General features: G+C 46.5%; 91 protein-coding genes and 1 riboswitch (2 of these 92 cut by a window edge). Of the genes, 52 read left to right on the forward strand and 39 right to left on the reverse strand.

Annotated elements, in window-relative coordinates; translation table 11 throughout:
• Nucleotides 1-1,110, forward strand: partial view of an ROK family protein gene (locus tag CLV98_RS06310; protein WP_109673439.1) — the 3' portion only. The gene continues 111 nt to the left of window position 1, outside the view; the window shows 1,110 of its 1,221 coding nt (coding positions 112-1,221); the start codon falls outside the window, past its left edge; its stop codon occupies nucleotides 1,108-1,110.
• 30 nt (nucleotides 1,111-1,140) lie between these two features.
• Here CLV98_RS06310 and CLV98_RS06315 read toward each other — a convergent pair whose 3' ends face one another.
• Complete coding sequence (locus CLV98_RS06315; RefSeq protein ID WP_109673440.1) at nucleotides 1,141-2,409, reverse strand: 3-deoxy-D-manno-octulosonic acid transferase; 1,269 nt, start codon at nucleotides 2,407-2,409, stop codon at nucleotides 1,141-1,143.
• 267 nt (nucleotides 2,410-2,676) lie between these two features.
• Here CLV98_RS06315 and CLV98_RS06320 point away from each other — a divergent pair, with 267 nt between their 5' ends.
• From CLV98_RS06320 to CLV98_RS06335, 4 genes are all read left to right on the forward strand, one after another.
• Nucleotides 2,677-3,447 carry a hypothetical protein gene (locus CLV98_RS06320; RefSeq protein WP_109673441.1) on the forward strand — a complete coding sequence of 257 codons (771 nt, stop codon included), beginning with the start codon at nucleotides 2,677-2,679 and terminating at the stop codon, nucleotides 3,445-3,447.
• A 60-nt stretch (nucleotides 3,448-3,507) separates the two neighbouring features.
• On the forward strand, nucleotides 3,508-4,386 hold the full coding sequence (gene lipA, locus CLV98_RS06325) for a lipoyl synthase (protein WP_109673442.1): 879 nt from the start codon (nucleotides 3,508-3,510) through the stop codon (nucleotides 4,384-4,386).
• Nucleotides 4,387-4,606: 220 nt separating this feature from the next.
• Nucleotides 4,607-5,887 carry a methionine adenosyltransferase gene (gene metK, locus CLV98_RS06330; protein WP_109673443.1) on the forward strand — a complete coding sequence of 427 codons (1,281 nt, stop codon included), beginning with the start codon at nucleotides 4,607-4,609 and terminating at the stop codon, nucleotides 5,885-5,887.
• A 256-nt stretch (nucleotides 5,888-6,143) separates the two neighbouring features.
• Complete coding sequence (locus CLV98_RS06335; RefSeq protein WP_109673444.1) at nucleotides 6,144-7,238, forward strand: fatty acid desaturase family protein; 1,095 nt, start codon at nucleotides 6,144-6,146, stop codon at nucleotides 7,236-7,238.
• A gap of 6 nt (nucleotides 7,239-7,244) precedes the next feature.
• Here the strand turns inward: CLV98_RS06335 and CLV98_RS06340 are convergent, their stop codons facing one another.
• Both CLV98_RS06340 and CLV98_RS06345 read right to left on the reverse strand, forming a co-directional pair.
• Complete coding sequence (locus tag CLV98_RS06340) at nucleotides 7,245-10,349, reverse strand: efflux RND transporter permease subunit (protein WP_109673445.1); 3,105 nt, start codon at nucleotides 10,347-10,349, stop codon at nucleotides 7,245-7,247.
• A gap of 54 nt (nucleotides 10,350-10,403) precedes the next feature.
• On the reverse strand, nucleotides 10,404-11,453 hold the full coding sequence (locus CLV98_RS06345) for an efflux RND transporter periplasmic adaptor subunit (RefSeq protein ID WP_109673446.1): 1,050 nt from the start codon (nucleotides 11,451-11,453) through the stop codon (nucleotides 10,404-10,406).
• A gap of 452 nt (nucleotides 11,454-11,905) precedes the next feature.
• On the opposite strand from CLV98_RS06345, the gene CLV98_RS06350 reads away from it, so the two are divergent.
• From CLV98_RS06350 to CLV98_RS06380, 7 genes are all read left to right on the forward strand, one after another.
• Entirely contained in the window at nucleotides 11,906-17,875 is a 5,970-nt protein-coding gene (locus tag CLV98_RS06350) for an alpha-2-macroglobulin family protein (protein WP_158281204.1), read from the forward strand.
• Nucleotides 17,876-18,222: 347 nt separating this feature from the next.
• On the forward strand, nucleotides 18,223-18,651 hold the full coding sequence (locus tag CLV98_RS06355; protein ID WP_109673448.1) for a hypothetical protein: 429 nt from the start codon (nucleotides 18,223-18,225) through the stop codon (nucleotides 18,649-18,651).
• 137 nt (nucleotides 18,652-18,788) lie between these two features.
• On the forward strand, nucleotides 18,789-19,871 hold the full coding sequence (locus tag CLV98_RS06360) for an efflux RND transporter periplasmic adaptor subunit (RefSeq protein ID WP_109673449.1): 1,083 nt from the start codon (nucleotides 18,789-18,791) through the stop codon (nucleotides 19,869-19,871).
• 26 nt (nucleotides 19,872-19,897) lie between these two features.
• Nucleotides 19,898-23,104, forward strand: coding sequence for an efflux RND transporter permease subunit (locus tag CLV98_RS06365; protein WP_109673450.1), 3,207 nt, complete (start codon nucleotides 19,898-19,900; stop codon nucleotides 23,102-23,104).
• Entirely contained in the window at nucleotides 23,097-24,536 is a 1,440-nt protein-coding gene (locus CLV98_RS06370; protein ID WP_109673451.1) for a TolC family protein, read from the forward strand. The genes CLV98_RS06365 and CLV98_RS06370 overlap by 8 nt, the downstream gene beginning before the upstream one ends.
• 262 nt (nucleotides 24,537-24,798) lie before the next feature.
• Nucleotides 24,799-25,692 carry a DnaJ C-terminal domain-containing protein gene (locus CLV98_RS06375; protein ID WP_109673452.1) on the forward strand — a complete coding sequence of 298 codons (894 nt, stop codon included), beginning with the start codon at nucleotides 24,799-24,801 and terminating at the stop codon, nucleotides 25,690-25,692.
• Entirely contained in the window at nucleotides 25,689-25,991 is a 303-nt protein-coding gene (locus CLV98_RS06380) for a chaperone modulator CbpM (protein WP_109673453.1), read from the forward strand. Before CLV98_RS06375 ends, CLV98_RS06380 begins: the two co-directional genes overlap by 4 nt.
• Nucleotides 25,992-26,013: 22 nt before the next feature.
• Here CLV98_RS06380 and CLV98_RS06385 read toward each other — a convergent pair whose 3' ends face one another.
• Nucleotides 26,014-28,254: a T9SS type A sorting domain-containing protein gene (locus CLV98_RS06385; RefSeq protein WP_229203245.1), complete on the reverse strand. Its 2,241-nt coding sequence runs from the start codon at nucleotides 28,252-28,254 to the stop codon at nucleotides 26,014-26,016.
• 140 nt (nucleotides 28,255-28,394) lie between these two features.
• Between CLV98_RS06385 and CLV98_RS06390 the strand changes: the two genes are divergently transcribed.
• From CLV98_RS06390 to ahcY, 4 genes are all read left to right on the forward strand, one after another.
• On the forward strand, nucleotides 28,395-29,717 hold the full coding sequence (locus CLV98_RS06390) for a UDP-N-acetylmuramoyl-tripeptide--D-alanyl-D-alanine ligase (RefSeq protein ID WP_109673455.1): 1,323 nt from the start codon (nucleotides 28,395-28,397) through the stop codon (nucleotides 29,715-29,717).
• Nucleotides 29,718-29,941: 224 nt separating this feature from the next.
• On the forward strand, nucleotides 29,942-30,493 hold the full coding sequence (locus CLV98_RS06395) for a peroxiredoxin (protein WP_109673456.1): 552 nt from the start codon (nucleotides 29,942-29,944) through the stop codon (nucleotides 30,491-30,493).
• A gap of 112 nt (nucleotides 30,494-30,605) precedes the next feature.
• Nucleotides 30,606-31,196 (forward strand): carboxymuconolactone decarboxylase family protein, encoded by a 591-nt coding sequence (locus CLV98_RS06400; protein WP_109673457.1) that lies wholly within the window; start codon nucleotides 30,606-30,608, stop codon nucleotides 31,194-31,196.
• Between the two features lie 343 nt (nucleotides 31,197-31,539).
• The gene (gene ahcY / locus CLV98_RS06405; protein WP_109673458.1) at nucleotides 31,540-32,856 is read left to right on the forward strand and encodes an adenosylhomocysteinase; all 1,317 of its coding nucleotides are present in this window, start codon (nucleotides 31,540-31,542) and stop codon (nucleotides 32,854-32,856) included.
• A gap of 75 nt (nucleotides 32,857-32,931) precedes the next feature.
• Here the strand turns inward: ahcY and CLV98_RS06410 are convergent, their stop codons facing one another.
• A complete protein-coding gene (locus tag CLV98_RS06410) occupies nucleotides 32,932-33,810 on the reverse strand; it encodes a mechanosensitive ion channel family protein (RefSeq protein WP_109673459.1) in 879 nt (292 codons plus the stop codon).
• A gap of 270 nt (nucleotides 33,811-34,080) precedes the next feature.
• On the opposite strand from CLV98_RS06410, the gene purQ reads away from it, so the two are divergent.
• On the forward strand, nucleotides 34,081-34,773 hold the full coding sequence (gene purQ / locus CLV98_RS06415) for a phosphoribosylformylglycinamidine synthase subunit PurQ (protein ID WP_109673460.1): 693 nt from the start codon (nucleotides 34,081-34,083) through the stop codon (nucleotides 34,771-34,773).
• 89 nt (nucleotides 34,774-34,862) lie between these two features.
• Here the strand turns inward: purQ and CLV98_RS06420 are convergent, their stop codons facing one another.
• From CLV98_RS06420 to CLV98_RS06480, 13 genes are all read right to left on the reverse strand, one after another.
• Nucleotides 34,863-35,696, reverse strand: coding sequence for an anti-sigma factor (locus CLV98_RS06420; protein ID WP_109673461.1), 834 nt, complete (start codon nucleotides 35,694-35,696; stop codon nucleotides 34,863-34,865).
• Nucleotides 35,693-36,238 (reverse strand): RNA polymerase sigma factor, encoded by a 546-nt coding sequence (locus CLV98_RS06425; protein WP_109673462.1) that lies wholly within the window; start codon nucleotides 36,236-36,238, stop codon nucleotides 35,693-35,695. The genes CLV98_RS06420 and CLV98_RS06425 overlap by 4 nt, the downstream gene beginning before the upstream one ends.
• Before the next feature lie 334 nt (nucleotides 36,239-36,572).
• Entirely contained in the window at nucleotides 36,573-37,301 is a 729-nt protein-coding gene (gldF, locus tag CLV98_RS06430) for a gliding motility-associated ABC transporter permease subunit GldF (RefSeq protein ID WP_109673463.1), read from the reverse strand.
• An 18-nt stretch (nucleotides 37,302-37,319) separates the two neighbouring features.
• Nucleotides 37,320-37,835, reverse strand: a complete 516-nt coding sequence (locus CLV98_RS06435; protein WP_109673464.1) for a DUF4199 domain-containing protein — start codon at nucleotides 37,833-37,835, stop codon at nucleotides 37,320-37,322.
• Nucleotides 37,836-37,895: 60 nt separating this feature from the next.
• Nucleotides 37,896-38,456 carry a DUF4199 domain-containing protein gene (locus CLV98_RS06440; protein ID WP_109673465.1) on the reverse strand — a complete coding sequence of 187 codons (561 nt, stop codon included), beginning with the start codon at nucleotides 38,454-38,456 and terminating at the stop codon, nucleotides 37,896-37,898.
• Between the two features lie 37 nt (nucleotides 38,457-38,493).
• Nucleotides 38,494-39,774, reverse strand: a complete 1,281-nt coding sequence (locus CLV98_RS06445) for a dihydroorotase (RefSeq protein WP_109673466.1) — start codon at nucleotides 39,772-39,774, stop codon at nucleotides 38,494-38,496.
• Nucleotides 39,775-39,903: 129 nt separating this feature from the next.
• Complete coding sequence (gcvH, locus tag CLV98_RS06450; protein WP_109673467.1) at nucleotides 39,904-40,284, reverse strand: glycine cleavage system protein GcvH; 381 nt, start codon at nucleotides 40,282-40,284, stop codon at nucleotides 39,904-39,906.
• Between the two features lie 78 nt (nucleotides 40,285-40,362).
• Nucleotides 40,363-47,520, reverse strand: coding sequence for a T9SS outer membrane translocon Sov/SprA (gene sov / locus CLV98_RS06455; protein ID WP_109673468.1), 7,158 nt, complete (start codon nucleotides 47,518-47,520; stop codon nucleotides 40,363-40,365).
• Nucleotides 47,521-47,627: 107 nt separating this feature from the next.
• Entirely contained in the window at nucleotides 47,628-48,218 is a 591-nt protein-coding gene (gene ruvA / locus CLV98_RS06460; protein WP_109673469.1) for a Holliday junction branch migration protein RuvA, read from the reverse strand.
• 35 nt (nucleotides 48,219-48,253) lie between these two features.
• The gene (locus CLV98_RS06465) at nucleotides 48,254-50,026 is read right to left on the reverse strand and encodes a LysM peptidoglycan-binding domain-containing protein (RefSeq protein WP_109673470.1); all 1,773 of its coding nucleotides are present in this window, start codon (nucleotides 50,024-50,026) and stop codon (nucleotides 48,254-48,256) included.
• Between the two features lie 175 nt (nucleotides 50,027-50,201).
• Nucleotides 50,202-51,644, reverse strand: a complete 1,443-nt coding sequence (gatA, locus tag CLV98_RS06470) for an Asp-tRNA(Asn)/Glu-tRNA(Gln) amidotransferase subunit GatA (protein WP_109673471.1) — start codon at nucleotides 51,642-51,644, stop codon at nucleotides 50,202-50,204.
• Nucleotides 51,645-51,740: 96 nt separating this feature from the next.
• Nucleotides 51,741-51,941 carry a Sec-independent protein translocase subunit TatA/TatB gene (locus CLV98_RS06475; protein WP_109673472.1) on the reverse strand — a complete coding sequence of 67 codons (201 nt, stop codon included), beginning with the start codon at nucleotides 51,939-51,941 and terminating at the stop codon, nucleotides 51,741-51,743.
• A 70-nt stretch (nucleotides 51,942-52,011) separates the two neighbouring features.
• Nucleotides 52,012-52,443 (reverse strand): YkvA family protein, encoded by a 432-nt coding sequence (locus CLV98_RS06480; protein WP_109673473.1) that lies wholly within the window; start codon nucleotides 52,441-52,443, stop codon nucleotides 52,012-52,014.
• Between the two features lie 188 nt (nucleotides 52,444-52,631).
• Between CLV98_RS06480 and mdh the strand changes: the two genes are divergently transcribed.
• Nucleotides 52,632-53,561, forward strand: a complete 930-nt coding sequence (gene mdh, locus CLV98_RS06485) for a malate dehydrogenase (protein ID WP_109673474.1) — start codon at nucleotides 52,632-52,634, stop codon at nucleotides 53,559-53,561.
• A gap of 251 nt (nucleotides 53,562-53,812) precedes the next feature.
• Entirely contained in the window at nucleotides 53,813-56,839 is a 3,027-nt protein-coding gene (locus CLV98_RS06490) for a TonB-dependent receptor (RefSeq protein WP_109673475.1), read from the forward strand.
• An 82-nt stretch (nucleotides 56,840-56,921) separates the two neighbouring features.
• Here CLV98_RS06490 and CLV98_RS06495 read toward each other — a convergent pair whose 3' ends face one another.
• On the reverse strand, nucleotides 56,922-58,277 hold the full coding sequence (locus CLV98_RS06495) for a hypothetical protein (RefSeq protein ID WP_109673476.1): 1,356 nt from the start codon (nucleotides 58,275-58,277) through the stop codon (nucleotides 56,922-56,924).
• Between the two features lie 268 nt (nucleotides 58,278-58,545).
• On the opposite strand from CLV98_RS06495, the gene CLV98_RS06500 reads away from it, so the two are divergent.
• The 13 genes from CLV98_RS06500 to CLV98_RS06565 all read left to right on the forward strand — a co-directional run bounded on the left by CLV98_RS06500 (nucleotide 58,546) and on the right by CLV98_RS06565 (nucleotide 79,163).
• On the forward strand, nucleotides 58,546-61,332 hold the full coding sequence (locus CLV98_RS06500) for a triple tyrosine motif-containing protein (protein WP_158281205.1): 2,787 nt from the start codon (nucleotides 58,546-58,548) through the stop codon (nucleotides 61,330-61,332).
• A 167-nt stretch (nucleotides 61,333-61,499) separates the two neighbouring features.
• Nucleotides 61,500-64,505: a SusC/RagA family TonB-linked outer membrane protein gene (locus tag CLV98_RS06505; protein WP_109673478.1), complete on the forward strand. Its 3,006-nt coding sequence runs from the start codon at nucleotides 61,500-61,502 to the stop codon at nucleotides 64,503-64,505.
• Between the two features lie 22 nt (nucleotides 64,506-64,527).
• Nucleotides 64,528-66,039, forward strand: coding sequence for a RagB/SusD family nutrient uptake outer membrane protein (locus CLV98_RS06510; RefSeq protein ID WP_109673479.1), 1,512 nt, complete (start codon nucleotides 64,528-64,530; stop codon nucleotides 66,037-66,039).
• 40 nt (nucleotides 66,040-66,079) lie between these two features.
• Nucleotides 66,080-66,907, forward strand: coding sequence for a LamG domain-containing protein (locus CLV98_RS06515; RefSeq protein WP_109673480.1), 828 nt, complete (start codon nucleotides 66,080-66,082; stop codon nucleotides 66,905-66,907).
• An 86-nt stretch (nucleotides 66,908-66,993) separates the two neighbouring features.
• Nucleotides 66,994-68,649, forward strand: coding sequence for a glucoamylase family protein (locus CLV98_RS06520; protein ID WP_109673481.1), 1,656 nt, complete (start codon nucleotides 66,994-66,996; stop codon nucleotides 68,647-68,649).
• A gap of 34 nt (nucleotides 68,650-68,683) precedes the next feature.
• Nucleotides 68,684-70,039, forward strand: a complete 1,356-nt coding sequence (locus tag CLV98_RS06525; protein WP_109673482.1) for a glucoamylase family protein — start codon at nucleotides 68,684-68,686, stop codon at nucleotides 70,037-70,039.
• 204 nt (nucleotides 70,040-70,243) lie between these two features.
• Nucleotides 70,244-71,197, forward strand: coding sequence for a hypothetical protein (locus CLV98_RS06530; protein WP_109673483.1), 954 nt, complete (start codon nucleotides 70,244-70,246; stop codon nucleotides 71,195-71,197).
• Between the two features lie 35 nt (nucleotides 71,198-71,232).
• Nucleotides 71,233-72,489 carry a hypothetical protein gene (locus CLV98_RS06535; protein WP_109673484.1) on the forward strand — a complete coding sequence of 419 codons (1,257 nt, stop codon included), beginning with the start codon at nucleotides 71,233-71,235 and terminating at the stop codon, nucleotides 72,487-72,489.
• Complete coding sequence (locus CLV98_RS06540) at nucleotides 72,464-73,807, forward strand: outer membrane protein assembly factor BamB family protein (protein WP_158281206.1); 1,344 nt, start codon at nucleotides 72,464-72,466, stop codon at nucleotides 73,805-73,807. Before CLV98_RS06535 ends, CLV98_RS06540 begins: the two co-directional genes overlap by 26 nt.
• Before the next feature lie 333 nt (nucleotides 73,808-74,140).
• A complete protein-coding gene (locus tag CLV98_RS06550) occupies nucleotides 74,141-75,457 on the forward strand; it encodes an outer membrane protein assembly factor BamB family protein (protein WP_109673487.1) in 1,317 nt (438 codons plus the stop codon).
• Between the two features lie 238 nt (nucleotides 75,458-75,695).
• Nucleotides 75,696-76,304, forward strand: a complete 609-nt coding sequence (locus CLV98_RS06555; RefSeq protein ID WP_109673488.1) for a hypothetical protein — start codon at nucleotides 75,696-75,698, stop codon at nucleotides 76,302-76,304.
• Between the two features lie 217 nt (nucleotides 76,305-76,521).
• Entirely contained in the window at nucleotides 76,522-77,514 is a 993-nt protein-coding gene (locus CLV98_RS06560) for a Kelch repeat-containing protein (protein ID WP_109673489.1), read from the forward strand.
• 29 nt (nucleotides 77,515-77,543) lie between these two features.
• Nucleotides 77,544-79,163, forward strand: coding sequence for a M1 family metallopeptidase (locus tag CLV98_RS06565; RefSeq protein WP_109673490.1), 1,620 nt, complete (start codon nucleotides 77,544-77,546; stop codon nucleotides 79,161-79,163).
• A 942-nt stretch (nucleotides 79,164-80,105) separates the two neighbouring features.
• Here the strand turns inward: CLV98_RS06565 and CLV98_RS06575 are convergent.
• From CLV98_RS06575 to CLV98_RS06590, 4 genes are all read right to left on the reverse strand, one after another.
• Nucleotides 80,106-80,312, reverse strand: a complete 207-nt coding sequence (locus CLV98_RS06575; protein ID WP_109673492.1) for a hypothetical protein — start codon at nucleotides 80,310-80,312, stop codon at nucleotides 80,106-80,108.
• Between the two features lie 21 nt (nucleotides 80,313-80,333).
• Nucleotides 80,334-80,519, reverse strand: a complete 186-nt coding sequence (locus CLV98_RS06580) for a hypothetical protein (RefSeq protein ID WP_109673493.1) — start codon at nucleotides 80,517-80,519, stop codon at nucleotides 80,334-80,336.
• A 93-nt stretch (nucleotides 80,520-80,612) separates the two neighbouring features.
• The gene (locus CLV98_RS06585; protein WP_109673494.1) at nucleotides 80,613-81,908 is read right to left on the reverse strand and encodes a glycosyltransferase; all 1,296 of its coding nucleotides are present in this window, start codon (nucleotides 81,906-81,908) and stop codon (nucleotides 80,613-80,615) included.
• 131 nt (nucleotides 81,909-82,039) lie between these two features.
• Complete coding sequence (locus CLV98_RS06590) at nucleotides 82,040-82,327, reverse strand: hypothetical protein (RefSeq protein ID WP_146202237.1); 288 nt, start codon at nucleotides 82,325-82,327, stop codon at nucleotides 82,040-82,042.
• 517 nt (nucleotides 82,328-82,844) lie between these two features.
• Here CLV98_RS06590 and CLV98_RS06595 point away from each other — a divergent pair.
• Nucleotides 82,845-84,032, forward strand: coding sequence for a sialidase family protein (locus tag CLV98_RS06595; protein ID WP_109673496.1), 1,188 nt, complete (start codon nucleotides 82,845-82,847; stop codon nucleotides 84,030-84,032).
• On the opposite strand, the gene CLV98_RS06600 is transcribed toward CLV98_RS06595, so the two are convergent.
• The 13 genes from CLV98_RS06600 to CLV98_RS23390 form a co-directional block, all read right to left on the reverse strand.
• Complete coding sequence (locus CLV98_RS06600; RefSeq protein WP_109673497.1) at nucleotides 84,013-84,675, reverse strand: thiamine diphosphokinase; 663 nt, start codon at nucleotides 84,673-84,675, stop codon at nucleotides 84,013-84,015. The two genes, CLV98_RS06595 and CLV98_RS06600, sit on opposite strands and share 20 nt — an antisense overlap.
• A gap of 68 nt (nucleotides 84,676-84,743) precedes the next feature.
• Nucleotides 84,744-84,962 carry a hypothetical protein gene (locus tag CLV98_RS06605; protein WP_109673498.1) on the reverse strand — a complete coding sequence of 73 codons (219 nt, stop codon included), beginning with the start codon at nucleotides 84,960-84,962 and terminating at the stop codon, nucleotides 84,744-84,746.
• 116 nt (nucleotides 84,963-85,078) lie between these two features.
• Nucleotides 85,079-86,029, reverse strand: a complete 951-nt coding sequence (locus CLV98_RS06610; protein WP_109673499.1) for an ABC transporter permease — start codon at nucleotides 86,027-86,029, stop codon at nucleotides 85,079-85,081.
• Between the two features lie 40 nt (nucleotides 86,030-86,069).
• Nucleotides 86,070-87,551: a sugar ABC transporter ATP-binding protein gene (locus CLV98_RS06615; RefSeq protein WP_109673500.1), complete on the reverse strand. Its 1,482-nt coding sequence runs from the start codon at nucleotides 87,549-87,551 to the stop codon at nucleotides 86,070-86,072.
• A gap of 106 nt (nucleotides 87,552-87,657) precedes the next feature.
• Nucleotides 87,658-88,818 carry a Gfo/Idh/MocA family protein gene (locus CLV98_RS06620; RefSeq protein WP_109673501.1) on the reverse strand — a complete coding sequence of 387 codons (1,161 nt, stop codon included), beginning with the start codon at nucleotides 88,816-88,818 and terminating at the stop codon, nucleotides 87,658-87,660.
• Between the two features lie 69 nt (nucleotides 88,819-88,887).
• Nucleotides 88,888-89,919 carry a sugar phosphate isomerase/epimerase family protein gene (locus tag CLV98_RS06625; RefSeq protein WP_109673502.1) on the reverse strand — a complete coding sequence of 344 codons (1,032 nt, stop codon included), beginning with the start codon at nucleotides 89,917-89,919 and terminating at the stop codon, nucleotides 88,888-88,890.
• Nucleotides 89,920-90,030: 111 nt separating this feature from the next.
• A complete protein-coding gene (locus CLV98_RS06630; RefSeq protein ID WP_109673503.1) occupies nucleotides 90,031-91,248 on the reverse strand; it encodes a class I mannose-6-phosphate isomerase in 1,218 nt (405 codons plus the stop codon).
• An 89-nt stretch (nucleotides 91,249-91,337) separates the two neighbouring features.
• The gene (locus tag CLV98_RS06635; protein ID WP_109673504.1) at nucleotides 91,338-92,366 is read right to left on the reverse strand and encodes an aldose 1-epimerase family protein; all 1,029 of its coding nucleotides are present in this window, start codon (nucleotides 92,364-92,366) and stop codon (nucleotides 91,338-91,340) included.
• 79 nt (nucleotides 92,367-92,445) lie between these two features.
• On the reverse strand, nucleotides 92,446-93,252 hold the full coding sequence (locus tag CLV98_RS06640; protein ID WP_109673505.1) for an alpha/beta fold hydrolase: 807 nt from the start codon (nucleotides 93,250-93,252) through the stop codon (nucleotides 92,446-92,448).
• Between the two features lie 59 nt (nucleotides 93,253-93,311).
• On the reverse strand, nucleotides 93,312-94,139 hold the full coding sequence (locus CLV98_RS06645) for a sugar phosphate isomerase/epimerase family protein (RefSeq protein ID WP_109673506.1): 828 nt from the start codon (nucleotides 94,137-94,139) through the stop codon (nucleotides 93,312-93,314).
• Nucleotides 94,140-94,175: 36 nt separating this feature from the next.
• A complete protein-coding gene (locus CLV98_RS06650) occupies nucleotides 94,176-95,039 on the reverse strand; it encodes a sugar phosphate isomerase/epimerase family protein (RefSeq protein ID WP_109673507.1) in 864 nt (287 codons plus the stop codon).
• Nucleotides 95,040-95,093: 54 nt separating this feature from the next.
• Complete coding sequence (locus tag CLV98_RS06655) at nucleotides 95,094-95,858, reverse strand: 3-keto-disaccharide hydrolase (RefSeq protein WP_109673508.1); 765 nt, start codon at nucleotides 95,856-95,858, stop codon at nucleotides 95,094-95,096.
• A gap of 511 nt (nucleotides 95,859-96,369) precedes the next feature.
• Nucleotides 96,370-96,531: a hypothetical protein gene (locus tag CLV98_RS23390; protein ID WP_158281207.1), complete on the reverse strand. Its 162-nt coding sequence runs from the start codon at nucleotides 96,529-96,531 to the stop codon at nucleotides 96,370-96,372.
• A 557-nt stretch (nucleotides 96,532-97,088) separates the two neighbouring features.
• On the opposite strand from CLV98_RS23390, the gene CLV98_RS06660 reads away from it, so the two are divergent.
• The 19 genes from CLV98_RS06660 (at nucleotide 97,089) to CLV98_RS06745 (ending at nucleotide 114,107) form a co-directional block, all read left to right on the forward strand.
• The gene (locus CLV98_RS06660) at nucleotides 97,089-97,643 is read left to right on the forward strand and encodes a Riean_0653 family protein (RefSeq protein ID WP_109673509.1); all 555 of its coding nucleotides are present in this window, start codon (nucleotides 97,089-97,091) and stop codon (nucleotides 97,641-97,643) included.
• Nucleotides 97,644-98,044: 401 nt separating this feature from the next.
• Nucleotides 98,045-98,485 (forward strand): peptidase associated/transthyretin-like domain-containing protein, encoded by a 441-nt coding sequence (locus CLV98_RS06665; RefSeq protein ID WP_146202238.1) that lies wholly within the window; start codon nucleotides 98,045-98,047, stop codon nucleotides 98,483-98,485.
• Nucleotides 98,482-98,901 (forward strand): hypothetical protein, encoded by a 420-nt coding sequence (locus CLV98_RS06670; protein WP_109673511.1) that lies wholly within the window; start codon nucleotides 98,482-98,484, stop codon nucleotides 98,899-98,901. Before CLV98_RS06665 ends, CLV98_RS06670 begins: the two co-directional genes overlap by 4 nt.
• Before the next feature lie 75 nt (nucleotides 98,902-98,976).
• Complete coding sequence (locus CLV98_RS06675; RefSeq protein WP_109673512.1) at nucleotides 98,977-99,417, forward strand: peptidase associated/transthyretin-like domain-containing protein; 441 nt, start codon at nucleotides 98,977-98,979, stop codon at nucleotides 99,415-99,417.
• Nucleotides 99,418-99,422: 5 nt separating this feature from the next.
• On the forward strand, nucleotides 99,423-99,722 hold the full coding sequence (locus tag CLV98_RS06680) for a hypothetical protein (RefSeq protein ID WP_109673513.1): 300 nt from the start codon (nucleotides 99,423-99,425) through the stop codon (nucleotides 99,720-99,722).
• Nucleotides 99,700-100,140 (forward strand): peptidase associated/transthyretin-like domain-containing protein, encoded by a 441-nt coding sequence (locus tag CLV98_RS06685; protein WP_109673514.1) that lies wholly within the window; start codon nucleotides 99,700-99,702, stop codon nucleotides 100,138-100,140. The genes CLV98_RS06680 and CLV98_RS06685 overlap by 23 nt, the downstream gene beginning before the upstream one ends.
• 5 nt (nucleotides 100,141-100,145) lie before the next feature.
• The gene (locus tag CLV98_RS06690) at nucleotides 100,146-100,820 is read left to right on the forward strand and encodes a hypothetical protein (protein WP_109673515.1); all 675 of its coding nucleotides are present in this window, start codon (nucleotides 100,146-100,148) and stop codon (nucleotides 100,818-100,820) included.
• A 172-nt stretch (nucleotides 100,821-100,992) separates the two neighbouring features.
• Nucleotides 100,993-101,436, forward strand: a complete 444-nt coding sequence (locus CLV98_RS06695; RefSeq protein WP_109673516.1) for a hypothetical protein — start codon at nucleotides 100,993-100,995, stop codon at nucleotides 101,434-101,436.
• A gap of 5 nt (nucleotides 101,437-101,441) precedes the next feature.
• The gene (locus CLV98_RS06700) at nucleotides 101,442-101,630 is read left to right on the forward strand and encodes a hypothetical protein (protein ID WP_109673517.1); all 189 of its coding nucleotides are present in this window, start codon (nucleotides 101,442-101,444) and stop codon (nucleotides 101,628-101,630) included.
• Nucleotides 101,631-102,460: 830 nt separating this feature from the next.
• Nucleotides 102,461-103,015 carry a Riean_0653 family protein gene (locus CLV98_RS06705; protein ID WP_109673518.1) on the forward strand — a complete coding sequence of 185 codons (555 nt, stop codon included), beginning with the start codon at nucleotides 102,461-102,463 and terminating at the stop codon, nucleotides 103,013-103,015.
• A gap of 19 nt (nucleotides 103,016-103,034) precedes the next feature.
• Nucleotides 103,035-103,187, forward strand: a complete 153-nt coding sequence (locus CLV98_RS23395) for a hypothetical protein (protein WP_158281208.1) — start codon at nucleotides 103,035-103,037, stop codon at nucleotides 103,185-103,187.
• 657 nt (nucleotides 103,188-103,844) lie between these two features.
• Nucleotides 103,845-104,399, forward strand: coding sequence for a Riean_0653 family protein (locus tag CLV98_RS06710; protein ID WP_109673519.1), 555 nt, complete (start codon nucleotides 103,845-103,847; stop codon nucleotides 104,397-104,399).
• Between the two features lie 19 nt (nucleotides 104,400-104,418).
• Complete coding sequence (locus tag CLV98_RS06715; RefSeq protein ID WP_109673520.1) at nucleotides 104,419-108,690, forward strand: PA14 domain-containing protein; 4,272 nt, start codon at nucleotides 104,419-104,421, stop codon at nucleotides 108,688-108,690.
• Between the two features lie 140 nt (nucleotides 108,691-108,830).
• Nucleotides 108,831-109,031: riboswitch (cobalamin riboswitch) on the forward strand.
• Nucleotides 109,032-109,062: 31 nt separating this feature from the next.
• Entirely contained in the window at nucleotides 109,063-110,289 is a 1,227-nt protein-coding gene (locus tag CLV98_RS06720) for an ABC transporter substrate-binding protein (RefSeq protein WP_229203246.1), read from the forward strand.
• The gene (locus tag CLV98_RS06725) at nucleotides 110,286-111,377 is read left to right on the forward strand and encodes a FecCD family ABC transporter permease (protein WP_229203247.1); all 1,092 of its coding nucleotides are present in this window, start codon (nucleotides 110,286-110,288) and stop codon (nucleotides 111,375-111,377) included. Before CLV98_RS06720 ends, CLV98_RS06725 begins: the two co-directional genes overlap by 4 nt.
• The gene (locus tag CLV98_RS06730) at nucleotides 111,374-112,399 is read left to right on the forward strand and encodes an ABC transporter ATP-binding protein (RefSeq protein ID WP_109673521.1); all 1,026 of its coding nucleotides are present in this window, start codon (nucleotides 111,374-111,376) and stop codon (nucleotides 112,397-112,399) included. The genes CLV98_RS06725 and CLV98_RS06730 overlap by 4 nt, the downstream gene beginning before the upstream one ends.
• Nucleotides 112,400-112,499: 100 nt before the next feature.
• On the forward strand, nucleotides 112,500-112,901 hold the full coding sequence (locus CLV98_RS06735) for a hypothetical protein (protein WP_109673522.1): 402 nt from the start codon (nucleotides 112,500-112,502) through the stop codon (nucleotides 112,899-112,901).
• A gap of 31 nt (nucleotides 112,902-112,932) precedes the next feature.
• Nucleotides 112,933-113,331, forward strand: coding sequence for a nuclear transport factor 2 family protein (locus CLV98_RS06740; RefSeq protein ID WP_109673523.1), 399 nt, complete (start codon nucleotides 112,933-112,935; stop codon nucleotides 113,329-113,331).
• A gap of 170 nt (nucleotides 113,332-113,501) precedes the next feature.
• Nucleotides 113,502-114,107: a GNAT family N-acetyltransferase gene (locus tag CLV98_RS06745; RefSeq protein ID WP_109673524.1), complete on the forward strand. Its 606-nt coding sequence runs from the start codon at nucleotides 113,502-113,504 to the stop codon at nucleotides 114,105-114,107.
• Nucleotides 114,108-114,156: 49 nt separating this feature from the next.
• Here CLV98_RS06745 and CLV98_RS23400 read toward each other — a convergent pair whose 3' ends face one another.
• The 3 genes from CLV98_RS23400 to CLV98_RS06755 all read right to left on the reverse strand — a co-directional run.
• On the reverse strand, nucleotides 114,157-114,318 hold the full coding sequence (locus CLV98_RS23400) for a hypothetical protein (RefSeq protein ID WP_158281209.1): 162 nt from the start codon (nucleotides 114,316-114,318) through the stop codon (nucleotides 114,157-114,159).
• A 10-nt stretch (nucleotides 114,319-114,328) separates the two neighbouring features.
• Complete coding sequence (locus CLV98_RS06750) at nucleotides 114,329-115,003, reverse strand: peroxiredoxin-like family protein (protein WP_109673586.1); 675 nt, start codon at nucleotides 115,001-115,003, stop codon at nucleotides 114,329-114,331.
• Between the two features lie 166 nt (nucleotides 115,004-115,169).
• Nucleotides 115,170-115,343 carry the end of a hypothetical protein gene (locus CLV98_RS06755; protein WP_109673525.1) on the reverse strand. 243 nt of this gene lie beyond the right edge of the window, so the window shows 174 of its 417 coding nt (coding positions 244-417); its start codon lies off the right edge, out of view; it ends in the stop codon at nucleotides 115,170-115,172.

A 115,343-nucleotide genomic window follows, 5' to 3' on the forward strand; every position in this document is an offset into this window, starting at 1 on the left:
GCCCGGCTATTTCATGCCAGCATTCCGTCGGCTACCGGCATTGTAAATGAACTCATGAAGGAAGACTGGATCATAGAAACCGGAACGGGCCCCGCCCGAGCGGGAAGGCCTCCAGTATTATACGGGTTGAACCCTAAAAAATACCTAACGCTGATCATGGACATCAACCGCCACGGTACGCAGTTTGTTATTTTTGACCTCTACAATCAACTGATTATAAAGAAAAGAGTCGATATAAAACTTGAAGACAGTCCAGAGTTTCTTCACCAACTCTATGAAGAAACTGACGCCTTTTTGAATACCCATAATATTTCAGTAGGCAAGTTATGGGGTATTGGGGTATCGATGCCCGGATTGATCAATGCCTCTCAGGGCAGCAACTTAACGTATCAAAACTTAACCACCGAGAATATCCCCTTGGTTACGGCCCTGAAGAATCATTTTCAGATTCCGATCTGCCTCTTCAACGACACCAAAGCGACCACCATTGGAGAGCACCGCTTCGGCTTTGCTTTAAACAAGACACAAGTACTCACCATCAATATTGACTGGGGAGTCGGCTTGGGCGTGATTATCAATGGGGAACTGTTTAATGGGGCTTCTGGCTTCGCAGGCGAGCTGGGCCATATCCAAGTCAAGCCCGATGGAGTCCTGTGCCACTGCGGTAAAATAGGTTGCCTGGACACGATCACCTCGGCCGAGGCGCTAATCAAACAGGCCAAGGACGGCATTGCGAGCGGACGCGTCACCACCTTAACCAAATTGGTGAATCATAAACTATCGGATCTGGATACGGTGCATATCATCGAAGCGGCCCATTCGGGTGATGAATTCTCTATTGACTTATTGAGCAACTTGGGTTTTGAACTAGGGAAGGGGCTAGCTACGGCAGTGCACCTATTCAACCCAGAGGTCGTCATTATTGGCGGGCTACTCGCAGAGGCGGGGCCGTTTATTTCCAACCCAATTGCGCAAGCCATCAATAAGTATTGTCTTTCCGACTTCAAAAACACCCTCTCGATCCATATTTCAAAACTCGGTGCTAAGTCTCGTTTATTAGGGACTCAGGCCTACTTATTTGAGCACCTCATTTCAAGACAATTTTCTTAAGTCAAGAATATTACACCCCTATCGCAAAATTTATTTAGATAGGGGTGTAACTAATAGGCGTTCTACCCGATCCATGATGGTCTTGGAAGCACCCAGATTTTCCCGAACATACTGCGCGTTGATAGCACCTTGTGCATGGGTGGCCTGAGCATTGGTAAGCCAGGACTCCATCGTCTGCTGGAGCTGATCCGCATCGGCCACAGTGATGGCCCCGCCCCTAGCCACCAAGTCCACTGCTTCCTGAAAACGACCATACGATCGATCCCCGAATACCAGCGGTAAGCCGAAGGTGGCGGCCTCCAGAATATTATGTAAACCAACTCCAAATGCCCCCCCAATATAGGCCATTTGGCCATACCGATACAAGGAAGACAGAATACCTATGTTATCAATAAAAAGGTAGTCCATTTCTTTTAAATTGGCCGTCTCTAGCTCAGAGTATTGAACAGATGCCCCTTGCAGTGCTGAGCGCCAGTTCTTGATCTGCTCTTTTTTGATTTCATGGGGGGCAAATATTACCTTCACCCGACCCTTACATCGATTGAGGACGGGGATAAGAATGGCCATATCCTGCGGCCAGATGGATCCCGCTATCAGGACTGGAGTATCTGTAAAAAAATCGGCAATTTCTCTTCGCTCTTCCGACTGAGTGGCTATGCTATATACCCTGTCGAAACGCGTATCCCCCGCAATATAGCATTGTTGAATGCCTATTCCATTCAATAATTCAATAGATGCTTTATTCTGAACGAAAATAGCATGAAAATAACTTAATAATTTACTATAAAAGCCCCCATACGGTTTAAAAAACAACTGATCGCGCCTAAAAATAGTGGAAAAGGAAAGGATGACGGTGCCTTGACGGTGCAGCGCTTCTAAGATATTATACCAAAATTCGTACTTAACAAAAAAAGCAATTTGAGGATTTAGAATCTCTACGAACCATTGGCTATTTCCTGGGGTATCTAAGGGGAGATAACAAATAAAATCGGCCCCGCCATAGTTTTTCCTCACCTCATAGCCCGAGGGGGAAAAAAATGTGAGCACGATCGCATAATCGGGAAATCGCCCCTTAAATTCCTCTATAACAGGCTTCCCTTGTTCAAACTCCCCTAAAGAAGCGGCATGGAACCAAGCTATTTTGGTATGCTTAGGCAGTCCATTCTTAAACATTTGAAGGCGTTCCTTCAGGCCTTTTCTTCCTTGAACCCCTAGGCGAATTTTAGCATTGAAATATCCGGCAATTGGAAACAAAAAGGCGAAGAGACGTAATCCAATATTGTAAATAAATGAGCCCAATCAATAAAAATTAAATTGTTGTTTACTTTTGTACATCCGAGGAAGGCTATTTCCAGCGACTTTTAGCGGTCTATGCCGGCCACGAATGCATTAGCTTCAATACCTTGACCATAAACAGGTTAGTATTCTTTTGCTATCTTTAGAACATAAATGTACAAAAAACCGTTAAACACATAGATTGAAAGGCCATAATATCGCCAAATCTTAGTATATTGAATACAATCGTAAAGACAAATAACTGCCATACCGATTTTCATATCTCAAAATATGCGCCAAAGACCTACCATAATAACCGCATTGCTGTTGGCCCTGCTTTCGCTAAGCACCTATGCCCAACGCAGGACAAAAATAACCGATAGCAACGACGCCTATAAGACCTTCACCTCAGTAGGGCTTACCACCAACACCAATTCAGGAATACTGGGTGGAGCCGTTTTCAGGCAGTCGACAGCGATGAACAGCACACTTTTTGGTAAAAACCAATACCGGTATATTGCCTTGGAACTGGTCAACGTAAAACACCCAAAAGAACTTGCCGAGCAAGATTTTGTAACTGGAAAAAGGCTTGTCTTTGGGAAAGAAAACTTTCTTTTTGTCCTTCGTCCAGAGTATGGGAGAGAACTCACCTTGTTCAACCGGCACGAGGATGAGGGAATTTCCATCAGTGCCATCGTGGCTGCTGGGCCCTCTATAGGCATAGAAAAGCCCTATATGATTCAATATAAAACATCGGATGGTAGGATACTGACGGAACCCTTCGACCCCGTCAAGCATACCTCCAGCTCTCAGTCGGCCGGTATTATAGGAGCGGGAAGCTTCTTCCAAGGGTTTGGAAAGAGTAAGATTGTTCCGGGATTGCACTTTAAAACGGCACTAAGCTTCGAGTTAAGTGCTTTCCGTGAAAATGTTACCGGCATCGAAATTGGCTTTTTAGCCGAAGCCTTTACCCGTAAAATAAATATAATGGCTTATGCCGATAATAGGAGTGTATATACCTCTGGCTATATAACCCTATACTTCGGAAGTAAAAAAAGGTAATTTTGCCTCAAATTTCAAAATGTAAGTAGACAGGCCCCTTGCCTGTAGGATGATAGACCTATGATTGAATTACCCGTAATTCCATCTGAACGAAAAAAACGTCCAGATTGGCTCAGAGTTAAATTACCAGCAGGACCCGAATTTAGAAAAGTACGTCAACTTGTAGATAATTATAAGTTACATACCATCTGTGAAAGTGGGAGCTGCCCCAATATGGGCGAATGCTGGGGGGCTGGAACGGCCACCTTTATGATTTTGGGAAATGTATGCACGCGAAGCTGCAGCTTCTGTGCCGTGGCCACTGGCAGGCCCAATGAATACGACACCGACGAACCCCGCAGGGTAGCGGAGGCCATCAAGCTCATGCAAGTAAAACATGCCGTGATCACCTCCGTAAACCGAGACGAACTTAAAGACCGAGGAGCGGAGATCTGGTACCAAACCGTCGTGCAAATCAAGGAAAGCACCCCACAAACGACCATAGAAACACTCATTCCCGATGTCAAAAATAATTGGGAAGCCTTGGAACGGATGTATGCCGGTGGCCAGGAAGTGGTATCACATAATATGGAGACGGTAGAGCGCCTATACCGAGCCGTGAGGCCTCAAGCCAAATATGCCCGGAGTCTGGAACAAATCAAAAGAACGAAAGAGGCTGGTCAGCGCACCAAATCGGGAATCATGCTCGGCTTGGGAGAAACGGTAGATGAAGTTCATAAAGCCATGGACGATTTGGCTGAGAACGGCCTCGATATCTTGACCTTGGGGCAATATCTGCAACCTACCAAGATGCACCATGAAGTAATAGAATGGATAACACCTGAAATGTTTGAAAAATACAAGGAAGAAGGCTTGCGTCGGGGCTTGAAATACGTGGAGTCCGGGCCTTTGGTACGTTCTAGCTATCATGCCGAAAGACATGTAAATGTACCGATTTAAAGATCTATCTCTCAGCCTATATAGGACTTTCGAATTCGATTGCGGAGTTATTCATAAACAATGACATAGCTTCGCAATCAAGAATTTAATAAATTCATAAAAATGTATTAAACTTTTTACTTGGGATCCTTGGAAAAGATCGTAAAAGAATTCAATTTTGCCGCATTAACCGCCCTATCACACATGCAATCTGGCGGAATATCATAATCAAATTCAATTTATGCCATATCTATTCACTTCGGAATCCGTATCGGAAGGACACCCCGACAAAGTCGCTGACCAAATTTCAGACGCATTAATCGATAACTTTTTAGCTTGGGATACCAATAGTAAAGTAGCTTGTGAAACACTGGTTACCACTGGCCAGGTCGTATTAGCAGGTGAAGTTAAGACCAACACGTATTTGGACGTTCAAAAGATCACTAGGGAAGTAATCCGGAAGATAGGTTATACCAAGAGTGAATACATGTTCGAAGCCAATTCTTGTGGAGTTCTTTCGGCCATCCATGACCAAAGTGAAGATATCAATCAGGGTATTGACCGTGCTTCGGCCACCGAAAGCTTCGAAGATAAAGCCAACGCCCAGGGAGCAGGTGACCAAGGAATGATGTTTGGATACGCTACACGCGAAACCAGCAACTTTATGCCTCTAGGCTTAGACCTTGCCCATAAAATCTTGCAGGAGCTGTCGGCGATAAGAAATAACGAATCGGAACTGATTCCTTACCTACGTCCCGATGTAAAGTCGCAGGTAACCATCGAATATAGCGATGACAATGTACCCCAACGTATTGATACCATCGTAGTTTCCACTCAACACGACGACTTCGACGAAGAGGCGACTATGCTCGCCAAAATCAAAACGGACATCATCAATATTGTCATTCCAAGGGTAAAAGCCAAGCTTGCCCCTGCCTTGCAGCAATTATTTAACGACGATATCACTTACCATATTAACCCCACCGGAAAATTCGTAATTGGTGGTCCTCATGGAGATACTGGTTTGACCGGTCGTAAAATCATCGTTGACACTTACGGTGGCAAAGGAGCTCATGGTGGTGGTGCATTCTCAGGTAAAGATCCCTCAAAAGTAGACCGCTCTGCCGCGTATGCTACCCGTCATATCGCCAAAAACATGGTAGCAGCGGGACTTTGCGACGAAGTATTGGTACAGGTTTCCTATGCTATTGGTGTAGCTAAGCCCTGTGGCTTGTATGTAAACACGTATGGTACTGCAAAAGTAGCGGATCACGATGGAGTAATAGCCGAGAAGATAGGCAAAATCTTCGATATGCGTCCTTATGCCATTGAGCAACGCCTTAAGCTTCGCAATCCGATCTACTCTGAAACGGCTGCTTATGGCCATATGGGTCGGACCAATGAAATCGTTAAAAAGACCTTTAAAGGAGCTAACGGAGAAGAAAAAGAAATGGAAGTTGAGCTATTCACTTGGGAGAAACTCGACTTTGTAGACCAAATTAAAGCGGCTTTTGCCCTTTAATCGAGACTATTATAAATAAAAAAAAGGGGAGAGCGCCTTAACCTGGCTACTCCCCTTTTTCTATGCCCTTTTGTCCCGTATCAAGCTCCTATGAAGGCTTAAGAAGGACCCTTTTTTAATTCTACTCAATTATTTAACGTTTCAGATACCTCGGCTTGATCAATACCGAAATAAAACCTCTTATCTTTATTAAATTTTCAGAGGACCTCTAAGCGTTTAATAGATAGGTCTCATTATTTCATCAACTTGAAAACGCATGGCTAGTCCTAAGATCAAATTCACCAATCCACAGAAGTCTGCCTTCTTCCCTATCCTGCGCCAACGAGTGGATCAGTATTTCAGCGCACAGGAGCTAAAAAAGACCGGTGGACAGCAGATCTTATATAAGGCGGTGTTCATGCTGGCGCTTTACCTTATTCCTTATACATTGCTACTGACCGGGAGTTTCGGCCCTCTGACCATGGTAGGACTTGCCATACTGATGGGACTAGGAATAGCGGGTGTGGGCATGTCGGTCATGCATGATGCCATACATGGCTCGCTGGCTAACCAAAAGTGGCTCAATAAAATACTGGGAGCGAGCATCTATTTACTAGGGGGAAATGCATACAACTGGGAAGTCCAGCACAACAGGCTGCATCATACCTACACCAATGTCCACGAGATCGATGAGGACATCACAGGAAAGTTTCTACTTAGACTTTCCTACCAAGAAAAATATAAATCGATCCATCGGTTTCAACATATCTACGCATTTTTTCTCTATAGTCTTATGACCATTTCATTTTTGTGGAAGGACTTTAAAGAAATAGGCGTATTCAACAAGCTATCGGAGACAGGAATGACCAAACCCTTTCCCCGAAAAGAACTAATTACCCTATTGGTGAGCAAGCTGGCTTATGTGGTATTTATATTGGTGATCCCGCTAGCATTTAGCTCCATTACCTTCTCCGAATGGATTCTGGGTTTTCTAATTATGCATGGAACTGCCGGCATGATTCTGAGTACCGTATTCCAAATGGCCCATGTAGTAGAAGGAACCTCTCAACCCATACCCGACGACTCCGGATGTATTGAAAATGCCTGGGCCGTTCACCAACTCCAAACGACCTCCAATTTTGCTGGCAGAAACCGTTTGCTTTCCTGGTACATTGGAGGACTCGACTACCAGATCGAGCATCATCTATTCCCCTCCATTTCCCATGTTCATTATAGGGCCTTATCGCCTATTGTGGCTCAAACGGCCGCAGAGTTTGGATATACCTATAATGCCAAAGGGGATTTTATTAAGGCCCTTACTTCTCATATACGCATGCTCAAAGCCATGGGCAGTTCCAAGCTTGTCGCTTAGCTTGCCCTAGGCTTCTTCCATTTCGCTTTGTCGGGCAATCCGCTCGATCATATGCATTTTATCGTAATTTTTATTTCGAGAAAGATATGTATATACGGCAGGAATTATATAAAGGGTCAGGATTAGAGAAAATATAAGCCCCCCCATGATGACTATCCCCATCGACATACGGCTTTTCCCAGCCGAGCCCAGCGCCATAGCAATGGGCAAGGCCCCTAGGGTAGTAGCCAAGCTGGTCATTAGGATAGGCCTAAAGCGCATGGTGGCAGCCTCCAAAGCCGCTTCGTGAACGCTTCTTCCTTGCTCTCGGAGTTGATTGGCGAACTCCACAATCAATATTCCGTTTTTGGTCACCAGTCCAATGAGCATGATCATTCCGATTTGGCTAAAAATATTGAGGGTCTGATTGAAATACCAAAGCGAAAACACGGCCCCAGCTATTGCCAAAGGTACGGTAATCATGATGATCAGGGGATCGATAAAACTCTCGAACTGACCGGCCAAAATAAAATAAACCAACACCAAGGCCAGGAAAAAAGAGAACATCGTATTCGAGGAGCTTTCGGCATAGTCTCTGGAAGCCCCACTGAGGGCGGTTTGCACCGCTTCGTCGTTGAGCTCATCCCGTATACGGTCCATGGCAGCAATACCATCGCCGATCGTCTTGCCCGGTGCCAATGCAGCCTGCACCGTGGCGCTCATATACCTGTTATAATGGAATAGCTGAGGAGGGCTACTCTCTTCTACCGTATGAACAATATTGTCGAGCTGTACGAGCTGCCCAGTAGACGACTTCACAAACATACTTTTAAGATCCAAGGGTTCATCCCGATTTTCACGATCATATTGCCCTATCACCTGATACTGTCGGCCATTCATAGTAAAATAACCGAAACGTTGTCCCGCAAAGGCCAGCTGCATGGTCTGCGCGACATCCTGTACCGACACCCCCATAGACTTAGCCTTTTCCCGGTCTATTTCAATCTGCAATTCCGGCTTGCTGAATTTCAGGTTGGCATCGGATATTTCGAAGGTAGAGTCTTGCGCTACGGCATCCATAAACTTAGGAAGGTACTCCCTCAGCTTTTCGAAATCGGGGGTTTGGATAACATATTGAATGGGAAGACCTCCTCGAGAGTCTACCGCGATGGTTTGTTGCTGAACTACGAAGGATTTAGCGTTAGGCATTGTTTTCAGCCTTTTATTAATATAATTGGCGATCTCTTGCTGCGACTCCTTTCTTTCTGACTTATCGACTAGGGCAATACGCCCGCTACCTACATTGGCGGCCCCCAGGCCGGAATTGCCAGGTGAGGTTATCAGCATCAATCCTTTCCTACCTGGCATGGAGTCCATCAACATCTGGCTTACACTCTGAACATACGCATCGGTATAGTCGAAAGAAGATCCTTCGGGTGTGGTCATCGAAATCCGGAACCAGTTCCGATCGTCCAGTGGAGCTAGTTCAGACTGTAGGTCCTTTCCAAAATACCAGATCATGCCGAGCGTCAGACCGATGAGCGGTAAGGAAACCCAACGTACCCCCAGGAACGACTTCAGAGCGGCATTATAATCGTTGGTGAGTTTTACATAGAAAGGCTCCGTTTTTTCGTAAAACCAGCTCTTTTTATCGTTTTTCCTTACCAAATATGCATTTAGCATGGGCGTTAATGTAAGCGAAACGAAGGCGGAAATGAGCACGGCTGCCGAAATAACGATCCCAAATTCTCTGAAAAGCTTCCCTACGAAGCCTTGCATGAAGATAACCGGTAGAAACACCGCAGCCAGAGTAATAGAGGTAGACAGTACGGCAAACAAGATTTCATTCGCTCCCTTTATCGCCGCCTCTATAGGGCTTAACCCCTCTTCTATCTTCTTAAAAATATTCTCGGTTACCACAATCCCATCGTCCACTACCAACCCGGTAGCCAGCACGATGGCCAGGAGCGTAAGCACATTGATTGAAAAGCCCATGATGTACATCACGAAAAAAGTACCAATTAAGGAGACAGGGATGTCGATAAGTGGACGAAAAGCAATGAGCCAGTCCCGAAAGAACAGAAAAATAATAAGTACTACCAGTACAATGGCGATCAGCAAGGTCTCACCTACTTCCTCAATAGAATGCTTGACAAAAATAGTGTTGTCGATCAAGGTATCCAGTTTATAGTCGGCCGGGAGTTCTTTTTTAATTTCCGTCATCCGTTTATTTACTTCATCGGCAATGTCTATAAAATTAGCCCCAGGCATGGGCGAAATGGCCAAGCCTATCATAGGAACATTGTCTAGGCGTAGCACGGTTTCTTCGTTTTCAGGGCCCAGTTCAGCCAATCCAATATCCTGAAGATGGACCACCTGGGTGGCCGAATTTTTGACGATAAGCTTATTAAAATCTTCTTCGGTCCTAAAACGCCCGATCGTCTTCACGGTGAGTTCCGTATTGTTCCCAGTCAGTTTTCCACTAGGTAGTTCCACATTCTCGCGGTCTAAGGCATTCTTTACGTCTTGAGTGGTAACTCCCAAGGAGGCCATTCGAACGGGGTCCATCCAGATGCGCATAGCATATCGTTTCTGACCAAATATGCGAATCTCACTAACCCCCTCGATGGTTTGTAACCGCTGAACAATATTATTCTCAGCATAATCGCTCACCTCCAAATGCGAACGGCTATTACTGGTAAAAGTAAGTACAATGATAGGCTCCGAATTGGCATCGGCCTTACTGACGATGGGGGGGCCGTCTAAGTCTTGAGGCAGGGAACGGGAAACCGATCCTACCTTATCCCTCACATCGTTAGCAGCCGTTTCCATGTCTACCCCTAAGTCGAACTCTACCGTAATTTGGCTAGCCCCTTGGCTACTCGTCGAACTGATAGACTTGATACCGCCAATACTATTCAACTGTTTTTCGATAGGTTCGGTAATCTGGGATTCGATAATATCGGCATTAGCACCGGTATAACTCGTGCGTATAGAAACGACTGGAGGGTCTATAGAGGGGAATTCCCTCATCCCTAAATAGGTATAGCCCAAAAAGCCAAATAAAATAATGAGCAGGTTCATTACTATGGCTAAAACGGGCCGCTTGATCGATAGGGTGGAAATACTCATGGTCAAGGATTGGGTCAAGGAATGAGCTCATCGAGCTCGTAAGTGGGAATTATGTTATTTTACCTTAACGGTGGTGTTGGCTTTTAAAGCTATAATCCCCGTGGTGATTAAGGAATCTCCAGGCTGTAAGCCCTCTAGCACCTCTACTTTAGAATCGGTGCGAAGTCCGGTTTTAATCAGAACTTCTTGAGCTTTCCCATTCTTAACGACGAAAACCTTTTTCCCTTTTAAAACGGGAACTATCGCCTCCGTAGGCACCATCAACGCATCCTGATTGGCAGCAAGCGCTACCTGCACCTTTACAAACATTCCTGGTACAATTCGTTCTTGGGCATTTGAGGCTAGAGCACGAACTTTTAGGGTTCGCAAGGACTCATCAATTTTGGGGTCTAAGGCAATAATTTTGGCGGTATAAATAGCTTGATCCCCTTCCAAACTGAGCTTTACCAGGCTTCCGACTTTTATCTCCTGGGCATATTTTTCGGGAACAGCGAACTCCACCTTAATCGGATTTCTCTGAACGACCGTGGCGATGGAGGTTCCCGGTGCCACATAGGCTCCTTCACTTATGTTTTTGAGGCCTATGCGCCCACTGAAAGGAGCCCTAATCTCTGTTTTTTCCAACTCGGCTTGTAACACTTCCTTTTCTGCCTCTAGTACATTTATATCGGTGGCAGTCTGGTCATAATCCTGTAAGTTAATAGCCTCTACATGAAGCAATTTTTTCTGTCTTTGTTCTATCTTTTGGGCCAAGGCCTGATTATGCCCAACCTTTTGCAATTGGGCACGAATATCCCGATCATTAATTTTAGCGATTAGTTGCCCCTTTTTCACATAGGCCCCTTCATCGATCTTTAGCTGAACCAACCTCCCCGACAATTCCGCCTTTAAGTCCACCTCTTCGTTGGGCAAGACGGTGCCTGAAGCGAAAATTTCATTCTCCACCGTCTCTCTGGCCATTACCAATACTTCTACGGCTAGGCTTCCGCCACCAACAGCAGCCTTACCTTTAGGAGGGGTGTTGCTGACGGGTTTGGAAAAAATAAAAAGTTTGCCCAACACCAGCAGGATTACAACAACACCAATTAGTACAACAGTACGCATATTTCAAATAAAATGGGTTACTACTAGTAAATTATAAAAATAATACAACAGACCCCTAGGTCAACCTAAAGATACTATATATTAAGCAAAGCACCATAACACAAATTATACTCCGCCTATTTTAATATTAACCAAATATTATTCTTGCCAGAACCGTTTCAAACTTTCCCAGATTGGTTATAAAAATACCCCCATTCACCCCTGGCTATTGGAAGATATACTACTTAAAAGACACAGCGTTTTTAGTATACTTTTCTTAAACGCTTCAAAATTCCCTTCTTCACTCCAACCATTAGTTACTTTTCTCTATCATTTAACCAAACAAACTTATTAAAAAGCCATTTCTCTTCGTTAAATTGACATCCATACTTCCATCAGAAATACAAACTATGACAGCACACCTCAGCCTATTAATGAGTCGAATTCTTCTCATAATTTTCATCTGCACCCATATGACTTACGCACAACAACAAGACCCCTATAAAAATAATTGGAAGCGTGTGGAAGACCATATAAAAAATGGACTTCCTAAGTCGGCATTAGCGGAGGTCGAGAAAATCTATGACTCGGCCCTTCAAGACCATCATAAAGCCGAATCCATCAAGGCATTGGTATATAAAATAGACCTGAGCCATGAGATTGTGGAGGAGGATGACGCTATGGCCTTTACCCAACTCGAAAAGGCCTTAAAAGAAAGCGAACAACCCGCACGATCCATATTGGCTAGTTTGCTGGCCCAAAAATATTGGAATTACTATCAGCAAATCCGATGGCAGCTCTATGACCGAACGGCCACTAAAGGCTTCGATAAAGTCGATGTAGCCACTTGGACGGCCGAAGACTTCCACCAGAAGATAGGAAGCCTATATATGGAATCGATACGGGAAGAAAAACTCCTGAAGCAAACGGCTCTGAAGGATTATAGCACCCTGATTCAACCTGGCAATACCAGGGCACTTCGCCCCACGCTGTACGACCTGCTCACCCACGAAGCCCTACAATATTTCCAAAGCGACGAACGCGACCTTCATAAGCCTGCCTATGCCTTCGAAATCAATTCGGCATCGGCCATGGACCCAGCGGCGGACTTCGCCTACCGCAAATTCGACACCAAAGACAGCAGCTCTCTGCAATACCAAGCCTTGCTCCTTTACCAAAGGTTAATCGCCTTTCACCTGTCCGACAAGACCCCCGACGCCCTGATAGATGTAGATCTGCACCGTTTACAATATGTGCGGCAACATTCGGTCCATCCCGACAAGGAGACTCAGTACTACCAGTCTATCAAACACGTGGCAGACCAATACCAAGCCACGCCGGCTGCTGCCCAGGCTTGGTACCTACTCGCCTCCTATTATAACAACCTTGGCGACCAATATGCTGCCGGACAAGATAGTAGCCATCGTTATGAAAAATTGAAGGCTGTAGAGATATGCAAAAAGGTAATCCATGAAAACCCTAAGACGGAGGGGGGAGTAAATGCATGGAACTTACTGCAAAGCATAGAACGACGCCAACTCGATTTTACTTCGGAGAATGTCAACATTCCGGATCAGCCCTTTCGGATGCTGGTAGAATACGCGAATTTTACGAAACTTTACATCAGAGTATATGCCAATGACCCCACTTTAGAACTAGATAATTACTACCAAGATCGAAAGTCATTTTGGAAAAACATCCAAAAGCTAAAGCCCGTCCAACAGTGGTCGCAAGCCTTGCCAGACCCTAAGGACTACCAAAGGCATAGCCTGGAAATCAAGATGGAGTCACTCCCAGCCGGCGAGTACGTAATCTGTACGAGTAGCTCGGAGGACTTCGACCCATCCACCTCCGAATTGGCCTTTCGTAAAACACATATTTCCAATATCAGTTTCTTCCTCAGCAACCAGTCCTTATTTGTCTTGCACCGTGATAGTGGAAAGCCACTGGTACGAGCCCAGATACAGATTTGGGACAACAAGTACCTAAATGGTAAAAACATTTTGGTTAAAAAAGAAGGCGGACTTTATCAAACCAATTCCTCTGGGAAAGCGACCATTACCAGGCCCTGGGACACCCCCCGTGACCTGAATGCGTCCCTAGACATTACCTATCAAAAAGACCGTCTGCACCTCAAAGAAACCATACGCACCTACTCCTCCATTTACCCACCCTCCTCACAAGACGAGGAACGGCGTACCTGGCTCTTTACCGACCGCAGTCTGTACCGTCCGGGACAAACGGTCTTTTACAAGGGTATTATAGCCCAGGGACAGGCCCTGTTTACGGATTCCGAAACGGAGATCCCCTTAGAAATCACCGGCGCCAACGGGGAAGTAATAGAAAAGAGAACCGTTCGGGTCAATGAATATGGAAGCTTTTCCGGAAAATTGATGCTGCCAACCGGGGGCCTCAACGGAACATTTTCAATAACCGTCGATGGGCACAACCACTTCGACATCGAAGTAGAAGAATACAAGAGACCCAAATTTGAAGTCGTTTTGGACACCCTACAGGGCACCTACAACCTAGGCCAGACCTTAACGGTGACGGGCACAGCCCAAGCCTATGCCGGAAATGCCATCGACGGCGCAAAGGTCCAGTACCGGATCGTACGCAATCGGCGCTTCTTATACCCCTGGATGGCCAAAGGATGGTGGTATGCACGGGAACAACCCATGGAAATAGCCCATGGATCTGCCACAACTGATGCCAATGGACACTTTTCGATAAGCTTCGAAGCCATCCCTGACCGAAGTCTGACCATCGAATCGGAGCCGGTATTTACCTATACGATATACGCCGACGTCACCGATGCTGCGGGCGAAACACGCAGTGCCAATCAGGCAGTTTCGGTAGGCTATAAATGTTTGGTAATAGATGCTCCGCTGTCTGGACCAATGGGGTTACAAGACCTCGAGAAAGTCAAATTACGTACAGAAAACCTCAATGGAGCCTTTGTGTCGAGCGATATGCAGGTTCGTTTTAGTAAGCTAATGCCGGAGCAGCGCCTCATCCGGCCCCGACTGTGGTCCCGTCCCGATCTATTCCTCTACAGTAAATCGGAATACCTCAAGCTATTCCCACACGACGAATATGACCGCGAATCGGAACCTGAAAGCTGGAAGACAGAGGCAGTCCTCTTTGAAACCAGGTTTACTACCGTTAAGGGCCAACCTGTAGACCTAAGCTCTCCAAACCTGTCGTCGGGGTATTATAAAGTAACGTTTATTGCCACGGACTCCACCAACCAAGAGGTTACAGTTACACAGTATATTCAACTTCAGAGTGAAAGCGATAAATCCTTACCCCGCCCCGAGTACCTTTCCATTACCAAGAGCCAAGCCATAGAACCTGGAGCGTCAACTTCTGTCACTTTGGCCAGCTCAGCAACGGGAGTTTACCTTATCGAGGCCAACAACCGGGGCTCTCAGTCTACTGTGACATATTCTTTCCCAAAAATCAAAAAAGGCATCAATACCTACACGTATCAAGCAACAGAGGCCGACAGAGGAGGATATGCGGTACGTTTCGTTTTTGTAAAACACAACAGGATATTTCAATTTACGGAAACCATCCGGGTTCCTTGGACCAATAAGGACCTCCATATAGCCTTCGAAACCTTTCGTGACAAAACGCTACCCGGTAGTTCGGAGCAATGGAAGGTAAAAATAACGGGCCATCAGAAAGAGCAAGTCGCGGCAGAAATGCTCGCAAGCATGTATGATGCCTCTCTGGACCAGTTTTATCCACATCAATGGCAGAAACCAGACCTGTGGCCTACGAATACCTCCTTGCCTTCCCTGATTAGCCAACAGAACTTCGGCATGCAACGGGCACTGACAAGCCACCCCGACCGGGATCACTACAAGCCAATATCCAAGGCTTATGATCACCTCATCCATTTTCAAACCAGCCCTCCCCGCATGTACAAGGGCATGACGATGAGAAGTATGGATGGAAATGTTATGGCTATGTCTGCTCCGGAGGCAAAAATGGACCTGCAGATAAGAGGCCAAGCAGAGGCTCTGGCGGCCGATCCATTGACCGACAGCACCGGCAACGTTTCATCGAAAAGCCCCACCATTCCATTGGCAAAGGTGCGTACGAACTTCAATGAAACGGCATTCTTTACTCCCGACTTGCGTACCAACGAAAATGGGGAGATTACCTTTTCATTCACCCTTCCCGACGCCCTGACACGCTGGAAGTTCCAGGCCCTGGCCCATACCAAGAATCTGGCTCTGGGCTATATCAGTCGCGAAATCGTAACGCAGAAGGAATTGATGGTACAGCCTAACGCACCTCGTTTTATTCGACAGGGCGACAAGCTATATTTCCCAACTAAGGTAGTCAACGTGAGCGATCAAAAGATGGATGGCACCGTGCGACTTACCCTGCGCAATGCAGCCACAGATGAGAATTTGGACGTAGCTTTTAAAAACCAACATCAGGAAAAGCCCTTCAGCCTAGCTCCGGGCCAGAGCGTGGGAGTCACCTTTTCTATAGAAGTGCCTCGGGACCATACCGAACCGATCACCTATACCATTAACGCCCAGGCCGGGTCGGTTTCTGACGCGGAGCAGCAAACTATCCCCGTGTTGTCCAACCGCCTACTAGTAACCGAAAGCCTCCCATTGTCTCTTTCAGGATCGGGTCAACGAAACTATCGTTTTGACAAATTGACCCAAGCAGGAAAGTCCAACAGCCTAACGCACCAATCGCTGACGGTGGAATATACCAGCAACCCTGCCTGGTACGCCATACAGGCCCTTCCTTACCTGATGGAATATCCTTATGACTGTGCGGAACAAACCTGGAATCGGTATTATGCCAATTCGCTGGCAGCCTCCCTGGTAGAGGGCGCCCCTCAGGTGGCCCAAGTCATGTCCCAATGGCAGCATAGCGACAGCTCAGCGTTGCTAAGTAATTTGCAGAAAAACCAGGAGCTTAAATCTATTCTCCTGGAAGAAACCCCATGGGTATTGGCGGCCAAAACGGAAGAGCAACAGAAAAAAAACATAGCCCTGCTCTTTGACCTCGTGCGGATGCGCAATGAACTCAGCAATGCCTACGACCAGCTACGCCAAAAACAAGGAAGCTCCGGCGCTTTTAGTTGGTTCGATGGCGGTCCCGACGATCGGTATATCACGCAGTATATTCTTACCGGTATTGGCCATTTACAGAAAACCAAAGCAGTACAAGGCAATCAGTCCGACAATCTGCAAAGTATCGTAGCCAAGGCCATCCCGTACCTAGACAGCCGCATGCAGGAAGATTATGAAACAATACTCCGGCAAAAGCAAGATCTTAAAAAGGTATCGGTAAGCCCTACTGTGATTCACTACTTGTATATGCGAAGCTTCTTTAAAGAAATACCCGTTGCCTCTGCCGCCACGAAGGCCTTTGCCTTCTTTCAGGAAAGGGCGAAAACCAATTGGGTGAGCCAGTCGAAATATTTACAGGGACTTACCGCATTGGCCCTTTTTAGAGCTGGAGATAAGGCTGTAGCCAACGCCATATTGAAGTCGCTGAAAGAAACCTCCATACTCCATGACGAAATGGGAATGTACTGGAAGGACACGCGTAGAGGCTGGTGGTGGTATGAGTCGCCGGTAGAACGGCAAGCCTTACTTATAGAAGTGTTTCAAGAGATAGAAGGCGACCCTAAAACGGTAAATGCTTTAAAAACCTGGTTACTCAAAAACAAACAAACCAACGCATGGGAGAGTACCAAAGCCACTGCCGAAGCCTGCTATGCCCTTATTGCCCAAGGCAGCGACTGGTTGTCGACAACCCCAACGGCGAGTATTCAACTGGGCCAACAAACCTTACGCCCTACCCAAGTGGAGGCAGGAACTGGCTATTTTAAAACCAAAATCTCTGGCGAGAAAGTCCAACCCGACATGGGACAAATAACGCTCAAAGTAACCAGTGACTCCCCCAGCAATACACCTCCTAGCTGGGGTGCCGTTTATTGGCAATATTTTGAGGACATGGACAAGATCACCTTCGCCGAAACCCCTCTAAAGCTTTCCAAACAACTTTTCTTGGAAAGCAATACCGACAAAGGCCCTGTGCTTACCCCCATCCATGAAACGGATCGGGTTAATATCGGCGATAAAATAAAGGTCCGTATTGAACTACGGGTGGATAGAGATATGGAGTATGTACATATGAAAGACTTAAGGGCCTCCTCCTTGGAGCCTGTCCAAGTCCTCAGCGGCTATAGGTACCAGGACGGATTGGGCTATTACGAATCCACCAAGGATGCTAGTACCAACTTCTTCTTCAACCGACTCCCTAAGGGCACCTACGTGTTTGAATATCTTCTTATTGCATCGCACCAGGGCGATTTCAGTAATGGCATCACCAGTATTCAATGCATGTATGCGCCCGAATTTACGGCGCATAGCAAAGGCGTGAGGTTATTAGTCGAGTAAAACGTGAAATTTTTATCAGCAAAAAAGTCCCTGCCACCCAATCAGTCTTTGGTCGCCGGGACTTTTTGCTGATAGGCCCCTTTGAAAACAAAAAAACAGCATCCTCAAATACAACTCTAAGTTACATCTACAACACATAACTTGGAAGAATAAAAATGATACTAAACCCCTCTAAATTACAATCCATCGTCTTTATTCGAAGCTTTTTAACCTTATTTTAATTTTCCTTTAATTGAAAACTAACCGATACTAGCGCTATTTGCAACTGTATCATCAATGGCTTTTATAAGTGGATTGATGTAGCACAAATCTATCATCCTTTGACCCAACCTACTTTTTGTTCGTCAATGTGTAAGCGACTAGGATACCTTTTACTGCAATGCATACTTGTTCTGAACGGCTACCTGATTCAGGCCGCTCCAGCGCCCTTGACGCCCACTGCTCAGCCCGTCGAGACGGTTGCAAGCTTCCAGATCAAGATGGGGGATCAAAATCATAAAAACCAACAAGCCAACAATCAAGGTGCTTTAATGGCTCCCGAAACCAACCAAGAGTATCGTAGCACTTGGTTTGCAGAAGAGGAAGAAGAAGAGAAAAAAAGCCACATATTAGCCAGCAATCCTGGCCTTCATCAACAAGTTTACCGCTCTTCTCTTGCCCATACGCTTGGCCAGTACCATGATTGTATTCGGGTACGTATGGGTTATAATAAGTATTTCACTTATGGCTATGGAGATAGGCCCTTACACATCTCCCTTCGGGTAATTCAAGTGTGATACACCCATTACTTCGGCCCCAAACCGAAGTGGGGACCTCCTGGTATTTTTCGATCGCTGCAACCGAAAAAGCCAAATAGACCTAAGACTAATTAATATTTCCTAATAACAATTTCATATTAAACTTTAAAATTAACATGAAGAGAATCCTCATGCTCATGAGCTTGTGTGCATTATTGTACCAGACAGGCTGTGAAAAAAAAGAAGAAGCGAAGGAAGAGGAGACCAAGTTTGTGGTTACCAGCCCCATCAGAAAAGACACCACCATTATCAGAGAGTATGTAAGTCAAGTGCGGGCGATCAGTCACATTGAATTGCGAGCCTTAGAAAAGGGTTACCTTCAAAAAATATTCGTTGATGAAGGTCAATATATTAAAAAGGGACAACCCATGTTCCAGATCATGCCGATGCTTTACGAAGCAGAGAAACAAAAGGCTCAGGCGGAGGCCAACTTTGCCGAAATCGAATACAAAAACACCAAAGCCCTAGCCGACAGCAATATCGTTTCCAAAAATGAATTGTCTCTTGCGAAAGCCAAATGGGACAAAGCCAAAGCGGAATTATCCCTGGCTCAGGTTCATTTGGGCTTCACCGACATCCGGGCGCCATTTAATGGTATTATGGATCATTTTCAGGTGAGGCTTGGAAGCTTGGTATCGGAAGGCGACCTACTCACCACCCTCTCCGACAACAGCCAAATGTGGGTGTATTTCAACGTACCGGAAGCCGAGTACTTGAACTACAAGACCAACAGTACGGCAGAAAACATGCTTAAGGTAAATTTGAAGATGGCCAACCACCAAATTTTTGATTACCCCGGGGTAGTCAAAACCATAGAGGCGGACTTCAATAACGAAACGGGTAATATCGCCTTCAGAGCGACCTTCCCCAACCCTAAGGGACTCCTCAGACATGGTGAGACGGGTAATATATTGATGGAAATCCCCTTAAAAGACGCCTTGATCATCCCTCAGAAAGCCTCTTATGAGGTACTGGAGAAGAAATATGTTTTTGTAGTCGACAAAAACAACGTAGTACATTCCAGAGAGATAGAAATCGAAGCTGAAATGCCCGACCTGTATATCATCAAGAATGGCTTGAAAGCAACTGACAAAATCATCTTAGAAGGAATTCGGAAGGTAACCGACGACGACAAGATTGAATACGAGTTTGAAGCTCCAGAGAAAGTGTTACCCAGTCTGAAAGTTTATGTTGAATAAGGTAGATACCAAAAAAATAAAAACTAATGTTTAGTAAATTCTTACAGAGGCCAGTGCTCGCCATCGTATTATCCTTGGTGATAATATTCATGGGGGGACTGGCTATCAAAACACTACCCACCTCACAGTTCCCGGCTATTGCCCCCGTGATGGTGCAGGTGCATGCTTCCTACCCAGGAGCGAGTGCCAAAACCCTGGCCGAATCGGTCATCATCCCCTTGGAGCAGTCCATTAATGGAGCTTGGGGTATGAAATACATGGCTTCCGATGCGACTAGCTCGGGGGAAGCCAACATTCAAATCGTGTTTAACCTCGGCACCGACCCCAACCAGGCGCTGGTGCAGGTCTCCAACCGGGTGGAACAGGTTCGGAACAGGCTTCCCGACCTGGTACAGCGGGAAGGGGTTATTATTACGCCTATCATGCCTAGTATGTTGATGTACGTCAACCTGTACAGTAAGGACCCTAAGGCCAATATGAAGTTCCTCTTCAACTACGCTGGGGTAAACATGATTCCGGAAATCCAGCGTATCAACGGTATCGGACAAGCGACTATTTTGGGTAGTAGGCAATACGCCATGCGTGTATGGCTAAACCCCGACAGGATGCGTGCCTATAACGTATCGCCCGACGAGATTATGGAGGCCCTCAACAACCAGAGTATTATTGGTAAACCTGGACGGGTAGGTAGAGGTGACGGCGACCGTGCCGAAGCCCTCGAATACGTGTTGGCCTATACCGACCGTTTTAGCGATCCCAAGGAATATGAAGATGTAATTATTAGAGCCAACCCCGATGGGGAAATGCTGCGCCTAAAGGACGTCGCGAAGGTAGTCCTAGGTAGTGAATATTATGATATTTACTCCAATATTAATGGGCACCCCTCGGCGGCCATCGTACTAAAACAGACCTACGATAGTAATGCCAGTGAGGTGATTGACAACGTGAAGGCCAAACTTGAAGAACTCAAGAAAACCTTCCCTACGGGAATGGATTATGAAATCAGTTATGACGTTTCCAACTTCCTGAGTGCTTCGACTGAAAACGTTTTGCATACTCTACGCGATGCCTTCATCTTGGTAGCCTTAGTGGTATTCGTATTCCTGGGCGACTGGCGGTCGACACTGATCCCCACATTAGCCGTACCGGTATCGCTGATCGGTGCCTTTATGTTTATGCAGTTATTGGGACTAACGATCAACATGATCACCCTCTTTGCACTCGTATTGGCCATTGGTATTGTGGTCGATGATGCCATCGTCGTCGTCGAGGCCGTCCATGCCAAAATGGAAGAGGAGCCTCACCTGACCCCGTACAACGCCGTCCGAAAGGTAATTGGAGAGATCAGTGGAGCGGTAATTGCCATTACCCTGCTGATGACTGCGGTATTCGTACCGGTAGCCTTTATGACCGGGCCCGTGGGTATATTCTACCGACAGTTTGCCATCACCATGGCTACGTCCATTGTGATATCAGGTTTTATTGCCCTTACGCTTACACCGGTACTCTGTGCCATGATTTTGAAAAACAATCATGGAAAAGTAAAGAAGAAAAACGCTCTAGACAAAGCCCTGGATTCATTTAACCGTGGCTTTGAAAAACTCACAGGAGGATATGTAAAACTGCTGAAGCTTATCGTAAACAGACAGGTAGTAACCTTTGGATTACTGCTCGCTTTTGGCGCTGGAATATTTGGTATAAGCCTTAACCTTCCCTCCGGTTTTATACCTAGTGAAGACCAAGGGATGATCTACGCCATTCTACAAACTCCTCCAGGATCGACCTTGGAAAGAACCAACGATTTGTCGCGGAAGCTTCAAGACATCGTCCAAAAGGTAGAGGGTGTACAGTCGGTATCATCCATAGCGGGTTATGAGGTACTTACCGAAGGTAGGGGATCCAATGCGGGTACTTGTCTGATCAACCTAAAGCCTTGGGATGAGCGGGAACATACCGTAACCGAAATCATGTATGAACTGGAAGAAAAAGCGAAAGCTATACCGGGAGCGACCATCGAATTCTTCGACCCTCCAGCAGTACCTGGTTATGGTGCCGCAGGTGGTTTCGCCTTGCAGCTTTTGGACAAAACCAACTCAGGAGACTACAACCAGCTCGAAAGAGTTAAAAATGACTTTATGAAGGCGTTGGAAAAACGTAAAGAATTGACCGGCTTGTTCACCTTCTTTAGTGCCAACTACCCTCAATACGAGATCGAGATCGATAATGAACTCGCCATGCAAAAAGGGGTATCTATCGGCAACGCCATGAACACCCTATCCATTTATGTAGGTAGTACCTATGAACTGGGTTTCATTAAGTTTCAACGGTTCTTTAAAGTGTTCGTGCAGGCGGCCCCTGAGTTTAGGAAACTTCCTAAGGATATCATGCAGCTGTATGTTAAAAATGACCGTGATGAGATGGTTCCCTTCTCGGCATTTATGAAAATTAAGAAGAAACAGGGTGCCAACGAGATTAACCGCTACAATATGTATAATACGGCGGCTATTAGAGGGGCTCCCGCCAAAGGGTACAGTAGTGGCGAGGCCATTAAAGCGATTCAAGAAGTGGCCGCAACAAGCTTGCCTCACGGCTTCGATATCGACTGGGCAGCACTTTCATTCGATGAGGTTCGTCGTGGTAATGAGGCCATCTACATCTTCTTGGTCGTGCTAGTTTTCGTTTACTTCGTACTGTCCGCCCAATATGAGAGTTTTATCATCCCGCTTTCCGTAATATGTTCATTGCCGGCTGGGGTCTTTGGGTCGTTCTTTATGCTGAAATACATGGGACTCGCCAACGATATCTATGCGCAGGTCGGGCTGGTGATGCTGGTCGGGCTACTCGGTAAGAATGCCGTTTTGATTGTGGAATTTGCCATGCATAAACATCAGGAAGGTGCCACCGTGCTCGAAGCCGCCATTGAAGGTGCACGCGTACGTTTCCGGCCTATTCTGATGACGTCCTTTGCCTTTATCGCTGGACTTATCCCGTTGATCATGGCCCACGGTGCGGGTGCAATTGGTAACCGGACCATCGGTTCATCTGCGCTAGGAGGTATGCTCTTCGGTACCATTTTCGGGGTTATCATCGTCCCCGGACTGTATTACATTTTTGGATCTCTAGCCGAAGGCCGTAAGATGATCAAAAATGAAGAAGAAAGTTCTCTAACCGAGGATTTCGTTCATATCATTGACCAATTTCCCACAACCGACGACAGTGACGACAATGCATAAAAATAGAATCATCAAGCAATGCTTGGGAGTAGTCTGCATCGGGTTAACCTTTTCGGCTTGTAAGACTCCCACCATTGTAGAAAAAAACGTAACCAACATCGTTTCTGAGAGCTATAATGGCTCTCAGGACTCTACCAACACCGGTAAGGTCAGTTGGAAGAGCTACTTTACCGATCGCTACCTGACGGCCCTGATCGATACTGCCCTGCAGAACAACCAGGAGCTGAATATTACCTTACAGGAAATACAAATTGCCCGCAATGAGATCTCGGCAAAAAAAGGGGAATACCTTCCTTTTGTTGGTCTAGGGGGCGGAGCCGGTTTCGATCGTACCGCAAGGTATACCCAACGGGGAGCCTCCGAAGCGACCACCGAAATAAAGCCAGGGAAAGAGATGCCCGATCCACTACCCGATTTTCGGGTGGCGGCCTTCGCCCATTGGGAAGTCGATATCTGGCATAAACTGCGCAACGCCCGTAAGGCGGCAATATCCCGGTACTTGGCGACTATGGAAGGTAAAAATTTCATGTTGACCAATATCGTAGCTGAGATCGCCACTTCATATTATGAGTTGTTGGCCCTTGATGCCCAATTGGCTATCATTCAGCAGAACATCGCCATTCAAAGCAATGCTTTGAAAATCGTACGCCTGCAGAAGCAATCGACTCGGGTCACCGAGCTCGCCGTAAAGCGATTCGAGGCCCAAGTACTCAATACCCGCAGCTTGCAGTTTGCCATTCACCAGCAGATTACCGTTACCGAAAACAAAATCAACTTTTTGTTGGGACGAAGTCCACAGCCTGTCCTCAGAGATAGCCAAACCGACTTCGTGAGCCGGATTCCAGCGGTAGTACAGTCGGGGGTTCCCTCGCAATTGCTGCAAAACCGCCCCGACGTACGCCAGGCAGAAAACCTGCTCACAGCAGCTAAGATCGACATATCGGTAGCTAGGGCCAATTTCTACCCTTCCTTGGGAATCTCGGCGACCTTGGGCGTGCAAGCCTTCAACCCAGCTTACTTTGCCAAAATGCCCGAATCCCTTTTGAGCTCTTTGGCGGGGGATCTGGCGGGACCCTTAATTAACAAAAGGGCGATCCGAGCTACCTATATGAATGCTAGTGCCAAACAGATTCAGGCCGTCTATGAGTACGAAAAAACGGTTTTGAATGCCTATATCGAAGTCACTAACCAGCTTTCGAATATCCAGAATCTAGGAAATACCTACGAGCTGAAATCACAAGAAGTACAAGCCCTTACCCAGTCCACCACCATTGCCAATGGACTGTTTCAATCGGCTAGAGCCGATTATATGGAAGTACTTCTCACTCAAAGAGACGCCCTGGAATCCAAATTCGAATTGGTAGAGACTAAGAAAGAACAACTCAATGCCACTGTAAATGTATACAGGGCTTTGGGGGGTGGATGGAACTAAGGCCAACTGGCTTCCAAAACATACCCCACAAAAACCCCTTCCTAATCCAACCTAATTGGATTTGGGAAGGGGTCTTTTTTTGTAGTCATCCTCCTTTGTCGATATATTCAGGACAACAGGACTTATTTGAGGGCAATATCCTTCAGAACCATGATCAACATCATTTTGGTATGGTTGTTTTTTGTTAAATTTGAACAAGGATTCAGGACCGCAGTTTTAGGTTCTTGATCCTCACCAAACATATTTTAGACTTCATAATTGAATGGCATTTATAGACTATTATCAGGTATTAGGAATCCCCAAGTCGGCCACAGAGGCTGACATCAAAAAAGCCTATCGAAAACTGGCCCGCAAATACCATCCCGACGTAAATCCAAATGATAAGGAGGCCGAGACCAAATTCAAGGAGGTCAACGAGGCCAATGAAGTATTAAGTAATGCCGAAAATCGTAAGAAATACGATAGTTATGGCAAAGATTGGAAGCACGCCGAGGAGTTTGAGAAGGCCAAACAACAGCGGCAGGCGTATGGAGGACGGCAGCAACGCCCCGATGACGGATTCGGAGGGGGCGACTATTCCGACTTCTTCGAGTCTATGTTTGGCGGTGGAGGCTTTGGCTCCAGAAGTAGCCGGGTAAGGTATAAAGGAACCGACTTTAATGCCGAACTACAGCTCAATTTAAGAGACGTGTATACCACCCAGCCACGAGTGCTTACGGTAAATGGAAAAAATATACGACTTACCATCCCGGCCGGTGTAAAAGACGGCCAGGTTATTAAGATACCCGGGCATGGTGGTGAGGGAGCCAACGGGGGGCCAAAAGGCGACTTGTATATTACCTTTTCTATTACCAATGATACGCCTTTTAAACTAGACCACGACAACCTCTATACCACCATAGAGCTGGATCTCTATAAGGCACTATTGGGTGGTGAGCTCATGGTCGACACCTTCGATGGAAAGGTAAAATTGCAAGTCAAACCCCTCACCCAAAATGGTACCAAGGTCAAACTTAAAGGCAAAGGTTTTCCTGTATACAAAAAAGAAGGCCAATTCGGAGATCTGTATATTACCTACCAGGTAAAACTCCCGACCTCATTGTCGGAAAAAGAAATAGAATTGGTAAAAGAACTCAGCAAACTTAGCGAATCATGAACGTAGACAATTTCATACCCATAGACCAGCTTTGCAGCCACTATCATATCGAGCTGACCTTCTTTAATGCCCTCTCCGAAGAGGGGCTTATTGAGGTAGAGACCGTCCAGTCCGTTACCTATGTACACCGCGACCAGATCGCCCACCTGGAGCGCCTAATCAGGCTACATCAAGAACTCGAACTGAATATCGAAGGAATCGATATTGCCCTTCATTTACTGAATAAAATAGAATATTTACAACAGGAACTCCAAGAGGTACGAACACGGCTGTACCTTTACGAAGGAGGACCTCGGTGAGTAAGCTCCTAGCCCTTTTGAACTAGCGAATCACTAGCTTCTTTGCTATTCGTTGGTCGCCCGTCTTAGCCTCAATGATATATATCCCCGCAGACAGGTTCCGGGTCGAAAGGATCCGTTCCTGTCCCGCCTGAAGTACCCCACCGTCCACGATCACGGCCCCATTAAGCCCATAGATTCGAATGGTACCATCCTGAGCCAGTTTCACTTTTACCGACTGGGTAGCCGGGTTGGGATACACCAGCAGCTGGTCCTTAGGAAGCGGCTCTACACCGGTTACCGTAATCGGAAGGATGTTTTGAAGCAGTAGCACTCCACCGGCATTGGTACCTACTACCACATCGGGCTTGCCATCGCCGTTATAATCGCCAATATTGGTTTGTAAAGAAACGCCTAAGAAAGGAGACCTGGGGTTGTCAGCCATTTGGATCATGCTGGTGGTACGCTCGGTCCACTGGCCCCATAAGCCCCCATGAAAAATTTTTAAAACTCCCGATTGATCGGCCGTCAAAAGGTCGGGTCGGTCATCCAAATCGACATCAGCCACTGAAACTTGCACGTTGCGTCCTTCAAAATTAAGACTCACCCCAGCGAATGACTCCGACTCTAACTGAAAAGAAAAGTTGTTGTTAGAGCCTGTATTCCGGTAGTAATTAATATTGCCTTGCGTCTTGCCCATCAGAAGGTCGAGATCGCCATCGGAGTCTGCATCATAGAAAAAGGGAGCGTCCATCAGCTGAGTACCACTCGGCAGGGGTATTTGTACCACCTCCTTCACATCCAGCTGTACGCCTCCCCCCTTCGATCGATTGGGAATATAGCGGTACTCGGGCTTTAGGTTATCTATATTAATGGCAAAAAAGCCCAGATCCACGACCCCATCTCCATTAAAATCGGTCCATTGGGGCCTGATGTTATAAATATTGAAGTTCCCCAAAATATCTAAATAGTTTTTGTCGACCACTTCAAAGCTAGGATCAACGGAAGTTCCGGTGTTCTCTAACAACCACAGGCTTCCTTTAAAGCCACTAGCACTGGCTACACCGCCTGTCCCCACTACCAAATCCAGATCGCCGTCCGCATCTACATCTATAAAAGTGGGCGCGGCATATTCCCCTACATCTAACATATGGGCCTGCAGGAAATTGCGCTGCACCAGCGAGAACGCAGGATGGGAGTCGGTTCCCGCATTATGATACAACCAGCTGGAAGAAGCGAAGTCCACAGCCAGACCATCGTTTCCCTCTGTATTGGGGGATATGGCCAGGTCTTTCACCCCATCAAAATCCAGATCCTCGTAATAGGCTGCCGGAAAGATGTGCATTTTTATTGGATCTTTTTCTGGAAAAGTATCGGTATACCGGTCAAAATTGGCAATAAGGCCTGTCTGGTTATTATACAGTACCGACACGTAATCGTTGCTAACATGGCCGGTGAGCAAATCTTTGGCTCCATCCCCATTCAGATCGGCCAGTAGAATGGAGTTTCCGGCATGTTCCACACGAGCGCTGGTAAGGTTGTCGGCCACATTACAGTCCACCCCAAAATCGAAGCCCGAAATATCCCCTTTGTGAAAATTGCCCCAACAGTTACCATTTCTGATAAACACCGGATCCGTTGCCGTGCCTAGGCTATCGGGCACACCGTATTTTTCCATGCTCAGATTCTGATGCAAGGAAATATAAGTCCCCGAAAAATCGAAGGTAAGGATATCCAAATCCCCATCGTCGTCGACATCGGCAATACCGGGCAGATCGGTACCCGACACTTGTAGATTGAGGATACTGCTAAACCCTTTGGTATAAAGCAAATCGCGCACCGGCAGGAAGGACCAGTCCCCCCCCGCCCCCGAATGGCGATAAACCGTAATACCCAACGGAGTACTCGTAAAAAGATCCTTATGCCCATCCCCGTCATAATCGGCCAAAACCATCCAATTAGATAGTTTTGGAAAGCGTAAGGCATAGGAAGGAGCATATATATAGCTTAATTCTCCAGACTCCTCAGGCAAGGCCCTTGTCAAAAAAGTAGAAACCCTTCCGTTGGTTCGGTCAAAAACGACCAAGTCGGGAAATTCGTCCTGATCCAGATGCATGGTGCCGTACTGGATGGCATTGAGCCCCCCAGCCCAAGGATTCTGAAGCTCCACCCCATCCAATGTAAGAGGGGTGAGGGAATCGACCTTCATCCAAGCTTGCTGGGCTTTTAGGTTGATTACCAGAAACAATTGTAGGGCCAATAGTAGGTACCAAAAAAATTTCATACGTCGGGTTGAAGAATTATACATTATTTTTGCTGACCATATCAATGATCTGGCTCATCGGTATGTAAACCTAACGAATTACAAGACCGTTTGATTGAGCATTAACTTTATTTTTATATTCCGAAATTCATCATATTCCCATGTATACCACCACTGAAGCCCTATACGATACCTATATACAACACCCACAAGTATTTACCGACACCCGTAAAATACAAGTAAACGGACTATTTTTCGCTCTTAAAGGAGTATCCTTCGACGGAAACCAATATGCGCATAAAGCCTTAGAGGACGGTGCCGCATATGCCATTGTAGACGACCCCTCCATAGTTCAGGACGAGCGCTATTTACTGGTAGAAGATGTGTTGACGGCCCTGCAGGATCTGGCCCGCCATCACCGCAAAACCTTTAACTTCCCAGTACTGGCCCTTACGGGTAGCAATGGGAAGACCACCACCAAAGAGTTGCTGCACAAGGTACTGTCTATGAAATATAATACCTATGCTACCGAAGGCAACCTCAACAATCATATTGGCGTACCGCTGACCCTGCTCGCTATTCAAAATAAAAAACATGAGCTGGCCGTCATAGAAATGGGAGCCAATCACCAAGGCGAAATAGCCATGCTGAGCAATATAGCCATGCCTACCCATGGGCTGATCACCAATATAGGCAAGGCCCATCTGGAGGGCTTCGGAGGAATTCAAGGCATCAAAAAAGGCAAAGGAGAACTATTGGATTACTTGTCCAAGAAAAAAGGAACCATTTTCGTCAATTCTAAACATGAGGATACCATGGAAATGGTGAGTAAGAGAAGGGCGTTTGGCGAAATCGTGTTCTTCGGTTCCGAAACCAGTCCCTCCCACCCCGAACTGCTCCGGTCGAGCCCGGTAGTAGCCTATAAGAGTAATAATGGCAAAATGATCGAAACCCATTTGCCAGGAACCTACAATTTTGATAACATAAGTGCCGCCTTGGCCGTAGCCAAATACTTTGAGGTCACCGACGAGGATGCCAACGAGGCGGTCGGCCAGTACCAGCCCGACAACAATCGTTCTCAAATCGTGCATAAAGGGAGCAATACCATCATTATGGATGCCTATAATGCCAATCCATCGTCGATGCAAGCGGCCTTACAAAACTTCGAAAACCTGGAGGCCCCCAGGAAAATAGTGATTCTGGGCGATATGTACGAACTAGGCCCAGACTCCGATGCCGAGCACCGGGCTTTAGGTGAGGCACTGGCCAACTTCCATTTCGACACGGTGATCCTGACTGGCCAACACATGCAGCAGGCTTTACCCGCGCTACCGAAAGCCTATTACTTTCCTGATAAATTCTCCCTTCACAATTGGGTGATGGATAACCCTCAAAACAATACTTTTTTCCTTATTAAAGGTTCGAGAGGCATGGCACTGGAAAGTATCTTGGCCTTACTCCCTGAAGGGAAAACCGAGGATTAACAACAACAAAATCATATAGCTAATTATTCCAATAATCCTATTTACAAAATCGATAGAAATATAGATAATTTCTATTGATACTACTACATTATAAATAAAACTAAATTCATTAGACAAACCCAACTCTTTCGCCATAAAGTACCAGCCACGCTGTTGCCTTGCACTAGGAGGCTGATTAACTTTGTAAAAATTAAAAAAATACAATCAACGATTTTACATTAATTATGGCAAATAGACTTTTATCGGTAGGATCTCAGTTCCCCGAATTTAAGAAGACAGCAGTAGTATCATTAGAGAAAGGAAATGAGTTTTATGATATCACTTCCGAAGACCATAAAAATGCGGACAAATGGATGGTTATGTTCTGGTGGCCTAAGGATTTCACCTTTGTATGCCCTACTGAAATTGCAGAATTCAACAAGCATGTTGAGGATTTCAGCGACCGGGACACGATCCTAATAGGAGCGTCTACCGACAGTGAATTCGTTCATTTGGCATGGCGTCAGAACCACGACGACCTTCGTGGATTGCACTTCCCGATGTTGGCCGACACTTCTAAGTCTTTGGCTGAGGAGCTTGGAATTTTGGAAGCAAACGAAAAGATAGCATACCGCGCCACTTATATTGTGGACCCACAAGGAGTTATCCGTTGGGTAAGCGTAAACGACCTTTCTGTAGGCCGTAATGTGAATGAAGTGATCCGAGTTTTGGATGCGCTTCAAACCGACGAGCTTTGCCCATGTAACTGGCAAAAAGGCGAGGCTACCCTAGCCTAAGCCCTAAGTTATCCCCCTTAAGACAGTTCACAACAGCGCTTTGTTCCTTCATGCTAGTTTGTGAACTGTCTTAATATCACCCACTTCCCATTTTATTTCAAACATACCAACCATGTACCCATTTGCTAGCACAGGGAGTACGAAAGACTCCTTGTATAAAGAATTCAATATTTCCGAAGGTTTTGAAAGTGTACTCATTGATAAATTAGCCGCTTTGGACCATCGCTATCTTAAAGATTTAAAGATAAATCTTACCAATGTACTTAAGGCACAAAACCTTAACAAAAAAGAGGCCCTACTCTTAGGCCTTTCGGTAGCTGTAAATGAGAAAAATACAACCCTGATCGACGCGCTTGAAGCCTTGGCAAAGGAAGAAGGGGCTGAAGACAAGGAAATTGCGGAAGTACTCGCCTGTGTTTCCCTAATGAATGCTAATAATGTATTCTACCGTTTCCGCCACTTTATGGACAAGGAATTTTACAATAATGCACCCGCCGGCATAAAGATGAGCATTATGGTCAATCCGGTATTGGGCAAAGAGTTTTTTGAACTACTTAGTCTGGTGGTATCTTCCCTGAACGGTTGTGAAATGTGCGTTACTTCGCATGAGCAGTCGGTACTCACCCATGGGGGTAGCCAAGCGCGCATCTTCGATGCGGTGAAGGTAGGCGCCATTTTCAAAAGCTTTACGGTGTTGCTATAATATAATTGGTGGTTGGCTCAAGTCCTCTACGGCTCTCCCTTCATGAGCTAACCACCCCACTTTACTCTCCTCGAGTGGCTCCCCCACAGGATCATCCCCCCCGGCCTACCCTTATTGGAACAGCTCTCGCAAATACTGCACGGGCTCCATACCGACAATTTATCTAATCGATCTACGCTGAGTCGGACTAATATCTAAGTTGATTTAGGAAATACCATCAAAATAGATAAAACATCTAAACTGGTCGCCATTCTCCCAATTTATATCTACTTTTCTTCTCAATCGTGGTATTTCTTATTAATTTTGTGTATTGAATTTGAACAAATTAAAACGAAATTTAAGCATGGCAACTACAACCGAAAAGTACATTCCTTTTAAGGTTAAAGACATCAATTTAGCGGAATGGGGACGTAAAGAAATTACCCTTGCAGAAGCTGAAATGCCAGGATTAATGGCCATACGTTCCGAATACGGTCCTTCTCAGCCATTGAAAGGCGCTCGCATAGCGGGTTGTCTACACATGACGATACAGACTGCCGTATTAATAGAGACTTTGACTGCTTTAGGTGCTGAAGTTACTTGGTCGTCTTGTAATATATTCTCTACTCAAGATCATGCTGCGGCAGCCATTGCAGCATCGGGAGTACCCGTTTATGCCTGGAAAGGTATGACTGAAGAGGAATTTAACTGGTGTATTGAGCAAACCCTTTTCTTTGGTGAAGACCGTAAGCCTTTGAACCTGATTCTTGATGACGGTGGCGACCTTACCAACATGGTGTTCGACGAGTATCCAGAACTAGTAGAGGGTATCAAAGGATTGTCTGAAGAAACTACTACAGGAGTACACCGTCTTTATGATCGTTACAAAAATGGCACTTTGCTTTTACCAGCCATCAATGTGAACGATTCAGTAACCAAATCGAAATTTGATAACAAATACGGATGTCGGGAATCGCTTGTAGATTCTATCCGTCGCGCTACCGACTTGATGTTAGCCGGTAAAGTGGCCGTAGTAGCGGGATATGGTGATGTAGGTAAGGGCTCAGCCGAATCGCTTCGTGGAGCGGGTTGCCGCGTTTTAGTAACCGAAATCGATCCTATTTGTGCCCTTCAAGCGGCCATGGACGGCTTCGAAGTGGTAACCATGGAAGAGGCTACTTCACGTGCCAATATTTTTGTGACTGCCACTGGTAACTATAAAATCATTACTGACCGTCACTTCCTAAACATGCGTGACAAGGCGATCGTATGTAACATAGGCCATTTTGATAATGAAATCGACATGGCGTGGTTGAACAAAAACTATGGCGCTACCAAGTCACAAATTAAGCCTCAGGTAGACATGTATACCCTAAATGGTAAGGATATCATTGTACTAGCCGAAGGACGTTTGGTAAACTTGGGCTGTGCCATGGGTCACCCTTCTTTTGTAATGTCTTGCTCGTTCTCCAACCAAACGCTTGCACAAATCGAGCTTTGGAACAATACGGCTAGCTACGAGAAAAAAGTATATGTATTGCCAAAGCTTTTGGATGAAAAAGTTGCCGCATTCCATTTGGCTCACGTAGGTGCAAAATTGGATACCCTTTCTGATGAGCAGGCTGCATATATCGGCGTCTCTACTGAAGGACCATTCAAGTCAGAAACCTACCGCTATTAATATAAAGTTTCCTTAGGGGAACTGATATAAAAAACCATGTAGAAAAAAGTTCTTTTCTACATGGTTTTTTTAGCCCTACCCCACATCGGTCGAAAGGTCTGGCTTGGGCACATATTCCAAAGTTCGAACGGGGAAGGGTATCACGATACCAGCCTTCTCGAAGGCTACTTTAAGCGATTTGATGGCCTTGCTCTTCGCTGGGCCAGGGCCACCTTTTAAGGGGTCTATCCAAAATAACAGCTGAAAATCGATACTGCTATCCCCAAATTGCGTGAACTGCAGCTCAACGGGGCGGGTTGCACTCAGGAAATCCAATGCCTTGATGGTATCGACGGCCAGCTCTTCCACGCTATTAAGGTCCGAATCATAGGCCACCCCACATTGCAATTGAATACGTCGCTCACCAGAATTACTATAATTGACGATGGGCTTCTGAAAAATATCCTTACTCGGCAGCTCCACATATTGCCCAGCAAAATTATCGAGCAATACCGAACGTAAATTAATAGAAAGTACTTTTCCGGTAAAGCCATTGGTTTCGATGATATCTCCTACACTAATAGGTCGCTGTATCGCAATAAAGGCCCCCGAAATAAAATTGGCCGTGAGGTCCTGAAAGGCGAAACCAATAGCCAAAGCGAGTACTCCTGCACCGGCTACCAGGGAGGCTACCGTTTTTTCTAGGCCCATCAGCCCCAGGGCAAAAAATATCCCTACCATAAAGATAGAAATTTTGGTAAGGGCGGCCAATAGTCCTATTAAAGCAGTATTACTCGACAGGCGAGTGAGGATGCGTGTAACGATCCGGCTCGTATAACTGGCGATATACCGAAAGGCAATCAGCATAAAAACGGCCAGAATTAGGTTGGGGATCAATTTGGCAGCGTCCAAACTCCAGCGATCCAGCTTTAACATCACTGGATCAACAATTCGCGAAAACTCTATTGTAAACATCAATATATTATTTTTATAGAATGCAAGATACTAAAAAAGGCATAAAGCCTAGGAAACACCGTTGATAACAACAAAACTGCTCTTTAGATTATATCTGGAGGGTAGATTTTAAGAAAAAAGAGTTGCGGCGATAGGTCGCATTCCTGTTAAGCATTATCTTTGTAGCTTATAGGCCTCAGGTGGAGTGTTTTTCCCGAAGGGCCACTATTGTTCAAAAGCATGTTTCTTGCCCTTTTGTGAGGCAAGGCTCAAATATAAAACGAATATCAGATGAAATTTGGAGTAGTAGTTTTCCCTGGTTCCAACTGCGATGATGACACCGTATATGCCTTACAGCATAACCTTGGGCAGCAAGTCGTAAAGCTTTGGCATAAGGACCACGACCTTCAGGGTTGTGATTTTATTATACTTCCCGGGGGATTTTCTTATGGAGATTATCTCCGCTCTGGGGCTATAGCCCGTTTCTCCCCCCTGATGAATGAAGTAATCGCGCATGCCAATCGCGGAGGCTATGTCATGGGAATCTGTAACGGATTTCAGGTTCTTTGTGAGGCTCAGCTCGTCCCTGGCGTGTTACTCCCAAATATCAACCAGAAATTTATCTGTAAAAACGTACATTTAAAAGCCGCTACCACCAACAGCCTCCTTACCTCGGGGCTGGACAAAGCCCGGGCCTATAAAATCCCCGTGGCCCATGCCGATGGAAGGTATTTTGCTGAAACCTCTATCCTTCAAGAGATTAAAGATAACGACCAAATTTTGTTTCAATACTGCGACGCCCAAGGGCAGATTACCCCAGATGCCAACATCAACGGTAGTCTAGAAAACATCGCTGGCGTATGCAATAAGAACAGGAATGTGTTCGGAATGATGCCCCACCCGGAGCGCGCCGCCGACGAAGCCTTAGGCAATACCGATGGAAAGATCATCCTCGAGCAAGTGTTGTCGGTGATGGTATCGTAGGTACCGATTTACCCGAATTATAAAGAGGAGGCCCCCATTTGGAGGCCTCCTCTTTTTGCTTAAACGGGGAAGTATCCCTATCTAATTCGCTACACATTGCCCATTACATACATTTCCTCCATGGTAGGGGTAGGACTCCCCCCTTCTTGCTCCAGGGTGATGGCAAAGGCAGAGGTGCCAGGTTTGGTTTTTTTCACTTTAAGGATCTTTTTATCGAAGTCCGAATCGAGCACTCCCATATCCACAGGCACACCGTCGACGATACTCCATAGCTGATACTGCTTGCCAGCAGGCACCGCCGGGAGTTTCTGTACATCCAGGACCACTTCCTGAGAGCTGTCGTTCCAAAATGCGGAAACCGAACTCTCCGGCGACTTTTCTAGGCCTACCAATCGTACCATCTTATAGGATGGATCGCGGTATAAGTCGGCCAATGCACTGTTATAGGCCAACTCTACCTCCATGCGTTCCATACGCTCGGCCATATCCGAATTAGCTCCGTTAAGCGCTTTGAGTTGATAGGCTGCCCAACCAGCCAATAGCGCCAGGACCAAGCCAGCAGCTACCGCCATTTTCGTCCATTTCGGACGGGTAGACGCCACCTGGGCGTCTTTCTCTACGTTATGTTCTATAGGGGTATTTCCCTTGTCTAAGGGGATAATCTTCGCATCGGTGCTCTCCTCTGTGCCCGGCCCATTATCAAAATCCATTTTGGCAAAAATATTAGCCTTGAGTTGCTTGGACGGAGCCTTTTGGTGTTTGAGGGCATAAGCTTCCATGGCCTCTTCCATACGAAGTACTTCTTCCTTGATTTCGGGATATATATGCGACATACACGCTACTTCCTGCTTCTCTTGTTCAGAAGCAGTGCCTAGTACATAGTCTTCTATGATTCCAGACGCTATATAGGCTTCTATATTCATACTGCAAAATATTGTTTTAGCTCTTGAAGAGCCGTTCTAATTCTTGACTTTACCGTCCCTAACGGAATATTAAGATTGTTGGCTATCTCTTCGTGGGTATACCCTTGAAAGTATGCCAAATCGACCAATTGTTTTCGCTCGGGCCGTAACAGCCCCACCAAGGCACGTAGTTCTTCTTGGCCGGAGTCGGGGCGCTCCGTGGAGTCGGCTTGGTCATGAACCGTCCTATCGTTGACGTCGACCATAGATGGCTTCCTGGTTTCAGTCCGGGTAGCGTCTATCGCCGTATTGCGTGCAATGTTCACAATCCATGTAAACAGTCGGCCTTTCTCTGGATTATAGAGCGCCATACGCTTCCATATTTTCAGGAAAACCTCCTGCATCACATCCCCTGCTCTTTCCTCATCCCGCACTATCTTGAGGATAATATTAAACAGAGCCCCTGAATAGTGATCATACAGGTATTCAAAGGCGGCTCGGTCGTTTCTTTTAAGACCCACCACCAGTTCTTGCTCAGTGTATTTTAACGTATTGGTCGCCAAAGGATGCTTAACATTTAATTGGTAGTATAAAAACGGTATTCATTAATTTTGAAAGGATTGCATACGAACTGAAACCCTCAATCTTAATTTAACTCCTCAATTCCAATCGGCTATTAAGCCCCGCTGACCTTTTCTAAAAATGGCACAAATCATTGCTTTAACGTATACAAATTCTAACTTACATACGCTTTTAGTAGCAGATTGGATTGAATCGTGAATCAAAAATTATTCTGGAACCCAGAATAAAAGAATAATGCCAAAAGAAGGAGCTAGAACAAAAAGCCTTCTCTCCCTCTCCGATAATACCAAAAAAATAAATAAACCAGGCAGTTATCTAGCGTTTCAATGTGGCTACCCGCTGAACGGTAAAGTATAAAAACAGGACTATTAAGCTCAATTGATATACTACACTCCCCGCTTCTACCAGTCCTTTGCCCACAGACTGATACTGAGCGTCCAGTGCCATATAAGAGAGCAACTGAGCCATAAAACCGCTATTAAAGAGTTGGGCTATGGCTCCCAACCCAATAAACCAGAAAAAGACCAATAGGACCGTCAACACAAAACCTACAATTTGATTTTCGTTGAGCGTAGAAGCAAAGATGCCCATGGCCACCATACAGCCACTCAATAATACCAAGCCAATATACCCCCCAGCCACGGCGGCGAGGTCCAGGTTACCTACGGGGTTCCCCAGTTGATATACGCTATATACAAATATCAGAGTGGGGAATATAGTAAGCAATACCAACAACCAATTGGCCATAAATTTCCCTAGCACCAATTCCCAAATGGTGATGGGCTTCGTCAATAGGAGCTCGATGGTACCCATCCGAACCTCTTCGGAGAAGGACCTCATCGTAATTGCTGGTATCACAAACAAAAACAAATAGGGAGTCAAATAAAAAAAGGAGGCCAAATCAGCATAACCATAATCCAGAATATTTGAGTCGGGAAACACCCATACGATGAGCCCTACAACCAGCAGAAAAACCGCCATGACCATATAGGCAATAAGCGAATTAAAAAAACTACTGAGCTCCTTTTGAAAAATAGCGTACACAGAAAATGGGTTAAATTCCTATTCAAAAACGGGTTTCTCTTTGCGAAGAATCAGGCTGATGATCAGGGAAAGAAAGAAACCTACGAGTAAAAATCCAAAAACTCCCATCAGGAACATCACTCCTGGAGTCATAAACTTCTGCGACATCGCCACAGCCTGGTCTATTTGGGCATCGTCCATTCCTCGGGCCTCCATATCGGAGCGCACCTTATTGATCCCCTCGGTGAGGGCGGAGTTGTCGATAAACTGCAAATAAAACATGCTAAACAAGGAGGAGAGAAGGCCCGCTATGGCCGACAGCAAGGTTCCCAAGCCTAAGCCCTGACCAAAGGTCATGAAGCCGCCGTTTTGTTCTTTATAATTTTTTAGGGCCAATACTAGCCCTACTATCAGAATAATAAAGGATAAGGAGCCCACCCATTGGTTACTCGTCATTCCGGCCACGCTAATGATGGTACTATATATCATCGTTGCTACCGCTGTCAATACGCCATACTTGAGGGCTACCCTCGCCGAACTTACTTGATCTTCCATCTGATGTAGGTTTAGTATTAAAGAACCATGTAAACTGAAAATAATTTTATTAAAATAAAACTACGCTTTTTTATGAAAAACCCCATAATCCTGTTGCCGAAATATCAAGGAAATAATTAATATCGGAATGATGGCCATCACTGTTTTTTTACTTATCTCATCGGTAATGATTTCCGATTTATCCATTTGCTGAATACTGGCAAACATTTTAGCATATTCCGCCTCTCCTATATTCTTTACGAGCTCGGCCTTTCCAGCCTCGAGCAAAGTAGCCATTTCGGCCAGATAACGGGTAAAGATGGTAGGGTCGACGTAGGTAACGAAAAGGTAAATCAACCAGCCAGCAATAAAAGAAGCGATCGTATTGACGATATAACAGATCGTAAGCGCTTCCCATAGATGCAGCAATCCCTTGCCTACCTTCTTGCGGTAATACCAGCATGCGCTGGCCATCATAATCACATGAATACCAAAGTCTAAGATCTTATTATTACCTAATGGTACAATCCCCATAAAATAGATCCCAAGAAAAAAAGCAAACACCAGTACCCCGGTAATCAAACCAAAGAGCATGGGGAGCTTTAACATTGGTTTGTTAAAATATTGTATTATCGCATTCATAATGAATTGGTATCAGTATCTATTGCATTGGTCCCTTTTAGAACCAACGTATCTCTCCACGGTTCATAACTCCTAACACCTTTCCTTGAAGCGCCTGGCCCAAGAAGGGTGAATTTTTGGACTTCGAAAGTGTCCGGCTATAAGTCCATGAATCCTCAGGATTAAAAAAGGTAAAGTTGGCGCGTTCTCCTACTGCAATCTTCGGAACAGGCATTCTTAAGATTTGTCTTGGGCTTCGGCTCAGCTTATCCACGACGGTTTCTACATCCAACCCAGAATGGGCTATGGCGGTAGAGAAGCAGGTTTCTAGGCCTAACATGCCCACTTCGGCATGGTCGAATTCCAGATTTTTACTCTCCTCATCTTGGGGGGAGTGATCGGAAACGATGGCGTCGATGGTACCATCCACAAGTCCCCTTTTAATGGCCTCCCGGTCGCGTTGAGAGCGAAAGGGTGGGCTCACCTTTAAGTTTGTGTCGAAACTCATGAGGTCTTCATCTAAAAAGGCCAGTTGATGTGCCGCCACGTCACAGGATACGGGAAGCCCGTTTTCTTTGGCTTTTCGGACATGCTCCACGGCTTCGGCCGTACTAAGAAGAGAGATGTGTAACAGCGGATTGGTAGGGCGCTCAGGACGTCCCTCCAAGGCGTATGCCAACAGTTTCAAATCGCGAATAACCATCATTTCTTCCGCTAAGGATGGAATACCCTTCATTCCTATTAAGGTACTGGTAACCCCTTCATGCATTTGCCCAAACAAGGCCAGTTGGCCATCTTCGGGCTTATTGATCAATAAAGTATCTAACGGCAACAGATACAGAATAGATTTCAGTAATATATCGGCATTCTGAAGGGTTTTGCTTCCATCGGTAAAGGCGCTTACTCCGGCCTGATGCAAGTCCATCATCTCCGTAAAATCCACACCGTCAGTTTTACGCGTGACCGCTCCAGCCACATGTAACTTCACTACCCCATTATCGCCTGCCGCCTGGATATACCTAATCGTATCTTTGCTTTGAACAACCGGTTCGGTATTGGGCATCAGCAATATTTCGGTAAATCCTCCCCGCTCGGCTACTAAGCGGACCGTCTGCAAGTCCTCCTTATGCTCTAAACCCGGATCTCTGGAGCCTACCCGCATATCGAGCCAGCCTATCGAAACACACAGTCCCTCTGCCTGGTACTCCTTCGCATTTGGAGCTATCAAGGCATCCCCTATTTCTTTAATAACACCGTCTTCTACAACAATATCTTTGGTAAGCCCGTTAAATTCGGACTCTTTATCAAAAATTCGTGCCGACCGAATTAAAATTTGCATTTAATATGTACTTTAATAAATTTAGACACTCCAATCTACTACGCTAAGCCCAAAGGCTTGTACCGATGTGCTGCCCTAAGTCTTTGAATTTTTTCAAAAAAAAAGCTCCCTTAGGAGCTTTAGCTTCTTTTAAGCACCAACAAAGTGTTTATACTCATCGGCAGATAATAATCCGGTAGCTGCATCGGCAGCGTCGATACTGATTTTAATCATCCAGCCTTCGCCATAGGGATCCGAGTTCACCAGCTCAGGTGCGGCATCCAATGCTTCATTTACTTCAAGAACTTTGCCTTTGACAGGAATAAACAAGTCAGAGACCGTCTTTACTGCCTCTACAGATCCAAAAATCTCTCCCTGCTCCAACTGATCACCAACGGTATTGATATCTACATATACAATATCACCCAGTTCTTTTTGAGCGTGTTCGGTGATTCCTATAAAAGCTTGGTCGCCTTCAATGCGGATCCACTCGTGATCTTCTGTGTATTTAAGTTCTGCTGGGAAATTCATGATTGATCTCGAATAAAGTTACTGTAATATTTCACCCACAAATTACAGGATGTCGAAGCTATTTTCCAAATACTAATTTTATTCGGCCAAATTGAATTTCAACTGAATTCCACCAGCCGTACTGGATCGATAAAAGGAATTCGACACCAAGGGGTCGTTAAACGTCCTATTGAAGTACAAAGTAAAACTCAACCGGTTGTTTACCATATAGTTTATTGTGGGATTCAATTGAAAATTGATATTACCCGCTATAGGGATATTTTCTCCATCAAACTTCCTTTGAATATGACGGCTATCTCTAAAGGTCAACCCCAGTTGCATAGTCAAATCGTTCTTCAAGGTTTTTTTGACCCCATTGAACTTGAATGGCAAGGGTACATTATTTTTGGTAAAACCAATATTGACGGTGATGTCCTGATTAAACAATTCGGCCACTTGCGAATTGGACAAATTCAGGGCTACTGTCCTATCCCGGTTATATTCTAGCCGGGCCGTCACCCGGCTCTGGGTACGGACTTCCATGCCTATTAAGGGTTGAAACTTCTCGGATAGGGTGATGGTGCTCATGGCAAATACGGGTATGTACTGGCCGAGCTCATTGAGCCGTGAGGAAATGGGGTAACCCATCACCGCTAGGTTGACATACAATGCCTCATAGTCCAAAGAAGAAGTAAAGTTCCCGACGCTGTAATTGGACATGTATTTATGCCTTAAAACAAAGGAACTAAAGAATCGCTTGAATACTTCCAGTCTCGACAAGCCACTGTAATTGATATCCCAGTTGGGCATCGGGAATTTCAAGAATGGATTGGTACGTACGGTGTTGGGGTCCTTGCCTCTGTAAGCAGCGAAGAAAGCGGCAATAAGAACATCCTGCGAGTTTTCGTTATATTCCCCACCGTTATTATTCTCCTGGTTGAGCCGGTCGCGTAAAATGCTCCTGTACTCCCTGAATTTATCGAACACTTCGGAGGTGTTATCCCTATTGGCCTTTTCAAAAGCCGTTTTGAAGGAGAGGAAGGACATACTAAACTGCCCGTTTCGGAGGGCACTTTGCGATACAAACTCACTTCCCACATTCTCGGGCCTATAAAACTCCTGATAAGCGTCCTGTCGGGTCAACTGGGCACTGATATTCATTTTAAAATCCCTAAAGGGCTCTAAACTGGTGTTCGCTGTAAACCTTTTGGCAATGGTTTGTTGAAAAGGTTGATTCTGCTCGGTACTCGTCGATATCCATCCGTTTTGAGCGGCCCTTACCTGGAAGTCACGATACTGCTGCCCGAGTACAAAGCCTAATCCTGGCGCCTGAACCTGGTCTAAACCAAAATATTTCGGGGCACGTAGATAACCAGGCAAGGAGGTGGTCTCCTCGACGGTATAGCTAAAGTTAATCCCTCTTACCGTCATCAGCAAGCGGGTAAGGCTTTTGGCAAGGTCGGTGGTCCGCATGTCCACTTCTTCCATGTCACCCGGACTCCTCGCAAAGTTTTTGCGACCTGCCGAAGGAGTGTTGGCAAATTTCAAATACTTGAGTTTATTATACAAGGCCACGAAGTCGACCCTACCCGTCACGCCTCGTTCGCGATTATTACTAATTATATTCCCAAAAAGCTCCCCATTGGAGTCGGTCAATCCGTAGGCATTGGCCTGAAACTGATACCCTACCGAATGCCGGTAATCGGCACTCATCCAATCCAGTATCGGGATCTGATCGAGCGGTAGACGGTACGTCAGATCTATATTTTGGTTATAATTCTTAATCCTCCCCAGTCTTTTAAAATTCGTCCATAGCGAATCCTTTTTCTGTTGACTGTCTATCTCCCCATAGGGCTCATCGATAATGGCGTTGGCCGTGGCCGAATACGTGAGGGTCATGTTACGGGTGAGGTTCCAGCCTAGGTCGTAGGCCCTATTGAACCAGAAATACTTTTCAAACATCGGCTGAATCCCATCGATGGTAAGGTCGGCACTACGTAGCTGGGTTTTCAAATACCGGCGATCCACATCGGCACGTAACGACACCATATTGGGCAGCGGGGTAAGATTAAAGTTTTTGATCCACTCGCCCCAACGGTCCGTAGTCTCCCAATTTTTAAAGGGCTCTATGGCTTTCGGTTGACTACTATAGGTATAGCTGATCCCTCCCTTATACATACGCTGGGTGTATTCCTGAGTCAGGATATTTCGGCGTCGGTCGTCGCTGAAGGCATAGGTAAAGGCAAAGTTCTCAAAATCATAAAAATGATTGACCGCCCCTGGTTTAGTTTTAACCTTTCGAACATTGGAGAAGTTAATCCCCCTTTTTGTCGAACTTTCTTCCACCATACGCCTATAGCCGTCACGCTCTTCCTGGGTGAACAGGTTATCCAAAGAAGTGCTCAATGGAGTGTCCGGATCTAAGGGGTCGAAATGTGGCCTTACCAACCGCCGGTCGTAACTGACAAACATGGGGATGCTAAAACCCCAGCTTTGAGGGAGGAGCTTATCGAGCGCCACATTGGACGATACCCCAAACTCGGTAGTTAGGTTTCTGGACCGCTCTCCAATACGCTGCTGAACGCTACCAAACCCGACGGTTTCGACCCTTCCCGATGCAGAGACGGTGGCAAAGTCGGCCAACTTAGCGTCCAACTGTGCTATAGCCGCCACCCCTCCTTGATCGTCGAAGCCCTCTACGTGCATCTCATCGACCCAGATACAGAAACTTTTGGAGGCTTGGTCGGCTGATTTTGTATTTCGTACGCCGATCATCATCACCTTTACGGCGCTAAGATCAGGATTTCCCACTACCGACAGCTTGTATTTGCCATCGCTGGTGGTAGTCGAATAGGGCAAGCTTTGATTATAATCCAACTGCTGGTTGCGCAGGGCCTTTACATTAATAAGGTCCGACAGGGCCAAGTTAATCTCATTGCTCTCAGGCCATATCTCCTCGGCGGTATTGGCCGACGGCAAAGTAGCCTGCAAGGCCGCAAGGTCTATTTCATAGTAGTTCTGGGTAAGGTCGGTTCCCAACCGTAGGAAAGCTCCCACCATACCACTTTCATCCTGCTCGTTTTGCATGTGAATATACATCCGCAGTCTTTTACGGAAGAGCAAGTCTAGATTGACATTTTTGTATACAGCCCTTGCGTCGCCATCTCTCAGGTTGGTCACACATACGCTCATAGATTGTTCGTTCAACAGCAAGGGGGGACGTTGGGTATTATCCTGATCCCGCGTCCATCCAGGAGGTAAAGTATATTGATACTTTCTGTCTGAACTCGTATTGGCCTGCCCATTTTCTTCAATACTGACCGTCCCGATCGTCAGATTAGCATCGTAAGGTTCGGGGACTTCGCCTAGCTCTGTATTGTCCAAATCGGCCGTATACTGACGGTACTGTTGGCCTACCATTTGCAGCTGCGCAAAACGTAGCACAACAGGCTGCTGGAACTCGGACAGATACATGCGGATAAACCGAATGGACTTAAAGCCATTGATGGCTCCAACGGTACCCGTAAATTCCTGTATAGGGACCCTAAAAAGATACCAATTCTGCCCATCCGTCACGGTTTTATCAACAATAAATCCGCTGCCCACCTCTAGTTGGTCGGGTCTCAGGGGAATTTCATATTCGTAATAAGCTTCGTTATCGTTGATGGTATTGTCCACGTTCATGTCCTCACCATCGGGTAGGTTGGTAGCGGCGGGGGTTACGCCAGCACCGCCTGTACTTTCGGGCGAGTTGTTTTCCATTCCCACATAGTTCTTATACCGCTCCAAGATTTTGGCATCGGCTTGGTCGAACTGATCTCCGAGAAAAAATTGGAAGTCATCGCCAGAGGGGTCGGCCAGGATACGATCCTTAGCCTCCTGGCTTAAGGTGGCGGGCAATTTATCTATAAAAGATTTAAAGAAAATGCGCTCTTCTTCGTTACTAAGTCCATCCAAACCCACATCTTGCTTGGCACGGGCACCCGACTCATTGCTAAAGGCATTGATCAGGTACTGCGATTTGGTAACATAGCCCCAGGCTGTAGAGTCAACATTGACCCCTACCACCTTGTCGACTAAGGGCAAGCCATTTTCAAAATTATAGCGCTCATCGGGGATTACGTCCTCCGAAATATCGCCAAGGTTAAAAACCAGTTTACCACCTGTGGTATTGGCCTTATTTTCGAAACCGTCGCGTACGATTCCCTTTTCGTCCTTGATAAAGGGATCGAGCATCCAAAATTCTATGTTCTCAATATTGGCATTATCGAAATCGTTGTCGGAGGTGATGGCCCTGGTCAAAGCCCCATAATTTTGGGTGGGATTTTTAAGCCTTCCATCTGGCTGCAAATCCGTATTATAATTGTACATCCCCCTCTCGCTAGGATAGTAAGCGATGTCCAGGATATTTTGAGGATAAGTTACCAAGCCAGCTATAGACCGGTTCGGAAATATCTCATTGGGAAGGAAGAGCCTTTCATAGAAATTCTCCCGGTCGGCTTCTGTGATATTGGCCGGGGGATTATACCCTCCACCTAAGCCTTGGTCGCCTCCAAAGATATTGTCGACCGTATACGCCGATATCTTCGCTCTTTTATAGGCATATTCGAGGTTATTAGCCGAACTCCCTACCCTGAACTTTTCGGGAACCGACCCAAGGCTCCATTTTTGCGGCTGCCTTGCCAAGTCATAGACGGTCCGAGTAGACTCGAAGTCATCGACCAAAGAGCGGTTATTTACGTCGTTACTCACTCCCGGAAAGAGTTTGGCAAACTCGGCCTTGAACCGGATAGACGACATCTCCTTGGTTTGGATCAGGGGTAGCTTATCTAACCACCTGGTCAGAAAGGGAACATCCTTCCTGTAATTGATATCGAAACCCAGCATGGTGTTATTGACGGGTTCATTCCCTATCGACACCCTTGTCAAAAATCCCGCCGTCCTTTCTTTGTACTTAATGGCCGTCATCCCCACACTTAAGTCCCGGTTGACCACATAGTCCAGGCGCGTTCCCACCAAGGTTCTAATTTGATTTTGGAACATATCGGGACGCTCATATTCGATCACGATTTCCCTACCCGAGTTCAGAACGCTAGAATTTATAATCTTTACCTGGCCGATTTGAGCCTCCACCAAATAGTCGGTACCGGCACTCAATGGCACCCCACCGGAGGTCACCGTCACCGACGACTCCAGCACGTTGAACGGCAACTGAACGGTGGTACCCGAACTAGACTGATACGATCCTTTCAAATAATACTTATTGCGCTCCGTAACCTGTTGCGCATCGATCATGGTTTTGTCGTAGAGTTCGTTGAACACATACTTGCTGCGAAACTGGTCCTCGCCAGCTGCAAATTTGCTAGAGAGCGTATTCCCAAAAGGCTCTAGAACCGGAAATATAATTTTCCCCGTTTTAGTGTCGACAGTTATGCCCTCGATAAAGTCAAAATTACCGTCGGGCTGCAGGTCGTTAACGGGATTGAGCCTATCGAGTCCCATTAGCCGTATTAATGGTAAGTTGGCAATGCTACTCTCTTGTAAATTGGGGTTATCTATTCCCGTCAGGTCATCCTTGTAAATAACCCGTAGCTGGAAGCCTTGTTTGTCCATCTGACCCGAACCCAACGAATAAATATTCTTCATCATCAGGTCCCACATGGGCAAATTGGTATTATTCCTGATCGTCGAAGACTTCAAGAGCTTAAGGGCGATCACCTCATCGTCCTGTCGGTTTTGATAATCCTCCGTGAGTTCCCCCACCTGATAGGCCCTTCCATTGAGGGTATATTCATAGGAAACCGCCAATATCTCGTCGTTTCTTAGGGCCGTGGTCAGCGATATGTACCCCAGCTGTGTATTATAGGTATAGTCCCTGTCAGCAACCAATTTCTTGGCACCACGCAGCAACTCATAATCCACCGTTTTCTCGAAGCCTAGGCCCGAGATGATCCTATTGGCGTTGTCTACCTGCCTGAATCCATCATTATTTTGTAAGGTATTATAGAGTCCATTGGTTTTATTGTCGACGGGCAAATTGGCCTGAATAGGCGCCAAATTGGCGTTACCTTTTCGATAAGGGTCCGGTTCCCCCATATCGGCGAAGGCCACCAAATTCCTTAATGACTCGGTGGTGGTGGTTCGGTTGGTAATGTATACCTCCAACCGGGTAATGGCCATCCCAGAGGTTATATTCGGAGTACTTTGCAGAGATTTCTCATAGTTATCCCTGAAATATTGTGAAAGAAAGAAGTTTCGGTTTTCGTCGTAAGTATCCGCCTTAATTTCAAACTCCCTACTCTGGGCACCTCCACGCAGCACCATACGCTCCTTGCTCGAACGTTGATTGGATGCCACGACACTAGCACTCAAGCGGCCAAATTGCAGGTCGGTACGAAGTCCAAAGAGGTTTTGAACACCGGGAATTAACTGGCTATTGATGGCCCAATTGATATTACCGGCTTCTATCTTACGTATAAAGCTTTCCTCTGGATTCTTATAATTTAACCGTATGGCATTCTCAAAATTAAAGTTGGCTTTGGTATCGAAGTTGGTTTGAAATCCCAGCTGATCACCAAGTTTGGCATCGAAATTAATATTGATCTGCTGATTAAAAACAAATTGGGTATTGCGTCGCTGACGAATAGGAATGGCCGGATTGTCCAAAAACTGATTCATAACCCCCAAATCCAGCGAAACGAAACCCGTAGGTTTGAAATTGATAAAATCGTCGCCCAATAGTTTGGTCAGGCCAGGGGGCACATCCAGCTTGGGCATTAGCCCCCGGGCTCCCATGGCACTCTTTCCGTCCTGCCGGGCAGCGTAGTCGCTCAACAGGCTTTTAAAGGCTCTTTTTTCTTGCAGCTCATCATACTCGTCGAGTTCCAAGAATACCGGTTTTTTGTATTCCAGGTCGCCCTTTCCCGTATTGATCACCTCCGACACCCCTAACTTCCCCGAGCTATCCATCAGGATGCGCGTAGAAATGGTTGCCGGGTCCTTTAGGTAGAGCGAAGACTGAGGCCGAGGTTCTATCAATTTATTGGCATAGTAATCCTGCAACCTATTTACCATTTGGGTATTGGTACGGCTCACACTCTTGGCTGAACTGTCAGGAATGGTATCCTCTACCATTACTAAGGAGGGCCTGGGCCTATTTTCAAGCGTCTCCACTTCCGATACTGCAGTGGCCAATAAAACCGAACTTGCCGAAAATGTAAGAACCTTAAAAAGTATAGAGTAAATTGTAGACGACAAAGCTAAATTTCTATTTTGAAAGGAAAATGGTATAACTAAAACTCCTTGAACTCAATATCAATCCAATGCAATATTCAAATATTGTTAGAAAATTCCGAGATACAAACTTACCGTAGAGCGAGTTTTATCAGCTGCTCTACGGTTATAGCGCTACCTTCCTTTTTAAGGATCGCATCCAGACTCTTTTCGGCAGTAGCTTTGGGTATACCAAGAGTCACCAATGCGGCAAGGGCCTCAGACCTCACACTCGCCTGAGGCGTTGAAGCAGTCCCTGACGACGCACCCTGTAAGAACTCCTTCCGCATTTTATCTTTCAGTTCCAGAATTACCCTCTGGGCCGTTTTGAGCCCAATTCCCTTAATGGATTGGATCAGGCGGAGATCTTCTTCGGCAATCCCTTTCATAATTTCCTCATAAGAAAGAGAGGAGAGCATCACCAGCGCTGTAGCCGGCCCAATACCGGACACACTCACCAGTTCCAAGAACAGGTGTTTTTCTTGCTCTTCAGCAAAACCATAGAGGATATGGGCATCCTCGCGGATATTAAGATAAGTTACCAGCTTGCATTTATTTCCCAACTCTGGCATAGCCGAAAACGTTTGCAAGGAAATCCGTAATTCGTAGCCGATCCCATTTACATCCAGAATGGTATAAGCAGGGTCCTTATGGGCAACCGTTCCGTTAATGTAAGCAATCATAAATTCTTATTAGCATGTGTAATTCGAGGTAAGTCCTAGCCTGAAATCAATAATTTTTGACCTGGCTTGATGGCATTCCCTTCTATGTTATTGGTTTTCTTCAATATTTCTACTTGCAAGCCATAGCGCTGCGAAATCGTCCATAGGGTATCCCCCCGTTGTACTGTATAATACTGTTGGCTCCGATTGGCTGCTTTCGCACCCTCCTTTTCGACTTTGGTGGCAGCAACTTGCTCCCTAACCTGCGTGTAAACAATCAGTTTCTGACCTTTGAGAATCAGGGAGCGTCTTAGCTTATTCCATTTTTTAAGATCGGATACCGATACGTTGTATTTAGTGGAAATAGACCCCAAGTTCTCTCCACTACGAACCAGGTGTGTCAATTTTTTATTAACCAGCTTGGTAGTGGTAGTCGTTTCGGCAACCGTTGCCACTTCCACGGTGGGTTCGTCCACTGCTGCTACAGGCTCGGTTTTGACCGCCTTATTCTCAGCAGCAGCCACCACTTTCACTTTCTCTACCTCCTTCACTTGGCGGTGGTACACCAAGGCTTGACCCGTCCGAATGGTACTACCACGCATATGGTTCCATTTCTTCAGTTCCGACACGCCCACGCCATATCGACGCGCTATTACCGATAAAGTCTCCCCTCTACGAACCCGATGCGTCGATTTTTGGGTAATAAGCTTGGTAATTGTCTGATAAGTATTCCCTTGTGCATCGGTAGTTTGACGGGTGCTGAGCACGTCGACCGAACCCACCTGTGCTATCATACCATCAGTAGCGCCCATTTTTCCGGAACAAGAGTCCATAATGGCCACCCTATTGTTTTTGAGGTAGGTATAGTGCATACTAGGTACTTTCAGAATAAAATTCCGAGTAGAAGCCGGAAGGCTCGTTTTTACCAGCTGGGGGTTCAGTTTATTTAAGACTTCCAAATCCACTCCACTATGCCTACAAAATGCCACCAAGTCGATAGCACCGTTCAGCTGAATGGTATCACTGGGAATTACAAATTCTAGATTTTCGGGAAACACACCGTGGTCATTGCCATAATTCATCATGTAGTTGATGGCTACAAACTGGGGTACATACGATCGTGTTTCACGGGGAAGGGAGTTGTAGATGGTCCAAAAGGTAGTACCACCCGAACGGCGCATGGCTCTTTTCACATTTCCAGGACCCGTGTTATAGGAGGCCAGGGCCATTTCCCAATCACCAAAAATTCGGTACAACTGCTTTAAATACTTACATGCCGCTTCGGTAGATTTGACAGGATCGAAGCGTTCATCGACGTAGCCATCCTGCTTCAGTCCAAACTCCCTGCCTGTAGCAGGCATAAATTGCCACAAACCACCAGCTTTAGCCCTCGAAATGATCCGAGGATTCAACCCTGACTCTATCATGGACAAATATTTCAGCTCTTCGGGAAGTCCGTGCTCCTTCAAAAGTTTTTCGAACATAGGAAAAAACAAAGCCTTACGTTCCATCATAGAGCGGGTGAAGGAACTCCTTTTATATATAAAAAACTCTACAAATTCGTGAGAGGCCTCATGATAGCGCAAGGGAATAGACTTCTCTAACTTTGAGAAACGCTCCTTCAGCAGCTCAGAGTCAATGGAGGGCTGCGTACCTATTTCTTCAATTTCAGGCATAGCTTCCAAGGCGATTTCATCAGCAACCGCCGCTATCCCAAGAGTATCCTGGTCGTCTACCTCCACATGTTGAGGAATCTCCGCCACCACATCTACACACCACATTCCTGTTATCAGGGCAACTGACCAAAATATTTTCTTTGAAATCTTCATTAGTAAATTTCTTTTGAAGTTTAATCTTTTCTTATTAGGACTATCTTTTCAATAAACGACTGAGTATGTGTTTGTTATTTCGTAGCGTACCCTCCCCCTACCCGTTTCAGCACGCTACCTTGGGGACTTCCATGGGCCATTTGGCACAAAATTATATATATAGGTGTATAGAACTTTAAACGTCCAAGGTTCCGGCAGCTAGCTTGCTAAGTTGATTAGCGAAGGCCAACATATCGGCTTCCTTCAAGTTAGGAGCCATTATTTGCACCCCTATAGGCATTCCATCGGCGTCTTCTCCATTGGGGATGGCGATGGCCGGGAACCCCACTACATTGGCGTGTACCGTAAAAACATCGGCCAGAAACATCTGCATAGGATCGGCGGTTTTCTCCCCTATCTTAAAGGCTGTTGAAGGAGTAACCGGCGAAATAAAGAAATCATAGTCTTTAAAAAAGGCTTCGGTTTCATCACGCACCATCCTTCTAACGCTTTGCGCTTTGGTATAGTATGCGTCATAATAATTAGCACTTAAAACGAAAGTTCCCAATAGGATACGACGCCTTACCTCCGCACCAAAACCTTCCGTCCTCGATTTTTTATAAAGGCTTTCTAGATCTACCGCGTCGGCACTTCTATGCCCATACCGTACCCCATCGAAACGGGAAAGATTGGAACTGGCTTCGGCAGTAGTGAGGATATAATACGTGGGCAGTAAGTGTTTCAGGGTCTGCATTTGCACGGATTCTACCTGGTGTCCCTCCTCCTTCAATCGATGGAGCAAGGCCAAGGTATTGTCGCGAATAGCGGGATCCAAAGCTGGATTATCCACCATATCCTGCATATAACCTATTCTATATTTCTTTTGGGTATGTAGCGTCGCTGAATAGGCCGGTACTGGAGCCGAAGAGGCCGTACTATCGAACTCGTCACTGCCAGCCATCACTTCCAAAAGTATAGCGGCATCCTCCACCGATTTGGTAATGGGTCCTATACAATCGAATGAAGAGGCATAGGCAATAAGTCCCCAGCGGGACACCCTTCCATAAGATGGCTTCAATCCTACTACTCCACAAAAGGCCGCCGGTTGCCGTACCGATCCGCCGGTATCGGTGCCCAACGAGGCATGGCACAAGCCCGCCTGTACGGCTACAGCCGAACCTCCCGAAGAGCCCCCTGGAACTTTATTATTGTCTTTTGCATTGAGTACGGGACCAAAAGAGGAATTCTCGTTGGAAGATCCCATTGCAAATTCATCGCAGTTTTGCCTACCTATAATAATGGCGTCCTCATCCACGAGCCTTTGGACGGCTGTAGCGGTGTACGGAGCTATATAGGAGTTCAATATCTGACTCCCGGCTTGTACGGCATGCCCTTTCCAAGAAAGTACGTCTTTGATTCCTACCACCATGCCGGCGAGTTTACCAGCCGTGCCTGCCTTAATTTTGGCATCCACCAATAGGGCCGTTTCTTTGGCTTCTTGCTGGTATACTTCTACAAACGCATTCAGGTGGCTATGGGCCTCTATCCGATCGAGGTAATGATTGACTAGTTCAACACAAGAAATTACTCCTACACTTAAATCCTTCTGAATTTCAGTTAACCTCAGATACTCTTTCAAAGTTAAAATTATTGAGGGGTTACAAACAAAGAATCAGAGCCATTTAAATGTGCTTAAACGGCTCTGCTATATGATTCATTAAAAATGATGAAAGGACTATTTGGGGTCCTCCATGCTTTTTTCGATATTCTCCTTAACGTCTTTGGTAGCGTTCTTAAACTCATTGATACCTTGACCCAATCCACGCATCAATTCAGGGATTTTTTTCGCTCCAAAGAATAAAAGAACAAATAAGGCTACCAGAAAAACTTCCTGTCCTCCCAAACCCATAAATGCCAAAACGGTTGCTGATTCCATAACTGTATTTTAATTTTTATGTTCACAAATTTAATTATTCTTTTTCAACAATTTAAGTGATTGCCCGACTTTATCCAATTTTAATCGTTTTTTCATTCTTCTCCCATTCACTAAATTTCATAATCTCATCGCTCATATTCTTCACCAGCCACAGGATAAGGGCCAGATCGTCGGTTAATCCCAAAACAGGAAGAAAGTCGGGCACTAGGTCCACCGGCGACACAAAATAGATCAACACGGCTACTATGGATACCATACTCCGCCACGACACATCACGATAATCGCCCTTGGCATAGGCCTTCACCATTCTCGAAAGCAGTTGCAAGTGTATCTTCACTTCCGAAAGGTTATTTCTAAAATTACCAGTACTTAGTTTTTTGGCCACATTAGCCACCAAGCTCAACAACCTAGAAGAATTACCAGCATAGGCCCCTGCTCGCTTCTGAGCTTGTTTAAAAAAAACGGATTTTAAGATTCTGTTCAATAAGGAATCGTCTGCCATCAGTCAGTATTTAAAAATTTGTTATTGGCAATATAACTAATTAGATACGTAAATAATTGCAATATGGACGTCTTGCTTTCACTTTTTATATAAAAAATTGGCCGCAATATGGTTTTAACAAATTATGTATTCTAAATTTAAGGCCAAATGTGAAATACAATTTTCTAAATCATTAAAACCGTTATTATATGAAGATCACCGTCGTAGGAGCTGGTGCTGTTGGTGCTACCACCGCAGATAATATTATTCGTCGCGAACTGGCAGAAGAAGTTGTATTACTGGATATAAAAGAGGGAGTTAGTGAGGGAAAGTCCTTAGACATGTACCAAACAGCCGCCTTATTGGGCTTTAATACCAAGCCCATTGGTTCTACTAATGACTATGAAAAAACGAAAGGATCGGATGTGGTGGTCATCACTTCGGGCCTTCCCCGCAAGCCAGGCATGACCCGTGAGGAGCTCATTGGGATTAACGCCGGTATTGTGAAAAGTGTCACTGAAAATCTTTTAAAATATTCACCTAAGGCTATCGTTATCGTGGTTTCTAACCCCATGGATACCATGACCTATATGGCTTTTAAAGAATCGGGTATCCCCAAAAAACGCCTGATAGGGATGGGAGGAGCCCTCGACAGCGCTCGCTTCAAAACCTACCTGGCATTGGCCATGGATGTATCGCCTTTGGATATCCACGGGATGGTAATCGGCGGCCATGGCGACACCACCATGATCCCCCTTACCCGTCTAGCTACTTATAACGGGATGCCTGTAAGCCGCTTCCTGTCTTCTGAAAAATTGGAAAAAGTGGCCGCCGACACGATGGTGGGTGGAGCCACCCTCACCAAGCTCATCGGAACATCGGCCTGGTATGCACCAGGTGCCGCCGTGATGATGCTGGTAGAAAGCATCGTTCGCAATCAGAAACGTGTGGTTCCTTGTAGCGTCTACCTCAACGGTGAATATGGCCAAAAAGACATCTGTATGGGTGTTCCCGTAGTATTGGGCCGCAATGGCTGGGAGAAAATCATTAGCCTACGTCTTAGTGACGCTGAAAAAGCGGCCTTCGAAAAATCGGCCGAGGCAGTTCGTGCCATGAACGGAGCGCTCAATTTATCATAAGGGTAACCATACTTGGTAAAAATACCGAAGCCGGCTTCAATTTGAAGCCGGCTTTTTTTGTCCTTTTTCTATATAACAATCCTATTCTGAACCAAAACACCTACAAACCAAGGAAATATTGTACAATCATACATCAAAATAGTATAAATTCTATTGTTTTCCACCTAAAATATATGCATATTACGGTAATCGAATACAATCATTCGGTTACATAATTAAATATTCATCATATCCATCAAAGACTAAAATTTATGAAGAAATTACTATTCTCATTAGGGCTATCCCTCTTGGCCACCATTGCTTGGTCCCAAGGAATCAGCGGCCAAATAATCGACGCCACAGATCGCTCTCCCCTTCCTGGGGTATCGGTCGTAGTCAATGGCACCACCACGGGCACCATTACCGATTCGGAGGGTCGCTACAACCTGGACCTCTCCACTGGGAGCTACCAACTGACCATCAGTTTTGTAGGCTATAGTTCGCAGGTGATCAAGGTGACAATCCCCGGGCAATCGGTTTTTAATATTGAACTGAGCCAAAGTTCGGCCATCCTCGATGAAATCGTCGTAACGGGTTCTCGGGCCGGAGGAAGGGTCAAAACGGAGAGTCCAGTCCCTGTCGACGTCATAGGAATCGCCCAAATGACTACCCAAGTCCCACAAAACAACTTGAACCAAATCCTGAATGTGGTGGCCCCGTCCTTTACCTCCAACACCTCCACAGTGGCCGATGGAACCGACCATATCGATCCCGCTCAACTTCGCGGACTGGGACCCGACCAGGTGCTAGTACTCCTAAACGGCAAAAGACGCCATACCTCCTCCTTGGTGAACGTAAATGGTACCCCAGGACGAGGCTCGGTGGGCACCGACCTAAACGCCATCCCCGCCTATGCCATCGAAAGGATTGAGGTCCTCCGCGACGGTGCCTCTGCTCAGTACGGCTCCGATGCCATTGCCGGTATTATTAATGTAAAAATGAAAGAAAGCACTGGAAAACTGAATCTATCCTTATATGGCGGTGGTAACAGTTCCCAAGGCTCCAACAACCATACCGGTGGCCTAGATGGCGAAAACTTCCAGCTTGACGCCAACTATGGAGTACGCATCGGCAAAAAAGGCTTTATTAACCTTACGGCATCGGGACTGATGCGTAAGCCTACCTACCGTGCCGACTTTGCCACGGGAAGTATTTTTAATGCCTATAATGCTATTGAGTACCGCACCCAGCAGAACGGGGGCAATGTGGGCGGCTTGGTTTCCAATATGGCGGCTATTAAGGCGGGAGCTCAACAAGTGAGCTACTTGGATCCTAGTACCCAAGCCGCCATCGTAGACGCCAGTAGTATCAGCGATCTTCAGAAAATATTGAACCTTGACGTCACGGATCATGAGCTGGAATACAGAGGACTACAAAGGAGTGATTTTAACATGCGCATCGGTCAATCGCAACTAAAAAGTGTTCAGTTTTTTGCCAATGCCGGCTTACCTATTAACGATAACCACGAACTTTATGCCTTTGGAGGCTATGGCCTCAGAAAGGGAAATGCCGCAGGATTTTACCGCCGACCCAATCAGTCGAGAACCTATACCGGTATTTTTATCAACGGCTTCCTACCCGAAATCCATTCCGACGTCATCGATGTTTCGGCAGCCGCTGGTATTCGGGGTAAGCTAGGAGAATTCTCTTATGACCTTAGCAATACATTTGGATCCAACACCTTCAATTATGGAGTCGAAAATACGATCAATGCTACCCTGCTTGAAAACTCCCCCACCAGCTTCGACGCCGGGGGCCTCAACTTTAAGCAGAATACCATTAACCTTGACCTAAACCGTAAATTCGATTTTATGCACGGTTTTAACCTGGCTTTCGGAGCAGAGGCTCGTTTCGAATCGTACGGCATCAAGGCTGGAGCCCTCAACTCCTACACCCGCTACGACATCAATGGCGTCCCCATCGATGCCAATAATCAGGATGGGACCATCCCTACCGATTTTTTTGGGAATGCCCGGCCCGGCGGAGCGCAGGTATTTCCTGGTTTTAGTGTAAAAAATGAAACCGATACCGAGGATGCCAACCGGCAAAGCGTAGCAGCTTACTTAGACACCGAGCTGGACGTTACCGAACAGTGGCTGATTGGAGCCGCATTGCGTTTTGAAAACTATTCCGATTTTGGAAATACCACCAACTTTAAAGTGGCCACCCGTTATAAAGTCGCACGGAATTTCAATATCAGGGGGGCTATCTCCACAGGCTTTCGGGCCCCATCATTGGCTCAAAAGTATTTCAACTCCACTTCCACACAATTTGTAGGTGGGATACCCTACGAAGTGGGAACCTTCACCAATGCCTCCAATGCAGCTAAATTGCTAGGTATCCCCGAGCTAAAACAAGAAGAATCCAGAAGCTTTAGCGCGGGCTTCACCGCCAAAATCCCGAGTGCCAACCTCACTATTACCGCCGATGGGTACTTCATCCAAATCGACGACAGGGTGGTGCTTACCGACCAGTTTTCGCGTCCTGCTGTGGGCAACACTAGCTCAGCCATTCAGTTGCAGCAACTCTTCGATCAGGCCAATGCCACCGCAGCAACCTTCTTCTCTAATGCCATCGACACCGAGTCCAAAGGTATCGACTTGGTAATCTCCCATCAGGCCAGCTTCGAAAACGGCGCCACCCTGAAGACAGACCTTGCCGGGACGGTAAGTCAAACCAAGCAAGTGGGCGCTATTAAAGCATCAGCTATTCTGGCCGAAAACCAACAAGTAAATCGCTACTTTTCGGAGGCCTCGAGAGTCTATTTGCAGGAGGCAGTACCCCGGGTAAAATTTAATTGGAGCCACACCCTGACGGCCGATAAGTTCGATCTGTTTGTACGCAATGCCTACTTTGGAAAAGTTACCGATCCCAACACCGTCGACGTCAATGGGGATGGCTATATCGGCGCCATTATCGTGGAAGGCCAAGCCGTTGAAAACGAACACCCGGTATGGGGTGGACGGCTCATCACCGACCTCTCTGTAGGTTACCAAGTCAGCAAAATATTGAAAGTGGTGGTAGGTGCCAACAATCTTTTTGATATTTACCCCGAAAGAAATTACAACCCCACCTCCGCCAAAAGGCCTTCGGCGGTGGTCGATGGTAAAATAGTGTATACCAATCCAGCTACCACCGTCGACCTATCCAATTCCAATCAGTTTGTGTATTCCAGAAATACCTCACAATTTGGGATGAATGGCCGGCTTCTTTTCGCTCGACTTAACTTTTCTTTTTAAATAGGACTATTATCACAACAAAGGAGGCTATCGCAATACTGCAATAGCCTCCCTGCTTATACAACCTCATATTAAAAGTTTCTCAAATCGAGATTTGATATTGTAACACCCAGGAGCCTTTTCGGCCATTGCGTTTCAGGTAATTCGGGTCGCGATCGTTGACATAGGTCGGCCTACTTTCGTAATTCAACGAAAACTTACTCCCATGCCCCTTCACTAACCAATTGATTCCCACATTAAAAACGTCCATCCCCCCATGAATACGTTCGTAGTCGGCATATTGCAGGGAGGCATAAGGCATAAGCGTGCCTTGCTCACCCAATAGATCGTCCTTTAGCTTATAGCCAACTTGTGCATATACCACCTGTCCCGTACCAAACATCGGGAAAGCATTTCCTTGAGTCCCACTGACGCCAGCTATGGGCCGCTGGGTACCACTGGCCGGATTCATGATTCCGTTATATCGTAAATACCCTTTTCCATAATCGGTATAGAAATACCCCAAATATGCCGAGATAGCCGTACCCGTAGCCCGGTTGAAGGGCATATCGGCAAAAGCAGCCACCGACAGAAGCGTCAGGTTATTATAGACGGTATCCGATGCCACCGTCCGCCAGGTAGCGTTCTTTTGAGTAATAAACCCAGCCTCCAGATTAAGCACGCGTCTCTTTCCCAAATAAGTCCCCGTCATATATCCCGGCGTCGTCAACGACTCGGTATCTAAGAAATTATAGATCAATAACCCTTGAAACTGTTTCTTATGGTTCTTCTGAGCATATACCGAATGGGAGGTAATACCAGGGGCCACCTTTCCATTGGATTCTATAGGAAAAGGGTCAGTTACCGCCAATCGATAGTTCAAAGGCCCTATCTGTCCACGGGAATATACACTCAGTTTACGGTCAAACTGGTCGGTTTGCTCCACGGTTGCCTGAGCAAATACGGGTACATCCATGGTCATAATCGTCCCCACACTAGCCTGAGTGAATCGGGACAGGCCATTCACAACGGTGAGGCCTCCTCCAAAGCGCACAAAGCTATCCCCCTTTCGGTATGCCTCATATTCGCCAACTGCATCATGAAAAAAAGGCTGTACCTTTCGGTTTCCATCGGGATACCCGCTCATTTTATTGAAATTATTCATTCCAAACTGTGTATAAAAAAACACCCGATCGGTCAGTTGACCATACAACTGCACTCGGGTACGTCTAAGACCTATATCAAAGGTATTATTAGCAGGATCTTCGAGTACCGTCGTGCCCGGATTGTTCTCATTGAGCCTCAACCAGGTCTGATTCAAAAAGGTGGCTTTTATATAGTGCGAACCCGTCGAATTTAAAGGATACTGGATGTCACTCCTGGAATCTTGGTCTTTTTTTTCAACCTGCGCCATTAGTGCCGATGTACTTAAAAGACTAAAAAGAAGTACTTTTTTCATAAAGAAACGTTATTTTGACATCCTGTTGCGAATAGCGCACCGAATGCTTAATTAGTGGTTAAAAGTAAATTAAAAGATAGTTAAAAAGAGGGATTCTGTGAGTTTAAAGCCGTTTAGTAGTAAAATTCTAGGCCCAAGATGTTCGAAAATCCGCTCCCTTATTTGCCGATTTTCAAGCGAGACATTAGGAAATTACCCATCCAGCAGCCCGAAGTTAGATATGGAAGTCAAATTGACCAAAATAATTGTAACCCTTTTTCTAATATTCTTGACTCAAACTTTGGCTTGGGCTCAAGAAACCCCTCCTGTAACGAACTTTAGTCCGCAAGATTATAAGGCTCATAATCAAAATTGGGCCTTGGCCCAGTCAGATGACCGAACCATGTATGCCGCCAATTCCGATGGACTTCTAGCCTTCAATGGAGCGAATTGGAGAACATATCCATTTCCAGATGGGCAAATTGTCAGGACAGTACTCTGTGAAAACAAAGCGTATCGGTACAACAACCCCAAACTAACCCAAACGCAAAATAGGATTTATGTGGGTGGATTCGGGGAATTTGGTTATTGGACAAAAAGCAATAATGGAAACTTACTCTATAACTCCTTGAGCAAAAATAAGGACTTGGCCAGTTTAGCCACCGAGGAGATATGGCATATTGAGCGAACGCCTGAATATATCTATTTTCAATCTTTTTCTAGGATTTACCGGTACGATGGCCATAACATATTAGAAATCAAGGCTCCAGGCACCATTATGTTTATGCGGCAGGTGCACCAGCGGCTATTGGTTCCTATCATAGGAAAAGGGTTGTATGAACTTAAAGGCCAAAAGTTCCAACCCGTTGTGGGCACTGAACAGTTGAGTGCCAGTATCATTGCCACCATACTTCCCTTCGACGATCAGACTTTGCTCATATGCACCAACAAAAATGGCCTATTTTTATTAAAAGACGGTCTGTTAAGTCCATGGACTATCGCCGCCAACGGCATTTTTAAACAGAACCTGATCAACAAGGCCCTTATACTCCCCAACGACCGGGGAATCGCCATCGGAACCATTCAGAAAGGACTGTATATCCTGGATAAACAGGGACAAATAAAATTCCATATCCACAAATCTATTGGACTACAGAACAACACGGTGCTGGCCATGACGGTGGATCGCCACGGAGATCTTTGGCTGGGCCTCGACCAGGGTCTCGATCTTATTGGCCTGAGCTCCCCCCTACTCACTTATATGGCCAAAGGCAATCCCCTTGGCACAGCCTATTCGGCGGCACTTTGGGAAGGCTTTCTGTATGTAGGCACCAATAATGGCGTATTTAAAAAAAAATGGCCCTCTACCGATACCTTTAGCCCCGTGAAAGGCCTAGAGGGTCAGACCTGGAAACTATCGGTGGTAAAAGGGGCCCTGCTCTGCGGGCATAATGATGCGACGTACCAAATCACCAAGTCGGGCATTATAAAACTCTCCAACGTAACGGGGGGCTGGAACCTCCTATTGCTCGAACCCCGCAACCAACCCGCCCTCTTACTCCAAGGCTCTTACATAGGGTTGCATACTTATACCTATATGGGCGACAAAAAATGGGAATACGGCAAGCCCATTAAAAACATCCCCCCGATCCCTATTAAGTATATGGCCCGCGACAAGGAAGGGGGGCTATGGATCAGCCATGCCTATAAAGGGCTCTACTACGCCAAATTGAATGCTCAATTAGACTCTGCGGTGGTATGGAAATCGATCACTACCGACCACGGACTCCCCACGCTTTTCAATATCGAAATTCAAAATATTCAGGATACCATATATATCAAGTCGGGGAATGCCTTTTTCACCCCAGGACCCAGCCAAACCCTGATTCCCAGCCAAAGGTTTGCTAAAGCGGCTCAACCCTTTAAAATAAGGCCGGGTACAGGCGACGATTGGTTTACGATATTTAACAATAAGGTGCTCCTTCATAGGGCCCTTAAGGAACCCATCCCTTTCGACATCTCCTTAGTGGGCGACTATGAAACGATTATCCCTATCGACAAAAAGCGTTATCTGTTCTGTCTGAATGAAGGCTTCGCATTCTTCGAAGGCCAAGATAGCCCATCGGAAGGGTTCAATACGCTCCAAACGCGCATCACCCGCATCACCAACCTCGATAGCCTCAACCGTCACTATCCACTCGATCAAAAATCGACATTACCCCAATGGGCACGGTCTATCCGCATTGGCTTTGCCCTGCCGGTCTATGGCCGGAATATACAATACCAATACAGGCTGCTAGGACTTACCGATGGGTGGTCGGACTGGTCGAGCCTGTCTATGGCCGAATACACCAACTTGGCTGCAGGAGAATATCGCTTTGAGATCCGGAACAATATCAACCATATGGTTTCACGTTTCGATTTCGAAATTGCCGCCCATTGGTATGAGACCGTATGGGGGAAACTGTTTTTCGTAGCCCTCGGCTTTTTGTTACTCCTGGGCTTATTGTGGTTACAGGAAAGGCGTCTGCAACGCAACAGAATCAAACTATTGCTTCAGAAAGAAAAAGAGCTGGAGGACCAACAGAAGGAGAGTGAGCGGAAGTTTATTGAGCTACGAAACGAGAACTTGCAAAAAGAGCTCAAAAATAAAAGTCAAAAGCTTAGCAATATTGCCATCAATGTGGTCCGCAAAAACGAAATTCTAGAGGAAATCAGAGACGAATTACAAGAAGTCAAAAAAGATCTCGGGCAGCAGCTCCCTAACCTACACTACCAAAAGCTGCTCCATAGCATAGAGCGCAATGTGGCAGGTAAGGAAGATTGGGTACTGTTCGAGGAAAATTTCAACGAAGTTCACGACGAATTTTTTCAGCGCCTGCGTCAACGATACCCCAGCATCTCCCCTTCCGAGCTACGCCTCGCGGCCTGTCTGCGCATGAATCTTTCCACCAAGGAAATGGCTCCAGCCTTGGGGATTTCGATTCGCGGTGTGGAAATAAAGCGCTACAGACTCCGCAAAAAACTCGCGCTAGACCCCGATATTAATCTGGTCCAATATATGATGGACATTTAATACGTTCCGACGATTCCAAGATAATAGTACTATTAATACTCCTTTTATTGCATTATTCGCAGTGATGTAGTGGTGATGTAGTGCCAAATTTGCCCACAGGACCCGAAAGGAACTACATTTGAAAACAATTTATTCTTAAAAAAATTCTATCAATAAAATAATCACCAATGAAAACGATTTTACGACTGCTGGTCCTGATGCTGCTCGTCTGCCAAGGAGGGATGACCTGGGCACAGGGTATCGGCATATCAGGTAAGGTAACCGACGCCGACGGCATGGGGCTACCCGGGGTAAGTATTTTGGTAAAAGGAACCTCCACCGGCGTTCCTACCGACGTAGAGGGGAACTACAGCATACAAGCCCCCTCCAAAGATGCAGTTTTGGTTTTTTCGATGATCGGTATGACCCCACAAGAAATAACGGTGGGCAACCAGACCACCATTAACGTCATCCTCAAAGACGATGCGCGGGCATTGAACGAAGTGGTGGTGATTGGCTATGGAACGGCGAGCAAGCGGGACTTAACGGGCTCTATTGTCACCATTAAGGGTTCGGAAGTTTCCGACAAGCCCTCGGCCAACCCCATGAACGCCCTACAAGGAAAGGTGGCGGGACTCTCGGTGGTCAACTCGGGCCGCGCGGGCTCGGAGCCTGATATCCGAATCAGGGGTACCAACTCCATCAACGGCGTGAAGCCCGTTTATATCGTCGATGGTATCCTCAACGACAATATCAACTTCCTGAACCCTGCCGACATCGAATCGATAGAAGTCTTGAAGGATCCTTCATCGCTCGCCATTTTCGGGGTGCGTGGTGCCAACGGAGCCATAGCGATTACGACCAAAAAGGCCAAGGCCGGACAGCTCAACGTCAACTTCAACTCCTCGGTGGGTATCAAGCAGGTGGCCGACCGAGTTAGCCTAGCCGACGCCAGCCAGTTTAAGGAGCTCTATAATGAGCAGCTACAAAACCAGGGCAACGCCGCCTATGACTACACCAACTGGCAAGCCAATACCAACTGGCAGGATCAGATATTTCAGAATGCCCTGTTAAATTATAACAACATTAGCGTTTCCGGAGCTACCGAGAAAAACCGATTCTATATGGGTATCGGTACGGTGACCGAAGAGGGGCTGATCAAACATGAAAAATACAATAAGCTGACCATCAACTTCAATGATGAGCTTCAGGTCACTAAAGGACTAAAGTTCGGTGTTACCTTTAACGGGTACCGGGCCGTACCTCCCGTAAATAAAGGGGTGGGGTCGGCCATTTTAGCGGCACCCATCGCCCCTGTTACGGACCCCGCCAGTGGACTTTATCATACCCTCCCCGATTTTCAACGGGCACAGGTATACAATCCTTTGGTAGATGTTGAACTTCAAAAAGGAACCACGGTAGCCCGCGAATATAGGGCCGTAGGGAGTATTTATGGAGAATGGAACTTCTTGAAAGACCTTACTTTCCGTGCCTCTTTGTACGCCGATTATGGTTTTAATACCTCCCGTTCGTACCAGCCACTGATCACCGTGTACAATCCCGACATCGTAGGCACCGACAAAAGCGACCAATTGGTACGTCAAACATCGGTATCTCAAAGTCAAAATGTATACCCCAAGCTGCAACAAGACTACCTGCTTACCTACAAAAAATCATTTGGAGATCATGATTTAACGGTACTAGGTGGTGTTACTACTTACTATCGTGGGTTCGAAAGCACGGGCTCGACCATCCGCCAAGGGAGCAGCTTCCCCATTCCCAACGACCCCCGCTTTTGGTATACCGACAACGTAGGGGATGCTTCTACCCGTACAGGGTCGGGCTCGGCTTGGGAGTCGACTACCCTCTCCTATCTGGGACGGGTGTTATACAACTACCAAGGCAAATATTTGGTAAACGCTTCTTATCGTAAAGACGGTAGTTCCGCATTTTTGGGAAGCGGCCGTTGGCAGGACTTTGGGGCCGTGGGCCTTGGCTGGGTAGCCAGCGAAGAAGATTTCTTTAAGAACCAAAGTTTCTTCGACTACTTTAAGGTGAAAGGGTCCTTCGGGTTATTGGGTAACCAGAACATCGACGATCGGTATCGATATCCCGCTTATCCTACCCTTACGGCTGCCAACTCTGGTGTCTTTGGCGACAACATCGTATCGGCCCTGCAGCCCGAGTACATAGCCGACCCTAACCTACACTGGGAAAAGGTATTGGCCTCAGAAGTAGGCGTAGAATTCAACGCCTTCAAAAACCGCTTAACCGTCGACGCTAACTATTATAATAAACTCACCAAAGACATCCTGGTAATCGTACCCGGTATTGCGGGCACCATTCCTGGGCTATCCAACCTCGGTGAAGTAAGCAATAAAGGCCTTGAACTTTCGGCTACCTGGAATCAAAACCTATCCGACGACTTCTCCTTCTCGGTCAGTGGTAACCTAACCACCATCGACAATAAGGTCAAAAAGCTCTCATCCAAAGGCTACGATATCATCAGTGGAGCCTCCCGCACCACCGAAGGATACCCCATCGGGTACTTCTGGGGCTATGTGTCGGACGGTATCTACCAAAACGAGGTAGAATTTATCAAATCGCCTATCAGCACCATTGGCAACGTATCGCCGGGGGATATCAAATACAAAGATGTAAACGGCGACGGTATCATCTCTGAAGCCGACCGTACCATGATCGGAAACCCTACCCCCGACTTGACTTACGGTGCCTCTTTGTCGGCCAAGTACAAGGGTTTCGATGCAGGGATAGACTTTACGGGCGTTTATGGAAACGAAATATTCCGTCAATGGAACCGCAATACCTTCGCTCAGTTCAACTACCAAACCGAAAGGCTCGATCGCTGGAACGGAGAAGGAACTTCCAATTGGGAGCCTATCCTAAGCACTGCCCGCTCCAACAATTATCTGCCGTCCAACTACTGGATCGAAGATGGCAGCTTCTTTAGGATTCGTAACGTACAGTTAGGCTATAATTTCACAGCCGAGCAACTAAAAGCCTTAGGACTGAAGTCCCTACGGGTGTATGTAAATGCGCAAAACCTCAAGACCTTCACCAACAGCACCGGTTATACCCCCGAAATAGGTGGTAGCGCGACGGCATTTGGTGTAGACAATGGAACCTATCCCGTTCCCCGCATTTACACATTTGGTATAAATCTGAATTTCTAAAAAATTAAAATCTCTTTTTGACATGAAAAGTGTATTCATAAATAAGACCATTAAAGCCAGCATGGCAGCCGCAATAGGCTTGCTGGTAATGGCCGGATGTAGCGACTTCCTAGATCGCGAACCCCTGGGCCGTTATACAGAGCAAGACATCCCTGCAGGTTCCTTCGACAGCCAGGTATTTGGCGTGTATGCCAAGATGCGTGCCTTCGGAGTGGCGGCCATGCCCTTACTGGCTATTCACAACTTCCGCTCCGACGACGCCGACAAAGGCAGCTCTACCACCGATGGTATTGCCCAGGAAAACTTTTATGACAATTTCCAATATACCAAAGATGAGTGGTTGCTCAATAGCTACTGGGCCGACCATTATGCGCTAATCATCGCCGCCAATGCCGTAATTGCCGATATCGACTCCCTTGGGGCCGCCGACGCAGGAACGCTTATCAACAAGGCGGAAGCCAAAATGATGCGTGCCCATGCCTATTTCGATTTGGCCCGTACGTATGGCGACGTGCCTAAGATCGACTTTAAGGTAAGAGAGTCGGCCGAGGCCAATATAGCCAAAGCCCCCGTAGCCGAAATCTTTGCGCTAATCGATGCCGACCTTAACGAAGCCGCTGCCACACTTCCAGCCAGCTGGGAGTCGCAGTATATCGGCAGGCTAACTAGTGGAGCGGCTCAGGCCCTTCATGCCAAAACATACCTATGGCGCCAAAACTGGTCTGCTGCCTTGGCTTCCGCCAAGCAGGTGATCAACTCGGGCACCTATCGATTGGCTACCGACTATAGCAGCATTTTTAGGGAGACCGGGGAAAACAACTCCGAATCTATCTTTGAGATTCAGGCCTACTATTCGGTCACTCAAACCAACCTAGGATTAGAATATGCGATGCATCAGGGCGTACGTGGTTCTGGAGCCTGGGACTTGGGATGGGGATGGAACACCCCGAGCCAGGCACTAGCCGATGCTTTTGAAGAGGGCGACCCCCGTAAAGACGGCACGTTGCTATATGCGGGAAAGATAAACACCCCCTATAACGAAGCCGTACCGGCCGCCACTGCCAGCATACCACGACCTTATTGGAACAAAAAGACATATACCAATCCTGCCCTACGCGAATCGACCGGAAGCCGCTTTGGGCGCTGGATGAACCTACGGGTGATCCGCTACGCCGATGTGCTACTCATGGCCGCCGAAGCCGCCAATGAGATAGGTGGTGAACAAAATACCACCGATGCACTCGCATGGCTGGAGCAAGTTAGGGGTCGGGCACGTGGCAATAATACCGCCATTTTGCCCAAAATTACGACTACCGACCCTGCGAAACTAAGGACGGCCATTCAACAAGAACGCCGCGTAGAGCTGGGTATGGAAAACGAACGGTTCTTCGACCTCGTACGCTGGGGACTCGCTCAAGAGGTACTGCATGCCGCCGGCAAAACGGGCTACCAACCAAGAAATCGGTACTTACCCATCCCTCAGCCCGAAATCGACAAGTCGGGTGGTGTGCTCATCCAGAACCCCGAATACTGATCTTAAGCTATTGTAAGAACGAATATAACGTCCTGAAAAGATGAAAAAAATAATCTTAAAAGTAGGCATCTTAAGCATATTGGCTTTGACGTTCGCCTGCCAAAATTTTGAAAGACCCGAAATGATGCTGGTCTCCACCGACGACCCGGCCTTTAACGGTCCTTTGCAACGCTACTGGGCCTTCGAAGGCGTGGCTACCGACAGTATTTGGGGGAGCCGAGCCATAGCCCAAGGGGTTTCCTACGTCGATGGTATCAACGGAAAAGCCCTAAAAGGCTCTAAGACCGCCCAACTCGAATACGCTTCTGCGGGTAAACTAGCCAGTATGGAAAGCTTTACCTTCGCTTTCTGGATGAACACCGCCAAGCACGACGGAGGCGCTCAGAGCGTATTTATGCTTCCAAATACGGAGGATTTCTGGGGCAATGCATTTATGCTTATTGAAGGCAGCACCGCCAAAAATGACTCGATGCTGGTCAAATTCAACTTTGCCGGCAACTGGATCACTTTCGATGGGGTCAACAAAGCCAACGGCCTCAACAAATGGCCCGATGCCTATAATAAATGGAAACATGTGGCCTTTACCTATGATGCCGCTACTTCCAAATTTGCCACCTACGTCGACGGTACCAAGCTAAGCCTGGATGCCTCCGTAACCGACCGTACCAAAGATGGGAAGCCTTTAGGTGCGCTCAAAATGAGCAACGTCTCTAAATTTGTTTTGGGCGCCTACCAGCAACATGTGGGCATTAAGGCCCCAGCCGACGGTTGGATGTTACATTATACCGGCCTGCTCGACCAATTTAGGGTTTATACCACTGCCCTAACCGAGGCAGAGGTAAAGGAGCTTTACAATAATAAAAAATAATTCAATCTGCTAACGATGGCGTGTCGACACTGGTCGACACGCCATGCCCTGCGGGCTCCATTCCTGCAGGTTAGCCTCCTATCGCCATGAACTTTCGCCAGCTTATTGTTCCCCTTCTTGTCCTTGTTTTGGGATGCACTAACGACGAGGTCGATCAGGCAGATAAACCAACGCCTTTTACCCTCAACCAAACCCTGGTCGATGGCCAAAATAGTGGGTTCAATTATGTGGGCCTGGGGAGCCAACCAGTCATTAGCCTGCGTTTTTCAACCAAACTCGATGCGGCTACCTTACAGGCCAGCATCCGCTTAGAAGATGCCGAAGGGAGCCCGGTGGCCGTTACCTCCAACCTCACCGGAGGGGACAGTACCGTGTTGATCAGCCCGACCAACCCCTTACCACAGCTCTCTGCCTACACCCTTAACGTCGACAGATCGTTGCTATCGAGGGCAGGAGGTTCCTTACAAGTCCCCGTTCAACTGTCCCTAAAAACGGCGGTGGACCTAGCCGACAAGTTTCCACGGATATCCGATGAAGCCTTGCTAGAGCTCGTACAAAAACAAACCTTTAAATATTTCTGGGATTTTGGCCACCCTGTCAGTGGGCTAGCGCGGGAACGCAACAGCTCTGGCGACGTGGTGACTACGGGGGGAAGCGGTTTCGGTATCATGACCATCCCCGTGGCGGTGGAGCGGAAGTTTATCACCCGTTCGCAAGCCCTAGAACGGATGCAGCGTATCGTAGGATTCCTCAAGGACCAGGCCGCTACTTTCCACGGGGCCTTCCCCCACTGGCTCAATGGAAATACTGGAAAAGTAATAGCCTTTAGTACCAAAGACGACGGGGCCGATCTGGTAGAAACCTCCTTCCTGATCCAGGGCCTACTCACAGCCAGGCAGTACTTTGCCGAAGACAACCCTGCCGAAGCACAGCTCCGAGAGGATATCAATCATATATGGCATGCCGTAGAATGGGATTGGTTTCAAAAAGGTGGCGAATCGGTGCTTTACTGGCATTGGAGCCCCCAGTATCAGTGGGAAATGAACCATCCGATTGCCGGATGGAACGAAAGCCTGATTACCTATGTACTCGCCGCGGCCTCACCTACCCATCCCATCGGTGCCGACGCTTATCATCAAGGCTGGGCACGAAATGGCGCCATGGCCAACGGAAAATACTATTACGACGTCCTATTGCCACTAGGCGAAGGTAACGGTGGGCCGCTGTTCTTCGCCCATTACTCCTTTTTGGGACTCAATCCAAAGGGCCTTAAGGACCGCTATGCCGATTATTTCGAGCAAAATACCAACCATACCCGCATTAACCGGGCTTACTGCTTGGCCAATCCCGGGGGATATGCGGGATACAGTGGCAACAGCTGGGGACTTACAGCCAGCGATATCCCCAATGGTTATACGGCCAGCTCGCCCAATAACGATCGGGGGGTGATAGCCCCTACTGCCGCCATCGCCTCCATGCCCTACATGCCTCAGGCCTCTATGCAGGCCCTCAGGTATTATTACTATGTCCTGGGCGACAAGTTATGGGGCGAATATGGCTTCCACGACGCCTTTAGCATCCACGAACTGTGGTTTGCCGATTCGTATTTGGCCATAGACCAAGGGCCGATCATTATCATGATCGAGAACCAACGGACCGGCCTACTTTGGAAGCTCTTTATGAGTGCTCCTGAAGTCACCGATGGCCTCCACAGGCTAGACATTACCAGCAACCCTTATTAAAAAGAAAAAATAACCTTTCATGATCTCCTTAGCTATGAAACGCTTTTCAATTTTATTGTTCCTATGCCTACTGGGCTTTTTGCCCAGTGAGGCGCAAAAGAAAAAGAACAGCCCATCCAAGGCTCCTACCTTCAATCCGGCGGACCGGCCCAAAAACCTTTCCGACGACGAACTATTGGAGTTGGTTCAAAAACAAACTTTCCGATACTTCTGGGATCTGGGACACCCCGTGAGCGGGCTGGCCCTGGAGCGTAGCAATGTCGCCTTCGACTATGGCGGGGAAGTTACCACCATTGGGGGCACTGGCTTCGGTATAATGGCTATGGTGGTGGCAGCGGAGCGGCAGTGGCACCCCCGCGACAGCGTCGCCAACCGGCTCTTAAAAATGGTCCGGTTTTTGTCTAAAGCCGACCATTACCATGGTATATTCCCCCACTGGCTCAACGGAGCTACGGGTAAGACTATCCCTTTTAGCCGTAAAGACGACGGGGGCGACCTAGTAGAATCGTCCTTTCTTTTCCAGGGCTTGCTAACCGCCCAGCAGTATTTTGATGGTAAAAACCCGGTGGAGTCCGAACTCAGAAACCGCATAGCAGGACTATGGAACGATGCCGAATGGGACTGGTATACCCAGGGATCCAAAAACCAACTCTATTGGCATTGGAGCCCCAACCAGGGCTGGGCCATGAACTTCGAACTCCGCGGATATAACGAAGCCCTGATCACCCACGTGCTGGCTGCTTCTGCCCCTCGCTACCCCGTTACCGCCGAAGTCTACCATAAATGTTGGGCGCAGAGCAACCATTTCAGCAATGGAAAAGAGTATTATGGCATAGAACTACCCCTGGGCTACCCTGCCGGTGGCCCCTTGTTCTTCGCTCATTACTCCTTCCTAGGCCTAGACCCACGTGGCCTCAGCGACCGCTACGCCGACTATTGGAAACAAAACGTAAACCATACCCGTATCAACCATGCGCATTGCGTGGCCAACCCAGGCAACTTTAAGGGCTATGGAGAGAAAAGCTGGGGGCTAACCGCCAGCGATACCTATAATGGCTATAATGCCCACTCGCCTACTAACGACTTTGGCACCATCACCCCTACCGCCGCCCTGTCGTCTTTCCCGTATACGCCCGCCGAATCGATGAAGGCACTGCGGTACTTCTATGTAGAAAAGGGAGACCAGCTCTGGAGTGAATACGGCTTTGTAGATGCCTTTAACGAAACTCAAAACTGGTATGCCAACTCCCATTTGGCCATCGACCAAGGGCCCATTATCGTGATGATCGAAAACTACCGGACCGGCCTACTTTGGGACCTGTTTATGAAAAACCCCGATGTACAAAAAGGCCTAAAGAAACTAGGATTCGAAAGCAATCCTAAAAAATAAACTTCACTTCAACACAAACGATCGGGGCCGTCTCTTACTGAGGCGGTCTCTTTTTTTTTTGGGGGGGGTATATGGATGCTGCTTGTATCCCATATCCCTCCACTTACCAATAAGTAAATATTTCTACTTTATATAGGAATAAACCAGAAAAGTAATTAACTTTTATTAAGCTAACAACAGTATGTAATCCTAACTTTTTGTATCATGAAAACACAAAAATTTGGGCGCATCAGTGTTATACTCCTGCCGCTCACGCAGTATCTATTCATTCCAATTTTGCTGGTATTATTACCTTCCTGCGAAAAAAGCTTGGATAGGGTTGCCGTTACGGAGCCAGACGGATCTTCTTCCGCCCGACTGAGCCAAGAAGCCTTGGTCAGTATTTCCTATGAAGTAGAATCATTTTCTGTTAGGCAGCTAGCCAAACAAACCAGAGCACTTAATGACAAAGGATTATCCGACTTTGCCGAAATTGGTGCTCAACCGCATTTGGATAGGACATCCATTGATTTACAAATTTTTAAAGATGGAAGTTATAGAATGACGACCGTCCGATTAGAACCTACGAGAAAGCACTTGTTGCCAGAATCTCTCAACAAAAAATATGAACGTTATAAGGCTGGTCCATACAAAACAGTTTCCAACAACGGATCACTTACGTTTTATGATGAAGAAGGGAATGAGATTGGTCGGCATCAGTTAAAGTCAAATCCATATACTGATCTGGTTAGGCAAATAAAAGCTGCGAAACCGAACGAAATAAATAAGATCGCCAATGGGGTAATGGGTAATCCACTGATCAACGAAGTCGAAATCAACCAGGTAGCTTCGGAAAAAAAAGCGAAGATTCAAAGACAGGGGAATATTACCCGATTTGAATTTGAACATCAGGATGAATCAGACAAAGCAGTGCCCAATAAATTAATCACCCAAGTTTATGACTTTAAGGCGAACCGGCTTTTGGAAACGAGCATGTTTGCGAAGGATTCAAAAAAGCTCCTGATGCGATCTGTGTTGTTTTATGATCAGGTCGATAAGGGTAATAGGGTAAACCGAACTTTGAATGAAAGTTACAGCACGGACTTAGTTTCCGGAGTAGAGACGAGACATTATAGAGAGGATTTTTATTCGAATATGGAGGTCGTCGTCAATAGGTGACCAACAACCTATTCTATAAACTAAATAAAAAAACTATGAAAAATTTAAACAAATTCTGGTTTTTACTTCTGTTTTTGTATGCTTCTATTTCCCTTGCACAACAACGTGGAGTAGATTGGATACATGGCATGGGAGGCGATGCCACATCTTTGGAAGAAGTGGCTAATTATTATCAAAATGTGCAAAATCGTCCCATTATTTCGCCCACAAGGCATTCTTACGTTACGAATAATGGTGTTTTAGCCATGGCATCCGGAGTTCAAGGGTTAACTGGTGGAGCAAATCGTATAGCCATAAGCCATAGTATGGGAGGAGTAGCAGTTAGGCAGGTTGATATTTGGAATCAAGGACAATGGAGCGGAATCGTTACAATGGGAGCTCCATTGAGAGGGGCTAGGATTGCAAATTCTGCTCAAAACGGTACTTCTGTCAATTTTATCAACAATGCAATTTACCAAATGATGAAAGGACCAAATGCCGGAACTTCCATGACATCCCTGGTACCTGGGTTTGGCATCCGAATTGCACAAGGCAATACTCTGCTTAATGAGGTAATATACTCCGTAAATGTGGGTCAGCTGGCGACTCAAACCATTATGAACCAGGTTGGCCTAGTCGGTCAAACGGCAACTGATTTAGCACAAGGTTCTGGCTATATGACGGGCATTGCCGGCACCCACACTAACACACCCAAAATTTTCATTTGGGGTAGCGAAACAGATCCAATTTTTTGGCGGACGATGGGCAGCATGGACGGGCATGGAGATGAATGGGGACGTGTTATTTCGAGAGATATTTACGGATTATATAAGTTTATTTCAGATGCGGAATACGTCCATCAGGTATTATATCCTTGGTCTCTTTTAATTCATGGAAACCGTGGTGACGCTTGGAAAGCGGGATACCAATGGGTGGATACTGGAGCAAATGACGGTTGGAGAAACGTAATTGGGGCAAAATATACCGAAACAGGTTCCTATATCAATCGGATCATCACCTGTGACTCTTATGGATGGCAGCAATGCTACGCCTCCAACCCTCCTCCAGGCTATTGCGAAAACGTAGCCTGTGCCAGGGAAGAGACCGTCTACTTTGCCATCTACCACGACGAACCCAGCGATGGAATCGTACCTGCATCCTCTCAACGAAATGATAATGGAGGATGGTGGGGATTCCCACTAGAAGCTCCCGGGGTTAATCATAGGGAAATGCGGAATGCTGAAAAAATCAGCTCTTCACTCAGCTGGGTACTTGACGGAGGAACGAATGAAAATATATTTAGAATTCGATAAGGTTATGACGCGAAAACTAATACTCCCTTTTTTTGTACAATTATCGGTGCTACTCTTATCTTGTAGCCCCAATAAGGTACAAACTAAATACGATCACGAAGGGGTTGTAACTCAACTTCCATATCTCTGGAGATCTTCAATTAGCGACGGAACGGTAGGAACGAAACTATACCTAGGTTACACAATTAAGGATAATTCCATATTATGCGAAATAAAACAAAAGTCGACTATCTCAGATCCCAATTGGGAATCTTCAATTGCATTAAAAAGCGTAAAAACCGGTAAGGATATATGGATATGGAACGATTTATTTGACAAGGAATTAATCCGCACCCTAAATGATGATATCGTTATAGAAAATGACAAAATATGGATTCATGATCTGATGGCTGATTACTGTATCGACGCACGGGATGGAAAAACAATTTGGAAAACCCTGCGCACTTTTCCCTCATATTCAGAGGCTTGTAATATTGGTGACCAATACTTCTTTGCGGCAAATGGAATACAGTCCTCACTGCATGAAAAACGAGCAGACAGTTTCTTTAGATATCTTATAAATGGCAAGGGATTTATTGAAATTGGGCAACCTTTGTATTCAGACAGATACAAGAGTAGTAATAACAACTATTTTGGTAGTATAAAGAACATAACGGCATTTTCAAGAGATAAATCTGATTTTTTAGTAGTTCCATTTGTAGAACAAGGGCCAGCTACTGGCTCATCAGCCAACTATAATCCTATTCAAACATTCTATGGGCTATTCAACATAACAGAAGGAGTTTGGATATATGAAAGAATACCGCTTAGTGAAAAAGAAGAAGGGGGAATTATGGGAATCAAGCCTATTATACAAGGTGACAAAGTCTATCTCACATCGGCGGCCTACGTATATTGTTTTAATGTTTTAAACGGTGAACAAATATGGAAAAAAAAACTAACTAATGATTTTAGTGCCGTTCTGGACATGATTTTGGCAGAAGACAAGTTGCTCCTTAATCTATTTAATGCCAAACTCTATTGTGTGGATGCCCAAACGGGAAAACTGTTATGGACGCAAAAATCCAGTGGCATATCCGGCGATCTGTACCACCAAAATGGCGTCGTTTACTGGATACCATTAGGCAATCTTAGAGCAGTAGATCTGGAGACTGGAAAATTACTATGGAATTTAGATACTATTGAGCGCGAATCAGTCAAGTCTAACAAATCGGAATGGCACGGTTTCGTTACCGGTATCCCCGGCAAAAACGGAGAAAAAGGGAAGATCTTCGCTACTTCGGATCATTATTTGTATTGCTTTGAGGCGATTAGGTAGCGAAACAAGCTTTCTTATCGCATAAAAGGGATTCTGTGATAGACATTGATAGAGAAGCATCGGATAGGTCCGTAAATGCTACCCTCCTCCAGGCTATTGCGATAACGTGGCCTGTGCCAGGGAAGAGACCGTCTACATCTACCACGACGAACCCAGCGATGGAATCGTACCTGCATCCTCTCAACGAAATGATAATGGAGGATGGTGGGGATATAAACTGGAAGCTCCCGGGGTAAATCATAGGGAGATGAGGACAGTAGATAGGATATCTCCTTCCTTGAATTGGGTTCTAAACGGAGGTTATGAAGCATCATACTTTTCAATTCAATAGAAATGTCCATTTCTTTTAGAATCATCTACATACTTTCCTTCTGCTTGCTCTTTGCATGCAAGCAGAAGGAAATAAACACCCAAAAAATCGATGGTGTAGTGACTCAACTTTCCTATATATGGAAGTCATCCATCAGTTCAACAGACCGAATTGGAGCAGACTTTTATAGGGGATATGTGGTTAATGGACACGGTGTGCTTTGTTCATTTAAGTCCTGGTCTAATGGGCAAGGTTCCACACGGCAATCCTATCTGGTACTAAAAAATGTGGAAAATGGTAAGGATATTTGGAAATGGGATGCGTTAGTTAATAAGCGTTTTACACGTCCTCTTAAAAATAACGTTGTAATCCATAAGAACAATCTCTGGATACATGATGGCTATTCTGACTATTGCCTAAATGCCACGACGGGTCAAAGTGTATTCCAATTCACCAAGGATTTTTCAACAATTGCTGGAATTACTTCCATAGAAGACCAAATTTACTTTGTAGCAAACGGTCGTAACGCCAATCAAAAAGAGCAATTCGCTGACTCTTTTTACCAGTTAAATACAGTTGGATCAGGATTCACAGAAATGGACCAACCACCCTACAACCAGGAATATTCATACTACAACCAATCAGGGTACTACATTGGCAGCATGATGAACCTAACCGCATTTAGGCATCATGAAACCGATTACTTGGTAGTGCCATATATGGAAATGGGTCCACCTTCAGTGGTGAATCCGGCAAAAAAAACCAACAGAACTTTCTTTGGCCTGTATAATCTAAGCGATAGAAAATGGGCATTTGACCGTATCTCGATAAGCTTTCCTGATGAAATTGTGACCCAAAGTAATGTTCCAATTGTCTATGACAATTCTGTTATACTTTCTTGTGGTCCATTTGTTTATGCCTTTGAACTCTTTACAGGTAAGAGAAAATGGGAACGTAGATTGACCAACGCCCCAACTTCTCCAATCGATATGCTATTAGCCAATAATGTCCTTATAGTAAATATGGGTGATGCGTTATTATACGGTGTAGATGTTTCAACTGGAAAAGTATTATGGACGCAAAAATCAAGTGGTATCTCAAGCGATTTGTACCATCAAAATGGCGTCGTTTATTGGATACCCAGCAAGAATCTAAGAGCCGTCGACTTGGAAACTGGCAAGCTCTTATGGGATATGCCTTCTATCGACCAGGTACAAGAACCTGGGAGCGAATCAGTCTGGTGGGGTTTCGTTACCGGTATCCCCGGCAAAAACGGGGAAAAAGGAAAGATCTTCGCTACTTCGGATCATTATTTGTATTGCTTTGAGGCGATTAGGTAGATACGATTTGACGAACCCAAAACGACAACCTAATCGGCCAGTGGCGGACCCTAAAGCAACCTTACTATAAATTAGTAGAACTAATTAGATTTCCTTCTATTCCATTTAGTAAGTTTTTGGCAAAACCAATTATAATTTTGATTAAATTTAATATTCCCAATGAACCTTATCATTGGACAAGGGCCTTTTTTCTGGCTTTTATAATAGGCCCGCTCCACCGTTAAACGGCCTTTCAACGATGAAAACACTTACAAAAATTCTTCTGAGCCTGATCCTACTGCTTAGCTGGTCTTGCAGCAAAGACGAGGCAGTATTGCCCGAGGGCTATTCTGCTAACATCAGAGGAATCATTTCCCCTGATATTTTCTCCAAATTGACCAATACGGGAATGAAATTTAATCCTGGCACTAACCCACCAGACCTAAGTGGTATTTATGTACTCAATCCCTTTGTGTTGGTGGCCGACTGGGATCCCAACGACCAGTCGGATGTAGGGACCGTATGCAGCTGCAATGCCGTTGTCCGGTTTACCAACCAGAGTGCTAATAAGCAATCTATCCATGTAGACCTCAAGTTGGGTACTGGGAGTAATTTTACTTGGAATGGTTACCTCTCTGGCGAAGGGAACAAGTTCACCTTTTTTGTCGACTGGAATGGAACTTTCGATGGAGAGCCTGCCCAATTTGTCACCGTTATTTCCGGCGAGATTTCGGCGAGTGGGTTGCTCAATTACTACGACGCCGCCTATATTAAAGGAAAAGGGTCCAACTCTCCCAATGTGTTGGTAGGCGAATTTCGGATTCGCTTCGATCATGACGGATTCTCCGAACCCACAATGGTTTTTTAATGCGAACCGCATTTCCCACCCTATAGCCCCTTGACCAGTCGGGTTACCAGTGAGTTTCCCAGTGGGGCCAGGGGCGATGCCCCACCCAATATACCAGAAAGAAATATCGGCTTGCAGCTCCATGCTCAAGCACATGCATCGTAATTCCCAAAAAGGTTGTAACTTATTCTTAAATTGCACTATTTAGCAGCCCGATTGCATTCAAAACCTTGCCGATATGAAAAAAGGAACAACCTTACAACGAGCCCTTTGGGCAGCCTTTTTGGCCTTAATAGGCCTAAGTCAGCCTGTAGCCGCCCAGATGTGGAAGGCCATGGAACCCGAAACCCTTCCTATAAAAAGGCATGAAAATGCCATGGCAGAAGTCAATGGCAAACTGTACCTAATAGGCGGACGGGGGGTAAAGGCCGTTAATCAGTACGACCCTAAAAAGGACAGTTGGTCTACACTGGTAGAAACACCCTTGGAGATGAGTCATTTTCAAGCTGTTACCTATAAAGATGAAATATGGGTTCTCGGTGCCTTTACGGGCTCCTATCCCCATGAAGTCCCTATCCCCAATGTTTATATTTTTAACCCCAGCAGCAACAGCTGGCGACAAGGCCCTGAAATACCTCAAGATCGGCGTAGGGGCGCCGCGGGCGCTTTTACCCATAACGGCAAAATATATTTGGCTTGTGGCATTCAGGATGGTCACTGGGACGGGCAGGTGGCTTGGTTGGACGAATACGATCCTAAAACAAATACCTGGACCAAACTTAGCGATGCCCCCCGCCCAAGGGATCATGTGCAGGTAGCCCTGCTCAACAATAAACTGTACGTGGCTGGAGGGCGACTTTCTAGTGCCAAAACCAAGGACACCTTCACCCTAACAGTCAAAGAAGTGGACGTTTACGACTTTGACAAAGGCACTTGGAGTACCCTGGCAGAAGAAAACAATATTCCTACCCCAAGGGCAGGCTGCACGGCCGTTGCCTATAAAAACAAAATACTGGTTATTGGGGGTGAAAGCGGGGCACAAACACAGGCCCATGCCGAAGTAGAGGCCTTTAATCCCAAAACCAACCAATGGGAGAAACTCCCCTCCTTACACCAGGGGCGCCATGGTACCCAGGCGGTCTTTCTCAACAAGAAGGTGTATATCAGTGCCGGATCGGCCAACAGAGGAGGAGGCCCCGAGCTCAATGACCTGGAGGTCCTCGTAAAATAATAACCCCTCATTTCATTTACTTACATTCGATGTTCCGATTACTCAGTCTGTTTTTAGTTTTACTCATCACCATTCCTACTTTTGCTCAGAAGCGCTCCTTCACCAGAGCCGATACCCTCCGGGGAGCCATCACAGCCGAAAGAGCCTGGTGGGACTTGACGTACTATCATTTAAGCGTTACCCCCAACCCCCAGGACAGTACCCTGCAAGGAAGCAACCTGGTAGGTTACACCCCCGTGGCGGCGGGCCAACGTATGCAAATAGACCTGCAAGAGCCTATGCAGATAGACCAGGTGACGCAGCATGGTAAACCGCTAACCTTCGCCAGGGAAGGCAATGCCTATTGGATTACCCTGGAGGAAAAACAACAGCTAGGCCAGCCCGACAGCCTGCTAATCCGCTATTCGGGCCGGCCCCGACTGGCCAAAAATCCGCCCTGGGATGGAGGGGTACAATGGAAAATCGACGCCAACGGCCTGCCCTATATCGCTACCTCCTGCCAAGGCCTGGGCGCCAGCGTATGGTGGCCCTGCAAAGACCATATGTACGACGAGGCCGACAGCATGCGCATCAGCATTCGGGCGCCCAAAGGCGTATCCGATGTTTCGAATGGACAGCTCGAGAGTACCACCACCCATACCGACGGGAGTCGTACCTTCACCTGGGTGGTTCGCAACCCCATCAACAATTATGGGGTCAATATGAACATAGCAGATTATGTTAGCTGGGAGGAAGTGTATGACGGCGAAAAGGGCCTCCTAAAGCTTGGCTATTACGCACGTAGGGAAGACGAAGAAAAAGCCAGAAAACAGTACCAGCAAGTCCCTCAAATGTTGAAGGCCTTCGAACATTGGTTTGGCCCCTACCCATTTTACGAAGATGGATACAAGATCGTCCAGGTGCCTTATTTGGGTATGGAACACCAGAGCTCGGTGACCTATGGCAACCAATTTGCCAATGGATACTTGGGGCGCGACTTATCTAAAACCGGCTGGGGGCTTAAGTGGGACTTTATCATCGTCCACGAGAGCGGCCACGAATGGTTCGCCAACAACATCACCTATCGTGATGCTGCCGATATGTGGATACACGAGAGTTTTACCAATTACTCCGAATCCCTCTATACCGAATACTATTATGGCAAGGAGGCCGGTGCCGACTACGTGATAGGGACCCGTGCCAACATCGCCAACGATATTCCCATTATAGGGGTTTACGGAGTCAATCAAGAAGGATCCAAGGACATGTATTACAAGGGAGGGAATATGCTGCATACCATCCGCCAGTTGGTAGCTAACGACCAAAAATGGCGGCAGATCCTTAGAGGTTTGAATCAGGAGTTTTACCATCAGACGGTTACCAGCGCCCAGATCGAAAACTATGTAAGCCAAAAGTCCGGCATGGACCTTAGCAAGGTATTCGACCAATATCTGCGCGATATCCGTATCCCTACACTGGAATACCGGCCTGTACGTAAAGGCTATGAATACCGATGGACCCAGGCCGTAGATGGCTTTGAAATGCCTATTAAGATACAACTGGGCGGCAAAACTAAATCCCTTAGGCCAACCAGCTATTGGAAAAAAGTAAAGGGCAGCGGTGCCCTCACCGTCGACAGAAATTATTATGTACGCAGCAAGGAGGTGTAGCAGTACGGACGGCCTTAACGACTAGGATTCACCCCCATTTATCTTTGCCAGGACCAAGATTCCGGCGGCCCCGTTTACGTTTCGTAGCCAAGGGTTTAAGCTGGGAGCGAAGTATATGATATCACGCAAAGAAAATCATCCATATGAACAGTAGTATTGGCCAGATCCTTTAACACAACCGGGACATGGGTAGCTACCAAAAAGGAAGTCTAGTTTTTAAGCGGAAAGAGCATTTTGAAAGTTTATGAAGATCGTTGATATCCATAGAATATGATTAAGTAATCACCTATTTTTAAAGTAACAAATATGATTAATAATCATTATACTGGATCCAATTATCGAGCATATAGCCGATATTAAAGTAGTGGTATGTTTCGATGCGACACTTGCTATGCTATAACCTTCCTTTATAAAAAGGTAAATAATTATTCTAATAATGGCGCCTATCACCAATCCAAGTGCTAGGATATATAGTTTATTTTTCCTGGGTATTAAATGCATTATTATAAAATTAAAGGTTCTTCTCATCCCAGCACAGAGCCCAGTTTTTGAGCGGAAAGGGCAGTTCTATAAGTCAATCTGACCTTTCGCACCTGACAGCCTCCTAATTCGCCTAGGCTTTCTATTAAAAAACACATTTTGCTGATTTAAGTTGACCTAATAAATACTAGTCGGAGCCGTTTAAAATCTTTTTGGCCAATAAGATTATAAGTATAAAATTTATAATAATACAAGCCAGCCAAAACCAACTATTGTCCCCTCCTACTTTTCTAAAAAGAAATAATCCAAAAAACATCAACAGGCCCATATATATGCCCTTTGCTGTATTAGAGTTTAACAATTTCATAAGGGTTGCAAGTAATTATATGCTTATCATTTTCAAGTAGAGTATAACTTTAAACCAAAAGGCAGAGCTTACATATAAGCCTGCCTCCTAGTAATTTAATAAAATCCAGTATGACCACAATCAGCCCATGCCCAGGCGGTTGCCAATCCTGCCACGACTAAAAATCCAATACCAAATGAAAAAGTACCAGCGGCAATTCCGAATCCAGCAACTATAGTCGAACCCATGGAAACTCCAGCTGAAGATGCACAGCTTCCGCCTCCTATTATTATTTCCAACTTTTCAATATTTAATTTTTCCATTTTAATTGCTTTTAAGATTAATTAGTATCCACATCCATTACCATACCTTAAAGCTAATCCAATAGCCAAAGTCACACCTCCAACAATTTGCAATCCAGGTATTACAATTGCCCCTGCTCCAAATGCGTAAAGAGCATTTAAGGTGTAATCGCAAGCCCAATCTCCACCAATAGTTTCCTCAATTCTATCCACTTCTAATTTTTTCATATATCTCCAAATTTTAAAATCCTCCTAACAATATCATTAGGTATTCCAAATATAAAGCGTCCCACTGCACTGAGAATGCAGTGGGGAAAATAATTAAAAATATTTTTCTGAAAATACACGAGACATAGCTTGTGTGTTTATTTTGAATGAGTTATCATTTAGTAATTGACAGATGCCGCTGCTAAGTTTCTTTTGGGAAGCAGCCAACTCCAGTTTAATACCCAGCCCATGGTAAACTACCCTGGCTGCCGTTCCATTTTGATCCCATTTATTGTTTAGTGGAAAGAGCAACATGGGCACGCCCAATGAAATGGACTCAAAAACAGATCCATTTCCCGAATGGGTCAAGAATAGGTCGGCATGTTTTAATATGTAAAGCTGTGGTGCAAATTCCAGTATTAAAATATTTTGGAAACTCCCACTAAGTACCACTTTTACATCCTTAGGAATAACCAATATGAGCCTGTATTGGTCCTCCTTGCCCACTAAGTGGTAAATGTTTTGAAAAAACGAATCTGCTTTTTGCGTTCCATGTTTCAAGTGCGTACTCAGCACGGTACCCAAAGAACAATAAATGAGTTTTTGGCCTTTTGAGTCTTTGACAAAATTTTCCAGGTTCTTGTCAATTTCCTCATCCCGGCTCAAATCAACCATGGGTGCCAAATATTTCTGCCAAGATTTTAAGCTTTGCTCCGGAAAATCCAGCTCTTGTGGTACCAGAAACCATTCTTCCACATGATCAAAAGCAGGGTTGTATGTTTTTTTTGTATTGATGCGGTGCTTTGCAGGAATGTCCAATTCCTTAAATTTACGCTTGAGCTGGTTCAGGTTACTTTTTCCAAGGTATTTTATATTTTCCCAGAGCTGCTTCAAGTAATGTTTTCGATAATATTTAATCCAAAGCTTACTGCCATCTTTCCCCGGGAATGCAAAGGTATTGGGTGGAGGAACCAAGGCATGCTCATACATTGGAAATTTGGTTTGCAAAAAAACCAGCCTCGTGTTACTCGTTAATAAAGGGTGTAGCACCACAAAGTCGGAATAGTTGAAGTGGTCGAGGAATATGATACTCGGTTTGAGCTCGGCCAGCATTCGTTGTAAATCTTGATGCCTTGAGTGAAAAAGCTTTCCAGAGAATCGATCCAACAAACTCTCCAGCCACCTTTCTTCTTTATCTTCATGAATGAGCTCCTCAATGCCCGTGGCAAATGGGAGCGTACTTAATGCATAAAACTCAAAATTGTATTTTCTAACAAAGGGCATCATAATATGCAAGCCTGCATAGTATGCGACATAGCCCTTTTGCTGATATTCATATGCCAGCTTTATGGTTCTGTTGAGATGGCCTGCCAAATTGGGAAAAACGAAAACTACTGATTTAACATCCATTATCGTTAGGATAAAATTTGACAATACTATTTTTTGACTTTTCTAATCGTTAACCACCTATGGATATTATCTTAAAACAGGACTCATGTCATGGTTGGGCAAAGAACACTAGCACCCAAGGTCTAACCATTCTAGGGCAACTCCGATTCAGCAGATGGACGATAATGACCCTGTAAAAAAGAAATCAATTGAATAGCCCCCAACCTGTCAATAAACATCTCTCCATGGCCGCCTACTGGCGTCATAGTACCCCCAGCCTTTAGGTTTTCCTTTTTTGTTTCAGGCATTTTTTTAAAGCCAAAAACGAAACTCCCCTCCTCCCTATAGTAATACGACTTTTTTATGGTACAATAGGCGATGGGTACCCCCCAATCGTTAACGAGTTGATTGCGCAGATTGAACCAAGCTCTCTCACTCATACCTAGTTTTTTAGCCAATGTTTTCGGAGTACCGGTAGATTTAGTTTTTATTAAAAAATCTAAATGCTGTAATTTTCCAGAAATAGAATTCAACATAAGCAAAGACCAATTAGCTTTTAAATACACTATATTAATTTACAAAACATTCTACATTCCTATAGAAACAAACTACATAGTTAAGTAAACACAAGCCCAATAAACTAAAAATATCTTCTTAATCCAATACATCAATAGGATATTAGATACTTTTTTTATAAATATGTAGCACTAATAAGTGCTTTTCCTAGCTTGGTTCATTTGCGCTATAATCGGTCGCGCCCCCTATCTAAGTATTAAAAAATTCGGCATGAGGCCCATAAGGGCTTATACCCTTACCTTGTAAGTGGATATGGGTCGGAATACCTTCGCTAAAAAGAATTCTACAAAAAGGAAAGGTATAATTGATGCTTGACTGAATTTTAATTGTATTGATTAGGTTCCAAAAGTCTATCAGTCAATATTTACCCCAATTCACCCTATGAAACTATTCTATTTAATCACCATCCTTACGCTTGCGCTACTAACCCACTCCCAAGCCCAAACGTCCGTATACACATCGGGCCAGGAAGGGTACCAATCATTCAGAATCCCAGCGCTAATCGCCACCCCCAAAGGGGAGCTTTTGGCCTTTGCCGAAGGGAGGGTCGGCGGGAGTGGAGATTTTGGGAATATCGACATCGTGCTCAAGAGGAGCAGCGACGGAGGGAAGTCCTGGTCGGCATTAGAAGTAGTGGCCGAATATGATCTGCTACAAGCGGGGAACCCAGCTCCTGTTCTGGATCTGCTCGATCCATTATATCCCAAAGGCAGGCTGTTTCTGTTTTATAATACCGGCAACAACCATGAGGGAGAAGTACGCAAGGGCAAAGGACTCCGGGAGGCCTGGTACATTACCTCCACCGATATGGGACATAGCTGGTCGGCCCCCATGAACATTACCACCCAAGTACATAGGCCCAATCGGCCGGAAGTGAATGCCACCTATAACTTCCAGGAGGACTGGCGCAGCTATGCCAACACCCCCGGCCATGGCTTGCAAATAGGGACTGGCCCGTACAAGGGCAGAATATACATCGCCGCCAACCATTCGGCTGGTGCTCCCAAGTCCCATTCCGAAGACTATCAGGCGCATGGGTACTATTCCGACGACCACGGCAAGACCTTCCACCTCAGCGAAACCATTTCTTTCCTGGGCTCCAATGAGGCTACCGCGGCAGAACTCTCCAACGGCCGTTTGCTGTTTAACTCCAGAAATCAAAAGGGTGATATCAAAGCGAGGATCGTGGCCTATAGTCCCGATGGCGGTGCCAGCTGGGACAGCACCTATTTTGACATGAAGTTGCCCGACCCGGTATGCCAAGGAAGCCTCCTCAACTTAGGCAAGGTAAAAGGTAAAGCCGTGCTAGCCTTCGTCAATAATGACCATACCAGCCAACGCGATAACCTCACCTTGCGCATCAGTACCGACGAAGGCCAATCCTGGTCGCAGGGCACCGTGATCGACAAAGGCAATGGGCAACAAAAGGACTTTACCGCCTATGCCGATATTGCGGCAATGCGCAAGAAAAAGATAGGGGTATTATACGAAAGAGATGGGTACAAAAGTATTTCTTTTAAGGAGGTTGGCTGGAGGAAGCCTAATAGAATCAATCCCAACACTCCATAAGCAGCAAATCGCCCTGCTGAGCCCTGATGGTCACCAGACCGTCGCTTTCGGTCTCGTTGCTGTTGCCACTGCGGTAGCCCATCGTTAGGGTTTCCTGGTTCAGGTTATACCTCAGGCCAGTGGTACAAATACCCGATACCGTGCCTACCGGAATGAGCGAGATAGGGGTCCCGGCCACATACCATTTTTGAAAGGTGCCCGCCAGAGGGAAAATTTTGGAGTAGTCATCGAACATGACCAATTTGATTTGCCGCTTATAGCGTACCATATTGGTCATATTGGTAATGGCATGGTCGGCGCGGCGCCCGGTGGCCCATACGATATTGGCGGCAGGGAAGCCCCTGCCTATCAGGAAATCGATGGCCTTCTCCAGATCCGTCTTATCTTGATCGGGGGTATTGACGATCTCCAAGGGTTGTTGAGAAAGCCGAATGGCCTCAAAATCATGGTCCTTATCGAAGTCGCCTAGCCATACATCTACCTTGATACCCAGCTCCATAACCCGGTATATCGCCTGGTCCAAAACGACTACAAATGGACTCCATTCTAATAATTGACCCAATAACTCCTCTGAACAGGACGCGCCATTGGCAATAATTAAGGCGGGTTCTTGCTTCTCCCTGACGATATGATGCGACGACATGAATAATTACGAATGACTTTTAAAAAAGCCTGGCCCTGACAATCAAAAACTCAGACAATATATTACTACTACTTATTAGACAATACGCCTACATTTTGCTCATACTGGGAAACCTGTAGATGAAGTTGCGAAACTTCTCGATGAAGCTGACCCAATATGTAAGGCACCTCATTATTGGATTGCAATAGCTTCTGATAATATTCTTTAGCCTCCATGGTAAGGTTATGAAGGCTATCCAGCTTAGAATTTAGTGCTTCCTTTTCCCAATTTGTAGTCGTGTTTTCCATAATCTGATATTTTCAATTGATGACTTCTTAATAATATTAAGAAGAATTGATATCAATATCAAAACATAAATGTATTCTTTATAGAATTTCTACAGCCGGTGCAAAATAAATCCTATTCATCGATTCTTTTTTCCTAACCCATCTAAAACGACCGCTCCAATGATAATAGTACCCATCACCACCAGTTGGTAGTAGGAGGTAACGTTGAGCAGATCGAGTCCATTGCCGATGACGCCTATCAGCATGGCACCCATTAGGGTTCCCACCATGGTGCCAGTACCTCCGGAGGTACTCGTGCCCCCGATGATAGCCGCCGCAATGGCATCGAGCTCAAACCCTGCCCCGGCATTGGGCTGGCCTGTGGTCACTCTTGAGGTAAGCAGGATCCCCCCTAGGGCACATAACAGCCCACAAAGGGCGTAAACTTTTAGTTTGACCTTCCCCACATCGATTCCCGAAGCATGGGCAGCCTCTTCGTTGCCCCCTACCGCATAGATATACCGCCCCAAAATAGTTTTGTTGAGGATAAAATGGCAAATCAGAAAAGTGATGATCAGAGTAAGAATCGGGAAAGGGATGCCCCATACTGTTCCACCGCCAATAAAATTAAAGGAATCGGAAAGATTAGAAACCGGCCTACCCTTGCTCAAAATAAGGGCCAGGCCCCGACCTATGGTCATGGTGCCCAAGGTCACTATAAAAGGAGCTACCTTGGTCTTGGTTATCACCCAACCATTGAGTAGCCCTATGGCCAGGCCTGCTAAGAGGCCCATGCCCAAGGGCACCACCAAGGGATAGGTATCGGGATGGGCGAACATAGCCGAAGCTACCCCAGCCACGGCCACCATAGAGCCCAAAGACAGGTCGATCCCCCCCGAAATAATAACAAAGGTAACCCCAAAAGCCAACAGGGCATTGATAGAGACCTGGGTGCCTATTATCAACAAATTGGATCCTGAAAGGAAACCCGGTGTAAGGATAGACAGGACCACACAGACGATCATAAAGGCTAAAAATATCCCATATTGCCCGGTTTGGAAAGGCTTATAGTGACGTATATTTTCCATATATAGTTTTTGTATTTTTTTCTAAATGTGTTTGCAAGGTTTATAAAACGGCATGTTGCATGATCCGCTCTTCGCTGGCTTCGGCCCGGGACATCAAAGCCGTTTGTTTTCCTTTGGCCAATACGAGTATTCTGTCGCTCATGCCCAGTATTTCGGGTAGCTCCGAAGAAATCAGGAGAATGGCCTTTCCAGATTTTTTCAACTCATGAATCAACTTGTAAATTTCGAATTTGGCCCCTACGTCTACTCCCCGTGTCGGTTCGTCGAGTATTACTATATGCGGCTGGGTATTGAGCACCCTTCCCAGCACCACTTTTTGTTGGTTACCACCACTGAGCTCGCCTACGGGCTGCCGACCAGAGCTGGCCTTAATATGCAGATGCAGCAGGTTCTCCGCCATCACCTTTTCTTCTGACTTTTCGTTGACCGTCCCGCCTTTTCTATGTTGTTTTAAACTCGACAGGGTAAGGTTATTCTTAACTGACATACGGGGTATAAACCCGAAAGCCTTGCGGTCCTCACTTACATAACCGATCCCCTTGGCAATGGCCTCTTGGGGATTTTTCAGACGGGCGACCTCCCCGCCTATGCGTATTTCGCCCGCATGGGGACTATCCAAGCCACAGAGCACCCTGGCGAGCTCGGTCCTGCCTGCTCCCATGAGCCCGGCCAAGCCGAGCACCTCTCCCCCATGCAGTTCGAAATGAATATCCTCAAAGGCAGGGGCTCTGGTAAGCCCCTTTACGGCGAGGAGCTGCGCACCGATGGCCGTAGTCTCTTCCGGAAACAGCTGATCGATCGCTCTACCCACCATCAGGCTTACCAATCGATCCGTATCTAGGGCCTCGGCAGGGCCCCGGTGCACCATTTTACCGTCTCTTAACACGGCAATGCGGTCGGCGATCCGGAAGATCTCGTCCATTTTATGGGAGATATAAATAATGGCTACCCCCTGCCGCTTGAGCGCTTCGATAATGGCAAAGAGGGCCGCCACCTCCTTGTCAGAAATAGCAGAAGTGGGCTCGTCCATAATGATCACCCGGGCCTCTAAGGAAATGGCCTTGGCTATCTCCACCATTTGCACCTCCGCCACTGCCAGGTCCTTTAGCTTGGTGGTAGGCAATAGTCTTAGTCCTAGCTGGGCCAAGACTCCCTGGGCTTTTTGGTTAATGACCCGATCTTTCAGCCAAAACTTACCGGAGAAGGAACGCTCCCGCCCTAAAAATATATTCTGGGCGACGGTCAGTTCGGGCACTACTAGCATTTCTTGGTGAATCATGGCAATGGTCTTTTCCAAACCAGACTTTTGGGAATGTACCTCCTTGCCCAAAAATGAAATAGACCCAGAATCGGCTTTCAACAGGCCTATCAAAATCTTCATGAGTGTAGACTTCCCTGCACCATTCTCCCCCATCAGGGCCAACACTTCGCCCGGATACAGCTCCAGGTCCACTTGGTCGAGTACCTTGGTTCCATAAAATGACTTCGTAATCTGGTTGATCCTTACTATTGGTTCGGTCATAGCACCTATATGGTTCAAAAAAACACCCCTTTAGCCGATACGGAAAGTAAGGAGCTAAAAGGGTGAATATGGGTCAAAGAAAAATAACTATACTACTCAAAGAACATTAGCCCTTCCACTGCACGTCGGTATCCTTCCAGCTTCGGGTATTGGCCGAGTCGATCACCGCTTCGCATACTTTCTGCGTCTGCAAGGCGTCATAAAAAGTTGGATTACAAGGCTCTCCTGTGCCAAGACTTTCGAAGAAATCGGCCACCTGATGTACAAAAGAATGCTCATAACCGATGATGGTCCCTGGTATCCACCACCGCTTCATATAGGGCTGATCGGCATCGGTAATGAGAATAGAGCGCCAGCCGCGCACGATCGACTCGTCGGAATGGTCGAAATACTCCAGACGGTTCATATCGTGCAAGTCCCAACGAATAGAGGCATGCTCTCCGTTGATCTCCAGGGTATATAAGGCCTTATGCCCTCTGGCATAACGGGTAGACTCGAAGAGGCCCAGGGAGCCATTGTCGAAATGACAATGAAAGAGGCAGGCGTCGTCGATTCCTACTTTTTGCACCTCGCCAGTACCCTGGTGTACCCTTTCCTTGATAAAGGTTTCGGTCACTGCCGACACATCCTTGATGCCGCCGTTGAGCCACATGGCAGTATCGATACAGTGCGCCAGTAAGTCGCCGGTAACTCCAGAGCCAGCGGCATCTACATCGAGGCGCCAGGTGGCATCCCCCCCTTGAGGTACATCGGGACTGATGGTCCAGTCCTGCAAGAAATTGGCCCTGTAATGGAATATTCTCCCCAACTTACCGGAATCGATAATTTGCTTGGCCAATGTTACGGCTGGCACCCGGCGGTAATTGTACCACACGGTATTTTTCACCCCTGCCTTCTCGACGGCGTCGGTCATGGTTTGGGCTTCTTCCAGTGTACGTGCCAAGGGCTTCTCACATAAAATCATTTTTCCTGCCGCCGCCGCCGCCAGGGCGATTTCGGCATGGGTATTATTGGGCGTACAGATGTCCACCGCATCGATATCGTCACGGGCTATTACGGCCCGCCAATCGGTCTCGATAGACTCATACCCCCACTGATCGGCAAATTTTCGTACCTTTTCTTCGTTCCGAGAACATACCGCCTTCAGCACAGGGGTATACTCCAGCTCCGGAAAGAAATTGCGCATGCGGTTATATCCATTGGAATGCGTACGGCCCATAAGCCCCGTACCTATTAGTCCAATTCTGATTTCTTTTTTAGTTGACATTTTTGCTAAGTGTTTAGAAATAAATGAATAAACAAGAGCCCTTTTCACCAGGGCCTCTGTATATCTATTTTAGGCTTTCCAGCCGTGTGCATCCCGTACCTTGATCATCGCAGCCAGGATGTCGTTCCAGGTGTCGGGCTTGGTCATCACTTCATTGGGGAACATACATCCATCCCAACAGATATGATTAAAGCGCTTGGTAAGCTCGCCATTGCCGTCTCTGAGCCAGAAGCCCGCATGGTAGGCGATGTCTAGCTTACCATTCGGATCGGTAGCCAGGCAGTGACGGCCCGTTTTGTCATGCGATCCGGTACCATGTACGGTACCATCGTTTTGAGCCACGTGGAAGTCGATCGTCCAGGGACGTAGTGCATCGGTAAGGGTGCGTAGGCCAGCGTCTAAAGTCTCCCGGTCGTTCCAGTCAAAATCGAGCGGTAGTATCCGGTCTTCTGGGCGGTTATAGCCTAGCAGGTACAGCAAGGTATGCGACATATCGGCCTGGAAGCCAATATTCTTCCGATCTACCGCCTCTAAAGTATCGATCATGGTTTTCCAGCTTTGCATACCGCCCCAGCAAATCTCCCCTTCGGCAGCCAAGGACTCGCCATATTCTGCGGCTACGTCGCAGGCAGCGCGGAAGGTTTCGGCAATCAGCTTGGTATTTCCCGCCGGATCCTCAGCCCAGGCCTCTGGCTTACTAGCCGAGTCGATGCGCACCACCCCGTTGGGACGTACTCCTAGTTCTCTTAATTTACTAGCAAAACGTGCCGACTTCTTTACCATCTCTACGAATGTGGCCCGCTCTTCTTTACTCCCCATAGCAGGGCCACCCCAGATAGGCGCCACAACAGTACCGATCTCCAGGCCGAGGCCACTTACTTTATCGGCAAGCTTCTTGATGCCGTCGTCGCTCATATCGAGGTCGATATGCGGATCGAATAGCCCTATATCTACGCCGTCAAATTTAACACCATTCACTTCTGCTGCGGCCGTCGACTCTAGCATGGTATCCAAGGAGATTACCGGCTCCGAATCGGGCCCCTTACCTACTATTCCGGGCCAGGTGGCATTATGTAATTTTGGGAAATTATGATCAGACATCTTTATTAAGGTTTAAGGTGAACAATGTACCCGAGCCTTAGGCTCAGGGTCTTAGAAATCCACCGACCTCAGGTCAACCCTGAGATCGGAAACTTTGCTATATTCCTAATTTTATTCTAGAATCAAATCAGGATTCATCGGGCCAAAGTGCTTCAAGATCACGATCGGGTCGTTCGCCGATGGATTTACGATGGTAACCCCTTCTTTTGCCGCCTTTTCGGTAACAAAAAACTCATCGTTGGTCAATTGACCGTAGCGGATCAAAGCAGGCGTCTCGATATCCCAGTCTCCAAACTTACCATGGCCCTGCATCACGATCATGCCATAGGCAGCGGCGTCGGTAATGGTTACCGTTTGGCCGGGAAGGACCGTAAGTTCTTTGGCGCTAAAAGCTTCGTTTTTGTAGCAAATCCAATTTTCAACGTATCCCTTACTTTCCATTTCCGCTAGGTCCGATACCGGCTTAGGACGCATGAAACGGGTTTCCAAAATGTTAGGATTCACATTCAGATCCCAATCGATCACCTCCATCAGTTGATCGTAGTCGCCCATACGGTCCGCTGGGGTACCATTCCATAGCAGCTCATCGGGTATAATCGCCTCGTTGACCAATGATTGATACATGGCAAAGACGTCGGAAGCCTTTTGCGGCTCGTAAGTACATAGGCTACCAGGAGCATGTAACATCCCTGGAGGGACGTCCCATCCCGTTCCGGGCTCCAGGCGGAAAGCCTGAGAATAATTGGTGATCTTGTTATCGCCTTTCGAGAAATTCATTAAACACTCCTTGATCTGCTCCTTGGTAGTTCCTGGTGCTATCCCGAAGAAAGTATAAGGGAAGTCGCCGCCATGGTTGTTGAGCTGAGGGGGGAAGTAGTAGGCCTCCGGCTTACCCTTCTGTCCGATAAGGGCAGCATGCTCGTCGTTATGATGAATATGATGCGGTAGGGGCCCCATATTATCGAAAAACTTAGAGTACATAGGCCAGCTTTGGTATTCGTCCCAAAGCCTGTCGCCAATCATTTCTCCTTTTAGTTCATCTATGGCTTCTCTAAGGGTGATGGTTTGGTCACCCGACCCATCGTTGAAAACGATAAAGCTTAACCCTTCGTTTTCGCCAGTCAACGGACCGTTTTGAGCAGGAGTGGTGGACGACAGCCAACGCTCGTCGATACCACCACGCTCGCCACCCAACACATAGTAGTCGTCGGGATGAAGCTTTATTCTACGGCCAGGCACACAAAACGACCTAGGCACCCAGGTAGGCGCGAGTCTTAAAATACCTTTGCCTTGTTCTAAAGCCTTTTTAGCTATACTTGAAACACTCATTAGAAATATTAAATTTAGAAATGGTTAATTATTTGTTAAAAGGTTTTATCTGGGGCCTCTAAGCCCATCTATGTCATCAAAAGCATCGATCAGTTCGTAATCTGGAGCCGGAGGCTATAGGCCTTGCGCGCTCCTGGAGCCAGGAATATCAGACTTTCATCCTCCCTGGCCTTAGCCTGCCCGGTGAGCGGGTGGGTGGTGGGTTCTATGGCCGTCACGTATTCGTCCTGCCCCCAGTGCTGCCAATTGGCCAACCAAGGGAGCTGCTCTTTTTCAAAATGTAAGGTTACCCCTAGCCCTAGTCGTTCATTATGGAGTCCTGCCACGCAATGGCCCCGCTCGTCGGCTTCTACGTCGATCAGCGCCACCTCCTCTCCCGCCCCCAAATGATCGGCGATTGGCCCTGGACAGGTTTTAAAATCCTGCCCTTCTCTGAATATCTGGGCATTTTCGGCTCCCATCCTCGGAAACCATTTGCCTTCCCAAAGGATTTTCGTTCCTTCATCGACCAGTGGCCAGCCGAAATTGAAATGATATAATAGCATATGCGGTGCTGGGGTATTACCGCGGTTAATCACCTCATCGTCGATCCGTATTTCGGCCTTCCCCAGGGTAGCCGAAATCGTGCGTCGAAGCTCTAGGCTGGGGCCAAAGGGTTTTGTTTCGCGCATCACCCCCGTGATCCGCATTTCGTACTGCCCTTGGCGTGGGTCGGGCTGGACTACCGACTCTATTTCGGCGGCTATATTACTAATATGACCGTGCAAGCCACGATCGCCAAAGGCGTCGGATTCGGGGCCTCCTACATGGCTTAGTCCACAGGTCGTCAGCAAGCCGCCACCAAAAGTGCGAAGCCAATCGATTCCTTTATCAGAAAACGGCGCCGGGGACGTTACGCCGCCATGGCTCAGCCAGGCCAGGTTATGTTGGTTATAATGGGCGTCGGCAATATCCATAGCCCGATCCAGAACCACCTTAAACCGCAGCCCTGTACCGGTATTGATCCAGGCAATCCGAGTTCCCCTTCCGGCGCCATTGTCTAACACCGAAGTTTCGATTCCTCCCAACTGGTGGCTATTCCCTATCTTACCTTGCCAACGCTCACTCCAACTATCCATACTTAATTATTATTACTAAAAATCAATATAATCCAAAACTAAAAATCACATTCCTAGGCCTTTTCAAGCACCTAATCTGTTACCCGTTATCGATCAGCCACTGACGTACCCTGGGGTTGAAGTCGGGAGTATTCTCGAAATGGAAGGCATGCCCAAGGTCGTCATAGAGAAAAAGCTCAGACCCTGCAATTCCGTCGGCCACTTCCTGGGCCATCCATACCGGTGTAAAAATATCGGCCTTGCCTCCAATGACCAAGGTGGGGCATCCGATTGTCGATAGCTCCGCCACCGCTTGGTGGTTGATACATGCGGCAGCCTGGCCTACCAAGCCATGCAAGGGCTGAGGGTATGGATTGAGCCCATCGGCTATCCGCCCCTCTTCTAAGGATTTCAATGCCTCGGGCTTATCCCAATGTGACTTAGAAAAAATCAATAACTGTATATGTAAACTAAATTCCTCTGGTGTATAGCGGGCTTTGGCCTGGACCATCGCCTCAAAAACGCCCTTGGCATAGGCATCGCAGCGGGCCCAAGGGCACATCAGCACCAGCGACTTCACCTTGTCGGGATGCCTAATGGCCAATTGCTGCGCAATGATACTCCCCATGGAGCATCCCACCACGGCCACTCGCTGAATACCCAAATGATCGAGCAGGCCCGCATAGTCGTCGGCCATCTCCTCGGAACTGTAAGGACCTGCAGGCTTATCGGAGAACCCTACCCCGCGGTTATCGGCGATGATACATTGAAAATGTGCTTGCCAGTCGGCGACATGGGGCTCCCATACCGAACCGGGAGCGGTAATCCCCATGATCAGCAGTAAAGGTTCTCCCTCGCCACGTAGCTCATAATGCAACTGTATTCCGTTGGTTTCTATTGTAGGCATAGCTTAAAACCGGATGGTGCAGTAACCTACACCATCCGAAATTTTTTATGAGTTCTATATTATTTCAAATTCGGAATTAGATCTTTCTGAATCCAATTTCCGTCGTGCAGGGTCACGAAATCGGGGTCGTCCAAGGCTTCTTCCCCTTCGTCCTCACAAATAATCCAACCCTTATAATCGATATCTTTGAGCCACTGTGTTACCCCCAGCAGATCCACCTTCCCCTTACCCATCAGGGTAAACTCAGGGTCTCCATTCCAATCTTTATAATGAACATGGTTGATCAGGTGCTGGTATTCTTTCATTTTTGATAGCGGATCCATCTCCCCATTGATGATATGGCCCACATCGGGGGTCCATCCCGTAACGGTTTCATCGAGGCCTTCCAACACAATTTTATAGTCCTCAGCCGTACGGATAATGGAGCTATGTGGGGAGTTGGGATGGTAGCTGCAAGGGATACCCTTATCGGCGGCCCTTTTGGACACCGTATTCACAATATTTACTAGCCTCTTTTGACGTTCGGCTAAGTTGTGGCGACCCGTTGGGATCTGTACGGTATTGAGCACCGCGCCCGGGAACTGCGACAAAACCCGGATGGCATGGTCGGCCACCTCACGCTCCCTTTCTGTCTCTGTCTCTTCATTCCAGTCCAAGGCTAGAGCCAGTGCGGCTAGCTCTATGCCTTGTTCCTGGAGCTTATCGGCCAGTTTTATAGGATCTATCAGATCACCCATCCAGGTAAAAATAGCTTGTATTCCGGAGAAGCCTGCCTTGGCGATCACTTCTATCATATGTCCCAAACGCCCCTGGTGGGTTTGGCCATCGTTACTCATAAACCAGGTATATACTTCAGATCCGAATTTAAAAGGCAATTGATTGCTCATGGTTTTGTTTTAATTAAAGTAGCACATTATTTTAGTCTAAAGCTGACTTCCTAATTGATGCTTAATACACATTTCTTTAATAAACTGATATCCCTTTTCGGCGATGTCCCAGGGGTCCGAAAACTCCCTCCATACGCCTATGGCATTGGCAAAGTCGGGGTCATTTCTAGAAAATGCCTCGATGGTCAGCCATCCTTTATAATCTATTTTTGCCAAGGCCGAAAAGGCATCATCCCATAATACTTGTCCTTCTCCGGGTGTTCCCCGGTCATTTTCACTGATATGAACATGTTCCAGATACGGAGCGATGGTTTCAATGGCTACACCATAGTTTTTTTCTTCGATATTGGCATGGTGCGTATCGAACATAGCCCGCACGTTGGGGTGGTTGGCCGCCTCTACCAACTTCTTAAGCTGCGCGGAGGTATTGCACAAGTAGCACTCAAACCGGTTGAGGGCCTCCATAGCAAATACAATATTGGCCTGGGCCGCATATTCGCCAGCGGCATGAAGCACCTCTCCTGCAAGGGCATATTCCTGATCCAATGCCGGACGGTTGGCAAAGCCCATATGGGCAGAATGAAACGGCCCACATATTACGGTAGCCTGAAGTGCATGGGCTCTGTCTACGGCCCACTTGATCTTATCCAATCCTTTGGCCCGAACCGCTGCCGATTCACTGATGGGGTTGTCGTCCTTCCCTACCGTTACTACGGCGGTGGTGGCCAAGCCCAGACTCTTAGTATAGTCCCCCATCCTTTTGTAAGGTTCTAGCTCTGGGGTTCCCAAATAAAACTCCACTCCATCGTAACCGATGCTCTTAAGGCGATCCACTATCGGAAATACGTCGTCCGATACGGCGGCTGTCCAAGCCAATACATTGAATCCTATCTTGTTCATACTACTCGTTAATAAACTGTGCGCTATGGCCAGTTTCGTTAAAAATCAGAAAAACTATTGTTTTATTCTGATGTTTTTATAGCGAACCTGCATAGGCGGGCCTACATGCACCTGCATGCCTAGCCACCCTTTGCTGGCACCGTTGACGGTATCGTTGTCGGTGACTTCGCTCATCAAAACACCATTAATATAATGCTGCAGTCGATTGCCCTTTACCACCAAATGAAACTCATTCCACTCTCCCTCCTTAATATTCTTTTTTAGTTCATCGCTTTCTCCTAGCGTGCCCGTCACCTTCCGACCCAACCAGGCATTATTCTTCAGATTGGCCTTAAAAGCCTCTACCGACGTATCGGTGGGGTTGTTTATCGTAGCCGACTCTCCTCTATAAGCTAAGGTCGTCCTTTTCCGCTCTTCGTAATTTTGTCCTGTATAACGGTTCATTCCATCGATATCGGCCTGGTAGCCCTTCAAGGCATAAGGGATATCCGTCAGCCTTTCACTGCGGTAGTTGATCCCGGAGTTACCCTTTTCGGTAATTTTAAAAGACCCTTTCAGTTCAAAATCTGCCGGCTGACCACCTTGCCAAATAATAAATGAGTTTGTCTTTAGGAGTGTTTCCGGCGTTATTTCCCCTACAAGCTCTCCATTTTCCACCCGCCAATATTTGGTATCTCCGTCCCAACCCTTCAAAGATTTGCCATCAAAAATTTGAACGAAGTCATTTTTCGACTCTTTCTGTGCGATACACGACAACTGAGTCATCAATAAGGTGGTCACTAAAATAAGGAAATGCCCCTTTGGAAATTTAAAATTCATTTTCTGATCATTTACTCGTTAAAGACTAAAATAGGTTCGATGCACCCTACATTATAAGGATTCCGACGCCCACTCTCTTCGAATAGAAGAAATTAATAACCAAAAATTCCTAAAATAATCCGTCCGACTGTCCTGTGGTAACCTGCCTTTGGCGAAAAAAAGAGAAGTACTACCCAAAATGTCTCCTTTTTGAGCCTGAACCCGCTGTACTTCTCCACTCAGCACCTCGATCGTTCGCGTCTCACCAAAAAGATACAAAAGGCTACAACCCCACGATTCTACCATCGTCGTTGGTGCCAAAATGACCCAATAAAAAAAAGAAACTCAGGGGAGGTTGAACCCAAGGTTTTTCAACCCTGCTTCCGCCACGTTAAATGACATATATGATTTTCATACTGTTCTACACTGTCATGAACAAAATAAAAGCTTTAAAGGGAACGAAATGCTCAATAAGGCCATTGCACTGGATTACCAGCTGGAACCGTTCTAGCATGGGAGGAAAACAAGAAAGCTATGTTACTTCGGGCATCCCATACCAGAGGGTGGCCCGCATAGGGTGGCCCGCATAGGGTGGCCTGCACAGGGCCTTCCCTGCTGCATCGCTTAACATTTTTAGTGCGTCAGAAGTCTCCAATTCGGGACACTGGCTCGAAGCACGAGCATTAAATGCCATCTAAATACAGCATCATCAAGAGCAATACGGCTTAGGACCTAACAGGCGGCACATAACGTTTATAGAGTATCGTTACAGCTGGATCGTATAGATTTGCTTACTGATTTGATTGCCAAAACTGACACAGGTCGTGTAACGTCGGGTATAATCCAATGTCTGATTATCAGTTATTTATCTATGATATATATGTAAAATCAGGCTTGTTTTTATGTTTATATTTTATTAACTTTTAGATAAGTTTTATGAAATATATCTACTTTCACAACTCACAAACGGACGAACATTTGGATTAAAAAAGGTCGTGACAGAAACGAACATCAAACTTCATCTAAACTACCTGCACGTATGAAACAAAGAAAATCATCCCTCGGGGATAATCATCACCCGGGCTGTAGCCTTTTTCTTCTTACCGCTTTTGTCCTACGAAAAGGCAGCATAACCCTGCCAATATTAATCTGTACAGATTTACTCCCTGTTCACTTAAAGGTAAAGATCATAGAACCGCCTCAGCACCATTGACTTTCTTTTCTTACGTTTCACTTAAATAGACAAGACGCATGAAACCAAACATCAACCTATATGCCAGCACGTGGATCCTGCTGTTGCTCTTTTGGGCCTGTGAAAAAGGTCCTCAACTCACGCCCACGACCCAGGAAGGGAAGAACACCTTTTCTTGTAAGGTGAATGGAAAAGTGTGGATACCGGATGGTACTGGGGATTGGTTTGGATTAGCCAAGACGATTAACGGAGGTTTCGCTGGTTATGGTTCTCATAATCCCCCAACTATTCACTTGCTAGTCTATAAGCAGGATAAAACAGAACTGGACATTTTTCTGAAAACCATAGAAGTGGGGATACACGAGCTAAATCGCGATACATACACAATAGTCCGAGATTTCTTTCCGGAAAACTACGGCTGGTATAAGGGAGCAGACGGGACAAGTTTTATGACCAATAGAAATCATACGGGCAGGGTGGTGATTACAAAAGCGGATACGCTATCCGGTGTTATATCCGGCACCTTTGAGTTTGAGGGAGGAAATTCACTAGGAAAAAAGGTGAAGATTACCGACGGGCGTTTCGACATAAATAGTAGAACCGTAAATCTATAACTCCTAACCAACTAAAATCATGAAAAATGTTTTCAGCCAATTTATAGGCCTGGCATGGCTATGCCCTTTATTTACTGCAGTGGGGCAGTCAAATGCCCGCACCATGCAGGGCGCAATCTTCGAAAAGCGTAACGTATCAGGATTGAGTTGATCAGGAGAGGTTAAATGTGACTATGAAGTGGCTAGGCCTTTTCTAAACAAAAGACAACGTATATGCCTGATTGTAATTTTGGGACGTCCAGGTTATTGTTCATAGGTAATGCTCTGTTATATAAACGTTTAATTTAAATTTACCTGTAGTGTAACAAGTAAAAATGTTGTCGTACGACAAGTAATGAATCGGAAATTAAGTAGTAATATTGGTCATTAAAAATATTGATATAACACTAAATTATATCACAATGAAACGAAGACAACTATTACAGTTTATGGCCCTGCCACTGCTTTTGGCTAGTTCTTGCAAGGAAAAACTGCTTGCCGTCCCCATGATTGTGACCGGGAAGGTGATTGACGAGAACGGCCTGCCTCTGGAAGGGGCAGGATTACGGTTATCTGGAACCAACTGGAAAGGCTTTACACCAGTTCCCACGTTTCCGAGTGTGACAGCCGAAAGTGATAAAGATGGTAATTATAAGCTTTCGCAGTTGATACCAAATGATACCGAGGTGGTAAGTATACTGCCGATGTCAACTGATAAAGTAAAGGTAAATGCTGGATACAACGATTATATTACCTTAGTTCTTACTGACGGCAATTATGTTCAGTTAGGAGCCCCTTATGATATCCCCAGATCACAGTGGGGCAAAACAACTACTCTTCACTATCAATACAAAAAAAGATGAAAACCATATTTTTACCACATATTAATCTGAGCTACATAGTTCTGATTTGTTGTGCTTTGTCCATCGATCTTCACGCCCAAACCTTCGAAGAAGAAAACGCTAAAGTGATGGAACGGATGGACACCGAAGGTTTTAAAGGAAAGGTTTTGCTCAATAAAGCCATCGCGCTGGATTACCAGTTGGAACCGTTCCGCACCCGGGAGAAGGATAAAGAAGGTGCTTATGTTACACACCTGGATGCCATGCTGCTCAGGCAGTTGATCGAAACCGCCGAAAGAGGTGATATGGATGGCAGAAAGAAAACGGAAAACTTACAAAAGATTTTTACACGCAGCCGGAAGGATGTTACTGCCAATAACGTCATACCTGTCGGTATCATCAACATGGATGCCGTGCTACTCAATGAGTTTTTGTAACCTATTGACAAATAATATCAGAATCTGGCTTTATTCATATCACTTTCAGTAAAAATCTAACCAAAACCAACAATCATGAAACGACGACAACTACTTAAACTCCTGGGCCTGGCATCTCCGACGCTACTCATTGCTGCCTCTTGCAAAGAAAAACTACCCACGTCACCTACCATCGTGACCGGCAAAATCATTGATGAAAATGGATTGCCACTGGAAGGGGCTGGACTGGGTTTGTCTGGAATAAATTGGGAAGGCTTTAATCCTATTCCAACCTTCACCATGACTACGGAAAGCGATAAGGAAGGTAATTACAAATTTTCACAGGTGGTACCGAAGGATACCGAGGTGGTAAATATTTTGCCGAGGTCGACTGATAAGGTGCCCATCGGCAATCAAGGCTACGCCCACTATATAATCTTAAATGGTAGTTATAAGCAACTTGGAGCTCCTTATGACATTCCCCGCTCCCAATGGGGAAAGACTATTACCCTTAACTATCAATTCATCAAACAATAACGATCATGAAAGGAACCTCTATTGTTTTAAAAATTGCAGTGTTGCTTTGCTTAGTATGTGCAGCCAATGTACACGCCCAAAGCTTCGAAGAAGAAAATACCAAAGTAATGGAGCGCATGGACACCGAAAGTTTTAAGGGGAAGGTGTTGCTCAACAAGGCCATCGCACTGGATTACCAGCTGGAACCTTTCCGAATACGGGAGAAAAACAAGGAAGGAACCTACGTTATGCACCTTGACGCCATAATTCATATCATTTCATTAAAAACCAAAACCAATAATCATGAAACGACGACAACTACTTAAACTCCTGGGCCTGGCATCTCCGACGCTACTCATTGCTGCATCCTGCAAAGAAAAACTACCCACTTCGCCTACCATTGTGACTGGGAAGATTATTGATGAGAATGGATTGCCCCTAGAAGGGGCAGGGCTGAGACTATCGGGAACGGACGTTAAAGGTTTTGCAGGAGCCGAAACTTTCAGTATTACTACTGAAAGCGACAAGGATGGCAACTATAAACTCTCGCAAATTATACCGAAAAATACGGATCGTATTAGTATACTTTCCAGGCCAACAGATAAGGTGCCTACTGGAAATCAGGGCTATGCTCCGCATATATCCAGAAACAATAGTTTTGTTCTGGAAACTGCTCCTCGCGACATCGCACGTGAGAACTGGGGTAAAACAACCACCCTTAACTATCAATTCATCAAACAATAACAATCATGAAAAGGACCTCTATTGTTTTTAAGATTACAGTGTTGCTCTGCTGTGTATGTGCAGCCAAGGTATACGCCCAAACCTTTGAAGAAGAAAATACCAAAGTAATGGAGCGCATGGATACTGAAAGTTTTAAAGAGAAGGTGTTGCTCAATAAGGCCATTGCACTGGATTACCAGCTGGAACCTTTCCGAACACGGGAGAAAAACAAGGAAGGAACCTATGTTATGCACCTTGATGCCAGGCTGCTGCGCCAGTTGATCGAAACCGCCGAAAGGGGCAATATGGATGGCAGAAAGAAACCGGAAACCATGGGGAAAATTTTTAAACGGAGCCGCAAGGAGGTTACAGCCAATAATGTCATCCCTGTCGGCATCATCAACATGGATGCCGTGCTGTTAAGCGAGGCACAGGTAGAGGAAAACATCAAAGTCAAAAGAGAAGGCAAAAAGGCCGACGCCAGTAAATATGAAAATATAGAATTCATCGCGGCCGGACCGCTGCAGGACGAGGTCTTTCAGGGTGATGTGCAGTTTCAGCTGAACAGAGAGCTACTGTACGGCAACAATAAGAACGAAATCAAATCCGTGTCCATTGATTTCCTTGATGGGAAAGGCTGGCGGAAATATTCGCTGAAAGACGAGCTGATCCGCCATCGGTTTCAGGTAACCCAGGTGTGATATTCTTTTCAACTTTCAACACAAATACCTGAAGCGTACAGATAAAAGCGTTAAAGGGGATTCTTTCAATACCATTCAACAAATTAATCATAGTAACCCATTTACTAATTGCAAACACCTTGCTATATTTAGTACAATATCAACAAAAAATTAAAACTAAAACAGATAAACCATGAAACGACGACAACTACTTAAACTCCTGGGCCTGGCATCTCCGACACTACTCATTGCTGCATCCTGCAAAGAAAAACTACCCACTTCACCCACCATTGTCACTGGGAAGATCATTGATGAGAAAGGGTTACCGCTGGAAGGTGCGGGGCTACGGTTATCCGGAACAAACTGGAAAGGCTTTACACCCGTTCCCACGTTTTTGAGTGTTACAGCCGAAAGCGATAAAGATGGTAATTATAAGCTTTCGCAGCTGATACCAAAGGATACCGAAGTTGTGAGTATATTATCCATGGCAACAGATAAGGTGCCTACTGGAAATCAGGGCTATGTTCCGTATGTGTCCAGAAACAATAGTTTTGTTCCGGAAACCGCTCCGGTCGATATCGCACGTGAAAACTGGGGCAAAACAACCACCCTTAACTATCAATTCATCAAACAATAACAATCATGAAAGGAACCTCTATTGTTTTAAAAATTGCAGTGTTGCTTTGCTTAGTATGTGCAGCCAATGTATACGCCCAAAGCTTCGAAGAAGAAAATACCAAAGTGATGGAGCGCATGGACACCGAAAGTTTTAAAGAGAAGGTGTTGCTCAATAAGGCCATTGCACTGGATTACCAGCTGGAACCGTTATAGCATGGGAGGAAAACAAGAAAGCTATGTTACTTCGGGCATCCCATACCAGAGGGTGGCCCGCATAGGGTGGCCCGCATAGGGTGGCCCGCACAGGGTGGCCCGCACAGGGTGGCCCGCACAGGGTGGCCCGCACAGGGTGGCCCGCACAGGGTGCCCCGCATAGGGTGGCCCTCATAGGGCCTTTCCTGCTGCATCGCTTAACATTTTTAGTGCGTCAGAAGTCTCCAATTCGGGACACTGGCTCGAAGCACGAGCATTAAATACCATCTAAATACAGCATCATCAAGAACAAGCACTACGACTTAGGCCTTTACAGGTTTAAGATGACGTTTATAGAGTATCGTAGAAGTTCGATAATATTGATATGCTTATTGATTGGATATTTCCAAAACTGACACAGGTAGTGTCACTTCTGGAAATATCCAATATCTGATTATCAGTTATTTATCAACGATAAAAATTATAAAATCAGGCTTGTTTTTATGTTTATATTTTATTAACTTTTAGATAAGTTTTATGAAATATATCTCCTTTCACAACTCACAAACGGACGAACATTTGGATTAAAAAAGGTCGTGACAGAAACGAACATCAACCTTCATCTAAACACCTGCACGTAGGAAACAAAGAAAATCATCCCCCGGGGATAAGCATCCCCCGGGCTGTAGCCTTTTCTTTCTTACCGCTTTTGTCCTACGAAAAGACAGCATAACCCTGCCAATATAAATCTGTACAGATTTACTCCCTGTTCACTTAAAGGTAAAGATCATGGAACCGCCTCAGCACCATTGACTTTGTTTTCTTACGTTTCACTTAAACAGACAAGACGCATGAAACCAAACATCAACCTATATGCCAGCACGTGGATCGTGCTGATGCTCTTTTGGGGCTGCGACAAAGGCCCGGATCTCACGCCCACGACCCAAGAAGGGAAGAACACCTTTTCCTGCAAGGTGGATGGAAAAGTGTGGATACCGGACGGTACCAGCGACTGGTTCGGATTAGACAAAGCGATTAATGGAGGTTTCGCTGGCTTCGGGTCCCATGATCCTCCAACTATTTACCTAAGAACCTATAGTACGAATAAAATAGGACTCCATATTTTTCTAAAAACCATAGAAGTGGGAATACATGAGCTAAATCAGGATACTTACACAATAGACCGGTATCGCTTTCCTGAAAACTACGGTTGGTATCAGGCTGCCGATGGGATAAGCTTTATAACCAACAGAAATCATACGGGGAGAGTAGTGATTACCAAAGCGGATACGATCTCAGGCATTGTATCCGGCACCTTCGAATTTGAAGGGGGGAATTCACTCGGCAAAAAAGTGAAGATCACCGACGGGCGTTTCGACGTAAATACCAAAACCGTAAATCTTTAACTCCTAACCAACTAAAATCATGAGAAATTTTTTCAGCCAATTTATAGGCCTGGCATGGCTATGCCTTTTATTTACTGCAGTGGGGCAGTCAAAGGCCCGCACCACCCAGGAGGAAGCTGACGACTTAATGGGATATCTTGATAAAAGCTATGTTACTTCGGGCATCCTATAGAACAGGGTGGCCTGCACAGGGCCTTTCCTGCTGCATCGCTTAACATTTTTAGTGCGTCAGAAGTCTCCAATTCGGGACATTGGCTCGAAGCACGAGCATTAAATACCATCTAAATACAGCATCATCAAGAACAAGCACTACGACTTAGGCCTTTACAGGTTTAAGATGACGTTTATAGAGTATCGTAGAAGTTCGATAATATTGATATGCTTATTGATTGGATATTGCCAAAACTGACACAGGTAGTGTCACTTCTGGAAATATCCAATATCTAATTATCAGTTATTTATCAACGATAAAAATTATAAAATCAGGCTTGTTTTTATGTTTATATTTTTATTAACTTTTAGATAAGTTTTATGAAATATATCTACTTTCACAACTCACAAACGGACGAACATTAGGATTAAAAAAGGTCGTGACAGAAACGAACATCAACCTTCATCTAAACTACCTGCACGTATGAAACAAAGAAAAGCATCCCCCGGGCTGTAGCCTTTTCTTTCTCACCGCTTTTGTCCTACGATATGGCAGCATAACCCTGCCAGTGTTAATCTGTATAGATCTACTAACTGTTCACTTAAACGTAAAGATCATGGAACCGCCTCAGCACCATTGACTTTGTTTTCTTACGTTTCACTTAAACAGACAAGAGTCATGAAACCAAACATCAACCTATATGCCAGCACGTGGATCGTGCTGATGCTCTTTTGGGGCTGCGACAAAGGCCCGGATCTAACGCCCACTACCCAGGAAGGGAAGAACACCTTTTCCTGTAAGGTGAATGGGAAAGTGTGGATACCGGATGGTACTGGGGATTGGTTTGGTGTAGCTAGGGCGATTAACGGAGGTTTCGCTGGTTATGGTTCTCATAATCCCCCGACAATTTTTATAAGAACTTATAGCAAGGAAAAGACGGTGCTACATGTGTTTCTAAAAACCATAGAGATAGGAATACATGAGCTAGATCAGGACACGTACAAAATAGACCGGAACTTCTATCCTGAAAGCTATGGTTGGTATCAGGGTGCCGATGGGATAAGCTTTATGACCAGCAGAAATCATACGGGCAGGGTGGTGATTACCAAAGCGGATACGATCTCAGGCATTGTATCCGGCACCTTCGAATTTGAAGGGGGGAATTCACTCGGCAAAAAAGTGAAGATCACCGACGGGCGTTTCGACGTAAATACCAAAACCGTAAATCTTTAACTCCTAACCAACTAAAATCATGAGAAATTTTTTCAGCCTATTTATAGGCCTGGCATGGCTATGCCCTATATTTATTGCCTTTGGGCAGTCAAATGCCCGCACCACCCAGGAGGAAGCTGACGACTTAATGGGATATCTTGATAAAAGCTATGTTACTTCGGGCATCTTGTATAACAGGGCCTTTCCTGCTGCCTCGCTTAACATTTTCGGTACGTCAGAAGTCTCCAATTCGGGACACTGGCTCGAAGCAAGGGCCGAACTCTACAAGGGCGCACTGAACACAAGTGGGTTACTCTCCACGGAATCATTGCAAAGCCTCATTTATCAGAGCAACAACGAGCAGCATATTGTACCTATCGGGATATCTTTGATCCAACTTCAGGAAATTAATTCCTCCGTCGTGGAGACGGACCCGGACGGCAGGCTCAGACTAAAGGCTGGCTTTTCTCCGTCACAGACGTTTAATACCAAGCAGGCAGTGGTAGCCTCGGCATTGGTTCCGTCAGTACCCATCGGAACAAGCAGCTTCCAGCTGCCACGCTGGGCGACATTCAGCAATCAGGGCGTGGGAATAAACAGTGTGGTGGTCAATTTTGGTGACGGAGGTAGCTCAAGGACCCTCACACCGGGAGGCTCTTCGGTACAGGTAACTTACGGCAACGCAGGGATCAAGCAATTGAATTTCACCATTACCTGTTCGGATGGCAGCCAGCGTACCGCCAAATCGGAGCTGGAGGTGATTCCCCAGGCACGCGTTAATATTAACTACCCTTATTTTGATGGCGTTTCAACGGTTGACTCCATACGAATAACGGCCGATATTCCCTTTCAGGGATATGACGAGACTTCGGCCTATAAGGGAAAAGGGGATGTATTTACTTACTATGCTGCCAGGCGTTCACAACTTCGTAAGCCTGTTATTCTTATTGATGGATTTGACCCAATGGACACTCGTGGCGGACAAAAATTTTATGATGACAATATGCAGTATATTGATGGAAATGGCCAACCACAATTATTAGGTCATAAATTCCGTGAAAACACGCCAGACAACGGGTATGATCTGATCATACTTAACGCGCCAACGTATGAATACACTTCCATTAATGAACTGATTTGCCCTCTTTTTAATGGTTATCCTTTCCCTACCACCAGTTGTTGGTTTCAGGATGTCCCGCGTTACCGTGCGGGAGGTGGAGATTATATAGAGCGTAACGCGATGGTACTGGTGAAGCTGATCCAAACGGTAAACCAACAACTGCAGGCCAATGGTAGTAATGAAAAGATCACTATAATCGGACCAAGTATGGGCGGGCTTATTTCCCGCTATGCGCTTCGTTATATGGAGCAAAACAATATGAACCATAACTGCAAACTTTGGGTTTCATTCGATGTCCCACATCATGGAGCCAATATTCCGGTAGGGCTACAGGATATGCTGGTACACATGGATAATGACATGAATCTGGAAGGCCCTCGAAAGGCAGTTAAAGAATTGCTACTTGCTCCGGCTGCACGGCAAATGTTGATACATCATTACGAAGGAAAAGTAAACGACCATCCAGGGGGTTCACCGGGGTTTCGTGATCGTTTTGTTCAAACGATGAACGCTATGGGCTTTCCTCAGGCTTCTTGCTTGCGAAGAGTGGCGCTTAACAATGGCAGCAAAAATGGGACCAATCACAATTTCCCTGCCGGTGGACAGGCTATGGAAATTAAGGCTGAGACAACTGCTTTGGCTACAATAACCTGTGCATTCACTGCGGGGTTCTTTTGTCTGGCTGCGAGTGATAGGTTTTTCAGTATGAAGGTTTTTACAGCGCCGTCAGGCAATATCCGGGGCAAGGTCATGGACAAGAGTTTTATAAACTTCGGGTGGGGTGGAGCCGAACGTTTTGTTTATGGGGTGGGTCAGCCCAGCATGGATATTCTGCCGGGTGGATATGGCGATTATTTTCAGCTAATTGTCGATCAGGCGAAATCAAAAAAATGGATGTATAAGACCATGGGCTCAATACAATTCTCGACACCCTCTTTTATCCCTTCCGTCAGCTCCTTTGCCCTAAAAAACCTGAATCGTGACTGGGGCGCTTCACTAAGCAATATCAATGTGCAGACAGATACGCCGTTTGATGCAATATATGCGCCAGATGCTAATGAGAAGCATACCATAATTACGCAGGCTGGCGTAGACTTCATCCGTGCGCAACTGGCCATCGCCGATCAGGGATGTACGCCCATTTACTATCTGCCTCTCCCGAACGGATGCTATACCATAAAAGCCAAGCACTCTAATAAATTTTTGCAGCCAGAAAATGGCAACAATGGGGCAAGGATCAGGCAGTATGGGGCTAATGGACAAAACAATCAGATATTTCAGCTTGAAAGTGTAAATTCTGATACATACAGGATCATTTCGCAGAGTTCCAACAAAGTGTGGGAGTTGGCTGGGGGTAACACCACTTCCGGCACGCCAATACAACAAGCGGACTGGAGTGGAAATTACTATCAAAGATGGAGCGTGCGATCTGTCATTGACGGAACCTATACAATTGGTGTTACCAGTAAGTTTGGCGTGGGCCTTGCTGATGTCGAAGGGATAAGCGGAAGCGATGGAGCTGGTTTACATTTTTGGGGCGAGACTAATGGAGACAATCAACGGTACTATTTCAATTCGGTGAGCTGTTCAGGCTCCAACCCACCAACAGGTGGAGGAACGGGCCTTACAGGCAACTATTTTAATAACCAAAGTCTAAACGGAAGCCCCAATCTTACCCGTATTGACGAAACAGTCAATTTCGCTTGGGGTGGTGATGGACCTGGGAGTAGTATTGGTTTTGATAATTTCTCCGTACGCTGGGAAGGACAGGTAGAAGCTCCGTATAGTGGCAATATTACCTTCAAAACCAACAATGACGATGGTACACGTCTATGGGTCAATGGTCAACTTTTAATTGATAATTGGGTGGATCAAGGCCCCACATGGAAAAATGGAATCATTTCGTTGACATCAGGACAAAAGTATAATATCAAAATGGAGTATTATGAGAATGGTGGAGGAGCACAAGCGCAGCTTTTTTGGGAATATCCGGGGCAAACCGAACAAATTGTTCCAAAAGTGCGTCTATTCCCACTCAATGGTTGTACCCCACCAGCTGCACCAACAGTAACTGCCAATCCAACGTCTATTACTTCTGGCCATTCAAGCCAACTTTCTGCAACAAACTGTTCAGGAAATATCACATGGTCGCATGGTCTTTCAGGAAACCCAGTTCAGGTAAATCCTACTGTCACAACAACTTATACCGCCACATGTACCGTGAATGGATGTAGTAGCTCATCCAATGTAACAGTTCCTGTTGGTAATAATACCTCCACCTGCAACTGTGGCTTTTCGCTTCTAAGTGCTACCCAAAACAGCGGGCAATACACGGCATCGTTTCAGTTCAATTCATGTAGTGTGTCCCAGGTCAACTGGTCTATATTGTCAGGTAGTACCGTGGTGGCCAGTGGGACGGCAAACGTAACGGCAGCCACTGTGCCCTTTACGGTTCCGTCCAGTGTCAATACTGGGAACTATACCTTAAAAGTGGATGTCATTAACTGTACTGGCACGGGCACGGTGGCTTTCAATTATACCAAACCGGGAGGGAACACGACCATAAACTGTACTACCTTGAATGGCCACTTCGATGGTGCAAACTGTGGAACGATGGGAGGATGGGCTTACGATTACAGCAACCCTAACACCCCCGTGTATATTGATATTTTGGAAGGTAGCACTGTAATTCAAAGCAATATACCAGCAGCCAATTTCCGACAGGATTTATTGAATGCCGGCTTAGGCAACGGAGTGCACGGATTTGAAATCAATACGCCATCCTCTTTGAAAAATGGTCAAAACAGAGTCCTTTCCGCCCGAGTGTCTGGATGTAGCTTTGTGCTTCACGATTCTCCTAGGACACTCTATTGTGCCAGTGGTGCCAGGATTGGCGTACCAGAAACTGGGCTGGAAACACCAGAAATGGAAACACAAACCAATACCCTACTTATAGTTTCTCCGAATCCCAATAATGGAGCGTTCAAAGTTAGTTTTGATCTTACTATTGGCGAAAAAGCAACCCTTACGGTATATGAAACAAAGGGGAATGCGATTTTCGAGCGGAGTTTGGTCGGAAAGGGAACGCACCAGGAAAAAGTAAAATTAGCGGATTCCAGTGCAGGAATATTCCTGGTAGAGCTCCGAAAAGCCAATGGCTTAAAAGTTAAAAAAATACTGGTATTGAAGTAATGGGCTAAAAATCGAGTAAGAAGTAAAGTTCACCACAAAGAGCCCCGAATCACATCAGGGCTCTTTGCATACCTCATTGGCTATGCGTAGTAAAAGGTGCCATTGATTTTTTAATGCCGATTTCCATTGCAATTCTTAGTATGTTTGCAGCAGAAAAGGGTAGCAAAGGGCCCATGGCCTGAAGCTTTAAAAGGGAATACCGGTGTAAAACCGGAACAGTCTCCGCTGCTGTAACCTCCATAATGTGCGTAGTTCATCAATTACCCACTGTCTGTAAAAAAGATGGGAAGGGGAACTACGACGGGGGAAGTCAGAAGACCTGCCTATACATCCATTTTACGCAACGCTTTCGGAAGAAAAGCAGGCCCATTTATGATGATTGCTACAAAATTTAAGCCTTCCCATTGGCTTCCCCAAGGGGGAATTTCTCGCCTATGCCTGATGTTTTACGGAATAATGGCCGTAGGCTTTTGCCTGTCTATGTTGGGATGCGGCGGCAGCTCTACTCACGAGGATACCGCCCAAGAGTCCTCCCCCACTACCGACTTGTACCCTGACAAAGTCGTTCTTAAACATGCCCAGGGCTTTTCTATTCGATATGCTGAAAATTATAAGCTGATAGAAATCTATACTTCCGCCGATACCAGCCGGTATGTGCTCCTTGAAAGGGGCACGAAGGCCCCTCAAGGCTTGGGCTCGGCCACCACCATCGAGATTCCCATCAGGAACATGGTCGCCATGTCGTCGATGCATATTGGTATGCTGACATTCTTAGAATCGGAAAAGGTGCTTGCCGGTCTGGGCAGCTTACAATATGTATACTCCCCAAAAGTGTTAGAACTCATCGCAGCAGGTAAGATAAAAGAGGTGGGAATAGACCAAGGGATCGATCAGGAAAAACTACTGGTGATGCACCCCGACCTGGTGATGACCATGGGTGGCCCCGAGAGTGGCCGTCAGCAATTTCCGGTACTCCAGCAGGCGGCCATCCCCGTGTTGGCCAATGCCGAATGGCTCGAAACCACCCCGCTGGCCAGAGCCGAATGGGTAAAACTCCTGGCCGCCTTGCTGAACAAGGAGGCGCTGGCTAATAAAAAATTTGCCCAAATAGAGGAAGCGTACCACCGACTCAAAAACCTTGCCTCTGCAGTCCCCTCCAAGCCCCAGGTATTGTCGGGACTCAACACCAAGGACAGCTGGTACCTCCCCGCTGGAGATAATTATATGGCGGTATTCTTCAAGGATGCTGGAGGAGCATACCCCTGGCACAACACAGCGGGTAACGCTAGCCTGCCGTTAAACTTTGAAAGTGTATATCCCAAGGCCCTCACCGCCGATATATGGCTTAATGTAGGATTTGACCCCGCCGACACCCAGCAGGGCATCCTAGCGATAGACACACGCTATGCCGATTTTAAATCGGTAAAAACGGGAAAAATGTATAGCTATAATAATCGGGTCAACGACGGGGGGGCCAACGACTTCTTCGAGTCGGGGATGATGGCCCCAGAAGTGGTACTGGCCGATCTCATCAAAATCCTGCATCCCGACTTGCTCCCTGAACACACTTTGGTATACTATAAACATTTGCCAAAATGAAGGAGCTACCCACCCCACCCGTTGACCGGCCTATGCCCCCTCACCAGGACTTCAGCCCTAAACATCGGCTATGGTTTGTAGCGCTCACGCTGACGCTGCTGGCCAGTTTTATGCTGGATATCATGTTGGGGTCGGTGCATATCCCGCTTCAGGAAGTGATCCAGATCATCTTCGGAGGCGAGGCCAGCGTACAAGCCTGGCAGCTGATCGTCGAAAAAATACGCATCCCCAAGGCCATTACGGCCCTGTTGGCAGGCAGCGCCCTGTCGGTAAGTGGCCTGCAGATGCAGACTCTCTTCCGCAACCCATTGGCGGGCCCCTCAGAGCTGGGCATTACGGCGGGAGCTGGCCTGGGTGTAGCCGTGGTGATGCTGGGAGGCGGTAGCGCTGGCGTATATGCCATCCGCGAACTGGGCCTATCAGGCAGCTGGCTCGTCATCGCCATGGCCTCTGCTGGCTCCGCTTTGGTGATGCTGCTCATACTGGCCATAGCCGGCCGCATTCGCGACCATGTAGTCCTGCTGATCGTCGGCCTGATGATCGGCGCCATCACCCTTTCGGTAGTCAGTATTTGGCAGTACTACAGCAACCCCGAACAGCTTCAGTCCTATATTCTATGGACCTTTGGGTCCTTGGGGGGCGTCTATGGCAGCCAACTCTATGTGTTAGGTACCATCGTAATAGTAGGTCTTCTTCAGGCTTTCTCCTCGTCCAAGGCGCTAAATATCCTATTGCTCGGCAACAATTATGCCCGAACCATGGGCCTTACCGTAGGGCGCTCCCGGCTGATCATCCTTTCGGGCACGAGCATCCTGACGGGCAGCATCACGGCTTTTTGTGGCCCTATCGGCTTCATCGGAATAGCCGTGCCCCACCTTACGCGCGCCTTGCTGGGCAGTTCCGACCACCGCATCCTGATACCCGCCTGCTGCCTGGTAGCTAGCATCTTGATGCTGGTCTGCGACATCCTCTCCCAACTTCCTGGCCATGCCGCCGTATTGCCCATCAATATCGTCACATCCCTTTTGGGTGCCCCAGTGGTGATTTGGGTGATAGTCCGTCACCAAAAAATTAGATCTACCCCATGACAACTCCATCTGCCGCTATCAGGACCGAACGACTGGCCGTTGGCTATAGACAGGGCAAAAACAAGCCTCCGGTGGTTATACTCGACGCCCTCAACGTTCAATTACAACCAGGCCAGCTTACCTGTCTGCTAGGACCCAATGGGGCGGGTAAGTCGACCCTCATGCGTACGCTGGCAGGCCTTCAAGCGCCTCTGGCGGGAGCCGTACTACTCGGAGCAACCAATATTCTCGACGAATCGCCGGAATATATGGCCAGAAAAATGAGTATGGTACTCACCGACCGCATCGAAGCCAATAATATGACAGGCCGCGAACTGGTGGCCCTTGGACGTACCCCTTACACCAATTGGTTGGGGACTTTGACCCCCTCCGACCAGCAAATGATAGACTGGGCCCTGGAGGTAGCGGGTGCCAGGCCATTGGCTAGGCGGCGTATCCACCAACTCAGCGATGGGGAACGCCAAAAAATATTGATCGCCAGAGCCTTAGCCCAAGACACCGACGTTATCATTCTGGACGAACCCACCGCCCATCTCGACCTTCCCAACAGGCTAGAGATGATGCAGCTCCTCCACGAGCTCGCACGTAAGACTCAAAAATCCATATTGGTATCTACTCATGAGCTAGACCTCGCCCTGCGCATGGCCGACAACCTCTGGCTCATAGGACCAGGCCGGCAGTTTACCGAAGGCATGCCCGAAGACCTGATCCTCAGCGGTGCCTTCGAAGCGGCATTTTCGAAATCGGGGCTATGCTTCGACAACAGCACGGGGAATTTCCTTATCGGCAACACCGCCATTACCCAAACCTACACCATTGCCGGAGAACCCCTGGCCTTGGAGTGGACCCGTCGTGCCTTACAAAAGCAAGGACTGGGCACCCATATCGTGACTGAGGATGCCCAAATCGAAGTGCGGCAATCGGCCCCTGGCGTCTGGACCTGGCATTATGTCCTTCCACCCACCGACCATCCTACCATCTATTCGCTCCTTAACTGCCTGTTGGCCAACAAGCAGCAGTAAGCTCTACCCATAAACGCTAAGCCGAAAGAATATTTTCCTGTAAAAATGAAAACCAATTGGCTAATTTGCTGGTTCATCAGTCTAGAATTGGAAAAACGACATGTTTAGCAAGAAAATAAAAATCATAGCCCTGGTCTTACTCTTGGTAGTGGCTGGTTTTATCATTTACGATTCCACCTCACAACCTACCCCCACCGACCTGAAAGGGGGCTTCAAAGAGGTAGCCCTCTACAGAAACCCCAATAATACGGGCCCTATCATCCGTATCTATGCGGCCACAGTAGCCGACCGGTCCCAAGCAGACTTGCAGGCCTATGGAAACATGATGCCCTACACGAAATATGGGGAGACGACCGTCTATTTTTTCGATGAACAGCAGGACTTCCCCAGTACCCTACAAGCCGACGACCCGCATTTCGATGCCCGATATAACGACAACTGCATAGCCGTATATAAAAAAGATGCCAACGGCCAGGTGTCGGTTACCGACGCCCCTTTTTAATGTATTCTATCCTACTTATCTAAATTAATATATGTCAGCACTAGAAATTGCTCAAAAATACTATTCCGCTTTCAACAACCAGGACTGGCAGGCCATGCTGGAGCTCGTTCATCCGGATATCCAACACGAGCCCAATGAAGGCGATACCCGCCACGGTAAAGCGGCCTTTACCGAATTCCTAAAAATGATGGACACGAGCTACGAAGAGAAACTCTCGGAAATGGTATTCTTTACTGAGCCCAGTGGCCAGCGTATCTCCGTGGAGTTTGTCGTGGATGGCATCTATAAAAAAGGAGATGAAGGATTCCCCGAAGCCAAAGGTCAGCGCTATGTACTTCCTGCCGCAGCCTTTTTGGAAATTACCGATGGCCTGATCAGCCGGGTAACTACTTATTACAACCTTAATCGGTGGGTAGGGTTGGTATCTTAAGGAAAAAGAGGAAAAGTTAAAGGCGGTGCGCCGGCCGGTTAAAAGTAGCTCAACCCTATTGCCTATAGCCTATTACCTATTCCTTACGGCTGTAAAAAGTACCGAAAGGCTATGTCGAGACAGAACTTGAAAAAAGGAAGTAAATCAATCCACTGCATTCTCTTTGTTTTATGAAAAAAGAACTCCCCCATTTGCATTTTGCAGGCAGAACGGGTCAAGAAATAGAATCGCTGGTTCCAGGCCTGGCCCAGTTACGGATTGGGGTATTCAAAGACTATCCCTACCTCTATGATGGAGACCTAGATTATGAGCAAGAGTATTTAAAAATCTATTCCCGATGTCCTCGGTCCTTCGTCTTTGCCGCTTACGACGGGACCCACATGGTAGGTGCCACCACCTGCATACCCTTAGCCGATGAGACTGCCGAGGTGCAAAAGCCTTTTCTGGAGGCGGGATACGATGTTCACAGCATCTTCTATTTTGGAGAGAGCTTGCTGTTGCCGCAATACCGGGGCCTGGGTATTGGCCACCGCTTTTTCGATGAGCGAGAAGCCCACGCCGCTAGCTTTGGCAGCTATACCCACACGAGCTTTTGCTCGGTAGACCGGGGCCACAGCCACCCGGCCAAGCCAGCCGACTACCGTTCCAATAACGCCTTCTGGCTTAAACGGCAATACACCGAACTGCCCGACCTACAATGCACCATGTCCTGGCTCGATATCGGCCAAGAACAAGAGACGGAAAAACAAATGATTTTCTGGATAAAAGATATTTAGCGGCGTTTGGTTTCGGGGTTTAGGGGTCTAGGATCCCGCTCTGCGGGACTCAACCACCGATACCGGCCCCTGAGCTATTCCCCGGCCCCTGAGCGGAGCCAAAGGGCCACTCAACCACCGATACCGGCCCCTGAGCTACTCCGGCCCCTGAGCGGAGTCGAAGGGCCACCCATCCACCGATACCAGCCCCTGAGCGGAGTCGAAGGGCCACTCAACCACCGCTAACGCCCCTGAGCTACTCCGGCCCCTGAGCGGAGCCGAAGGGCCGCAATAACCTCATCAGGCTCAGATCGGGTTCTATAGTCGACATTAACATAATTCCATTGTACGATCCCGTCAGGCCCCAATACAAAAGTCGCGGGAATCGGCAATATCGTACCGTTACCATGATTGATTTTTTGTAAATCCAGATTTCGATCTACCCGCATATGGTCTAATAAAAACTCAGGCACCTCCCAAGCCACGCCATATTGTGAGGCTACCTTTGCATCCTGATCCGACAACACCGTAAACTCCAATTTACTGATTTCGGTTTCTGTCATGGACCCATCCGGTACTTGAGGACTAATGGCCACCAATGTGGCTCCGAGTGCCTGAATTTCACTTAACCTGGCCTGTAAAGCCCTAAGTTGTAAGTTGCAGTATGGACACCAATCGCCGCGATAAAAAGTGACCACCACTGGGCCTTTCTCCAGCAAACTTTCTAAAGCCACCATTTTGCCCTCCCCATTCGGCAGCTCAAAATTTGGTGCTTTTTCCCCTATTTTAATGGCATCAGCCCCCTGTTGGAATGCTTTGGCATTTTCTATGATGGCATCGACGCCATTCATAAAGTCTGGATTAGCCTGCCGCCCCGCTGCAATCTTGGCCTCCGTTTGTTCTTTTAATGTTTTCATGGACTTCACTAATATATTTTTCGTTTTGTCTACCATTCTGAGACAAATACTCAACCAAAGGGTTAACCTAAGGGTTCAATGTCGGGGTTATTGCCCAGGGCGGACTGGATCATAGCTTGATGGTTTTGTCGATTTTATTAGATTCGTGTTTTTGTTTCACCCCTTTTTATATTCCGTTTTTGGCTAAGCTCTTGCTTGGCGCGCATCTGTAATCTATGGCTTCATGGTTCAAAGCAAAGAACAAAACACCTATCCACATCAGTAGCTTAAAAATGTCTTTGAAAATCTCCGAGATACAAAGTCCAGCCAATACCACCACATGCCCCCACAGTATTTTGTA

The organism is Dyadobacter jejuensis, from assembly GCF_003149085.1.
Taxonomy (GTDB): domain Bacteria; phylum Bacteroidota; class Bacteroidia; order Cytophagales; family Spirosomataceae; genus Dyadobacter; species Dyadobacter jejuensis.

Excerpts from the sequence above, each read along its gene's own strand:
- CLV98_RS06320 (WP_109673441.1), top strand. The coding sequence starts at position 2,677 with ATGCGCCAAAGACCTACCATAATAACCGCATTGCTGTTGGCCCTGCTT.
- lipA (WP_109673442.1), top strand. The coding sequence starts at position 3,508 with ATGATTGAATTACCCGTAATTCCATCTGAACGAAAAAAACGTCCAGAT.
- metK (WP_109673443.1), top strand. The coding sequence starts at position 4,607 with ATGCCATATCTATTCACTTCGGAATCCGTATCGGAAGGACACCCCGAC.
- CLV98_RS06335 (WP_109673444.1), top strand. The coding sequence starts at position 6,144 with ATGGCTAGTCCTAAGATCAAATTCACCAATCCACAGAAGTCTGCCTTC.
- CLV98_RS06340 (WP_109673445.1), bottom strand. The coding sequence starts at position 10,349 with ATGAGTATTTCCACCCTATCGATCAAGCGGCCCGTTTTAGCCATAGTA.
- CLV98_RS06345 (WP_109673446.1), bottom strand. The coding sequence starts at position 11,453 with ATGCGTACTGTTGTACTAATTGGTGTTGTTGTAATCCTGCTGGTGTTG.
- CLV98_RS06350 (WP_158281204.1), top strand. The coding sequence starts at position 11,906 with ATGACTTACGCACAACAACAAGACCCCTATAAAAATAATTGGAAGCGT.
- CLV98_RS06355 (WP_109673448.1), top strand. The coding sequence starts at position 18,223 with ATGTGTAAGCGACTAGGATACCTTTTACTGCAATGCATACTTGTTCTG.
- CLV98_RS06360 (WP_109673449.1), top strand. The coding sequence starts at position 18,789 with ATGAAGAGAATCCTCATGCTCATGAGCTTGTGTGCATTATTGTACCAG.
- CLV98_RS06365 (WP_109673450.1), top strand. The coding sequence starts at position 19,898 with ATGTTTAGTAAATTCTTACAGAGGCCAGTGCTCGCCATCGTATTATCC.
- CLV98_RS06370 (WP_109673451.1), top strand. The coding sequence starts at position 23,097 with ATGCATAAAAATAGAATCATCAAGCAATGCTTGGGAGTAGTCTGCATC.
- CLV98_RS06375 (WP_109673452.1), top strand. The coding sequence starts at position 24,799 with ATGGCATTTATAGACTATTATCAGGTATTAGGAATCCCCAAGTCGGCC.
- CLV98_RS06380 (WP_109673453.1), top strand. The coding sequence starts at position 25,689 with ATGAACGTAGACAATTTCATACCCATAGACCAGCTTTGCAGCCACTAT.
- CLV98_RS06385 (WP_229203245.1), bottom strand. The coding sequence starts at position 28,254 with ATGAAATTTTTTTGGTACCTACTATTGGCCCTACAATTGTTTCTGGTA.
- CLV98_RS06390 (WP_109673455.1), top strand. The coding sequence starts at position 28,395 with ATGTATACCACCACTGAAGCCCTATACGATACCTATATACAACACCCA.
- CLV98_RS06395 (WP_109673456.1), top strand. The coding sequence starts at position 29,942 with ATGGCAAATAGACTTTTATCGGTAGGATCTCAGTTCCCCGAATTTAAG.
- CLV98_RS06400 (WP_109673457.1), top strand. The coding sequence starts at position 30,606 with ATGTACCCATTTGCTAGCACAGGGAGTACGAAAGACTCCTTGTATAAA.
- ahcY (WP_109673458.1), top strand. The coding sequence starts at position 31,540 with ATGGCAACTACAACCGAAAAGTACATTCCTTTTAAGGTTAAAGACATC.
- CLV98_RS06410 (WP_109673459.1), bottom strand. The coding sequence starts at position 33,810 with ATGTTTACAATAGAGTTTTCGCGAATTGTTGATCCAGTGATGTTAAAG.
- purQ (WP_109673460.1), top strand. The coding sequence starts at position 34,081 with ATGAAATTTGGAGTAGTAGTTTTCCCTGGTTCCAACTGCGATGATGAC.
- CLV98_RS06420 (WP_109673461.1), bottom strand. The coding sequence starts at position 35,696 with ATGAATATAGAAGCCTATATAGCGTCTGGAATCATAGAAGACTATGTA.
- CLV98_RS06435 (WP_109673464.1), bottom strand. The coding sequence starts at position 37,835 with ATGGAAGATCAAGTAAGTTCGGCGAGGGTAGCCCTCAAGTATGGCGTA.
- CLV98_RS06440 (WP_109673465.1), bottom strand. The coding sequence starts at position 38,456 with ATGAATGCGATAATACAATATTTTAACAAACCAATGTTAAAGCTCCCC.
- CLV98_RS06445 (WP_109673466.1), bottom strand. The coding sequence starts at position 39,774 with ATGCAAATTTTAATTCGGTCGGCACGAATTTTTGATAAAGAGTCCGAA.
- gcvH (WP_109673467.1), bottom strand. The coding sequence starts at position 40,284 with ATGAATTTCCCAGCAGAACTTAAATACACAGAAGATCACGAGTGGATC.
- ruvA (WP_109673469.1), bottom strand. The coding sequence starts at position 48,218 with ATGATTGCTTACATTAACGGAACGGTTGCCCATAAGGACCCTGCTTAT.
- CLV98_RS06465 (WP_109673470.1), bottom strand. The coding sequence starts at position 50,026 with ATGAAGATTTCAAAGAAAATATTTTGGTCAGTTGCCCTGATAACAGGA.
- CLV98_RS06475 (WP_109673472.1), bottom strand. The coding sequence starts at position 51,941 with ATGGAATCAGCAACCGTTTTGGCATTTATGGGTTTGGGAGGACAGGAA.
- CLV98_RS06480 (WP_109673473.1), bottom strand. The coding sequence starts at position 52,443 with ATGGCAGACGATTCCTTATTGAACAGAATCTTAAAATCCGTTTTTTTT.
- mdh (WP_109673474.1), top strand. The coding sequence starts at position 52,632 with ATGAAGATCACCGTCGTAGGAGCTGGTGCTGTTGGTGCTACCACCGCA.
- CLV98_RS06490 (WP_109673475.1), top strand. The coding sequence starts at position 53,813 with ATGAAGAAATTACTATTCTCATTAGGGCTATCCCTCTTGGCCACCATT.
- CLV98_RS06495 (WP_109673476.1), bottom strand. The coding sequence starts at position 58,277 with ATGAAAAAAGTACTTCTTTTTAGTCTTTTAAGTACATCGGCACTAATG.
- CLV98_RS06505 (WP_109673478.1), top strand. The coding sequence starts at position 61,500 with ATGAAAACGATTTTACGACTGCTGGTCCTGATGCTGCTCGTCTGCCAA.
- CLV98_RS06510 (WP_109673479.1), top strand. The coding sequence starts at position 64,528 with ATGAAAAGTGTATTCATAAATAAGACCATTAAAGCCAGCATGGCAGCC.
- CLV98_RS06515 (WP_109673480.1), top strand. The coding sequence starts at position 66,080 with ATGAAAAAAATAATCTTAAAAGTAGGCATCTTAAGCATATTGGCTTTG.
- CLV98_RS06520 (WP_109673481.1), top strand. The coding sequence starts at position 66,994 with ATGAACTTTCGCCAGCTTATTGTTCCCCTTCTTGTCCTTGTTTTGGGA.
- CLV98_RS06525 (WP_109673482.1), top strand. The coding sequence starts at position 68,684 with ATGAAACGCTTTTCAATTTTATTGTTCCTATGCCTACTGGGCTTTTTG.
- CLV98_RS06530 (WP_109673483.1), top strand. The coding sequence starts at position 70,244 with ATGAAAACACAAAAATTTGGGCGCATCAGTGTTATACTCCTGCCGCTC.
- CLV98_RS06535 (WP_109673484.1), top strand. The coding sequence starts at position 71,233 with ATGAAAAATTTAAACAAATTCTGGTTTTTACTTCTGTTTTTGTATGCT.
- CLV98_RS06540 (WP_158281206.1), top strand. The coding sequence starts at position 72,464 with ATGAAAATATATTTAGAATTCGATAAGGTTATGACGCGAAAACTAATA.
- CLV98_RS06550 (WP_109673487.1), top strand. The coding sequence starts at position 74,141 with ATGTCCATTTCTTTTAGAATCATCTACATACTTTCCTTCTGCTTGCTC.
- CLV98_RS06555 (WP_109673488.1), top strand. The coding sequence starts at position 75,696 with ATGAAAACACTTACAAAAATTCTTCTGAGCCTGATCCTACTGCTTAGC.
- CLV98_RS06560 (WP_109673489.1), top strand. The coding sequence starts at position 76,522 with ATGAAAAAAGGAACAACCTTACAACGAGCCCTTTGGGCAGCCTTTTTG.
- CLV98_RS06565 (WP_109673490.1), top strand. The coding sequence starts at position 77,544 with ATGTTCCGATTACTCAGTCTGTTTTTAGTTTTACTCATCACCATTCCT.
- CLV98_RS06575 (WP_109673492.1), bottom strand. The coding sequence starts at position 80,312 with ATGGAAAAATTAAATATTGAAAAGTTGGAAATAATAATAGGAGGCGGA.
- CLV98_RS06580 (WP_109673493.1), bottom strand. The coding sequence starts at position 80,519 with ATGAAAAAATTAGAAGTGGATAGAATTGAGGAAACTATTGGTGGAGAT.
- CLV98_RS06585 (WP_109673494.1), bottom strand. The coding sequence starts at position 81,908 with ATGGATGTTAAATCAGTAGTTTTCGTTTTTCCCAATTTGGCAGGCCAT.
- CLV98_RS06590 (WP_146202237.1), bottom strand. The coding sequence starts at position 82,327 with ATGAGTGAGAGAGCTTGGTTCAATCTGCGCAATCAACTCGTTAACGAT.
- CLV98_RS06595 (WP_109673496.1), top strand. The coding sequence starts at position 82,845 with ATGAAACTATTCTATTTAATCACCATCCTTACGCTTGCGCTACTAACC.
- CLV98_RS06600 (WP_109673497.1), bottom strand. The coding sequence starts at position 84,675 with ATGTCGTCGCATCATATCGTCAGGGAGAAGCAAGAACCCGCCTTAATT.
- CLV98_RS06605 (WP_109673498.1), bottom strand. The coding sequence starts at position 84,962 with ATGGAAAACACGACTACAAATTGGGAAAAGGAAGCACTAAATTCTAAG.
- CLV98_RS06610 (WP_109673499.1), bottom strand. The coding sequence starts at position 86,029 with ATGGAAAATATACGTCACTATAAGCCTTTCCAAACCGGGCAATATGGG.
- CLV98_RS06615 (WP_109673500.1), bottom strand. The coding sequence starts at position 87,551 with ATGACCGAACCAATAGTAAGGATCAACCAGATTACGAAGTCATTTTAT.
- CLV98_RS06620 (WP_109673501.1), bottom strand. The coding sequence starts at position 88,818 with ATGTCAACTAAAAAAGAAATCAGAATTGGACTAATAGGTACGGGGCTT.
- CLV98_RS06625 (WP_109673502.1), bottom strand. The coding sequence starts at position 89,919 with ATGTCTGATCATAATTTCCCAAAATTACATAATGCCACCTGGCCCGGA.
- CLV98_RS06630 (WP_109673503.1), bottom strand. The coding sequence starts at position 91,248 with ATGAGTGTTTCAAGTATAGCTAAAAAGGCTTTAGAACAAGGCAAAGGT.
- CLV98_RS06635 (WP_109673504.1), bottom strand. The coding sequence starts at position 92,366 with ATGGATAGTTGGAGTGAGCGTTGGCAAGGTAAGATAGGGAATAGCCAC.
- CLV98_RS06640 (WP_109673505.1), bottom strand. The coding sequence starts at position 93,252 with ATGCCTACAATAGAAACCAACGGAATACAGTTGCATTATGAGCTACGT.
- CLV98_RS06645 (WP_109673506.1), bottom strand. The coding sequence starts at position 94,139 with ATGAGCAATCAATTGCCTTTTAAATTCGGATCTGAAGTATATACCTGG.
- CLV98_RS06650 (WP_109673507.1), bottom strand. The coding sequence starts at position 95,039 with ATGAACAAGATAGGATTCAATGTATTGGCTTGGACAGCCGCCGTATCG.
- CLV98_RS06655 (WP_109673508.1), bottom strand. The coding sequence starts at position 95,858 with ATGAATTTTAAATTTCCAAAGGGGCATTTCCTTATTTTAGTGACCACC.
- CLV98_RS23390 (WP_158281207.1), bottom strand. The coding sequence starts at position 96,531 with ATGGCATTTAATGCTCGTGCTTCGAGCCAGTGTCCCGAATTGGAGACT.
- CLV98_RS06660 (WP_109673509.1), top strand. The coding sequence starts at position 97,089 with ATGAAACCAAACATCAACCTATATGCCAGCACGTGGATCCTGCTGTTG.
- CLV98_RS06665 (WP_146202238.1), top strand. The coding sequence starts at position 98,045 with ATGAAACGAAGACAACTATTACAGTTTATGGCCCTGCCACTGCTTTTG.
- CLV98_RS06670 (WP_109673511.1), top strand. The coding sequence starts at position 98,482 with ATGAAAACCATATTTTTACCACATATTAATCTGAGCTACATAGTTCTG.
- CLV98_RS06675 (WP_109673512.1), top strand. The coding sequence starts at position 98,977 with ATGAAACGACGACAACTACTTAAACTCCTGGGCCTGGCATCTCCGACG.
- CLV98_RS06680 (WP_109673513.1), top strand. The coding sequence starts at position 99,423 with ATGAAAGGAACCTCTATTGTTTTAAAAATTGCAGTGTTGCTTTGCTTA.
- CLV98_RS06685 (WP_109673514.1), top strand. The coding sequence starts at position 99,700 with ATGAAACGACGACAACTACTTAAACTCCTGGGCCTGGCATCTCCGACG.
- CLV98_RS06690 (WP_109673515.1), top strand. The coding sequence starts at position 100,146 with ATGAAAAGGACCTCTATTGTTTTTAAGATTACAGTGTTGCTCTGCTGT.
- CLV98_RS06695 (WP_109673516.1), top strand. The coding sequence starts at position 100,993 with ATGAAACGACGACAACTACTTAAACTCCTGGGCCTGGCATCTCCGACA.
- CLV98_RS06700 (WP_109673517.1), top strand. The coding sequence starts at position 101,442 with ATGAAAGGAACCTCTATTGTTTTAAAAATTGCAGTGTTGCTTTGCTTA.
- CLV98_RS06705 (WP_109673518.1), top strand. The coding sequence starts at position 102,461 with ATGAAACCAAACATCAACCTATATGCCAGCACGTGGATCGTGCTGATG.
- CLV98_RS23395 (WP_158281208.1), top strand. The coding sequence starts at position 103,035 with ATGAGAAATTTTTTCAGCCAATTTATAGGCCTGGCATGGCTATGCCTT.
- CLV98_RS06710 (WP_109673519.1), top strand. The coding sequence starts at position 103,845 with ATGAAACCAAACATCAACCTATATGCCAGCACGTGGATCGTGCTGATG.
- CLV98_RS06715 (WP_109673520.1), top strand. The coding sequence starts at position 104,419 with ATGAGAAATTTTTTCAGCCTATTTATAGGCCTGGCATGGCTATGCCCT.
- CLV98_RS06720 (WP_229203246.1), top strand. The coding sequence starts at position 109,063 with ATGATGATTGCTACAAAATTTAAGCCTTCCCATTGGCTTCCCCAAGGG.
- CLV98_RS06725 (WP_229203247.1), top strand. The coding sequence starts at position 110,286 with ATGAAGGAGCTACCCACCCCACCCGTTGACCGGCCTATGCCCCCTCAC.
- CLV98_RS06730 (WP_109673521.1), top strand. The coding sequence starts at position 111,374 with ATGACAACTCCATCTGCCGCTATCAGGACCGAACGACTGGCCGTTGGC.
- CLV98_RS06735 (WP_109673522.1), top strand. The coding sequence starts at position 112,500 with ATGTTTAGCAAGAAAATAAAAATCATAGCCCTGGTCTTACTCTTGGTA.
- CLV98_RS06740 (WP_109673523.1), top strand. The coding sequence starts at position 112,933 with ATGTCAGCACTAGAAATTGCTCAAAAATACTATTCCGCTTTCAACAAC.
- CLV98_RS06745 (WP_109673524.1), top strand. The coding sequence starts at position 113,502 with ATGAAAAAAGAACTCCCCCATTTGCATTTTGCAGGCAGAACGGGTCAA.
- CLV98_RS06750 (WP_109673586.1), bottom strand. The coding sequence starts at position 115,003 with ATGAAAACATTAAAAGAACAAACGGAGGCCAAGATTGCAGCGGGGCGG.